Here is a 115343-nt window from a genome sequence, read left to right on the forward strand (position 1 = left end):
GTCATGGCCTGCGCCTGGTCGTAGCCGCCCAGATGCGGGCGCTCGTGCCACAGGGCGATATAGGTGTAGGCGACGATGAAGCCGAAGACGGTGTTGGTGATGACGCCCGCCACGGTGGCGGTCCGGTAGGTGGCGTATCTCCTGAAGCTGCCGACCGCCACAGCCGTGTACAACACCTCCGCGCTCCCCCGCATCCGTTGAGTTCCGGTGGTTCTCGTGGCTCGTGGTTCCGGTCGCCCGTGGCTCTCGTGGCGCGTGGTCCCTCGCGGCTCCCGTGGTCCGGCGGCCGGCGCCCCGGCCGGACGGCGGCGCAGCGGGCCGGACGGCAAAGCACCGGAGTCTAGTGGCGCGGCGGGAGGAGGCACCACGGGTTTGTCACCGGTCCGGGTCAGCCGGCGGAGCCATTCGGCCGATCACGGAGCGGTCACGGGTGCGTGCCACCCATGGACGCCGGGACGCATGATGCGAGAGTGCCGTATCGGGCGAGAGTTCCCATTTCCGGCGTACGGTGCCCGCCGCCGGAACGACACCGATCCGCCGCGGCACAACCATCGGCGGCGGCCTAGGAGTCCATACACACATGAGCCACGATCCGCAGCACGACGGCCCGGAGCACACCGGGTCCCGGAAGTGGGGCCCGCGTCCCGACGCGCCGCCGACGGACGGGCGGAGCGCCAAGGGCCGGAAATCCCGTCCGCGGCGCACCGGCTGGCGCCGGCTCTTCCCCACCTGGCGCGTGCTCTTCGGCGCTCTGCTGCTGTTCCTGCTGGTGGTCGCGGGCGGTCTGATCGCCGGCTATCTCCTCGTCAACATCCCGGCCGCCAACACCGCCGCCAAGGCCCAGAGCAACGTCTACCTCTACTCCGACGGCTCGGAGCTGGCCCGCGACGGCGACGTCAACCGCGAGAACGTCTCGCTCGCCCAGGTACCCAAGACCGTCCAGCAGGCCGTACTGGCCGCCGAGGACCGCGATTTCTACTCCGAGTCCGCGGTCGACCCCGCCGCGATGATCCGCGCCGCCTGGAACACCGTCACCGGCAAGGGCAAGCAGTCCGGTTCGACGATCACCCAGCAGTACGTCAAGAACTACTACCTCGGCCAGGAGCAGACCCTCACCCGCAAGGCCAAGGAGTTCTTCATCGCCATCAAGCTGGACCGCGAGGTGAGCAAGCACGACATCCTGGAGGGCTACCTCAACTCCAGCTACTACGGCCGCAACGCCTACGGCATCCAGGCCGCCGCGCAGGCGTACTACGGCAAGAACTGCGACCAGCTGACCACCGCTCAGGGCGCCTATCTGGCCACCCTCCTCAACGCCCCCAGCGCGTACGACGTCGCCGCCCACCCGGAGAACAAGCAGCGGGCGGTGGCCCGCTGGGACTACGTGCTGGACGGCATGGTCAAGCAGAAGTGGCTCAGCGAGAGCCAGCGGTCCACGATGACGTTCCCCGCGCCCGGTCCGGCGCGGGCGCCGACCGGTCTCTCCGGCCAGCGCGGCTATCTCGTCAAGGCCGTCGACGAGTACCTGACCGACAACAAGATCGTGGACGAGGACACCCTGCGGGCCGGCGGCTACCGCATCACCACCACCATCGACAGAAAACGCCAGGACGCCCTCGTGGCCGCGGTCGACAGCCGGCTGATGGACAAGCTCAGCGACGCACGGACGGTCGACTCCTACGTCCGGGCCGGCGGCGCCTCCATCGACCCCGCCAGCGGCAAGGTCGTCGCCATGTACGGCGGTATCGACTACGCCAAGCAGTACGTCAACGGCGCCACCCGGCGCGACTACCAGGTCGGTTCGATCTTCAAGCCGATCGTCTTCGCCTCCGCCGTGCAGAACGGCTCCACCACCCAGGACGGCGCCCGGATCACCCCGAACACCGTCTACGACGGCACCAACAAACGGATGACGGTCAGCAACGGCTCCCCCACCGGCTTCGATCCGGCCAACGAGGACGACCGCTCCTACGGCCCGGTCACCGTCAGCGCCGGCATGGACAAGTCCATCAACGCCGTCTTCGCCCAGATGGGTATCGACGTGGGCCCCGCCAAGGTCAAGAACACCGCCGTCGACCTGGGCATCCCCAAGGACACCCCCAGCCTCGGCTCCTCCCAGGGCGCCATCTCGCTGGGCACCGCCACCCCCAGCGTCCTGGACATGACCCAGGTCTACGCGACCTTCGCCAACCACGGAAAGCAGCGGCCCTACTCCCTGGTGAACAAGGTCTCCAGGCTCGGCGAGGACGTCCCGCTGCCGGACCGCCCCGAGGGCATCGCCATCGGGCGGGACGCCGCGGACACCACCACCTCGGTGCTGCGCGGCGTCGTCGAGGGCGGCACCGCCACCGCGGCCCAGGCCGCCGGCCGCCCGGCGGCCGGCAAGACCGGCACCGCGGAGAAGGACAAGGCCGCCTGGTTCGCCGGCTACACGCCCGATCTCGCCACCGTGGTCGCCGTGCTCGGCCAGCATCCGCAGACCGCCGCACAGGAGCCGCTGTACGGCGCCGGGGGCCAGGACCGCGTCAACGGCGGCGGCTACCCCGCCGAGATCTGGGCCGACTACACCGCGGCGGCCCTGCGCGGGCAGCCGGCCCGCGACTTCGACCTCCAGCCGGCGAGCGGCGCCGAGCAGCAGCCGTCCGAGCCGGCCGGCAGCGGTACGCCGTCGGCCACCGCGTCGGAGTCGCCCAGCGGCACCCCGAGCACTCCGCCCGGCGCCACCGCCACCCCGCCGACCGAGGGCCCCACCCTGCCGACGGCCGAGCCGCCCACACCGCCCTTCCCCACCGAGCAGCCGCCGACCGCCGAACCCACGGAGGGGTTCCCGACGGCGGAGCCCGGCGGCGACACCGTGCCGCAGATGTACAGAATGTCCCCGTGGGGTGTCCGGGGTGCCGCATGGGACGAGTGAGCGGGACGGACCCACCGGCCGCGGACCCGACGGCCCGCGGGGCGCCGTACGGGCCCGCCGCCACGGACCGGGAAGGACGCCCCCGGCCACCGGGAACCCGCCGTCAGTGGCCCGACGTCGCCTTGAGGCCGACCACCGCCACCAGCAGCAGACAGATGAAGAAGATCCGGGCGGCGGTGGCCGGCTCGCCCAGCACCACCATCCCCACCACCGCCGCACCGGCCGCGCCGATGCCCACCCAGACGCCGTAGGCGGTGCCGATCGGCAGCGTCCGGGCCGCGTACGAGAGCAGCACCATGCTGGCGACGATGCCCGCGCCGGTGAACACGCTGGGCCACAGCCGGGTGAACCCGTCGGTGAACTTCATCCCGATCGACCAGCCGACTTCGAGCAGTCCGGCGATCAGGAGCAGAATCCATGCCATGACGGCACCTCCGTGAAAGAGCTTCAACAGGGGTGCGTCGTCTTGTCGTGACCCGGTACGGCGCGTCTCGTCGGGTGCCTCGACCCTAGCAAAGGGCAGACAAAACGGGCGGTGACCTCGGTCACCGCCCGCCACCCGCCAACTCCGCTACAGATACAGCCCCGTCGAGTCCTGCGAGCCTTCCAGCCGCTCCGCGGCCACCGCGTGCAGATCGCGCTCCCGCATCAGCACATACGCCACACCGCGCACCTCGACCTCGGCCCGGTCCTCCGGGTCGTACAACACCCGGTCGCCCACCTCGACGGTCCGTACGTTCTGCCCGACCGCGACCACCTCGGCCCAGGCCAGGCGGCGGCCGACCGCGGCGGTAGCCGGAATGACGATGCCCCCGGTCGAGCGACGCTCGCCCTCGGGGATGTCCGTCCGGACCAGCACACGGTCGTGCAGCATCCGGATCGGCAGCTTGTCGTGGGTGTCCTTGGTGTTATTGGGGCTCACGGCACGACCGTACCTGCCCGGCACCGCCCGCCACGCCCCGGCCCGGCGACACCGCACGGCGCGCCACCGCCCGCCGGCCGCCACCGGACACCGGCCACACCGGACGACAGCCACCGAAAACCGGCCACCGCAGCGCGCCGAAGCCGCGGCCCGCAACCGCCGCTACCGGCGCCGCTTCCCCCGCAGCACCAGCAGCCCCACCACGGCCACACCGATCATGGCCACCGGAACGATCCGCTCCAGCCGCGGCGCCCCGTCCTCCGACACCAGCTGCCCGCGCACCTCCGACACCGCACGGTTGATGGCCACGTACGCCCGTCCCGCCGTACGGTCCACCGCCTCCGCGGTCTTCGCCTTCGCATCGTCGATGATCGTCTTCGGGTGCAGCCGCACACCGATCTCGTCGAGCGTCACGGCGAGATCCTGCCGCCTGCGGGCGATATCCGCCTCGATCTGCGCAGGGGTCCTGGCTTCCGACACCGCGCTGCCTCCGTCGTCTCCGGCCGATACGTACGGGGACCAGGCACGAGACCCCGTACGGAACCGGCCACCGGGTCCGGGCCGATTCGTGTGGACAGTCTGTCAGCTCACGGCCGGGCCCGCCCCACAGCACCCCCCTTCCGGGCAGGCGCGGCGTCACCGGCCGCACCGCGGCGCACCACCCCACCACTCGGCTGCGTACCCTCGGGGACGTACGGACCCAGCCCAAAGGAGAGCCATGAGCGAGCGACTTCAGCCCGGCGACACCGCCCCCGCCTTCACCCTCCCCGACGCGGACGGCCGACAGGTCTCGCTCGCCGACCACAAGGGCCGCAAGGTCATCGTCTACTTCTACCCCGCCGCCCTCACCCCCGGCTGCACCAAGCAGGCGTGCGACTTCACCGACAACCTCGACTTCCTCGCCGGCCACGGCTACGACGTCATCGGCATCTCCCCCGACAAGCCGGAGAAGCTCGCGAAGTTCCGCGAACAGGAAGACCTCAAGGTCACCCTGCTCGGCGACCCCGACAAGCAGGTCCTGGAGGCGTACGGCGCCTACGGCGAGAAGAAGCTCTACGGCAAGACGGTGACCGGCGTGATCCGCTCCACCGTCATCCTCGACGAGGACGGCAAGGTCGAACGCGCCCTCTACAACGTCAAGGCCACCGGCCACGTCGCCAAGATCATCAAGGACCTGGGGCTGTAACCGCCCCCGGCTCCCCGGCCGCCACCGCCGACGCGGACGGCAGCTCCAGCACGGCCTCGGCGCCGCCGTCCACGGCGGCGCCGAAGTCCAGCCGGGCCCCCAGCACCTCCGCCTGCCCCGCCGCGATCGTCAGCCCCAGACCATGCCCGGTACCCCGCTCCGGCGCCGCCGTACGGAACCGCCGCGGCCCCTCCGCGCACAGCTCCGCCGGATACCCCGGCCCGTGATCCCGCACCACGATCCGGGTACCCCGCACCACCACCTCGATCGGCGGCCTGCCGTGCTTCGCCGCGTTCGCCAGCAGGTTCACCAGCACCCGCTCCACCCGGCGCCGGTCCGTCTCCACGATCTGCGGCTCCCCCTCCACGGACACCGAGACCTCCGACACCCCACGCTGCCGCGCCGCCCGCGTCACGATCCCGCGCACCAGCGACGGCAGCTCACAGGCATCCACATCGGCCCGCTCCACCCCCGCGTCCAGCCGCGACACCTCCAGCAGGTCCTCCACCAGCCGCCGCATCGCCTGCGCCCGGTCCTGCACCATCTCCACCGCACGCTGCTGCGGCAGCAGCTCCGCCGCCGCCACCAGCCCGGCCACCGGCGTCCGCAGCTCATGCGCCACATCCGCGGTGAACTCCCGCTCCGCCTCCACCCGCGCCGCCAACGACGTCGCCATGTGATGCACACTGCGCCCCAACTCGGCCACCTCGTCCCGGCCGTGACTGGCCAGCGCATCGGCGTCCGGCGGCTCACCCGCCGCGATCCGCCGCGCCGCCGCCGCACTCAGCCGCAGCCGCCGCGACAACCGCTGCGACACGAACCACGAGACCACCGCCATCAGCGCGACCGTCCCCACCCCCGCGATCAGCAACGCCCGGTCCAGCGCCACCCGCGCCGCATCGTTGTCCGGGAACGCCGCCGACACCGACAGCGAACGCCCCGGATCGGGCCCGCCCCCACCGGCCCCGACCCCCGTCGCCGCCCACACCCGCGGATCGTCGCCCCCGCTGACATACGTCCCCGACCGGCCCTTGAACACGGCCTCCCGCAGCGGCAGCGGCAACGTCGCGTCGTCCAGCTGCGCACCCAGCGCCAGCGTCCCGTCCCGCTCATAGATCTGGAGCGCCGCACTCAGCCGGTCGTCCTGATACGCCCGCGCCGACCGCTGCCGCTCCGCGTCCGCGATGTGGTGCACGGCAAAGCCCAGTACCACCACGGCCAGCGCCGTCATACACGAAATGGCCAGCGCGATCCGGCCTCGGATGCCCATCACGCGAGGTTGTACATCTCCGTCGTATCGCCCAGCGGCGTCGAACGTTCGTACGTCACCTCAAGCCCCGTGAACACCCGCGCACCATCGACCGTCTTCGCACCGAAGAGCCGGAACGTCGCCGGGAACGCGGAGTCCGTCGCCACCCCCGCGGCGGTCCGCTCGACCTGCACCACGCCCTTGCCCTCCGCCTCCTGCGCGCCGTACCGCTCCCAGGCGATCGCCGTCGCCACCATCCCCGCGTCCGCACACGTCAAAGTGATCACCCGCGGCTTGATCTCCGGCTCACCGATCCCGCACGCCCGCACACCCGGCAGCCCCGCCGACGACCGGCCCGCCGACTTCACGTCCTGCGCCGCCGACGTCTTCGGCGCCGCATCCACCGCCGACGCCCGGTCCGACGCCTGACTGAACCACACCCCGCCGGCCGCCAGCGCGGTGACCACGGCGAAGGCCGCCAGCGCAGTACGCCCACGAACCCAGCGCGACCCATCGCGGTCGGTCATCACCCTCTCCTCCCGGGGCCCACACCCCGTACCCCACACCGGCCAACGCCCCCACCGCCGCACCCCTCGAAAGAAGCCCGGCGAACCGAGAACGCGCCACCCGCGGAGAACGCTTCACCCACCTCGACGGAACGCGGTTCCGACACCCGCAACTCTCCCTCCCCCGCCACACAGGCTGATTGCCCGAACACTGCAATGACCACTCGGCTGTGTACCAGTCCTGTAACAGCGACGGTCCGCCCCTGGCGCTCCCCGCACCCCTCCCCCATACGGCCCACGCGCGCGCGACGTATATCTCCTTATCCGGCCACAGTGGTCTGATCCGCACTCCGCTGCGCGGGCGAACCCGTCACATCCGCACCGCGCCCCGCGCGCCGACCGAACAAGAGGGCCGCCTCGTGCCGATCGGCAGCACCGGAGCAGCACACGCCGGTCACCGGGACCCGCCACCGCACACCCGCCACCGGACGCTCCGCCGCGCCGCCGACCGCCGCAGCAACCCCCGGCTGAGACGCACCGACATCACCGTCACCGACGAACGAGTCGTCCGGCGCGCCGTGAAGGCCGCCGCCCTCGGCAACGCCATGGAATGGTTCGACTTCGGGATCTACAGCTACCTCGCCATCACCCTCGGCAAGGTCTTCTTCCCCGGCGGCAACGCCACCACCAGCCTCCTGTCATCCTTCGCGACCTTCGCCGTGGCCTTCCTCGTCCGCCCCGTCGGCGGCGCCTACTTCGGCCCGCTCGGCGACCGCATCGGCCGCAAGAAGGTCCTCGCCCTCACCATGATCATGATGGCGCTCGGCACCCTGTGCATCGGCCTGATCCCGGCCCGCGCCGCCATCGGCTTCTGGGCACCCGTCCTGCTGGTCCTCTGCCGCCTCGTCCAGGGCTTCTCCACCGGCGGCGAGTACGGCGGCGCCTCCACCTTCATCGCCGAATACGCCCCCGACAAAAGGCGCGGCTACTTCGGCAGCTTCCTGGAGATGGGCACCCTCATCGGCTACACCGGCGCGGCCGGCATCGTCCTCGTCCTCGACACCACCCTGGGCCCCGACACCATGCTGCGCTGGGGCTGGCGCATCCCCTTCCTGATCGCGGGCCCGATCGGCCTCATCGGTCTCTACCTACGGCTCAGACTCGACGAAACCCCCGCCTTCCTGCGGCTGGAGGAATCCCGGACCCACCGCACCGCCGGATCCACCACCGACACCGAGGCCGAATTCGCGCACCTCTCCGCGCACGCCCCGAAGAAGAAACTCGGCGAGATCTTCACCCAGCAATGGCCGACACTGATCCTGTGCATCGCCCTGGTCGGCGCGTACAACATCACCGACTACATGCTGCTCTCCTACATGCCGACCTATCTGACCGACACCCTCCGGTACAAGGAGTCGCACGGCCTGCTGATCCTGCTCGGCACGATGATCGCCCTGATGTGCCTTCTCAGCAGCGTCGGCAGACTCAACGACCGCCTCGGCCGCAAACCCCTGCTGATGACCGGCATGCTCGGCTTCCTCCTCACCTCCGTCCCCGCCTTCCTCCTCGTCAAGCAGGGCAGCGTGCCCGCCGTCATCGGCGGTATGGCCCTCCTCGGCCTCTGCCTGGTCTGCCTCCTGGGCACCATGTCCGCCGCCCTCCCCGCCCTCTTCCCCACCAGCGTCCGCTACGGCTGCCTCGCCATCGGCTACAACCTGGCGGTCTCCCTCTTCGGCGGCACCACCCCCCTGGTCATCACCGCCCTCCTGCACGCCTTCCACAACGACGTCATGGTCCCCGCCTACTACACGATGGCCGCCGCCCTCGTCGGCATCGCGGCCGTGAGCCGCATGAAGGAGACCGCCCGACAACCCCTGGACGGCTCCCCGCCCTCCGTCGCCACCAAGGAGGAGGCCATCGCGATGATCAACGCCAGCAGAACCGAGCCACGCTTCTGAACAGCGGCCCCGCCACGGCACCGCGGCCTCCGTATCGCCGCCTCCGTGCCTCCGCCTTCGTGCCCGCCTCCTGTGCCGCCGCCTCCGTGCCGCCGATTCCCCTGTCCGGCGTAACCCGACCCCCCATTCGATCGTTGATGCGTTCGAGAAGACGCACGGGGCGGGCCCGCTGCGCGGAACGGGGGAATCATGCCGGTCAGCCCATACAGCCGAGAGCGCTTGGCCGAGGCGGCCGCCTCCTCACGGACACTTTCGGCGGCACTGCTCAAACTCGGCGTGGACCCGAAGAGTTCATCACGGCGGTATATCCATACGCGCATGAAATCGCTCGGCATCGATACGTCGCACTTCGAGCGTGAGGGGATCCGGTGGACGCGGGAAATCCTTGAGGACGCGGTATCCCGGTCGGCAAATGTGTATGAAGTCCTACGACGGCTCGGGGTCGATCCCGTAGGCGGTCATCACACCCACATCAGTCGTCGTATCCGGGACCTGGGGATCGACACCTCGCATTTCGTTCTGCGGGGTCAGCGGAGGCCCAACGGGCATCGGCGGTGCACCCCCGAAGAGCTCTTGGTGGAATCAGGTAATCGGACGCGCCGAGTGCCCGGTGATCGCCTCAGGCGGGCGATGCTGGCACTCGGCGCGGATGAGCGTTGCGCGCTGTGTGGCCTGGAGCCCGTCTGGTTCGGTTGCCCACTGCCCTTCGAAGTGGATCACATCGACGGCAACTGGCGGAACAACCGCAGGGAGAACCTCCGTCTCCTCTGCCCCAACTGCCATTCGACCACTGATACATATCGCGGCCGCGGCAAACACCTTTCGGGTCGGACCGGGGACACCGCGGAGTGAGCCAGGCCGAGAAGTACACCCGAGAAAAACTCGCTGAAGCAGCGGCGAAGTGCACGACTATCGACGAGGTGATCGTTTTCTTCGGCATCCGCCCCTATGCCAACTTACGCCGGCACCTCTCTCAGCGTTTTGCGCACTTCGGCATCGACATCTCACACTTCCCGCCCCCGCGTACGTGCCAGCGGCACCAGGTCCGGCCGTCACAAACGGAACTCCGACATGCCGTCGCCGAAGAGCTCTCCATGGCAGGCACACTGCGGCTGCTCCACCGGCCCGACAATGCCAGGACACGGGCGCTGCTCCGCAAGTGGATCGCCGACGATGGACTCGACACCTCACATTTCACGGGGCGGGCACACAGGCGCGGCAAGCCGAGCACGACGTGGCGAAAGCCCGAGCACATCCTGGTGAAACGCGAGTCCGCACGCCGCGAGAAGACCGTTCTGCTGCGCCGGGCTCTCCGGCAGACAGGCGTCCCCGAGCGGTGCACACGGTGCGGCGCAGAACCGGTATGGCACGGCAGGCCCATGACACTTGAGGTCGATCACATCAACGGCGACTGGAGCGACAACCGAGTCGAGAATCTGCGACTGCTCTGCCCCAACTGCCATGCCATAACGACTACTTGGTGCCGTGGCGGCAAGCTCACGAGAGAGCATCGTCCAGGCGGCTAGCCCCCACCCGCGCGTCCCCGTCGCCGTCAGCCCGCTACCATGGCTGGCGGCTAGCGGCCGTGGCGGAATTGGCCTACGCGCAGCACTTAGGATGCTGTGGGAGAAATCCCTTGAGGGTTCGAGTCCCTCCGGCCGCACTGGTCATTTTCGAAGGCCCGGTCCACGAAACCCGCGTGGACCGGGCCTTCGTCGTCCGCTCAGCCCAGCAACTCCCGGACCACCGGCGCCAGCGCCCGGAACGCCTGGCCGCGGTGGCTGATCGCGTTCTTCTCCGCCGGGGTGAGTTCGGCGCAGGTGCGGGTTTCGCCCAGGGGCTGGAGGATCGGGTCGTAGCCGAAGCCGCCGGTGCCGCTGGGGGTGTGGCGGAGGGTGCCGGCCAGTTTGCCCTCGACGACGCGCTGGGTGCCGTCGGGGAGGGCGAGCGCCGCGGCGCAGAAGAAGTGGGCGCCGCGGTGCTCTTCCGCGATGTCGGAGAGCTGGGCGAGGAGCAGGTCGAGGTTGGCGCGGTCGTCGCCGTGCCGTCCGGCCCAGCGGGCGGAGAAGATGCCGGGGGCGCCGCCGAGGACATCGACGCAGAGGCCGGAGTCGTCGGCGACGGCCGGGTGGCCGGTGGCCCCGGCGAGGGCGTGGGCCTTCAGGAGGGCGTTCTCGGCGAAGGTGACGCCGGTCTCCTTCACGTCCGGGATGTCGGGGTAGGCGTCGGCTCCGACGAGTTCCACATCGAGGCCGGCGGCCTCCAGGATGGCCCGGAGTTCGATGACCTTGCCGGCGTTGCGGGTGGCGAGGATCAGGCGGCGGGGCGTGTGCCCGCCCGTTTGCTGCTGCATGAAGGGTGATTATCCCGGTGTGCAGATGGTGGTTATTTCACCGGCCGCGTCGGTGAGGGGGGTGAGCTCGGGGACCTTGCCGTTCTCGATGGCGTGCCGGGTGTTCTTGATGCCGTCGTTCATCTTCTTGACGGCCCGGGAGAGGTCGGGGTCGCTCGCCGGGCCGCTGACCTCGTCGAGGCTGGTGTCGATCTTGTCCAGGGCTCGCCGGGCCTCGTCGGGGTCGTCGAGGGCGTGCTCGGCGGCCTGCCGGAGTGTGTCGACGGCGCTGACGACGGCGCCCGCGGTATTGGCGCAATCCGCTGCCTTCTGGACCGCCCCGCAGGCGGACAGCAGGGGGATCGCCAGGGTGCAGGCAGCCAGCGCGGCGAGGGGTGCGGTGGTGGGGCGGTAGAGCCGGGAGCGGGTGCGCAGGGCCATGGGACGGTTCCTCCCCTTGAGATGTGCTCAGGCGAAGAGGAGGAGCGCCGGGGGACGCGTCGCGGTTGCCCGGGTGCCGGGGTCAGGGGCGAGGTTCGGACATGTCCGCCGGGTGGCCCGGACCGGCCGGGGGCTGCCTGGGGCTACCGGGCGCGGCCTCGGCGGTGCGGCTCCGGTCCCGCGGTTCGGCTCCGCCCCGGCGGTTCAGCTCCGCCCCGCCTGATCAGCTCCACCCCGGCAGTTCAGCTCCACCTCAGCGGATCGGCTCCACCCCAGCGGTTCAGCCCCGCCCCGCCGGATCGACTCCACCCCGCCGGTTCAACTCCACCCCGGCGGCTCGGCTCCGCCCCAGCGGCTCGGCCTCGTCCCAGCAGTTCGAATCCGCCCCGGCGGCTCGGCTCCGTCCCAGGGGCTCGGCTTCGTCCCTGTGGTCCGGCTCCGCCCCGGCGGCTCGGCTCCGCCCCAGCGGCTCGGCTCCGCCCCAGCGGCTCGGCCTCGTCCCAGCAGCTCGAATCCGCCCCGGCGGTCCGGCCCCGTCCCAGCGGTTCGGCCTCGTCCCTGCGGTCCGGACGGAACCGGTCCAGGTCGCCGATATCGCCGATATCGCCGGTACGGCCCGGCCTAACCGCCGCACGGCGCCGCCGTCGGCAGGCGGGGCGGCGCCGTGGATGCCGTCGGGGGTGTCAGATGGAGTGTCAGAGGGTGCGCGCCAGGGCCTCGCGCTGGGCGGTGTCGAGGTCGGCGCAGCCGGTGACGGCGAGGTCGAGGAGGGCGTTGAGTTCGTCGCGGGCGAAGGGTTCGGCCTCGGCGGTGCCCTGGACCTCGACGAAGCGGCCGTCGCCGGTGCAGACGACGTTCATGTCGGTGTCGGCGCGGACGTCCTCCTCGTAGCAGAGGTCGAGGAGGGGGGTGCCGTCGACGATGCCGACGCTGACGGCGGCGACGGTGCCGGTGAGCGGTTTGCGGCCGTGGCGGATGAGCTTTTTGCCGTGGGCCCAGGTGATGGCGTCGGCGAGGGCGACGTAGGAGCCGGTGATGGCGGCGGTGCGGGTGCCGCCGTCGGCCTGGAGGACGTCGCAGTCGAGGACGATGGTGTTCTCGCCGAGGGCCTTGAAGTCGATGACGGCGCGGAGCGAGCGGCCGATGAGGCGGCTGATCTCGTGGGTGCGGCCGCCGATTTTGCCGCGGACGGATTCGCGGTCGCCGCGGGTGTTGGTGGAGCGGGGCAGCATCGAGTATTCGGCGGTGACCCAGCCTTCGCCGCTGCCCTTGCGCCAGCGGGGGACGCCTTCGGTGACGGAGGCGGTGCAGAAGACTCTGGTGTCGCCGAAGGAGACGAGTACGGAGCCTTCGGCGTGCTTGCTCCAGCCACGTTCGAGGGTTACGGGGCGGAGCTGTTCGGGGGTGCGGCCGTCGATGCGAGACATGGCGTAGAGCCTATCGGGAACGGCAAGGGCCCCGTTCCGGGCGGGTGTGCGTCCGGAACGGGGCCCTGGCGGGAGTGACGGGGGGTCAGCTCACATCATGTCTTCGATCTCGGCGGCGATGGGGTCGGCGTCGGTGCCGATGACGACCTGGATGGCGGTGCCCATCTTGACGACGCCGTGGGCGCCGGCGGCCTTGAGCGCGGCGTCATCGACCAGGGAGGCGTCGACGACCTCGGTGCGGAGGCGGGTGATGCAGCCCTCGACCTCTTCGATGTTGTCGAGTCCGCCGAGCCCGGCGACGATCTTCTCAGCCTTGCTGGCCATGTCCACTCCTGCTTGTCTCGGCCGCCGGCGGTTCCGCCGAGCGGTTTTCACACCGTAACGCACGTTTAGCCCAATTATGTGGGCGTATATCCGCTACCTGGCGAATGATGGCGGTCACCCGGAGTGCGCACCGGGAGGCCGGGTCCGCACTACAAGTGGTCTACACCATCAGTATGCGGCAAGCGCCGGATCGGTTGTGGACGGGCCGACAGCGGGGAGGACGCGGATGAGTGCACAGGCAGCGGCGGCGGCACCGCGGAAGAAGTGGACGTCGGTGCTCTTCCAGGGTTTGCAGAAGATGGGGCGCAGTCTCCAGCTGCCGATCGCCGTACTGCCCGCGGCAGGCATCCTCAACCGGCTGGGCCAGCCGGATGTGTTCGGCGCGGAGGGGCTGGGCTGGACCGATGTGGCCAAGCTGTTCGTGGGCGCCGGCGGTGCGCTGCTGGATTCGGGGCTGGGGCTGCCGCTGCTGTTCTGTATCGGTGTCGCGATCGGGATGGCGAAGAAGTCGGACGGTTCGACGGCGCTGGCCGCGGTGGTCGGCTTCCTGGTGTATTACGCGGTCCTGCACCAGTTCCCGGTGGCCTGTCCGGCGGGGTCGGTGTATGCGCAGGCGGGGCTGTGGAGCGGGGTGTGCGTGTCCGGGGGCGGGACCGCGGCGCCGGCGACGTTCCAGAATCCGGGGGTTTTCGGCGGCATCGTGATGGGCTTCTTCGCGGCGTGGTGCTGGCAGCGCTTCCACCGGGTGCGGCTGGTGGACTGGCTGGGATTCTTCAACGGCCGCCGGCTGGTCCCGATCATCATGGCCTTCGTCGGTCTGGCGTTCGCCGCGCTCTGCCTGTGGGTCTGGCCGCCGGTCGGTGCCGGGCTGACGAGCTTCAGCAAGTGGCTGTCGGATCTGGGGGCGACGGGTTCCGGCCTTTTCGGGGTGGCCAACCGCGGGCTGCTGGTGATCGGGCTGCACCAGTTCCTGAATACGTTCATGTGGTTCCAGTTCGGCGACTTCGTGAAGCCGGACGGGACGGTGGTGCACGGTGACATCAACCGCTTCCTGGCGGGCGATCCGACGGCCGGCCAGTTCACCACCGGGTTCTTCCCGATCATGATGTTCGCGCTGCCGGCCGCGGCGCTGGCCATCGCGCACTGTGCCCGCCCGCATCGCCGTAAGGAGGTGACGGGGATGATGCTGTCGGTGGGTCTGACGTCGTTGGTGACCGGGGTGACCGAGCCGATCGAGTACTCGTTCCTCTTCATCGCCCCGGTGCTGTATGTGATCCATGCGCTGCTGACGGGTGTGTCGATGGCGGTGAGCTGGGCGCTGGGGGTGCATGACGGTTTCAGTTTCTCGGCCGGGCTGATCGACTACGTCATCAACTGGGGGCTGGCGACGAAACCGTGGCTGCTCATCCCGATCGGGCTGTGTTTCGCGGTGGTCTATTACGTTCTTTTCCGCATCGTGATTACGAAGTTCAATCTGCCGACGCCGGGCCGTGAGCCGACGGAACTGGCGGAGGAGCTGGAGCGGGAGAACGTCAAGTAGGGGAACGCCGGATGAACGAGCGCGCCGGGTCCGGCGCGGAACCCGGCAGTACCTCGGCGGGACTTGTGTCCCCCCGCGGCCGGTCCACAGGTCCCGGGATCCGCGGGCCGGTCGTCATGCGGGGCGAAATGTGGTTCAGGCCACTGTCGAGAATGAATTCCTTTATGTCGGGGCTACGTGCTAAGAATGGTCTAAACCACTGAGTGGTGTAGACCAACAAGCGGGCCGTCCCCCTTCCGAGTGCCCGCCTCACCAGGAGGAATCCGATGAGTTCGGCCACTGCCGCCGCCAAGGCGGCCCCCGCAAAGAAGCGGGGCTCCGGCCTTTTCCAGGGCCTACAGAAGATCGGCCGCAGCCTCCAGCTGCCGATCGCCGTGCTGCCCGCCGCGGGCATCCTCAACCGGCTGGGCCAGCCGGATGTGTTCGGCAAGGACGGTCTGGGCTGGATCGACGTCAGCAAGGTCTTCGCCGCGGCCGGTGGCGCGGTCTTCGACAATCTGCCGCTGCTGTTCTGCATAGGCGTGGCCATCGGCTTCGCGAAGAAGGCCGACGGCTCCACGGCGCTCGCCGCCCTGGTCGGCTTCCTGGTCTACAGCAACGTCCTCAAGGCGTTCCCGGTCACCGAGGGCCACATCGAGAAGGACAAGTGGGTCGACCCGGTCCTCAACAACCCCGGCGTCCTCGGCGGCATCATCATGGGCCTGCTCGCCGCGGTCCTGTGGCAGCGCTACCACCGCAAGAAGCTGGTGGACTGGCTCGGCTTCTTCAACGGCCGCCGGCTCGTCCCGATCATCATGGCCTTCGTGGGCACCGCGGTCGGCGTGCTCTTCGTGCTGGTCTGGGAGCCCATCGGCACCGGTATCTCCCACTTCGGTGAGTGGATGACCGGCCTGGGCGCCGGCGGTGCCGGTCTCTTCGGTCTGATCAACCGCGCGCTGCTGCCGATCGGCATGCACCAGTTCGTCAACACCGTTTCGTGGTTCCAGCTCGGTGACTTCACCGACGCGGCGGGCAAGGTCGTGCACGGTGACATCGGCCGCTTCTTCGCCGGTGACCCGTCCGCCGGACAGTTCATGTCGGGCTTCTTCCCGATCATGATGTTCGGTCTGCCGGCCGCCGCGCTCGCCATCGCGCACTGCGCCCGCCCCGAGCGCCGCAAGGCCGTCCTGGGCATGATGATCTCGCTCGCGCTGACCTCCTTCGTCTGCGGTATCACCGAGCCGATCGAGTTCTCGTTCATGTTCATCGCCCCGGTCCTGTACGCGGTCCACGCGGTGCTCACCGCCATCTCGATGGCCGTCACCTGGGCCCTGGGCGTGCACGACGGCTTCACCTTCTCGGCGGGCCTCATCGACTACGCGATCAACTGGTCGCTGGCCACCAAGCCATGGATGATCATTCCGATCGGCCTGGTCTTCGCGGCCATCTACTACGTGGTCTTCCGCTTCGCGATCACCAAGTTCAACCTCGCCACCCCGGGCCGCGAGCCCGAGGAAGAGGTCGAGGACCTCACCAAGGTGTAGGCGCGAACTCCCCGCACACCCGCGAAGGGGCCCGGAACCAGCTCGGTTCCGGGCCCCTTTGTCGTGGTGCCGCGTTGTCACACTGCCGTGTTGCCACGTTGCTGTGTCGTCGCGTTGCTGTGCCGTCGTGCTCCGCGTACCGCCGCCCGCGCCGCGCCCGCTCAGATCTCGTACGTCGCGCCCGCCTTGGCGACCTCGACCGGCCCGTCGTAGACCTTCTGCGCGTCCCGGAGACTGATGTCCGGGTCGGTCCACGGCGGGATGTGGGTCAGGACCAGGCGGCCCGCGCCGGCCCGCCGGGCGTGCTCACCGGCCTCCCGGCCGTTGAGATGCAGATCCGGGATGTCCTCCTTGCCCTGCGTGAAGGACGCCTCGCACAGGAAGAAGTCGGCGCCCCGGGCGAGGCGGTCCAGCGCGTCGCAGGTGCCGGTGTCCCCGGAGTACGTCAGCGAGCTGCCGCCGTGCTCGATGCGGAAGCCGAACGCCGTCACCGGGTGGCTGACCCGCTCCGTACGGACCGTGAACGGCCCGATGGTCAGGGTGCCGGGGGTCAGCGTGCGGAAGTCGAAGACCTCGCTCATCGCGCCGTCGTACGGCAGGTCCGCGTGCGCCGAGCTGAGCCGCGCTTCGGTGCCGGCCGGCCCGTAGACCGGCATCGGCTCGCAGTGGCCGCCGTCCGGGCGGTAGTAGCGGACGACGAAATAGCCGCACATGTCGATGCAGTGGTCGGCGTGCAGATGGGAGAGGAGGACGGCGTCCAGGTCGTAGAGACCGCAGTGGCGCTGGAGCTCGCCCAGGGCGCCGTTGCCCATGTCGAGCAGCAGCCTGAAGCCGTCGGCCTCCAGGAGGTAGCTCGAACAGGCCGATTCCGCGGAAGGGAACGACCCCGAGCATCCGACGACGGTGAGCTTCATGCGGGCGTGAACCTCCGTGGGCGGGGGCGGCGGTCGGCAGGTCCATGCGGGATTTCTCGGCGGTCCTTGCCGGGCCTGCGCCGGGTCCTTGGTGGTCTTTGCGGTGCCCCCGAGCGTAAGGCGCCGAGGGGCCGGTGGCTCCTCCGGCGGGGCGAGCTGTGGGCGGAATCACCAGTCCGGGTGGGCCGGTACCGGCCGCCGTCCCGCTGTGCCGGACCCGCGGCCGGCCGGTACGGTCGCGGGAGCGGGATCGTGGAGGGAGCCGGGTGTGGACACCTCGGTGTGGCTGGGCGTGGTGGCCGTCGTCGCGTTGGCGCTGGTCGCGACGGTGGTCGACGGCCGCGGCCGGAGCCGGCGGGCGGGCGGCCGCCGCGGCGTGGCGGACCCCGGGGCCGTGACCGGCCGCACCGGGCCGCGGCCGGGCGAGATCTGGTGGGTGCGGGTGCCGTACGAGGACGCGCCGGGTGCGCCGGCGGAGCGCGGCGCACCCGGGGAGGGGCGCTGTCTGGTGCTGTCGGTGCGCGGGGAGTGCGTGCTCGTCGCCGGGATCACCGACCGGTCCGGCGAGGCGCGGCCGGGGCTGATCCCGCTGCCCGCGGGGGCGGTGGGCGACGACCGGGGCGAGCCGGGTTTTCTGGTGACGGACGAGCTGCGGCGGGTCGCGGTGTCCGGCTTCCGCCGCCGGGCGGGGGCCGCCGACCCGGCCCTGTGGGACCAGGTCCGGCATCTGGCGGACTGATGCGGCGGGGCGGTCGGCGGTACCGCCGACCGTGGCCGGCCGGCCGCCCGCCGCGTCGGCCGCCCGCCGCGTCGTGGGGCGCCGTCAGGCCCAGAGCTGGCCGCGCAGGGTGGCGATGGCGGCCTCGGTGGATTCGGCGGTGTAGACGCCGGTGGAGAGGTACTTCCAGCCGCCGTCGGCGACGACGAAGACGATGTCGGCGCGCTGCCCGGCGCGTACCGCCTTCCTGCCCACGCCGATCGCCGCGTGCAGGGCGGCGCCGGTGGAGATGCCCGCGAAGATGCCTTCCTCGGCGAGGAGTTCGCGGGTGCGGCGGACCGCGTCCTCGGAGCCGACCGAGAAGCGGGTGGTGAGCACGGACTCGTCGTACAGCTCGGGGATGAAGCCCTCGTCGAGGTTGCGCAGGCCGTAGACGACGTCGTCGTAGCGGGGTTCGGCGGCGACGATCTGGACGCCGGGGACCTGTTCGCGCAGGTAGCGGCCGACGCCCATGAGGGTGCCCGTGGTGCCGAGGCCGGCCACGAAGTGGGTGATGGAGGGCAGGTCGGAGAGGATCTCGGGGCCGGTGGTGGCGTAGTGCGCGCCGGCGTTGTCGGGGTTGCCGTACTGGTAGAGCATGACCCAGTCGGGGTGCTCGGCGGCGAGCTCCTTGGCGACCCGGACGGCGGTGTTGGAGCCGCCGGCCGCGGGCGAGGAGATGATCTCCGCGCCCCACATGGTGAGCAGTTCCCGCCGCTCCGACGAGGTGTTCTCGGGCATCACGCACACGATGCGGTAGCCCTTGAGCCGGGCCGCCATGGCGAGCGAGATGCCGGTGTTGCCGCTGGTCGGTTCGAGGATGGTGCAGCCGGGGGTGAGCCGGCCGTCCTTCTCCGCCTGCTCGATCATGTGCAGCGCGGGGCGGTCCTTGACCGAGCCCGTGGGGTTGCGGTCCTCCAGCTTGGCCCAGATGCGGACCTCCTCGGAGGGCGACAGCCGCGGCAGCCGGACCAGGGGCGTGTTGCCGACCGCCGCGAGCGGAGAGTCGTACCGCATCTCAGGCCATTCCCCCGGCCCGCCGCCCGGCGCCGCCGGCGACGGCCGGCAGGATGGTGATGCTGTCGCCGTCGGCGAGCTTGGTGGAGATGCCGTCCAGGAAGCGCACGTCCTCGTCGTTGAGGTAGACGTTCACGAAGCGGCGCAGCTGGTCGCCGTCGACGAGGCGTTCGCGGATGCCGGTATGCCGGCTCTCCAGGTCGGTGAAGAGCTCGGCGAGAGTCTCCCCGCTGCCCTCGACGGCCTTCCGGCCGTCGGTGTAGGTACGCAGGATGGTCGGAATTCGGACCTCGATGGCCATGGGGAAGCTCCTGTGGGAGTGCGGGTGGCGGGTGCCGTACGTGCCGGGTGCCCGGCGGCCGGGCGGTGCGGGTGCGTCGGTGGTGCGGCTGCTGCGGAGGGGTGCGGAAGGTGTGCGGCCGACGGGTACCGGCTGACGGGGCGGTCAGGCGGCGGCGCGGCGCGGACAGATGGCGCTGGAGAGGCGGCACAGGTCGATGTGCAGCCGGGCACTTCCGCAGCCGAACGCGCCCAGCAGGGCGGATGCGGATCGACGCGTGGCGAGCGGGGCGTGCGGCAGCGTGCCCGGCCTCTTCTCGCTCACGTCGTGGTCAACCATGCCGTCATCGTATCGATTCCCGGTTCGGGTACGGGAAGCTCATCCCATGATGTGGACGGCCGGTGTACACCAGGTGGGACGGGGTCCGGGCGGCCGGCCGCCCGGTGCCGGGGGCGTACGGGAATGCCCAGGCCACGCGGCGGGGGCCGGTCCGGCGGACCGGCCCCCGCCGCGGCACGTCAGGCGTACGCCGCCACGACCTCGACCTCTTCCTCGGTGACCTCGCCCGCCACGATGCGGAACGAGCGGAACTGGAAGGGGCCGGCGTCGTCGGTGTCGGCGGTGGAGACCAGGACGTAGTGCGCGCCGGGTTCGTTCGCGTACGAGATGTCGGTGCGGGAGGGGTATGCCTCGGTGGCGGTGTGCGAGTGGTAGACGATCACCGGCTCCTCGTCCCGGTCGTCCATGTCCCGGTAGAGCTTGAGCAGGTCGGCGGAGTCGAACTCGTAGAACGTGGGCGAGCGGGCGGCGTTCAGCATCGGGATGAAGCGCTCGGGGCGGTCGCGTCCGGCCGGGCCCGCGACCACGCCGCACGCCTCGTCGGGGTGGTCCTGGCGGGCGTGCTCGACGATCTGGTCGTACAGAACCTTGGTAAGCGTCAGCATGCGGCCCAGAATAGCCAGCGGGCCCGTACATACCAGGGGCTGGTATGCACGGGCCCGAATGCTGGACAGCTGGGTGGAATCAGCGCTGTGCGCCGTCGCCCTTCCCGGTCTTGCCGGGGGTCTCGCCGGTCCCGGCGGAGGCACGCTTCGCGGCCGGGGCCGACAGGGCGGCCTCGTTCCGCCGCTTGATGCTCAGGTAGCCGACGGCCAGGATGATCGCCCACACCGGAGCCGCGTAGAGCGAGATCCGGGCGGTGGGGTCGACGCCCATCATCACGATCACCATGGCGATGAAGGCCAGCGCGAAGATCGAGGTGTAGGGGCTGCCGGGGGCGCGGAACTCGGACCGGGGCAGCAGACCGCGGTTGGCCTTGGCCCGGTAGCGCAGCTGCGAGAGGAGGATGACGATCCAGGCCCACATACCGGAGATGGTCGCGAAGGAGACGACGTAGTTGAACGCCTCGCCGGGCCACTGGTAGTTGATCCAGACGCCGGCCAGCATCATCGCGACCGAGACGCCGGTGCCCCAGGTGGGGAGGCCGTTCTTGCTGAGCCGGGTGAAGAACTTCGGGCCCTGTCCGTTGAGCGCGAGGTCGCGCAGCATACGGCCGGTGGAGTACATCCCGGAGTTGGCCGAGGAGAGCGCGGCGGTCAGCACGACGAAGTTGACGATGCCCGCGCCGGCCGGCAGCCCGATCTTCTGGAAGGCGGCGACGAACGGGCTGACGCCTTCGTGGAAGTTGGTCCAGCTGACGACGGAGAGAATGATGATGAGCGCGCCGATGTAGAAGAGGCCGATGCGCCACGGGACGGTGTTGATGGCCTTGGGCAGGACCTTCTTCGGATTGGTCGCCTCGCCCGCGGTGACGCCGACGAGTTCGACGGCGAGGAAGGCGAACATCACGATCTGGAGCGTCATCAGCGTGCCGCCGATACCGCGGGGGAAGAATCCGCCGTCGGACCAGAGCAGGGAGAAGGAGGCGGTGTCACCGGCGTCGGAGAAGCCGAGGGTGATCACGCCGAGGCCGATGAGGATCATGCCGATGATCGCGGTGACCTTGACCATCGAGAACCAGAATTCCAGCTCACCGAAGATCTTGACGGAGATCAGGTTGATGCCGAAGAGCGCGACGGTGAAGACGAGTGCCGCGGCCCATTGGGGTATGTGGTTGTTCCAGTACTGCACATAGGTGGCCGCCGCGGTCACTTCGGTGATACCGGTGACGACCCAGAAGAGCCAGTACGTCCAGCCGGTCACGAAGCCGATGAAAGGGCCGAGGAATTCACGGCCGTACTCCGCGAACGAGCCGGAAACGGGCCGGTACAGGAGGAGTTCGCCCAGGGCCCGCATGATGAAGAAGATGACCAGACCGACGATGGCATAGGCCACGATAATGCTCGGCCCGGCCTTCTCGATCGCCTTGCCCGCCCCGAGGAAAAGACCCGTGCCGATGGCGCCGCCAATGGCGATCATCTGGATCTGGCGGTTTCCCAGACCCCGCTGGTAGCCCTCTTCGGGGGCCTGGCCAGCGGCCTCGTTGCCGTCGTGCTCCTTGTCGACCTGCACTGAGGTCATGAATGGTGCGCCTTTCTCCATAGCGACCCGGTCTGTCCGGATCGGGTTCCGATCCCCCCGGATGGAGTTCCTGCACGCCGACGGTCGGTCGGCTCAGCGCTCCCGCGGCAACAGGGGTGGCGTCACTCGCGGCAGGTCGTGAACTTTTATCACGGCCCCTCCGAGATCGACTAGGGAAATCGTGAGGCAGGCCACATAAAAAACGGGACAATCACCACACTCGTCCGCAAGGCGCACGGGTGCGGTGATGGGATCGTTATCCGGATTTGAGCCTCCGCTGAGCGAACGACTCTGGATGATATGCCCCGATTTCGGGACACCGGCCTATCAGCGTACCGGTGTCCCGAAGATGCGTTGAATCAGCTGACGCGTGATTCTCACCGCATCAGCGATTCGACGAGGGTTTCCTGAAGGCCGCCGAGCCAGAGATAGGCCATGACCATCGGCTTGCGCGGGTCGCTGTCGGGCAGCCGCAGCAGTTCGCCGCCGTCGTCCTCGTCGGTGACCTCCAGCCGGGTACCGATGGCCAGCCGCAGGTCGTTGAGGGCGCCGAGCCACTGCCGGCACTCGTCGGGCGTCAGGCGCAGCACCGCGCCGCCGTCGCCGCCGGGCGTCAGCGCGTCCAGCGCCCGGACCAGCGCGAGGGCGTCGTCGCGTTTGCGGGAGCGCAGATCGTTCTCGGTGTAGCGGCGGAACTCGGCGGCGGCGGCGCGTACGTCGTCGTCGGGGACGAGGTCGGGGCCGCCGTAGGCGTCGGGGAAGAGGCGGGCCAGGACCGGGTCGGCGGGCGGCTCGCTGGGGCCGTCGTTGAAGATCGAGGCGAGCAGGTCGTCGGTCCCGGCCGGCTCCTCTCCCGGGCCGATCAGTTCCAGGAGCTGCACGGCGAGGCTGCGCAGGATGGAGATCTCGACGTCGTCGAGGGGGGCGGCGGCACCGCCGCCGGGCAGCGGTTCGAAGTGGCCGGCCATCAGCGGTCCTGCTGAAGGGTCGCCCACAGGCCGTAGCCGTGCATGGCCTGCACGTCGCGCTCCATTTCCTCGCGGCTGCCGCTGGAGACGACCGCGCGGCCCTTGTGATGGACGTCGAGCATGAGCTGGTGTGCCTTGTCCTTGGAGTAGCCGAAGTACGACTGGAAGACGTACGAGACGTAGCTCATGAGGTTAACGGGGTCGTTGTGGACGATCGTGACCCACGGGACGTCGGGCTCGGGGACGGCGAAGGGTGCCTCGCTCGACTGGGGACGCTCGATCTCCACCGGGACGCTGAGCGCGCAGCGCGCCGTCCGGACGGCGTCGGCGGCGGACGCACGGACGCCGAGGGTGCAGCGGTGCGGCCGGAGAGTGATCGTGGGTGACGGGTGGGCGCTCACAGGCCCCATGCTGCCACCCAGGGGCGGGCGACGCACAAACGGCCCGCGCCCGGTCGCGTCGGCCCGGCCGCGCGGGCCCCGCTCCGCGCGCTCCGGGGCCGCTCGAACAGGAAATCGTCAGAGTGACGAGTATTGGGGGTAGCATCACTTCCTGTCGCACCTCCCGGGATGTCCCCGGACCCAGCCGGTGCCCGGTGCGGCATGCGTGGAGCGAATTGCGAGGTATGCCGAAGTGAACGTTGCAGACTTGGGGCTGCCGGTGGCCGTGCCGTCGACTGCGCTCTTCACCGATCAGTACGAACTGACCATGCTTCAGGCCGCGTTGCGGTCCGGGACCGCCGAGCGGCGGTCGGTCTTCGAGGTCTTCACCCGCCGGCTGCCCGAGGGCCGCCGCTACGGTGTGGTCGCCGGTACCGGACGGGTGCTGGACGCGGTGGAGAACTTCCGCTTCGACGCGACGATCCTCGGCTTCCTGCGCGAGCGCGGCATCCTGGACGAGCCGACGCTCGAATGGCTGGGCGACTACCGCTTCACCGGTGACATCTGGGGCTATCCGGAGGGCGAGGTCTACTTCCCCGGTTCGCCGGTCATGCGCATCGAGGGCACCTTCGCCGAGGCCGTGGTGCTGGAGACGGTGATCCTCTCGATCCTCAACCACGACTCCGCGGTGGCCGCGGCCGCCTCCCGGATGGCGGTGGCGGCCGGCGACCGGCCGCTGATGGAGATGGGCGCCCGCCGTACCCACGAGCTGGCGGCGGTCGCCGCGGCCCGCTCCGCGTACGTCGGCGGTTTCCACACCACGTCCGACCTGGCGGCCGGCTTCCGCTACAACATCCCCACCGTCGGCACCAGCGCGCACGCCTTCACCCTGCTGCACGACAGTGAACGGGACGCCTTCACCGCCCAGGTCGACACCCTCGGCAGCGGCACGACGCTGCTGGTGGACACCTTCGACGTGGCCGAGGCGGTCCGTACCGCGGTGGAGGTGGCGGGCCCCCGCCTCGGCGCGGTCCGGATCGACTCCGGGGACCTGCTGCTGATCGCCCACCGGGTGCGCCAGCAGCTGGACGAGCTGGGCGCCGGGCAGACCAAGATCGTGGTCACCAGCGATCTGGACGAGTACGCCATCGCCTCGCTCGCCGCCGCGCCGGTGGACGCGTACGGCGTCGGCACCCAGCTGGTCACCGGCAGCGGACACCCGACCTGCTCGATGGTCTACAAGCTGGTCGCCCGCGCCGACGGCGACGAGCCGGGCGCCCCGCTGCGGCCGGTCGCGAAGAAGTCGATGGGCGCCAAGTCCTCGGTCGGCGGCCGCAAGTGGGCCGCCCGGCGGCTGGACGCGGACGGCGTCGCGGAGGCCGAGGTCGTCGGGACCGGACCGGTGCCGGCCGAGCTGGCCGCCCGGCAGCTGCTGGTGCCGCTGGTGCGCGCGGGCGAGGTGGTGGGCCGCGAGCCGCTGGACGCCGCCCGTGACCGGCACATCGCCGCCCGCGCCGGGCTGCCGCTGTCGGCGACCCAGCTCTCCCGCGGCGAGGCCGTACTGCCGACCGAGTACCTGTGATCCGGACCGTCTGATCCGGACCACCCGGGTGTGCGGTGGCCCGTGGCCGGGAAGAGCACGGCCACCGCTCGCGCGGCAGCCGGACAGCAACTACCTTCGGCCACATCACCGCGCATCTCTCCCGCTGCTCCCCGCTGTTCCTCGCCGCATCCCCTCCGCTCCCCCGGTCCCCAGCCCGATTCCCGGCCGAAAGGCACAGACCATGCACCGGACACTGATCGTCGTCGATGTGCAGAACGACTTCTGCGAGGGCGGCAGCCTCGCGGTGGCCGGCGGGGCCGATATCGCCGCGGCCATCACCGATCTGGTGGGCCAGGCGGCCGGCGGCGGCTACCGCCATGTGGTGGCCACCCGCGACTACCACATCGATCCGGGCGACCACTTCTCCGACCGTCCCGACTACGAGAACTCCTGGCCGGTGCACTGCGTGGTGGGCACCGAGGGCAGCGGCTTCCACCCGAACTTCGCCCCGGCCATCGCCTCCGGCGCGGTCGACGCGGTCTTCGACAAGGGCGCCCACGCCGCCGCGTACAGCGGCTTCGAGGGGGCGGACGAGAACGGCACCCCGCTGGTGGACTGGCTGCGCCAGCACGGGGTCACCGAGGTCGACGTGGTCGGTATCGCCACCGACCACTGCGTACGCGCCACGGCGCTGGACGCGCTGCACGCCGGTCTGGACACCCGCGTCCTGCTGGACCTGACCGCGGGGGTCGCCGCGCACACCACCGAGCGGGCGCTGGCCGAGCTGCGGGCGGCGGGTGCCGAGCTGACCGGCGAGCCGGTGGTCGCCGGTCGCTGACGGGGCGGGCCGGGCCGGCGCTCAGGCGGGCGTCGGGGGCCGCAGCAGGGTCCGTATCGGGTGCCAGGACTCGGTGTCGTCCTCGGGGGTCTCGCGCCAGACCAGGCCGTCGGGGTGGTGCAGGACGGCCGTGATCTCGTCCGGGGTCGGCGGCTCGGTGTTGCCGCGCAGGTAGACGGCCCGCAGCCCGAGGTTGCGCAGCCTGGTCAGGGCGCGCTGGCGGTTCACGGCGTGGACCAGGACCCGGACCCGACAGCGGCTGTCGTGGGGTGTGGGCAGCGGTCCGGCGCCGGGCCTGGGCAGCGAGAGGGCGACCACCACACTTCCGCCAGGAAGCCTGATGAAGCCGCCACCGGTCATCGTCATTTCTCCCCCGTGAGACTCAGCGTCAACAAGGAACTCGTAAGACGCATCTAAACGCGATCGGCCGCCGCCCGCTAGGGGGCGACGGCCGATACGGCTCTGAACTGGGGATTTACCGGTTACTTCCCGGCCGGGCCGACCTGGAGGACCACCGTGGAGCCGTCCCGGGCCTCCTTGGCGATCTTGATCCGGGTGTTGGTGTCAGGAACGATCACACTGCCGGTCGGGTTCGCCTTGTCGTAGTAGACGCCGTGCCGGTCGTCGAAGACCGTGACGCCCTTCTTCGACTTGATCTTCACGGCCTTGCCGTCCTTGTGCAGCGTCAGGGCGTCCGTCGGGTAATGCGTGAACGTCGAGTCATAGGTCTGGAACCGGTTGCGCATCAGCTTGCCGTCGGCCCACCGCTCGGCCTGCGGGTGGGCGTCGACCGGCAGGATCCGCCCGGAGCCCGGGTGGCGGCCGACGTTGTTGTCCACCTGCGAGGTGTCCCACAGCCAGATCAGCACGCCGTTCTGGAAGGGGAAGTGCTCGACCCAGTGCGGCTTGGCGGTCGTCCAGCCGAAGTTGTACGGGCCGGTCTTGAGGGTCTTGTCGTACGACACGTACTGGCGGTTCTCGGCGATGTAGTACTGCGGGTAGTCCTTGGTGTAGGACGCGCCGATCCGCGAGAAGCCCTTGCTGGTCCAGCCGTTGTCGTCACCCTCGGCGTTGTCGCTGAAGAGCGTCCTGCCGTCGGCGACGACGGCGAGAGTGTCGGCCGCGAAGCCCTTCAGGGCGGTGCCGGCGTCGGTCTGGTAGCGGAAGCGGAGGTCGATCTTCTTGCCCGCGTAGGCGTCCAGCGGGAAGACGAGGTCCTGGTAGCCGGCGGCCGTACCGGTCAGCGCGGGCTTGCCGCCGCCGTCGCGCGGGATGGCCTTGCCGCCCGCGGTGCCGTCGACCGGCGTCCAGTTGGCGCCGCCATCGGTGGAGACCTCGGTGTAGAGGTAGTCGTAGTTCTGCTCGATGTCCCACCAGCCCTTGAGGGTCAGCGCCGCCTTGGACGTGCCGGTCAGGTCCACCGGCCGGGAGAGCGTGTTCTTCAGGTTGTCGCCCATACCGCTCCACCACTGCTTGGAGCCTTCGGCGGGCGGGACGATATCGGTCTTGACGGACTTCGACGGCAGTTCGACGACCACCGCCTGCTTGTCCTTGGTGTTGTACTCCGCGACGCCCAGCTTGTGGGTGGACTTCGTCGCGGCCTTCGCCTTGTCGTAGTTGAGCCAGCCCAGTTGCAGCTTGTCCCAGGCGCTCATATCGCCGGGCAGATCGCCGATGGCGTTCTTGCCGCGGCCCAGCCAGGAGCCGGCCGACATCAACGACCAGAAGTCCACCGAGGACTCGCCGGTGCCCGAGGTGTCGTACTCGTCCGGCAGGCCCAGGTCGTGGCCGTACTCGTGGGCGTAGACGCCGAGTCCGCCGTTCTCCGGCTGCATGGTGTAGTCGCCGACCCAGATACCGGTGTCGCCGATCTGCGTGCCGCCCGCCTTGTTGCCCGCGGGACCGGTCTTCCCGGCATCGGTCCCGTACGCGTACCAGCGGTGCGCCCAGACGGCGTTGGTGCCCTGCTTGCCGCCGCCCGCGGACTCGTCCTCACCGGCGTGCACGATCTGGAAGTGGTCGATGTAGCCGTCGGGCTCGTTGAAGTTGCCGTCGTTGTTGTAGTCGTTGCGGTCCCACTGGTCGTACTGGGACAGGTCCGCCTTGATCTGGGCGGCGGTGCGGCCCTTGGCCTTCTGGTCCGTGACCCACTGGTTGACGCCGTCGCGGACCAGGTCCCAGACGTTGTTGCAGTTGGTGTCGCCGCAGTAGTTGGAGCCGTAGCGGGCCTCGTTCCAGGGGACCCGCACCCAGTCGCTGACCTGTCCGTCGACGGAGTAGCGGCCCGAGGACTGCTTCTCGTAGTACTTGGCCAGCGATTCCTTGTTCTTGTCGTGCGAGAAGTAGAGGTCCTGGAAGTGCTGCCGGCTGAAGTCCTTCTGCCAGGCGGTGCTGTTGTCCGACGCGGGGTCGGGCTTGGCTATCTGGTTGTGCCCGGGACCGGGGTCACCGCCGTACATCTTGACGGGCGGCAGCGGGCCGTCACCGTCCGGGTCGTACATCGTGGTGTTGTCGACCTTGTCGCCGAAGTCCACCAGGATCGTGAAGATCTTGTCGGTCTTCTCCCGCGCCAGCTCGACGTACTTGCCCTTGTACTTGCCCTTGTTCAGCTTGACGACCTTGGAGCCGTTCCGCTCCGTCGCCTTGGCCTCACCGGACAGAACCTGTTCGAGCGCTTCCTTGCGCTGCGCCGCCTGCTGGTCGCTGAACGGGCCCTTGAGATCGTGGTCGACCGTCCGCTCGGGGGCCGGGTCATGGCGCCGCTCGGACGGCGCCGGAGCGGCGGCGGTGGCCGGGACCGCCCCGGACGACAGTGCGGCCGCCCCGATCGCGGCGATCGCCGTGACCAGAGCGGCCGGTCTGAACACCCTTCTTTGATGTCTCACTTGATGCTTTCCTCCCCATCGAACGGTCCGTGTTCGAGAAATTCGACCGGAACCATGGGAGAAAAGACAGATCTTGACTTGGGCACGTCAGCGAAGTACGTTGTCCGGCCCACGCGTCACGACGGCCGGGCACGACCGCGCGGAGCGCGACGGCCGCCCGGCAACTCCGGGGGGATATGCCCGCCGGTCATGCGCCCCCGTCCCCAGCAGGCGTTCCACCGGTCCGCGCAGAACCTTTCGCGGAAAACCGGCGGCTCCGTGCGCCCCCTGTGCGCCGGAACCGTGGATAAGGCCACGCTTACTCGCCGTTCCGCCCGGGAAGTAACGTCCGTAGGCTCACCGCACGTGCGTTCCTGTCGACCTCCCCCCTGCCGACGTTCCGAGGACGGATTACGCCATGCCTCGTCCGACCCCCGCCCAGCTCGTCTACGGTTCGGCCACCGTCTTCCTCTCCACCCTCGCGATGCTGCTGCTCTCCCGGACGGAGACCGGTATCGGGGTCGCGGTCATCGCGCTCGCCGGGCTCGGCATCGGGGTGCTCGTCGCCCTGACGGCGCCGCTGCCGCTGAGGTCACGGGCCCGCCGTCGCGCCGCCCGCGCCGACTCCCCCGCCGCACCGGCCGCGTTGACGCCCCGTCCGTCGCCCGCCGGCCGCATCCCGCCCGCCCGCGTCGCACAGCCGGCCGGCGCCACCGAGGCCCGCGTCGGCCCGCACGCGCGCTAGTCGGTAGGCCGGCCCGTACCGCGAGTCAGACCGCGGAGACCACCACGGTCTTGGCCGCCTTGTCGTGCAGGCACTGCTGATAAGGCTTGTCCCAGGTGCACCACAGGACGTTGATGAGCCAGAAGACGAAGCCGCAGCACGGCACGATCTCCGGCACCGAATAGACGGCGGCCCGGATCCAGCCCGGCGGACCGGCCGGCACCGCCCCGTTCGCCAGCATCGCGACCCGGATCTTCATCGCCATCTTGCCGACGGTCTGGCCGCGCGTGGTCAGCATCAGGCCCTCGTAGAGGAAGTACACGAGCAGGGTGACGCCCGACACCGTCGCCTGCTTGCCGTTCTGGTCGCTGCTGGTGCTGGTGTAATCCACCCAGCCCACCAGGACGTTCATGATCACGCCGACCGGTACGGCGACGATGATGAAGTCGATGATCCGCGCCACCAGCCGTCGGCCGCGGTTCGCCAGCGGCGGCATCCCGGCGAGCGGATCGGCCGCGCCGTACTGCCCGCCGTACGGGGTACCGCCGTACGGGCCTCCCCCGTAGTGCGGCGGAGCACCACCGGGGGGCGGCGGAGGCGGCGGGGGTGGCGGGGGCGGAGGACCGCCGGGAGGCGGGCTGCCGCCAGGGGGCGGGGCGCCGCCGCCTTCGGCGCCCGTGCCGCCGCCGTACGGAGAGCCGTCGGCGGGAGGGCCGCCCGGCGGCGGCTCCTGCGGCCTCTTCAGGAACGGGTCGTCCGCCGGCGGTTCACCGGAGCCGGCACCGGGCTGGTCGGTACTCATGGCCCGAGTCGACCCCGTACGGCGGTCCGCCGCATCCGGCGAAGGCCGTTCGGGGGACGCGGGCCCCGGACGGACCCGCGGCGGAAGGCGCCGCGGGGATGCCCGGCGGGCTCCCGGGGAGGCCCGGCCCCGGGCGGTGCGACCGGGTCAGCCGGCGGCGACGAACGTCCGCGCGGCCTTGTCGTGCCAGCACTGCCGCCACGGGCGGTCGAACAGGCACCAGACGGCGTTCACGATCCCGATGACCAGGATGCCGAGCACCCCGTACACCAGCCAGCGTTTGACCGCCGCGGCGAGGGGCGGGGTGTCGTGGCTCTCGATGTCCAGCACCCGGACCCGGCACAGCTTCTTGCCGAGGGTGCGGCCCCACTTGGCGGTCGGCAGCGCCTCGTAGAGCCCGCCGCCGATCAGCAGGACGGCCAGCACCGCGGCGAGGACCGGTGCGGTGGTGCCGTCGAGCAGGTAGACCGTCACCTGGCGGCCGGACTGCTTGGCCGCCTGGACCTTGGCGTCGATATGGTCCGCGGCGGTGCCCCACATCGGGACGGCGACCGCGGCGGCGGCCGCGGCCAGCACCACCGAGTCGATCAGCCGGGCCGCGAACCTCCGGCCGAGCCCGGCCGGGTGGCCCTGCGCGGCCTGTGCCGCCGCGAAGAAGACATCGGCGCTCGGGGGCTTCCAGGGGATGACGCCGTCGGCGCCCGCGTCCTGTCCGGCGGGCGCCGCGGGCCCGCCGTGCGGAACCTGGGCCGGTACCTGGGCGGAGACCTGCCGGCCCGGGTGCGGCCGGGCCGGCGGGAGCGGTGCGGCCGGCTGCTGGGCGGGCGACTGCGGTGCCGGGATCTGTGCCGGGACCTGCTGCGGCGGGGCCTGCTGAGCCGGGTGCCCGGGGGCCGGCTGCTGCTGGGGCGGGGCCGGCTGGGGCGGGCGGCCCTGTGGCGGGGTCCCGACGGAGGGCAGCGGCTGCGGGGTGCCGCCGGGCGGGCCGGACGGCTGCCCCGGCTGCTGCCGGCCGGACTGCGGGCCCGGCTGCGGACCGGGCCGGTCCGGGCCGCCGGGCGGCGCCGGGCGGAACGCCATCGTCTCGCCGCCCTTGGCGGGCCCGGCGGCCTCCTGGTGCGGGGTACGGAACGCGGTGGTGCCCTGGTCGCCGGGGGCGGGACGCCCGGTGTCGCGGTGCGCGGCCGGGTTGACGGCACGGATGGTGACGGTCCCGTCGCGCGGGACATCGGGGTCCTGCGGGGCGGGGGTGGCGGGCGGCGCGGCGGCGGGCGGTTCGCCGCCTGCGGACCCGGCGGGCGCCGGGGCGCCGCCACCGGACTCCTCGCGCTGCGGCGGCACCCCGCCCCGCGCGGCCGCGCCGGCCGGCGCCTCGGGCGATCCCCACAAGATCCGGCGGTCCGGCTCGGCGCCGAAGCCGGTCTGCCGGGACGCGTCGGCCTGCCAGGAGGCGGCCGCCTGCGGACCGGTGCCGTGCGGGCGGCCCGGCTCGTCCCAGGCCGCGGCCGCGGGGCGGGTCTCCGCCTCACCGCTCTGGCGTACGACGGGCACCGCGGCGTCGCCGGGCGTCGCCTCGTCGAGGAAGACCGGGCCGGTCTCCTCGACAGCGGGCGTGACCGGGGCGGGCGCCGGGGACACGGAGGTGACGCCGGGCGGCGGCGCGGGCATCGCCTCCCCCTCGGCCGGAGCGGGCCGGCTGGTGCCCGGCACCCATGCGGCACCGTTCCAGTACCGGATATAGCCGGGGATGGACGGGTCCGGATAGAAGCCTGGCGTGGGGCTGCCGGCGGATCCTGAGGTAGGGGCGCTCATGTCCGAAGTCCCGTATCTGTACTCGGCCTGGTGGGTGTGGGGTGCAGTCTGCCGCAACGCAGCGTCCACATCTATCAGACGCCGCGTCGCGTCCGCCCCGGCGCCCGGCCGCGACCACCTGGAAGAGACCGGTGAAAAAAGTTGTGCGAAGTCGCGTAATGATCCGGCGTCTGCCGCCTCTCTCTGTATGTGGGCCCATTGACGGGCACGCGTTCAGGGAGCGGAGAGAGGCGGATTTCATGTACACCGTGGTGGAACGAGAGTTGGAACTGGGCCTGGTCCTGTCCCCGGAGCGCACCATCGCGGTGCCGGCCCGGCTGACCTACCGGGCGGACGACCCGTACGCCGTCCATGTCACCTTCCACATCGGCTCGGACGCCCCCGTCCACTGGACGTTCGCCCGCGAACTGCTCGTCGAGGGCGTGTTCCGGCCGTGCGGCCACGGGGACGTGCGGGTCTGGCCGACGAAGCTGGACGGCCGCAGCCTGGTCTGTGTGGCGCTGTCGTCGCCGGACGGTGACGCGCTGTTGGAGGCGCCGGCCGCGGCGGTCTCGGCATGGCTGGAGCGCACCCTGCGGGTGGTGCCGCCCGGGTCCGAGCAGCAGCACCTGGGGATCGACAAAGAGCTGAGCGAGCTGCTCGCCCTGACGAACCGCGACGACCTGTGGCCGACCGACCTCTGGCCCGGGGACGAGTGGCCCGAGCCCGGGGCCTGAGACATGGCGGCCGCCACCGCCGGTGGGCCACCCCGTCGCACACTTGTGAAATATTCAACCAAATTGCCGTGTTGTCCCCGTCATGACCGAGACGTCCCGCGCACGCCTGGACCCGACCGCCACCGCCGACGACCACGGGTACGGACCCGCCTCCGCCTCCGCCCCCACTCCCCCTCCCACCCCCCTTCCCGCCCCCGGCTACCACGAGCACGGCACGGCCGCCGAGCGCTGGGCGCGCGCCCAGTTGTTCTTCGAGGCCAAGGACTTCACCGCCGCGGCCCGGATCCTCCGGGGTCTGGTCGACGCGGACCCCCGGCCGGTCGCCCCCCGGCTGCTGCTCGCCCGCGCCTACTACCACTCGGCCCAACTGCGGCGCGCCGAGACCGAGTTGCGCGCTGTCCTGGAGCGCGACCCGGTCGAGGAGTACGCCCGGCTGATGCTGGGCCGCACGCTGGAGCGCCAGGGCCGTCCCGCCGAGGCCGCCCCGCACCTGCGGATCGCCGCGGCGCTGGGCGTCGACGCCGACGGCCGCGGCTGAGGCCGTACGGGCGGCCCGGGTCGGCCGTGCGGGCGGGGTGACCGGCCGGCGGGCGGGGCGGGCCCGCGCCCGCCCGCCGCGTCCCGGGCGCGCTCAGCCCCGGTACGCCTCCAGCAGCCGCAGCCACACCTCGCTGATGGTCGGGTAGGCGGGCACCGCGTGCCAGAGGCGTTCGAGGGGGACCTCGCCGGCCACCGCGACCGTCGCGGAGTGCAGGAGTTCGCCGACGCCGGGGCCGACGAAGGTGGCGCCGAGCAGTACCTCGCGGTCCAGGTCGACGATCATCCGGGCCCGGCCGCGGTAGCCGTCGGCGTACAGCAGGGAGCCGGCCACCGCGCCCAGATCGTGGTCGACCACCCGGATGCGGTGGCCGGCGCGTTCCGCCTCGGCGGCGGTACGGCCGACCGAGGCGGCCTCGGGGTCGCTGAAGACGACCTGCGGTACGGCCTCGGTGTCCGCGGTCGCGGCGTGCGCGCCCCACCGGTCGGACTCCAGGACCGGCACCTGCCGCGCGCGGGCGGTGATGGCGGCGCCGGCGATCCTGGCCTGGTACTTGCCCTGGTGCGTCAGGAGCGCGCGGTGGTTGACGTCGCCGACGCCGTAGAGCCAGTCGCCCGCCACCGCCCGCACCCGGCAGCTGTCGTCCACGTCCAGCCAGGAGCCCGGTTCCAGACCGACCGTCTCCAGGCCGAGGTCGTCGGTGCGCGGGGCGCGGCCGGTGGCGATCAGGATCTCGTCGGCGACGATCTCCTCCCCGGAGTCCAGGATGACGGTCACCGGGCCGCCCGGTGCCTCCCGGCGCACCTCGCGCACCTCGGTGCCGGTACGGAGGAACACCCCGGCCTCGGCGAGCGATTCGGCGACCAGGAGGCCGGCGAACGGTTCCATCCGGGGCAGCAGCCCCTCGCCGCGTACCAGCAGCGTGACGGAGGCGCCCAGGGCCCGCCAGGCGGTGGCCATCTCGACGCCCACCACGCCGCCGCCGACCACCACCAGGCGGCCCGGTACGGCCTGCGCGCTGGTGGCCTCGCGGCTGGTCCAGGGCTTGGCCTCGGCGAGTCCCGGGATGTCGGGGAGCAGAGCGCGGCTGCCGGTGCACACCGCGACCGCGTGCCGTGCGGTGAGCACCCGCCCGCCGTCGACCACCACCCGGCGCGGGCCGTCCAGCCGGCCCTTGCCGCGCACCAGGTCGACGCCGACCGACTCCAGCCACCGCACCTGACTGTCGTCCTTCCAGTGGGAGGCGATGTCGTCGCGGTGGGCGAGGACGGCGGGGGCGTCCAGGGGGCCGGTCACCGCGTCCTTGAGGCCGTCGACGCGGCGCGCCTCGGAGCGGGCGGTGACCGGGCGCAGCAGGGCCTTGCTGGGCATACAGGCCCAGTAGGAGCATTCGCCGCCGACGAGTTCGCTCTCCACGATCACCGCGCTGAGCCCGCCGGCGTGGACGCGGTCGGCGACGTTCTCGCCGGGCGGGCCGGCCCCCAGGACCACGACGTCGTACACGTCCTCGGCGGCTTCGGTCGTTTCGCTCGCTGCCATCGGCTCATCGCTCCCTGCGTGGGCGTGGGCGGCCCGGTGGGGCCCGGCGGGTCCTTGTCCATACTCTGCCCCGGGGACCGTCGCCGCATCCGGCGGTCCGCCGCCTCCCGGGCCGCGCGGCGGCCGGGCGTGGCGCGTACCGAGGTCCGGTCCGCGAGCCCGGTCCGCGGCCCGCGCCCCCGGCGCCTCCGCCGCACCGGTGGTGCTCCGCCCCGGCCCCGTACGAGGCCGGACGGTCCGTCGCGGGCCCGGGGTCACGGAACGTGAGGGTGCCGGGCAGCCCGGTCGGTGCCGGGCGGAGGCCAGGAACCGGCGGCCGAAGAGGGGAGAGTTCTCGGACCGTCCCGGTGTCGCGTCCGACAGGGCGGCCTGGGCGGCGGTCCGGCCGGCAGGGCGGCCGGTCGGGGCGGCAGGGACGGTGCGCCGTTCGGCGGACGGCCACCGGTCGCGGGGCCCCGCACCGCCGTCGCCCGAGCCCCGTCCCCCGGGGCCCCGGCACCCGCCGTGCCCGTACCCAACGCCCCCGCCCGCGCCCGCACCGCGCCCGTAAGAGCCCGCCCCCGTCGCCGTTCACACCGGCTCGTCCAGGTTCAGAAGAGCTTGCCCGGGTTCAGGATGCCCAGCGGGTCGAAGACGTCCTTGATGCCACGCTGCAACTCCAGGCCCACCGGCCCCAGTTCGCGGGCCAGCCATTCCTTCTTCAGGACGCCGACGCCGTGTTCGCCGGTGATCGTGCCGCCCAAGCGCAGGCCGAGGGCCATGATCTCGTCGAAGGATTCGCGGGCGCGGCGGGATTCACCGGGGTCGTCGGCGTCGAAGCAGACGGTGGGGTGGGTGTTGCCGTCGCCGGCGTGGGCGCAGACGCCGATGGTGAGGTCGAATTTCGCGGCGATGGCGGCGGTGCCGTCGAGCATCTCGGCGAGCCGGCTGCGCGGGACGCACACATCGTCGATCATCGTGGCCGATTTGAGCCCTTCCAGGGCGGTCAGGGTCAGCCGGCGGGCCTGGAGCAGCAGGTCGGACTCGGCGGGGGTGTCGGCGGGGACGACCTCGGTGGCGCCGGCGGCGGTGCACAGCGCGCCGACGGCGGCGAGGTCGGCGGCCGGATCGGGGGTGTCGAAGGCGGCGAGCAGCAGGGCCTCGGTGCTGTCCGGGAGGCCCATATGGGCCAGCGCGTTGACCGCGCGGATGCTCGTCCGGTCCATGAGTTCGAGCAGCGAGGGGGCGTGGCCGCGGGCCATGATCTCGCAGACCGCCTCGCAGGCGGCCGCGGTGGAGGGGAACTCGGCGGCCAGTGCGAGCTGTTGCGGCGGTTCCGGCTTGAGGGCGAGGACGGCGCGGACGACGATGCCCAGGCTGCCCTCGGAGCCGACGAAGAGCCGGGTGAGGTCGTAGCCGGCGACGCCCTTGGCGGTGCGCCGGCCGGTCGTCAGGAGGCGGCCGTCGGCGAGCACGATGTCGAGGCCGAGGACGTACTCGGCGGTGACGCCGTACTTGACGCAGCACAGCCCGCCGGAGGCGGTGCCGATGTTGCCGCCGATCGAGCACTGTTCCCAGCTGGAGGGGTCCGGCGGGTAGTAGAGGCCGTGTTCGGCCACGGCGCGGGAGAGGACGGCGTTGACGACGCCGGGTTCGACGACGGCGATCCGGTCGACGGGGCTGATCTCCAGGATGCGGTCCATCTTGACCAGCGAGAGCACGATGCAGCCGTCGGAGGCGTTGGCGGCGCCCGACAGGCCGGTACGCGCGCCCTGGGGGACGACCGGGACGCGCAGGGCGGTGGCGGTGCGCATGACGTGCTGGACCTGCTCGACGGTGCGCGGCAGGACGACGGCGGCGGGGGTGCCGGCCGCGCAGAAGCTCGCCATGTCGTGGGCGTAGGAGCCGGTGACGTCGGGGTCGGTGAGGATCGCTTCCGCGGGGAGTCCGGCGCGCAGGTGTGCGATGAGGTCCATACGGCCAGCCTCGCATCCGTGGGCGCCCCGGGGAAGATCACCGGGGAAGGTCACCGGGCGGGCCGGGTGCCGGCCCGCCCCGTGGGCGGTCAGAGGTTGCCGCGGCGCTCCTGCTCACGCTCGATGGCCTCGAAGAGGGCCTTGAAGTTGCCCTTGCCGAAGCCCAGCGAGCCGTGCCGCTCGATCATCTCGAAGAACACCGTCGGCCGGTCCTGGACCGGCTTGGTGAAGATCTGGAGCAGATAGCCGTCCTCGTCGCGGTCGACCAGGATCTTCAGCTCGCGCAGCGTCTCGACGGGGACCCGGGTCTCGCCGGCCCAGTCGCCGAGGGTGTCGTAGTAGGAGTCGGGGGTGTCGAGGAACTCCACACCGGCCTCGCGCATGGCGCGGACGCTGGCGACGATGTCGTTGGTGGCCAGCGCGATGTGCTGGACGCCGGGGCCGCCGTAGAACTCCAGGTACTCGTCGATCTGCGACTTCTTCTTGGCCACCGCGGGCTCGTTGAGCGGGAACTTGACCTTGCGGGTGCCGTCCGCGACGACCTTCGACATCAGGGCGGAGTACTCGGTGGCGATGTCGTCGCCGACGAACTCCTTCATGTTGGTGAAGCCCATGACGTCGTTGTAGAAGCTCACCCACTCGTCCATCTTGCCGAGTTCGACGTTGCCGACGCAGTGGTCGATGGCCTGGAAGCGGCGGGCGCCGGGCGCCACGAGCGGGGCGGCGGCGACGAAGCCGGGCAGGTACGGGCCGTGGTAGGCGGTGCGCTCGACGAGGGTGTGCCGGGTCTTGCCGTAGGTGGCGATGGCGGCGCGGACGACGGTGCCGTGCTCGTCCGTGGTCTCGTAGGGCTCGTCGATGCCGGTGGCGCCGTGCGCGACGGCGTAGGCGTAGGCGGCGCGGGCGTCCGGTACCTCGATGGCGAGGTCGATGACGCCGTCGCCGTGCGCCGCGACGTGGTCGGCGAGGAAGTGGCCCCAGTCGGTGGTGGGCCGGATGACGGAGGTGAAGACGAACCGGGCGCCGCCGGATTCGAGAACGTAACTCGCGGTCTCGCGGCTGCCGTTCTCCGGTCCGGAGTAGGCGACGCGCCGCATGCCGAAGGCGGTGGCGTAGTAGTGCGCGGCCTGCTTGGCGTTGCCGACGGCGAAGACGACCGCGTCCATCCCCTTGACCGGGAAGGGGTCCGCCTGCCGAGCCGTGCCGGGGGTGGAGGGCTTGGTGTGCATCGTGGTGTCTGCCATGGCCGCAGAGTCCCGCCGATCCACAAGGTGCGCAATAGTTTGTGCATTTGCTGGGCATATTGTATAGCAGCCGGGGAGTCCTGCCGGGCTATCTGTACATGATGACCATCGGAATCGGAGGAACCGGCGATGGCGATCGATCATTTGGACGGGGCGCTGATCGAGCTGCTGGCGCGCGAGCCGCGGATCGGCGTGCTGGAGGCGTCCCGGCGGCTCGGAGTGGCGCGCGGGACGGTGCAGGCCAGACTCGACCGGCTTCAGTCGAATGGAGTGATCCGGGGGTTCGGGCCGGAGGTGGACCCGGCGGCGCTCGGCTACCCCGTGACCGCATTCGCGACACTTGAGATCAAACAAGGGCAAGGAGGTGACGTACGCGCCCATTTGGCGACCGTTCCGGAGGTGCTTGAGCTGCATACAACGACCGGACATGGGGACATGCTGTGCAGGCTCGTCGCCAGGTCCAACGCCGATCTGCAACGGGTGATCGATCGGGTCGTGGGTTTTGATGGCATCGTGCGGGCTTCGACCGCGATTGTCATGGAAAACCCGGTTCCACTGCGCATCATCCCGCTGGTGAAACAGGCATCGGGGGACTGACCGAGGAGAGCGCCGAGTGAGCTTCTGGGAATACGTCGGTAACCGGCACACCCAGCTGCTGACGGATGCGTACCAGCACGCCAGCGCGGTCTTCCAGTGCATGGTGGTCGCCACCGTGCTGGGCGTCGCGCTCGGCGTGCTCACGTACCGCAGCGAATGGGCGGGCAACCTCGCCACCACCACGACCGCCACGATCCTGACGATCCCCTCGCTGGCCATGATCGGTCTGCTGATCCCGGTCGTCGGCCTCGGCGTCGCCCCCACGGTCATCGCCCTGACCCTGTACGGGCTGCTGCCGATCGTCCGCAACGCCATCGTCGGACTGCGCGGCGTCGACCCCACGCTGGTGGACGCGGCGAAGGGCATCGGGATGTCGCGCACCGCCCGGCTGCTGAAGGTCGAACTGCCGCTGGCCTGGCCGCCGATCCTCACCGGCATCCGGGTCGCCACCCAGATGCTGATGGGCATCGCGGCGATCGCCGCCTACGCCTCGGGCCCCGGCCTCGGCAACGAGATCTTCCGCGGTATCGCCTCGCTCGGCAGCGCCAACGCCCTCAACCAGGTGCTCTCCGGCACCCTCGGGATCGTCGTCCTCGCCCTGCTCTTCGACGCCGCCTACGTCCTGATCGGACGCCTGACCATCTCCAGGGGGATCCGTGCCTGAACCGTCCGGGACGACCGCAGCTGCCGGCGCCGGCATCCGGCTGGAGAATCTGACGAAGCGCTACGCGGGCAGCCCCGGCCCCGCGGTGGAGAACGTCAGCATGGAGATCAAGGCCGGTGAGCTGGTGGTCTTCGTGGGGCCCTCCGGCTGCGGGAAATCCACCACCCTCAAGATGATCAACCGGCTGATCGAGCCCACCGCCGGCCGTATACGCATCGGCGACGAGGACGTCACCGGCATCGACCCGGTCCGGCTGCGCCGCAAGGTCGGCTACGCCATCCAGTCCTCCGGCCTCTTCCCGCACATGACCGTCGCCCAGAACATCGCGCTGGTACCGAAGATGGCCGGCTGGTCCCGGCCGAGGGTCCGCGACCGGGTCGCGGAGATGCTCGACCTGGTCGGCCTGGAACCGGGCGAGTTCCACGGCCGCTATCCACGCCAGCTCTCCGGCGGCCAGCAGCAGCGCGTCGGCGTCGCCCGCGCCCTGGCCGCCGACCCGCCCGTCCTGCTGATGGACGAGCCGTTCGGCGCCGTCGACCCGATCACCCGCGACCACCTCCAGGACGAGCTGATCCGGCTCCAGCACGAGCTGCACAAGACCATCGTCTTCGTCACCCACGACTTCGACGAGGCCATCAAGCTCGGCGACCGCATCGCGGTGCTCCGCGAGCGCTCGCACATCGCCCAGTTCGACACCCCCGAAGCCATCCTCACCAACCCCGCGGACGACTTCGTCTCCGGCTTCGTGGGCGCCGGCGCCGCGCTCAAGCGGCTCAACCTCACCCGGGTCCGGGACGTCGGCGTCGTCGACTTCCCCACCGCCGGGGTCGACGACCCGCTCCAGTCCATCTTCGACCTGCTGCGCTCCGGCACCACCAACGAGGTGCTGCTGCTCGACCGGCACCGCCGCCCGTACAAATGGCTGCGCCGCGGCGATCTCTCGCGGGCCAAGGGATCGCTGGCGCGGGCCGGCACGCTGGTGCACGACACGGTCACCCGGGACGCGACGCTGCGCGACGCCCTGGAGGCGGTGCTCACCGACAACGCGGGCCGGGTCGCGGTCACCGGACGGCGCGGCGAGTACACCGGCGTGGTCGACATGGAGACGCTGATGAACAACGTCCACGAACTGCTGGAGGCGGACCGGCTGGAGGCCGTCGAGCACCAGCACCAGCTCCAGGAACAGCGCGCCCTGCTGACCCGGCAGGAGCAGGAGGGCGGATACGCGGCGGGCCCGGACGGTACGGACGGCCCCGCGGGGGTCACCGCATGAGTCCGCGCGATACGAGCAGGCCCCGTAAGGACGAGCGGCCGCCGGGCGAGCACGAGGTGCACGGCGTGGCCTTCCGCGACGAGGTCACGGCCGAGGCCCCGGCGCCGGCGGGCGCCACGGCCGGACCCGCGGCACCGCCCGCCGCGGCGGCGCGCCGGATCAGCGGGCGGCAGGCGGCCCTGCGGCCGGCCTTCCTCGCCGCCGCGCTGCTCGCCACCTGGCTGTGGTTCCGCGGCGCCCGCCTGGACTCCATCGCCCACCAGGCGGTGGACCACGGCAAGGTGTGGCTGGCGCTGCGCCAGCACGTCGAACTCACCGTGGTCTCCACCTTCTTCGTGCTGATCATCGCGATCCCGCTGGGCATCGCGCTGACCCGGCCCGCGCTGCGCGCGGCGGCGCCGGTCGCGACGGCCCTCGCCAACCTCGGCCAGGCGGTCCCCGCCCTGGGCCTGCTGGTCCTGCTGGTCATCTGGCTCGGCATCGGCGCCAGGGCCGCCGTCATCGGCATGGTCGCCTACGCCGTGCTGCCCGTCCTGGCCAACACCATCGCCGGGCTGCGCGGTATCGACCCGACACTGACCGAGGCCGCCCGCGGTATCGGCATGTCCCCGCTGGGCGTACTGCGCAAGGTGGAACTGCCACTGGCCGTACCGCTCATCCTGGCCGGGGTGCGCACCGCGCTCGTGCTGAACGTCGGCACCGCGACGCTGGCCACCTTCGGCGGTGGCGGCGGCCTGGGCGACCTGATCTCGGCGGGCATCATCACCCAGCGGATGCCGGTACTGATCCTGGGGTCCGTACTGACCGTGGTGCTCGCCCTGCTGGTGGACTGGCTGGCCTCGCTCGCCGAGCTGCTGCTGCGGCCGCGCGGCCTGGAGGGGACGGTCTGATGGCGCACCGCGCACCCCGCCGGCGCACCCGTCGCCGGGCGGCCGCCGCGGCACTGGCCGGCGCCCTGCTCGCCGCCGGGCCCGCCGGCTGCGGTCTGGTCAGCGGCAGCCCGATGAGCGACGCCGTCAAGCCCGGTACGGTCGGCCGCGGGCTGCCCCTCAAGGGCGCCGAACTCACCGTCACGTCCAAGGAGTTCACCGAGAACATCATCCTCGGCCAGATCATGGGCCTGGTGTTCAAGGCGGCCGGCGCCACCGTCATCGACAAGACCAACATCCAGGGCACGATCGGCGCCCGCGAGGCCGTCAAGTCCGGTACCGCGGACGGGATGTACGAGTACACCGGCACCGCCTGGATCACCTTCCTCGGCCACGAGCGGCCGATCGCCGACCCGTACCGGCAGTGGGCGGCGGTCCGCGACGCCGACCGGGCCAACGGCCTCGACTGGCTGCCGCCCGCCGCCCTGAACAACACCTACGCGCTGGCGCTGAACGCCGCCAACGAGAAGAAGTACGGCGTCCGGAACCTCTCGGACGTCGCCGCGCTCCTCAAGCGCGACCCGGGCGCGGTCACCCTGTGCGTGGAGAACGAGTTCGCCACCCGCAACGACGGCCTGCCGGGCATGGCGAAGGCGTACGGCATGGACATCCCGCCCGCCGCCATCCGCAAGATGACCGGCGGTGTCGTCTACACCGAGGCGTCCCAGGGCACGGCGTGCACCTTCGGTGAGGTCTTCACCACCGACGGCCGCATCAAGGCGATGGGCCTGACCGTGCTCGCCGACGACCGGCACTTCTTCCCGAACTACAACGCCGCGCCCGAGATGCACGCCGCGACGATGCGGAAGTATCCGCGGATCGCCGGCGTCCTCGCCCCCGTCACCGCGGCCCTCGACAACGAGGTCGCGCAGAAGCTCAACCGCGAGGTGGACGTGGCGGGCCGGGACCCGCACGAGGTCGCCAGGGACTGGCTGATCGGGAAGGGGTTCATCACGGCGGGGTAGCGGCCCGCCGCCCGGCCCCGGGCCCCGGGCGCGGTGGCGTACGGATCAGCAGCTGGGGACGTCGCCGCCGGCGCGGAGCGCCTTGAGGGCGTCCACCGCGCCGCCGAGGGTGGTGACGGGGATCAGCCGCATCCCGTCGGGCAGCTCGGCGCGGGCCTCCGCGCACTCCTTGACCGGGACCAGGAAGACCGTGGCGCCGTCGCGGTGCGCGGCCTGGGTCTTGAGGGGGACGCCGCCGACCGCGCCGACCTTGCCGTCGGCGGTGATGGTGCCGGTGCCGGCGACGTTCTTGCCGCCGGTCAGATCGTGCCCCGCACCGTCGCCGTCCAGTTTGTCGACGATGCCGAGGGCGAACATCAGGCCGGCGCTGGGGCCGCCCACATCCGCCAGGCTCAGCTTGACCTTGACGTCCTTGGCGGACTTGTCGAGGTGGCCGAGTGCGGCGCTGGTGGCGGTGGACTGGGACTTCTTCATCTGGTCCGCGTTGTGCTCGGCGATCTGCTCGGTGCTCTCGCCCACGGGATAGACCGCGTCGCGCGGCATCACGGCCTCGTCCGTACGGAACCAGCCCGTGACGACGTCCGGCAGGTGGACGGATGCCTGGGGGCCGGTGGCGACGATCGAGGTCATCCGCAGCTGGCCGCTGGTCTCACGGGTGTCGGCGCCGGTGATGGTGATCACCGGCTTGCCCTTGTCGTCACCGAGGACGTTCGCCGTCATCCCCGGATACGCGACCGAGAACGGCAGCGGTGCGAACGCCGCCGTGACGAGCAGGGCGACGACGGGGGCGGCGCAGACCGCCAGGATGCGGGCACGTGAAGACACCCCGCCACCCTAAAGGACCCCCGCCCCGGCGGCCTCACCGCAGCGCTTCGGCCACTTCCCGGGCGGCATCGACCACCCGCGGGCCGACCCGGTCGGAGACGCTGTCCGAGAGCATCACCACACCGACGCTGCCCTCTATGCCGCTCACCCCGAGCAGCGGCGCCGCCGCCCCGCTGGCACCGGCCTCCAACTCCCCGTGGGTCAGGGCGAGTCCGGCGTCCTGGGTCCTGCCCTGCCGGGCCTTGAGGATCGCCCGCCCGGCGGCCCCCCGGTCCAGCGGATGCCGGAATCCGGCCCGGTAGGCGACGTGGTAGTCCGTCCAGGTCGGCTCCACCACGGCGACGGCGAGCGCTTCGGCGCCGTCGACGAGGGTGAGATGCGCGGTGGCCCCGATGTCCTCGGCGAGCGAGCGCAGCGCGGGCAGCGCGGCCTCTCTCACCAGCGGATGCACCTGGCGGCCCAGGCGCAGCACGCCGAGGCCGACCCGGGCCCGGCCGCCGATGTCCCGGCGCACCAGAGCGTGCTGCTCCAGGGTCGCGAGCAGGCGGTAGACCACGGTGCGGTTGACGCCGAGCTTGTGGGACAGCTCGGTGACGGTCAGCCCGTGGTCGGTGTCGGCGAGCAGTTTGAGGACGCGCAGTCCCCGGTCGAGCGTCTGGGAGGTCTCCGCGGTCACGACGCCCCCTCCTCGTGTGAGTGGCGGCGCTCGGACGCGGCGCGCTGCCCGTCCCGGAGCAGCGCGCAAGAGCCGCCGGCCGCATGGCACCGGCTGCGCTCCGCGGCGGCGCTGCCACGGGGCGTGTTCGTGACGGGACAGTAGCGAGCCAGTCCGGTCAGCGGAAGGGCACGTCCAGAATCCGGTCTCTCCCGTCCGGTATATCCACTCTGGCGCACCCTCCCGGCGGCCGGCGGCCTTTCGGCGAGAGCCATACCGTAATCGAGTCGTGACCTGACGGGGTCGCCGTGGGGCGGGCCCGGGAAGAGCCGCGGGAGGGGAGAGCCGGGAAAAAGAGCGGGGCGGCACCCCGTCCAGGAGTGCCGCCCCGCGCCGGCGTCGTCCGTCATCCGCCGTCCCCGGCCCCGCCGTTCGCCGTTCGCCGGGCGCGGGCGCGGTACGGCGCTCAGGCCGCCGCGCTCACCGCATCCGCGTGGCCCACTCCTGCACCTTCTTGATCCGCTCGCGCAGCTGTCCGGCGGTGGCCTCCGCGCTCGGCGGCCCGCCGCACACCCGCCGCAGCTCGGTGTGGAGCACGCCGTGCGGTTTGCCGGACTGGTGGACGTACGCGCCGACCAGGGTGTTCAGCTGCTTGCGCAGTTCCAGCATCTCCTTGTGCGTGACCACCGGACGGCGTTCGGCCGGCAGCTCCAGCAGGTCGGCCTCCGAGTCCGGCTTCTTCCGGCTGTGCGCGATCTGCCGGGCCTGCCGCTTCTGGAGCAGCATCTGCACCTGGTCGGGCTCCAGCAGCCCGGGGATGCCGAGGTAGTCCTGCTCCTCCTCGCTGCCCGCGTGCGCCTGCATGCCGAACTCGGCGCCGTCGTAGAGCACCCGGTCGAAGACCGCCTCCGACTCCAGCGCCTCGAAGGAGAACTGCTCCTGCTCGCCGGTGTCCTCGTCCTGCTGCTTCTCGGCCTCCGCGAGCTCCTTCTCGGACTCCGCGAACGGGTCCTCCTCACCGTCCTTCTTCGGCTTGTCCAGGACGTGGTCGCGCTCGACCTCCATCTCGTTGGCGAACGTCAGGAGCATCGGCACGGTCGGCACGAAGACGGAGGCCGTCTCACCGCGTTTGCGGGACCGTACGAAACGGCCCACCGCCTGCGCGAAGAACAGCGGCGTGGAGATCGTCGTGGCGTACACGCCGACCGCCAGCCGCGGCACGTCGACGCCCTCGGACACCATCCGGACCGCGACCATCCAGCGGTCGTCGGAGGCCGCGAAATCGTCGATCCGCTGCGAGGCCCCGGTGTCGTCGGACAGGACGAGGGTGGCGCCCCGCCCGGTGATCTCCCGGATCAGCTTCGCGTAGGCGCGGGCCTGCTCCTGGTCGGAGGCGATCACCAGCGCCCCGGCGTCCGGGATGCCCTTGCGGACCTCCGTCAGCCGCTGGTCGGCGGCGCGCAGCACATTGGGCATCCAGTCGCCGCGCGGGTCCAGCGCGGTGCGCCACGCCTGCGAGACGGCGTCCTTGGTCATCGGCTCGCCCAGCCGCGCCGCGATCTCGTCACCGGCCTTCGTCCGCCAGCGCATGTTGCCGCTGTAGGAGAGGAAGATGACCGGGCGGACGACGCCGTCGGCGAGCGCGTTCCCGTAGCCGTAGGTGTAGTCGGCGGAGGAGCGCCGGATCCCGTCGTTGCCCTCCTCGTACGCCACGAAGGGGATGGGGTTGGTGTCGGACCGGAACGGGGTGCCGGTCAGCGCGAGCCGGCGGGTGGCCGGTTCGAACGCCTCCAGGCACGCCTCGCCCCAGGACTTGGAGTCACCGGCGTGGTGGATCTCGTCGAGGATGACCAGCGTCTTGCGCTGCTCGATCCGGTTGCGGTGCAGCATCGGCCGTACGCCGACGCCCGCGTAGGTGATCGCGACGCCCTGGTACTCGCGGCCGAGGGGGCCCGCGCTGTACTCCGGGTCGAGTTTGATCCCCACCCGGGCGGCGGCCTCCGCCCACTGCTTCTTCAGATGCTCGGTGGGCGCGACGACCGTCACCTGCTGCACGACGTGATGGTGCAGCAGCCATGAGGCGAGGGTGAGCGCGAAAGTGGTTTTGCCGGCGCCTGGTGTCGCGACGGCGAGGAAGTCCTTTGGCTGGGTCTGGATGTACCGGTCCATGGCCGCCTGCTGCCAGGCACGCAGCTTGTTCGCGGTGCCCCAAGGGGCCCGGCCCGGAAAGGCCGGGGACAGGTGGTGGTTGTTGGTGGCGCTGGTGGTGGTAGTCACGGTCTCCGTCGGGCTGGCTCGGCGATCGGCAACCGCGTCAGCCTACCGGTGCGGCTCGCCCGCTTCCGGGCGAGTGCGCGCAGTCGCCCGGAAGTGCGTCACGCATCACGTCGCGGCGTCCGCGGCGGCGTCGTCAGCGCCCGCTCGCCCGTCGTGGCCGCGCGCGACGGCCACCGCGGGACCGGGCGACCGCGTCCGCCTCACGTCCCCTTCTGCTTCAGGCGCAGGCTGATGCACGCCCCCGCCACCGCCACCGCGGCCATCGTGGCGAAGACGGCCACGAAGGCCGCGGCCTGGCCCGGCCCCGCGGTGGCCGACGGCTGGGCGCCGGCCGCGATCGAGCCGCCGCCGAAGGCCACGAACAGCACCCCGCTGACCCCGACGAAGGTGACATTGCCCAGCGCGTCGGACATCTGCAACGACGCGGAGTTGCTGCCCGCCTCGGACGGCCGGGACAGCTTCAGCAGCAGCACACTGCCGCTGGAGATGTTGAGCCCCATCCCGAAGCCGCCGACCGTCCAGGCCACCGCGACGATCCACACCGGCACCCCGTCGAGCAGCGCCAGCGGCACCATCGCGATGGCCACCGCCAGGAGCGCCAGGCCCAGGCCCATCAGCCGCTCCCGGTGCGGATCCAGGCGCGGCCGGCTCTGTACGAACGAACCGAGCGCCCAGGTCAGCCCGCCGCCGGTGAGGGAGAGGCCGGCGAGCGTGGCGGTCAGCCCGCGCTGGGTGACCAGCAGCAGCGGGATGAAGCTCTCGGCCGCGACCAGCGCCCCGGCGGCCAGGCCCCGCATCAGCACCACGGCCGGCAGTCCGCGGGCCGCCCGGAACGTCCCCCGGGGCAGCAGCCGCAGCACGGCCGGCACCAGCAGCGCCAGCCCGGCGGCGGCCGGCAGCAGCGCGGCCCAGGACAGGTGCTGGCCCGCGTACTGCACCAGGCCCGCGCCCGCCGCGGCGGCCAGCGCGAGCCGGGTGCGCCGGCTGCCCAGGATGTGCCGCGCCCCGCCGCGCGGGCCCGGCTCGGCGCGCGGCAGCTTGCGCAGCGCGGGCAGCATCACGCCGAGCGGCAGCAGTATCAGTACCGGGATGGACAGGAAGACCCAGCGCCAGCCGGCGTGCTCGGTGACCGTCCCGGCGACCAGCGGGCCGACGATCACCGGCACCACCCAGGCCGCCGAGAACGACGCCATGACCGCCGGCCGCAGCCGCTCCGGGTAGGCGCGGCCGACGACGACGTACAGCGAGACGATCACCAGGCCGCCGCCGAGCCCCTGCACCCCGCGGCCCGCGACGAACATCCCCATGCTCTGCGCGCCGCCCGCGATCAGCAGCCCCGTGCCGAACGCGGCGACACCGGTGAACAACGGCGCGAGCGGGCCGCGCCGGTCGCTCCACTCCCCCGAGAGCGCCATCGCGAACAGGCTCGCCGTGAAGAACGCGGAGAACGCGAAGGCGTACAGCCCGATACCGTCCAGGGCGCGGGCGGCGACCGGCATCGCGGTGTTCACCGCACTCGCCTCGAAGGCGACGAGCGAGACGACGGAGATGATGCCGAACGTCAGCGCGCGGTAGGCGGGGCCGAGCACCCCGCCGCCGTCACCCGTCGCGGGCACCCCGCCGGATTCGGGCACCGGCGGCCCGGGTATCGGGGGGCGGTCGGTGCCGGTGGCGGCGGCGACATCACTGTCGCACGGCTGATCTGCGCTCATCGCGCCAGCGTAGAAGCCATGGCGGTGCCGCGCCCGTGCCGGGAGACCGGGATCATCTCGGTCGTCGGTCCTACGCCTGCCGCACCGGCACCCGGCCCGCGAACGGAAGCGGTCATACCGGTCGTGCCGGTCGGCGGTCGTTGCCGTTCATGAACGGCGCATTGCGGTCCCGTGGCGGCCGGTACCGCCCTCTTGCCCTACCCCCCGCCCCGCGCCCTACAGTCGGCACAGCACCTCATCCCGGCCGTGTGCCCGAGTGGTTCAGGGACTCGCCTGCAAAGCGAGTTACGCGGGTTCGATTCCCGCCACGGCCTCGACACGCACCACCGCGCGTACGGACAAGGAGGGCGGCCCCCATGGGTGTGGGGGCCGCCCTTCTTCACGTCCGCATACGCGGGTGCCCGCGGACCGCGGCGACTCCCCCGCCGCGGTCCGGCTACCGCTGTACGACCTGTGCGACCGCCGCCTGCGGGCGGATCGGGAGGCGGCCGACGGGGCGGCCGGTGGCGGCGCGGACGGCGGCGGCCACGGCGGCCGGCGAGGTGACGACGGGGACCGCGCTGACGGGCTTGGCGCCGAACGGGGCGACCACATCGCGTTCCTCGACGAGCTTGACGATCCGGATGTCCGGGGCGTCCAGCGCGGTGGGCAGCGCGTAACCGGTGAGGTCGGGGTGACGGACCTGGCCCCGGGTGGTGCGCAGGTTCTCCATCAGGGCGGCGCCCAGCCCCTGGGTGACACCGGCCTCGATACGGGCCCGCAGCTGGCGTGGGTTGAGCACCCGGCCCACGTCCTGGGCGACGGCCATCTCCACGACCCGGACGGCGCCCAGTTCGATGTCGACATCGGCGACGCAGCGGATGGCACAGAAGGCCAGGCCCACGAACGCGTCGCCCTGTCCGTTCTCGTCCAGCGGTTCGGTGGGATGCGGCCGGGACTGGGCGGTGGCCCACAGCTCCTTGCCGTCCAGCGCCTCCGCGACGGTCGTGCTGAGTACCCCGTCATAGGAGGTGATCTTGCCGTCGGTGATCTGCAACAGCTCGGTGGACATCCCGAACTTGTGGGCCAGCGGCTGCAACAGCTGCGTACGGACCATCTTGGCCGCGCGCTCCACGGCGCCGCCGGAGACCCAGGTGTGCCGGCTGTGGCAGGCCCGGCCGGCCGGCGGCTGGTCGGTGTCCACGCCCGCGAGGTGCACCTCGTCGATACCTAGCGTCTCCTGCACGATCTGCCGGGCCAGCGTGGCGAATCCGGCCCCGGTCTCGACGGCGGCGCACAGGACGGTGGCGACCGAACCGCTGACCTTGACGGTGGCGGTGGACACCTCGTCGGCGCCCTCCGCGCCGAGCATGTGCACCATGCCCAGGGCGTAGCCGACGCCCCGGCGCACCGCGCCCGGCTCGCCCGCGCCCTCGGGGCCGCCCGGCAGCAGCCACTCCGCCTCCGGGGTGTCCTTGGGCAGCTCGGGCAGCGGCGCCTCCTTGACGGCGCGCAGGAGTTCGGCGACCGGCGCCGGGCAGGTGACGGTCTGCCCGGTGGGCAGCAGATCGCCGGTGGCCATCACGTTGCGCAGCCGGATCTCGTCCGGCTCCAGGCCCAACTGGGCGGCCAGCCGGTCCATTTGCCCCTCGTAGGCGGCACAGACCTGGAGCGCGCCCTCACCGCGCACATGGCCGGACGGCGGGTTGTTGGTGCGCACCGCCCAGCCCTCGACGACGGCGTGCGGCACGACGTACGGGCCGCAGGCGAACGAGACGGCGGCGGCCAGCGTCTCGGCGGAGGTGTCCGCGTAGGCGCCGGCGTCCATCAGGATCTGCGCCTCGACCTTGACGAGCTTGCCCTCGCCGTCGGCGTGGTGGCGGTAGCGCAGCAGCGTGGGATGGCGGTGCGCGTGCGCGAGGAAGGACTCCTCGCGGGTGGCGGCCAGTTTGACCGGGCAGCCCGTACGCATCGCCAGCAGGCCGAGGGCCAGCTGCATACCGGGGTCCTCGCGGTCGCCGGTGGCGCCGGGGACGCCGGTCACCACGATCTTGACGCGGTCCGGTTCCAGTCCGAAGGAGGCGGCGGCCAGATCGCGGTCGGCGTGCGGGTCGGTGGAGGCGGTGTAGATCTCCACCCCGCCATCGGGGCGCGGCACCGCGAGCCCGGCCTCGGCGCCGATGGGGGCCGGGTCCTGGCGGCCGATCCGGTAGAGCCCCTCGACCATGACCTCACCGACCGCCTCGGCGTCGCCGAAGCGCAGCGGGATGTGCCGGATGAGGTTGCCGTCCGGATGCAACGGCTCGGCCTCGAAGGCCAGTTGGGGGTCGGTGACGGCGTCGAGCAGCTCGTACTCGACGGCGATGGCGGCGGCGGCGAGCCGGGCGGTGTCGGGGTGCTCGGCGGCCACCGCGGCGATCGGCTCGCCGTGGTGGCGGACCTCGTCCTTGGCGAAGACCGGGCGGTCGGGGGTGCCGCGGCCGTGGGCGGCGTCGCCGGGGACGTCCTCGTGCGTGAGGACGGCGCGGACGCCCGGCATCTCGGCCGCGTGCCGGGTGTCGATGGACCGGATCCGCGCGCGCGGGTGCGGCGAGCGCAGCACCGCCGCCCACAGCAGCCCCTCGGCCCACAGGTCGGCGGCGTACGGGAAGGTGCCCTCGGTCTTGGCCGGTGCGTCGGCGGGCGGCAGCGAGACGCCCAGTCCGTGCGGCGGCGGTTCGTCGGGCATCCGGACGCCCGCCGCGGGGGTCGCGGTGACGGCGTCGGCGCCGTCGGTCGTACCGCTCATGCGGGGCCTCCCGTCTGCGGATCGGCGCCCGGCCCCGGGTGGTGCGGCCCGTGCGAACGCGGGTCGGGGGGCCGGTGGCCGGGGAAATCCTGGCCGGGCGCGGCCAGGTCGTGCGGGGCGTGGCCGACGGCGTCGACAGGGCCCGCCTGGTGCGGGATACGGGCGCCTTCGGCCGGTGCCTCCGCCGGGGCGGCCGCGGCCTCGGCGGCCTGTGCGCGGGCTCTGACGACCTCGTCGACGGCGTCCAGCACACCCCGGTAGCCGGAACAGCGGCAGAGGTTGCCGCAGAGCGCCTTGCGGGTCTCCAGTTCGCTGGGGGCGTGGTTGCCCTCCAGCAGGTCGTGGACGGTCATCGCCATGCCCGGTACGCAGAAGCCGCACTGCACGGCACCGGACTCGGCGAGCGCGCGCTGTACGTCGGAGGGCGCGCCGTGCTGCGCGAGCCCCTCGACCGTACGGACCTCACTGCCCGCCGTGGTGACCGCGGGCACCAGGCAGGACGCGACGAGCCGCCCGTCCACCTGGACGGAGCAGGCCCCGCACTCGCCCTGTGAACAGCCGTCCTTGGCCCCGGCGAGGCCGAGCCGCTCGCGCAGGACGTAGAGGAGCGACTCCCCGATCCAGGCGTCGGTGACCGGCCGGTCGGTGCCGTTCACGCGCAGGACGTAGGAGGCGTGGGGGTGTTCGTCGTAGGCGTCGGCGCCGGGGTCGGTGCCGGGCGCGGGGACCGGTGTGGCCTCGGGCCCGGGGTCCGGGTCGGCGGGGGCGTCGGCCCGGCTCCCGGCGGGTTCCGCGGACTCGTCGACGGCCTCGGAGGCGGCGGCGGGCCCGGGGACGCGGGGGTCGGTGGGGGCTCCGGCGTCGGCGGTGTCGTGGGTGTTGACGGCGCGCGCCGGACCGGTGGTGCCGGCGGTGTCGTGGGTGTTGTGGGTGTTGACGCCGTGCGCCGGGTCGGTGGTGGGAGCCGCGTCGGCGGTGTCGGAGGTGCCGGAGCTCTCCGCGGGGCGGTGGGCGGTCTCCGCGGGGCCGGTGGGCCGTGCGGGCTCGCCGGGTTCCGCGGACGGGGCGGTGTCCGGGGCGTCGCCGGGGGACGCGGCGGGCGCGCCGTCCGGTCCGGCCGCGGTGCCGGGCCGGTGTCCGGCAGCGGGTTCGGCGCCGGGCTCGGCGGCGGTGCCCGCGACCGGTCCGGCCCCGGCAGCCGCGTCGTGGGAGACCGCGTCGTGGGAGACCGCGTCGTGGGAGACCGCGCCGTGGGAGACCGCGCCGTCGACAGCCGCGCCCTCGGTGGCCGCACCGCCGGCGCCCGGCCCCGCGTCGGCGGCCGTGCCCGCGTCGGCCGCCCGGGAGGCCGCGTACGGGTCGTACGCCGGGTACCCCGCGCCGCCCGCCGTGCCGGTCGCGGAGTCGGCGCCGGGGAGGGCACCGAGCGCGAACTCCCCTGATGTGTCGGGCTGTTCAGTACCGGCGACCGGGACCGACCAGTGGGCCGCACCGGCGACCGGACCCGCGCCGCTCGCGGAGTCCGCGCCGCCGTCCGTACCGGCACCGGCCGCCGGACCGGCAGCGGTGCCGGAATCCGTGACGGCACCCGGACCGGCCGCGGCACCGGCGTCCAGGGCGACCACCCGAAGCGGCTGCGTCACCTCGACCATGCGCAGGGGCTGCGTCTCCTCGTGCCGCGGCGTCGGGGCCGCGGGCGGCCACTGGGCCTTGGCGTCGGCCGGCAGCGACCACTGCACGGTCACCCCGCCGCCGGTCCCACCGGTCCCGTAGGAGCCACCGCCCGACGGGCCGCCGCCGCCCGGCAGTTCACCACCCGGCCCGGTGCCGTGGCCCGGCAGCCCGGCACCGCGCGCGTACGGATCGTCCGCCGGAACGCCCTGGGCGTCGTGCGCCTCGTGCGCGGGACGGTGCTCGTGCGCGGTGTGCGGGTCGTGGGGAGCCTGCGGGGCATGGGGAGCGTGCGGTGCCTGGTGGACCTCGTGCGACGGCTGCCGCGCGTGGTGCGCCGCCGGACCGGACACGCCGTCGCCCGTACCGCTGTCGCCCGCGCTGCTCGGGTCCGCCGTGACGGCCGGCCCGGCGGCGAAGTTCCAGTGCCCGGTCCCGCCCGTGACGCCCGCGCCGGGGACGCCCCCGGCACCGCCGTACGTGCCGGAGTACCCGTCGCCCGGGTAACCGGCGGCGGTACCCGGCGCGGTGGGACCCGGGTGGCCCGGGTGTCCCTGCTGCCCGCCCTGCTGGTGTGGCTGGTGGCCGTGCCCGCCCGGCAGACCCGGGTGGCCCGGATGACCCGTCAGCCGGTCGTCGCCGACCAGGTACTCACCGGACTCCTCCTGGACGTCGTCCGCCGCCGCCGGGACCGACCACGACCCCGTACCGCCGGCCGCCGCCTGCGCACCGCCCGCGACCGGCCACTGCACCGGGTCGCCGCCCCACGGCTGCGCCGCACCGGGCGTGCCGGGGTGGCCGGCCGACGCCTGGCCCGCGGCGGGGTCCTGAGCGGGTGCGGCCGGGGGCGCGTAGCCGGCCGACGGGTCCGCGAACGGCATCGTCCACTGGCCGGTCGCCGCCGGGTCGGTGGCGCCGCCGGCGACCGGCGGTGCGGTGGGGTGCGGGGCGAAGGAGGCGGGCGGGGTGTAGCCGTGGCCGGGCGCGGCGAGCGGTTCGGCGCCGGGCGCGCCGTAGCCGCCGGGCGTACCGGGCGCCCCGTAGAGGCTGTTGGCGAAGCCCTCCGGGAGCTGGACGAAGGCCGTCGCGTCCGATTCGTACTCGCCGCCCTGCGGCAGCGGTTGCCAGCCCTGTTCGGGGTGCGGCTGCTGCGGATCCCGGTGGTCCGGGCCGTGGTGGTCCCCGGCTCGGTTGTCCGCGGTGCGGTTGTCTGCGTCACTCACGAAAGCGCCCTCCCAAGTGCGCGGCGGGCCAGGACTGCCACCGTACGGCGCAGGTGCAGTGCGGTGGGCGGCAGTGCCGCCGGCTCCGCACCGTCCAGCGGCGGCGCCGGGTCGGGGATACAGGCGGCGGCGACGTAGTCACCGAAGGCCGTCAGCGCCTCGGGGACCAGGCCGCGTTCGCCGTCCCAGTCGATGAGCGAGGCCACCCACTGCTCGGCCTCCAGCGGGCGCAGCGGCATCGCGGCGACCGCGCCCACCGCGCAGCGCACCCCGCGCCGCGCCGGGTCCAGGACCAGTGCGACGGAGGCGGTGGCGCGGCCGGGGCCGGTACGGCCGGTGGCCTTGAGGAAGGTCTGCGGGGCGTGCAGCAGCGGCACCCGTACGAAGCCGACGAGTTCGCCGGGCCGCAGCATCTCCCGGCCGGCCAGGAGGTGGCTGACCGGGATCTCGCGGCGGGTGCCCGCGGGCCCGGCGATGATCACCGTCGCTTCGAGGGCGGCGAGCACGGGGAGGGTGTCGCCGGTGGGGGCGCAGGTCACGATGTTGCCGCCGAGCGTCCCGGCGTTGCGGATCTGCGGCGGGCCGGCCGCGCGGGCGGCGGCGGCCAGGCCGGGGATCAGCGCGGCGAAGTCGGGGCGTCCCATGCGGGCGAGGGTGAGCCCGGCGCCGAGCAGGGCGTGGCCGTCCTGGTACTGCCAGCCGCGGATCTCGCTGATCCGGCCGAGGCCCACCAGGGCCGCTGGTCTGAGGAGTCCGGCGTTCACCGCCGCCATGAGATCGGTGCCGCCCGCGACGGGTACGGCGGCGGGCATCGCGGTGAGCGCCGCCACCGCCTCGTCGAGCGAGGCCGGCAACGTCACCGTGTGCGACGCGTGCGGTGCGTGCGTGGTCAAGCCAGCTGCCCCTTCCCCGGTGTCCCGGCTGTTCCGCTCCGCCGTACGGTACGTGCTCACGGCCCGGACGTGGCAACTCTGGCACATCTTCCCGGTTCCCCGGCGAGAGGGTCCGGGATGCGGCGGTCCGCCCCGCGGCCGGGTACCGGTCCGTTTCGTCCGGCTCCGGTGGGTGCCACCGGAGCGCCGGGGAGCGGCCGGGCGGGACGCCGGGGCGGCACGGGACAGCCGTGCGGCCGGTCCGGGGGACCACCGTCCCGGGGACCGGCCGCACGAGCGCCATCCGCGCACACGGGCTCACACGTTTGGGGGCGCCCCGTCAATCGGGCGTCCGAGCACGCCGGGCCGCCGCTGCCAGGGGTGCGGGCCGGCCGGCGGGCGGTAGCCGACGCCGAGGGCGTCGAGCCGGGCGTAGTGGGCGGTCATCCGGCGGGTGAAGTCCTGGTAGTCGCGGGCGTCCGACGGCGGCAGTTGCGACCAGGCGACCTCGGCGAACGCCGTCAGGCGCGGGAAGACCTGGTAGTCGACGCGCTGCTGACTGTCCATGACCTCGGACCACGCGTTGGCCTGGGTGCCCATGACGCGCGCGGCCTCTTCGCCGGACAGCTCCGGTGGCACCGGTTCGAAGCGGTAGACGTCCTCCAGGGTCCGTACGAAGCCGATCGGCACCGGCTCGTCCGGGGAGCCGTGCTGACGGTGGTCCAGGTACACCTGCTGCTCCGGGCACATGACGACGTCGTGGCCGGCGCGGGCGGCGGCTATCCCGCCGCCGTAGCCACGCCAGGAGGACACCGCGGCACCCTCGGCCAGACCGCCCTCGATGATCTCGTCCCAGCCGATCAGGCGGCGTCCGCGGGCGGTCAGCCAGCGGTCGAAGTGCCGGATGAACCAGCTCTGGAGCTCGTCCTCGTCGGCCAGTCCCAGCTCGGCCAGCCGGGCCTGGGCGGTGGGCGACGCGCGCCACTGGTCCTTGGGGCACTCGTCGCCGCCGATGTGGACGAACGGGGAGGGGAAGAGGGCGAGCACCTCCTCCAGGACGTTCTCGTAGAAGCGCAGGGTGTTCTCGGTGGGTGCGAGGACGTTCGGGTTGACGCCCCAGGTGTCCCAGACCTTCAGGGCGGCGGTGTCGACGACGTCGGAGTTGCCGAGTTCCGGATAGGCCGCGATGGCGGCCTGTGAGTGGCCGGGGAGGTCGATCTCGGGGACGACGGTGATGTGCCGCTCGGCGGCGTAGGCGACGATCTCGCGGATGTCGTCCTGGGTGTAGAAGCCGCCGTGCGGGCGCTCGTCCCACAGCGGGGAGGCGCGATGGCCGAGCTTGGTGCGCTCGCGCCAGCCGCCGACCTCGGTCAGTTTCGGGTAGCGGGTGATCTCGATGCGCCAGCCCTGGTCGTCGGTGAGATGCAGATGCAGGACGTTGAGTTTGTGCGCGGCGAGCAGGTCGAGGTAGCGCAGTACGCCGTCCTTGGGCAGGAAGTGCCGGGCGACGTCCAGCATCATGCCGCGCCAGCGGAAGCGGGGGGCGTCCTCGATGCGCAGCGCCGGGAGGGGCCACGTCCGCTTGTCCGGGACGGTCGGCGCCCGCCGGAAGGCGTCCGGTCCGAGCAGCTGACGGAGGGTCTGGGCGCCCCAGAACAGCCCCGCCTCGCCGCCGCCCTCGATGACGACGAGCGGGCCGTCGGTGACGACCCGGTAGCCCTCGGGCCCGAGCCGGCGTTCGGTCTCCGGGTCCAGCCGCAGCACGATGCGGCTGCCGGCGTCCCGGAACGGCGCCAGCGGCAGGCCGGTGGCGGCGCCGACGGTCTGCCGCAGCCACCGCGCGACGCGTTCGGTGCCGGGCCGCGCCTCGATCTCGGTGCGCTCGTCCAGGGTGGTGCCCTCGCTGCCGGCGGGTGGGCCGTGCTGTGCCCGGCGCGGCAGGGGGATCAGGTCGGTGTCCGGATGCGTCATGACGTCAGTCCTTCACCGCGCCGCCGAGGCCCGAGACCAGGCGGCGCTGTACGAGTACGAAGAAGACCAGCACAGGGATGGTCATCACGGTCGATGCTGCCATGATCCCGCTCCAGTCGTTCTCGTCCGGTTTGAAGAAGACGAGCAACGCCATGGGGAGGGTGGAGTTCTCGGTGGCGCTGATGATGAAGGACTTGGCGAACAGGAAGTCGTTCCAGGTCGAGATGAAGGAGAAGACGCTGGTCGCGACAAGTCCGGGGAAGACGAGCGGGAAGAGGATCTGCCACAGGAAGCGGGCGCGGCTCGCGCCGTCGATGGCGGCGGCCTCCTCCACCGCCGCCGGGACGGCCCTGACGAAACCGCGCAGCATCCAGATGGCGAACGGCAGCGAGAAGGCGAGGTGCGGCAGGATCAGTGAGCCCAGGGTGTTCAGGCCGATGCCGGGCACGGCCGTGCCGACGTCCCGCAGCAGGAAGAACAGCGGGATGGTGAGCGCCTCGACCGGCACCATCTGCGCGACCAGGAACATCACCAGCAGGGTCGTGCGGAAGCGGAACCGGAAGCGGGTCACGGCGGTGGCCGCGAGGAACGCGATCAGCGCGGAGGCGACGACCACGACCCCGGCCACGAACAGGCTGTTGAGGAAGTAGCGGCCGAAGTCCTGCTGCTGGAAGACCCGCCGGAAGGCGTCCAGCGAGGGGTCGAGGGTCCAGGGGCGCGGCCGGGTGGACTGCACCTCGCCGGCCGGTTTGACGGCGGACAGCACCATCCAGTAGAGCGGGAAGGCGACGGCGGCGGCGATCAGCAGCGCACCGGCCTCCGCGGCGAGCCGCCAGGGCCGCCGCGGCCGGTAGCGCCCCGGGGCGCGCCGGGCGCCCGTCGCCGCGCGGACACGGCTCACAGTTCCTCCCCCTGGCGGCGCAGCAGCCGCAGATAGCCGAGCGTCACGGCGAGCAGGATCAGCAGCATCACGACGCCGATCGCCGAGCCGAGGCTGTACTGCGAGGACGCGAACGCCTTCTGGTACGCGTAGACGTTCAGGACGAGGTTCTGGCCGGCGATACCGCCGCCGCCCGTCATCACATAGATCTGCGTGAAGACCTTGAAGTCCCAGATCACCGACTGGATGGTGACGACGACGAGAATCGGCCGCAGCATCGGGGCGAGCACGCTGCGCCAGACCCGCCACTGCGAGGCGCCGTCCAGTTCGGCGGCCTCCAGCACCTCGCCCGGGACGGCCCGGATGCCGGCGTAGACGGTCACCATCACGAACGGGAAGGAGCACCAGACCACTTCGAGCAGGACGAGGGCGAACGCGCTGTAGCGCCCGTAGGTCCAGGAGTAGTCCTGGAAGCCGGTCAGACCGAGCCGTACCAGCACCTTGTTCACCGGCCCCAGGTCCGGGTCGAAGAGGAACATCCAGACCGTGGAGCCGGTGACGGCGGGGGTGGCCCAGGCGCCGAGCCCGGCGAGCATCAGCGCGAGCCGGGGCAGTGCGCGGATCCGGGTGAGGAGCAGGGCCAGCGCGCAGCCCACGGCGAGGGTGCCCAGCACACAGGCCGCGGCGAACAGCACGGTCGCCAGCAGCACCTGCCAGAACTGGCCGTCGCCGAAGAGCGCGGCGTAGTTGGCGAGCCCCTGGAAGCTGGTCGGCTCGCCGCCGCTGACCTGGGCCTGGGTGTATTCGAGGAACGAGATCAGGCCGAGTTGGTAGAGGGGGTAGACCAGCAGGCCGCCGAGGACGATCAGCGCGGGGGCGAGATACAGCCAGGGTGTCCAGCCGCCCGCGCGCCGGCTGCCGGTGCGCGCGGTACTCACTTCCGGAATGCCTCGTCCATCTTCCGCGCGGCGGCGCCGGCGGCCGCGCCGACGTCCTTACGGCCGCTGACGATCTCCTGGAACATGGTCGGCAGCACCAGCGAGGCGTCGACGGTGCCCCAGCCGGGGGTGGCCGGGACGAACTTGGCACCGGCCTCCAGCGTCCTGACGAACGGGGCGGCGTACGGCTTCCGCGCGGCGGCCTCCGCACGGACATCGCCGTACGTCGGCAGGAAGCCCATCGCGTCGAACAGCCCCCGCTGGGTCTTCTTGCCCGCCAGCTCCTTCATCAGGTCGATCGCCAGGGTGCGGTGGGTGCTGCTCTTGAGGACGCCGATGTTGTTGCCGCCCGCGAAGGCCGGCGCGATCTCGCCCTTGCGGAGGCCGGGCAGCGGCACCACCGCGTACTTGCCCCGCACCGCGCCGGCCTCGACGGCCTGGTGGTTGAAGTCGCCGCCGATGGCCATCGCGGCCTTGCCGGAGGCGAAGGCGGTGACGGTGTCGTTCCCGCCCATGCGCGCGCATTTGGCGGCGGGGCAGTTGTCGTCGCCGAACAGACCGGTGTACGCGGCGATGCCCTGCCGGGCGCGGGCGCCGTCGATGGCGGCGGTGTAGGTGCCGTCCTTCTTCGTGGCGAGCTCGCCGCCGGCCGCCCAGATGAACGGCAGCGCGCCGTAGGTGTACGCGCCGCCGACCGCGAGACCGTACAGCTCGGGGCGGGCCGCGCGGATCCGCTTCGCGGCGGCGACGAGCTCGGCCTGGGTGGTGGGGACCGCGATGCCCAGATCCTGGAAGACGTCGGTGCGGTAGTAGAGGGCACGGACGCCGACGAAGAGCGGGGCGCCGTAGATCTTCCCGTCCACGGTCACCGATTCCCTCGCCGCGGGGTCGGTGTCCTTGGCGTCCGGCCAGGCGGTGAACTCCCGGCTCACCTCGGCCAGTCCGCCGTCCTTGACGTATCCGGCGGTGTCGGTGTTGCCGTACTCGATCACATCGGGTGCGCTGCCCGGGTCGTTGAAGGCGGCCTTGATCCGCGGTGCCCGGGTTTCGACGGGGATGTAGTCAACGGTGACCTTGACGCCCTTGTGGGACGCCGTGAAGGCCGACACCGCCTGCTGGACCACCTTCTCCTTCGGCGCGTTGTCGACCTCCTGGAAGAGCCAGACCCGCAGCGTGCCGGTCTTCGCGTCCGCCGTGGCGCCGGTGCCGGAGGTGGCCGGGGCGCAGGCGGTGACCGCGGGGCCGGCCAGCACAAGTGCCGTGGCGGCGGCGGCTATTCGGGCAGAGAGGCGCATGGAAGAACCCTCCGAGTCTTGTTGCAACATACGCAACGAGCGTTTCGCATTGCACAATTCCCAGGAGATTAAGGGGGGTTACGCGCCACGACAAGAGCCCGTCACCGCAAAAGATCTCCGCGACGCCCCGCACGGGCAGTCGCCGGTGCGGCTGCCCGCCCGCGCCCGGTCACCCGGAACCGCCGTGCCGCCCGCCGGCGCGCCCGGCCGCACCCTTCCGCCCGGCCCCCGGCCGCATCCGCCTGCCCGCACCCGCCTGCCCGGCCCCCCTGCCGCCCCGCCGCCCGCGCACGACGACGGGCCCAGGTCCACGAAGGACCCGGGCCCGTGCCGGTACCTCTGCCTGCGGCGGAGCACGCCCGCCGCTACCGCATACGGCGGCAGCCGCTACTTCTTGCCGCCGTCCTTGCCGCCCTTGTCCTTGTCGCCACCGGCGCCCATGGACTCGAAGATCTCCTTGCACATCGGACAGACCGGGTACTTCTTCGGGTCACGCCCCGGAACCCAGACCTTGCCGCACAGCGCGACGACAGGAGTGCCGTCGAGCGCACTCGCCATGATCTTGTCCTTCTGGACATAGTGGGCGAAGCGCTCGTGATCGCCGTCGCCGTGCGACACCTGCGGTGTCGGCTCTACGAGGGTTCCCGTACCTGCCCCGCGCTCGGGCTCAAGAGTGCTCATAACTGCCAAGGGTACCCACGCGCGCGGCGACCCGGGAGCGCCGGCCCGTCGCCAGGTGCAGGGCGAGACCGGCGGCCGCCACCCCCGCCGCCGCCCAGGGCAGCGCGTACGGCGCCGTGCCCACCGCCAGCGCCAGCCCGCCCAGCGCCGAACCGACCGCGCTGCCCAGATAGAGCGCCGAGTTGTTCAGCGCGAGCGCGACCGTGCCGCGGTCCGCGCGCAGCGCCAGCAACCGGTGCTGCTGCGGCACCTGGAGCGCCCAGCCCGCCGCACCCCACGCCACCAGCGCGACCACCGCGCCGGGCAGCGCCGCGGAGGCCAGCGACGGCAGCAGCGCCTGCGCCGCGACGATCACCACCAGCACCCCGCCGACCAGCCGCCCGGCCCGGCCCGTACGGTCCACCAGCGGCCCGGCCAGCACACTGCCCAGCACCCCGCCGACGCCCCAGGCCCACAGATACGGGGCCACCTCGCCGACACCGCCCGCGGCGGCCAGCACCGGCGCAAGGTAGGTGTACAGGCCGAGGCTGGCGACCGCGGCCAGGAACGACACCGCGACGACGGGCGCCACCGCACGGTCCGCGATGGCCGCCAGCCGGGCCCGGACCGGGACCGCGGGCTCGGCGGGCACCGGCGGCAGCAGCGCCGCGAGACCGCCGAGCGCGACCGCGCCGAGCCCCGTGACCAGCCACATCGTGGCGCGCCAGCCGGTGTGCTCGGCCAGCAGCACGCCGATCGGCACGCCCAGTACGGTGCCCGCGCTCATCCCGCCCATCACCAGCGCCAGCGCCCGGCCGCGCCGCGCCTCGGGGACCAGCGCGGCGGCGGCCGCCGTGGACAGCGCCGAGTAGACCCCCGCCCCGGCGCCCGCGACCACCCGGGCGGCGAGCAGCGCGCCCAGCGAGGGCGCGAGCGCCGTCGCACCGTTGCCGAGCGTGAAGACCGCCAGCGCGACCAGGATCAGCACCCGCGGCCGCACCCCGGTCAGCAGCCCGGCGACCAGCGGCGCGGAGATCGCGTACGCCAGCGTGAAGACGGTCACCAGCTGCCCCGCCAGGGACACCCCGGTACCGATGTCGTCCGCCAGGACCGGCAGCAGACCGGCCATCACATAGGCGTCCAGGCCGAGGGTGAAGGCCCCCAGCGTCAGCAGCCGGACCTTGCGCACCGCGCTCAACTCCCCTGATCTTCCGGGGCACCGACGCCCCGGGATGAACCGACACGGGAAACGTAGGAAGTCTCCGGATGCCCCGGGAAATGCCCGTACGGCGGCACTTATGCTGGGGCGGCATGAATGACGAATGGGCCCCCGGCCGCGCGGCGGACGGGAGCCGTGCGGCGGATACGAGCCACGCGGCGAGCAGCAGCCGCGCGGCGGGCGCGAGCGACGCGGCGGGCGCCGACCAGGCCGCGGACACGACAAGCGCGGCCGACACGACAGCCGAGGCCAGCGGCGGCCCTGCCAACGCGGACGATCCCGACGGCGCGGCGGACGGAAGCCGCACGGCGAACGGGAGCCACGCGGCGGATACGAGCCACGCGGCGAGCAGCAGCCGCGCGGCGGGCACGAGCGACGCGACGGGCACCGGCCAGGCGGCCGACACGACAAGAGCGGCCGACGGCGGCCCTGCCAACGCGGACGGCCCCGACGGCGCGGCGAACGGAAGCCGCACAGCGAACGGGAGCCACGCGGCGGATACGAGCCACGCGGCGAGCAGCAGCCGCGCGGCGGGCACGAGCGACGCGGCGGGCGCCGACCAGGCCGCAGACACGACAAGCGCGGCCGACACGACAGCCGAGGCCAGCGGCGGCCCTGCCGACGCAGACGGCCCCGGCGGCGCGGCGAACGGAAGCCGCACAGCGGATACGAGCCACGCGGCGAGCAGCAGCCGCGCGGCGAACGCAAGCGACGCGGCAGGCGCCGACCAGGCGGCCGACACGACAAGAGCGGCCGACACGACAGCCGAGGCCGGCGGCGGCCCTGCCAACGCGGACGATCCCGACGGCCCGGACAGCCCGGACAGCCCGGACGGCCCCGGCGGCCCCGACGGCTTCGCCGCCTTCGACGGCGTCGAACTGCGGCATCTGCGCGGCTTCCTCGCCGTCGCGGACGAGCGCAGCTTCACCCACGCCGCCGACCGGCTGCGGACCGGCCAGCCCGCCCTGACCCGGACCGTCCGCGCGCTGGAGACCGCCCTCGGCACCCGGCTGCTGGACCGTACGACCCGCCGCGTCGGGCTCACCGACGCCGGCCGCCGGCTCTACGACAACCTCGCCCCGCTGCTGCCCCGGCTGGCCGCCGCGCTGCGCTCCCCCGCCGGGCCCGCGGTCCTGCGCCTCGGCTTCACGTCGCTGCTGCCCGCCGCCTGCGCCCCGCTCACCGCGGACTTCGAGGCGGCGACCGGCGCCGGCGTCCGGCTGGTACGCCGGGACTCCCCGCTCGCCGGGCTGGAAACCGGGGAGTCGGACATCGTGGTGCTGCGCGGCGACATCCCGCCGGGCGCCGGGCTGCGCACCACCGTCCTGCTCCACGAACCGCGGATCGCCGCCCTGTCCCGTACCCCACTACGCGCCGCGGGCCAACCGCACGACCATCCGTACGGCCCTCCGCGAGACCCCGCCGGCGAGTACGCCGGGGATCGCGCGGCGGGGCGCGCCGAAGCCCGGTCCGGCACCGCGGCCGCGGCCGTCCGCGCGGTGGCCCGCCGCCGGGTGCTGGACTGGGCCGAGCTGGCGGATCTGCCGCTGGTGGTCAACACCGTCACCGGCAGCACCACGCCCGATCTGTGGCCCGCCGGCCGGCGCCCCCGACTCGCCTGCACCGCGGGGAACTTCGACGAGTGGCTGGAAGCGGTCGCGGCCGGCCACGGCGTCGGCGTGGCACCGGAGCCGGTGGCCCGGCGGCACACCCACCCCGGTATCCGGTACGTACGTCTCAAGAACGCGCCGCCGGTCCCCGTCCACCTCGCGTTGCCCGCCCGCGACGCCCACCCGCTGGCGGAGCGCCTCTTCGCACTGGCGGCACGGACGGCACACCCGGCACCTGCCGCATCTGCCGCGCCTGCCGCACACCCGGCGCACCCCGCACGGACGGCACCCGCCGGGCGCTGACCCCGCGCCCCCGCGGCGGCCGTCCTGCCCGTCCTACGACGCCACCCGCAGCCCGCCCCGGTCGCCCGCGGTCAGGCCCAGCTCGGTGGCCAACGCCAGGGCCGCGGCCGGCCGCACGTCGTACCAGGAGTCCCGGTCGCAGACCGCGTCCAGCAGCTCCGCTATCTCCGCCGCGCCGACCGTGCGGGCCTCGGCGGCGGCGAGGAAGCCGCGGACCGCCGCCGTGGGATCGGCGTCCGTCTCCCTGCGCGCCACAAGGTCCTGGACGATCTCCGCCACCGCGGTGTCACCGGCCGCGGCCCAGCTCACGGCCGTCGCCAGACCGTCGTCCGGCAACTGCCCGGGATACGGCGCACGGCTCCAGACCCCGTCCTGCCACCAGTACACGAAGCCGAGAAGAGCGCCCTCGGCGTCCTCCCGCAACCGCTCCCGGGGCAGCCAGTCGGGCCCGCCCGACAGGAAGTCGAGCCGCCTGCCGCCCCAGTGCGTGTGACTGCCGTCCGCGTCCTGCCCGCAGAGCAGCGCGCGGCCGTCCCCGGACAGTTCCAGCCGCCACCAGTAGCTGCCACCGCCGTTCCAGCACGCCAGCCCCTGGCCGGTCCAGGAGAATTCGTCCGCGTCCGGCACGGCGGCCGCCGCCACGGCCAGCGTCGCGGCGCGGGCCCACAGCCGCTCCGGATGATCAAGGTCCTCGGGCACACTCGGCCTGTGCATGGCCGTCCCCCGTTCGTCTTGCGCGGTCCCGCCTTCGCGTCCGTCCGCGCACCGTCCCCTGCCATCTCGAACCTTAGCGACGGGGTCTGACAATCCCCCATGACGAGCCCGTAACAACGTCCCGCGGACCCGGCCGCCCGCCCGGCACCACGCGGCCCGTCGGCACCGCCCGGCCCGGACCGGCCCCGGCCCGGCACAGTTCAGCTCGGCCCGCAGTTCAGCCCAGCTCAACTCAGCTCAGCTCGGTTCGGTACGTCTCAGTTCAGCGACGGATCGTCCGGATACGTGGCGACCATCGCCAGCTCGCTGCGCTGGCGCCGCAGCACCGCGCGCCACAGCCGCTCCGGATCGGGTGAGGAGATGTCACCGGGTTCGCAGTCGACGACGTACCAGGCGCCGTCGACCAGTTCGTCCTCCAGCTGGCCGGGCCCCCACCCGGCGTACCCGGCGAAGATCCGCAGGCTGCCGAGGACCGCCGCGAGCAGTTCCGGCGGGGCCTCCAGATCGACCAGGCCGATCGCGCCGTGCACCCGGCGCCAGCCCAGCGGCTCATCCCCGGACCGCCCGCCCTCCGCCGCGTCCGCGGCCGGCTCGCCGGCCACCTCCGCGTCGGCCGCGCCGGGCCGGGCGCCGCTGCCCACCGGCGGGCCGCCGCCCTCCCGGTACAGGCCGCCGGGCACCACCGCCACCCCGAGCGCCGAGTCGAGCGACACCGGACCGCCCTGGAAGACCACGCCCGGCTCGTCGGCCAGCGGGGCCCACGGCGCGAGGATGTCCCCGACGCCGACCGGCGTGGGGCGATTGAGGACCACGCCGAGGGAGCCCTCCTCGTCGTGATCGAGGAGCAGCACCACCGCGCGGTCGAAGTTCGGATCGGCGAGCGCGGGTGTCGCGACGAGCAGTCGGCCTGTGAGCGAGGACACCTCGGGCATGGCCACATGATCCCGCACTTCGGCCCGGTGCGGGGAGTCAACGACCGGACCCGTGCGAGAGCAGGGCAGGGCGTACGGCGGCAGCCCCGGCGCACGGGACCGGCACCGGACCGGCACCACGGCCGCCACAAATTGCCTCTTCGCGATACAAAGGTGGATTTACGGCCAAAAGGCGATTACAGATCAAAGGCGGACCGTAGCCGAGCGTGTTGTGACAAAGCCATTACACGCCAGGACCGCACACAGCCCGCAGGACACCCCCTCCGCCGCCCTTACCATTTCTCATTGGCCCTAGACCGTCTCCAGGAACGCGAGATCCATGACCGTCTCTACTGACGACGACGTACTGCTTGTCCACGGTGGCACCCCGCTGGAGGGCGAGATCCGGGTTCGCGGTGCGAAGAACCTCGTACCGAAGGCGATGGTCGCCGCCCTCCTGGGCAGCGGGCCGAGCCGGCTGCGCAACGTGCCCGACATCCGCGACGTCCGCGTCGTGCGCGGGCTGCTGCAACTGCACGGTGTGACGGTCCGCCCGGGTGACGAGCCGGGTGAGCTGATCCTCGACCCGTCGCACGTGGAGAGCGCCAACGTCGCGGACATCGACGCGCACGCGGGCTCCTCGCGCATCCCGATCCTGTTCTGCGGCCCGCTGCTGCACCGCCTCGGCCACGCCTTCATCCCCGGCCTGGGCGGCTGCGACATCGGCGGCCGGCCGGTCGACTTCCACTTCGACGTGCTGCGCCAGTTCGGCGCGACGATCGAGAAGCGCGACGACGGGCAGTACCTGGAGGCCCCCCAGCGGCTGCGCGGCACCAAGATCCGGCTGCCGTACCCGTCGGTCGGCTCGACCGAGCAGGTGCTGCTGACCGCCGTCCTGGCGGAGGGCGTCACCGAGCTGTCGAACGCCGCCGTGGAGCCCGAGATCGAGGACCTCATCTGCGTCTTGCAGAAGATGGGCGCGATGATCTCCATGGACACCGACCGGACGATCCGGATCACCGGTGTCGACAAGCTCGACGGCTACACCCACCGCGCCCTGCCGGACCGCCTGGAGGCCGCGTCCTGGGCGTCCGCGGCGCTGGCCACCGAAGGCAACATCTACGTCCGCGGCGCGCAGCAGCGGTCGATGATGACCTTCCTGAACACCTTCCGCAAGGTCGGCGGCGCCTTCGAGATCGACGACGAGGGCATCCGCTTCTGGCACCCGGGCGGCTCGCTGAACGCCATCGCGCTGGAGACCGACGTCCACCCCGGTTTCCAGACCGACTGGCAGCAGCCGCTGGTCGTCGCGCTGACCCAGGCATCGGGCCTGTCGATCGTGCACGAGACGGTGTACGAGTCCCGGCTCGGCTTCACCTCGGCGCTCAACCAGATGGGCGCCCACATCCAGCTCTACCGCGAGTGCCTGGGCGGCTCCGCCTGCCGCTTCGGGCAGCGCAACTTCCTGCACTCCGCGGTCGTCTCCGGACCCACCAAGCTCCAGGGCGCCGATCTGGTCATCCCCGACCTGCGCGGCGGCTTCTCGTATCTGATCGCGGCGCTGGCGGCGCAGGGCACCTCCCAGGTGCACGGCATCGACCTGATCAACCGCGGTTACGAGAACTTCATGGAGAAGCTCATCAGCCTCGGCGCCCATGTCGAGCTGCCGAACGGCGCACTGCGCGACTGAGCGCCCGGCGTCCGCGCCGCGCCTCCGCGCACACGAGGGCGGCCACCCGGTCCGGGTGGCCGCCCTCGTCGCGCCGGCCCCGGCGAGCGGCCGGGAACGGCGGCGGAAAGCGGGCCGTACGGCCCGCACACCGGCGCACGGCATGCGAGAAGGGCGGCCATCCCTGGGAGGGATGGCCGCCCTTCTCAGCCGTACTGAGGGGTCTTACTTCCCCTTGGCGGCTTCCTTGAGCTTGGAGCCCGCGGAGACCTTCACGCTGTAGCCGGCCGGGATCTGGATCGGGTCGCCGGTCTGCGGGTTGCGCGCGGTACGAGCGGCACGGTGGGTGCGCTCGAAGGTCAGGAAGCCAGGGATGGTGACCTTCTCGTCGCCCTTGGCGACGATCTCGCCCGTCACCTCGGCGAGAGCGGCCAGAACGGCGTCGGCGTCCTTGCGAGTCACCTCGGCGCGATCGGCCAGAGCGGCCACCAGCTCACTGCGGTTCATTTTTGTACTCCCGTGTTCTTCTTGCCAATGAGGCGTGACATCGAAGCCGATGCTGCCAGGGTCCTCGGACAGTCCCCGGACCCGGGTCTGTCCATCAGTTCCCTCGTGCCCCGGGGGTCCCCCCTGGACAAAGTCCTCGGGGGAGCATCCTGCCCCCACCTGCGGCGGTAAAGCCAATCCGGCACCCTGGAGGGTCACACGAAAAGCGCCACTGCCTCGTAGTGGTGACGTTCCGTACCGCGCCGCTCCAGGTCCGGCCCGGAGGGCGGCGGTCGTCCGCTGCCAGCCACCCTATGGGGGCCTCGCGGACGGCGTGTCACACGACGCGCCGTGTCAGAGCCCCGTGGCAGCCGTCACAGTCGGATCTCCGGCCTTCGCCGCGTTCCGTACCGCATCGGCCACCGCGCCCGCGACCTTGTCGTTGAAGACGCTGGGGATGATGTAGTTCGGGTTGACCTCGTCCTCCAGGACGACATCCGCCAGGGCGCCGGCCGCGGCCAGCATCATCTCGGTGTTCACCGTACGGGACTGCGCGTCGAGGAGACCGCGGAAGACGCCGGGGAACACCAGGACGTTGTTGATCTGGTTGGGGAAGTCGGAGCGGCCGGTGGCCACGACGGCGGCGGTCTGCCGGGCGATGGCCGGGTCGACCTCCGGGTCGGGGTTGGCCAGCGCGAAGACGATCGCGCCGTCGGCCATCTTCGCGACGTCGTCGCCGTCCAGGACGTCGGGTGCCGAGACGCCGATGAAGACGTCCGCGCCGACCACGGCCTCCTTGAGGGTGCCGGTGACGCCCTCGGGGTTGGTGTTGTCGGCGATCCAGCGCAGCGGCGAATCGGGATCGGCGGAGACCAGGTCCGCACGGCCGGCGTGCACCACACCGTGGATGTCGGCGACGACGGCGTGCTGGATGCCGGCCGCGATCAGCAGCTTGAGGATGGCCGTACCGGCCGCGCCCGCACCGGACATGACGACCCGTACGTCCGCCGCCTTCTTGCCGACGACGCGCAGCGCGTTGGTGAGCGCGGCGAGCACCACGATGGCGGTGCCGTGCTGGTCGTCGTGGAAGACCGGGATGTCCAGGGCCTCGCGCAGCCGCGCCTCGATCTCGAAGCAGCGGGGCGCCGAGATGTCCTCGAGGTTGATGCCCGCGAAGCCGGGGGCGATGGCCTTGACGATCTCCACGATCGCGTCGCTGTCCTGGGTGTCCAGGCAGATCGGCCAGGCGTCGATACCGGCGAAGCGCTTGAAGAGGGCCGCCTTGCCCTCCATGACGGGCAGTGCGGCCATCGGGCCGATGTTGCCCAGGCCGAGCACCGCGGAGCCGTCCGTGACGACCGCGACGCTGTTGCGCTTGATCGTCAGCCGGCGGGCGTCCTCGGGGTTGTCGGCGATGGCCTGGCAGACCCGCGCGACACCCGGGGTGTAGAGCATCGACAGGTCGTCGCGGTTGCGGATGGGGTGCTTGGACGCCATCTCGATCTTGCCGCCGAGGTGCATCAGGAAGGTCCGGTCGGAGACCTTGCCGAGCGAGACGCCCTCGATCTCGCGCAGCTTGCCGACGATTTCGTCGGCGTGCGCGGTGGATGTCGCGGCGATGGTGACGTCGATCCGGAGCTTTTCGTGGCCGGAGGCGGTCACGTCGAGGCCGGTGACCGACCCGCCGGAGGACTCCACGGCCGTGGTGAGCTGGCTGACGGCGGTGCCGCTCGCGGGAACTTCCAGTCGCACCGTCATCGAATACGAGACGCTAGGCGCCGTTGCCATGGCCGACTTCCTCTGCTTTCCCTTGTTTCACTCTGCGCGCCGCTCCGTGATCCGGCCGCGCCGGTCCGGAGCGCATCGTCCGATCGTCCCACCTACCAGCCGGTATACGGTAACCAGCCAGTGAATTCGGAAAGACATTTCCACCATAAGAGAGTTCGCCTCCCGTGCGGAACCCCCTCCGGCGGGCCCGGCGGACCGCTTCCGGGAACGGCGACGGGCGCCTCTCCCGAAGGAGAGACGCCCGTGCCTCGTGCTGAGCGGCACCGACCCGCCATGCTCGCCTCGCGGCAAGTGGTCGCTCGTAGCGACGATGGTTGGGCCCGGGGGCTTGGATCGGGCCGGTGCCGTCTCCAAGGCTAACAAACCATCTCCAGAAGCGAATCCCGTCCCGCGGGACCGGTTCGAGGCCCCCCGTACGGCGGCACGCGGCGCCCGCCGCGAACCGTCCGCCCGGTCAGTCCCGCAGCAGGTCGGGCACCCCCTGGGCGTCCGGCTCGTCGCGTCCGGCGGACAGCACGGTCAGCTGCTGGGTGGCCCGGGTCAGCGCCACGTAGAGCACCCGCAGCCCGGCCGGGGACTCGTCGGCGATCTCGGCCGGTGAGACCACCAGCGTCGCGTCGTACTCCAGCCCCTTGGCCTCCAGGGAGCCCAGCGCGACCACCCGGTCGCCGAGCCCGGCCAGCCAGTCGCGGGCCTGCTCCCGGCGGTTCATGGCGACGACGACACCGACCGTGCCGTCCACCTCGCCCAGCAGCCGGCCGGCCTCCTCGACGGTGGCCCGCGCCAGTTCCTCCTCCGCGGCGGCCCGCCCGCCGGCGTCGGCGACGACCGCGAACCGCGGCTCCAGACCCGTGGCGCGGACCGCCCGCGGCGACTCCATACCGGGCATGGCCAGTGCCAGCACCCTGGCCGCCAGCTCCGCGATCTCCGCCGGGTTGCGGTAGTTCACGGTGAGCGTGAAGCGGCGGCGCGGGCGGGTGCCGAGCGCCTCGTCGCGCGCGAGCGCGGCCTCGTCCGGGTCGGACCACGAGGACTGCGCCGGGTCGCCGACGACGGTCCAGGTGGCGTGCCGGCCGCGCCGGCCGACCATCCGCCACTGCATCGGCGTCAGGTCCTGCGCCTCGTCGACGATGACGTGGGCGTAGTCGGTGCGCTCCTCCGCCGCCCGCTCGCGCCGGCCGCGTCCCGCCGTGCGGTCGGCGAACGTCGACAGCTCCTCCAGACCGGTCAGATGGTCCAGCGGGTCCGCCTCGCGCTGCCGGGCCGGCCGCATCGGGGCACCGAGGATCAGCTCCAGCTCGTCCAGCAGCGCGACATCGTGCACCGACAGCGGACCCTGGCCCGCCTCGTCCAGCCGCCGCAGCGAGCGGGCGAGTTGACGCACCTCACGCGGGTTGAGCACCCGGCGCGCCCAGCGGCCGAGCCGGCGCTCGTCGGCCATCGCGGCCAGCACCCCGCGCGGGGTCAGCTCCGGCCACCAGGCGTCCAGGAACTCCAGGAAGTCCGGCTCGGTGCTGACGTCCTCGTCGAAGCCCTGGCGGACCTCGGCGGCCAGCTCGGGATCCGTGTAGCGCCGGGCGGCCCCCGACTTGGTCCACAGGGCGTCCAGGATCAGCCGGCGGGCGCGCGGGCGCAGCAGGTTGACCGGCGCGGTCCCGCCGAGCGCGACGTGCCGGATGCCGCGCAGTTCCTCGGCTGCCAGCTCGATCCGGCCGCCGAACGCGACGACCCGCAGCCGGGCGGGCGCCGCGGCGGGCTCCTGGTCCGCGCGCGGGGAGCGGACCCGGCGGCGGCCCCGGCCGTCCTCCGTACCGGCGCCGGGGGCCGGCGGCGCATCGTCCCCGGCCGCCGCGAAGAGGTCCTCCAGGGACAGCTGGGCGGCCGCCGGCGCCGGGGCCCCGGCGCCGGCCTGATGCCCGTCCTCCGGCGACCGCGCACCCGCGCCCGGCGCCGCCGTCTCCAGCGCTCCCCGGGCCGCCTTGCGCAGCAGCTTCTGCATCCGGCTCGATCCCTTGATCCGGGAGACCGCCGGGGGGTCGTACGCGGTCGCCTCCGCACCGTCGACGAGCGAACCGAGCGCCCGGATGGCGACCTGGCCCTCCTCGCCGAGCGACGGCAGCACCCCTTCGGTGTACGCGACCAGCAGCGGCGTCGGCGAGACGATCAGGATGCCGCCCGCGTACCGGCGGCGGTCCTGGTAGAGCAGGTAGGCGGCGCGGTGCAGGGCGACGGCGGTCTTGCCCGTACCGGGCCCGCCCTCGACCTCCGCCACGGAGGCGGCGGGAGCGCGGATGACCAGGTCCTGTTCGGCCTGGATGGAGGCGACGATGTCCCGCATGGTGTGGCTGCGGGCCCGGCCCAGCGCGGCCATCAGCGCGCCGTCACCGATCGCGGGCAGCTGCTCGCCGTCCAGCGTCGCGGTGACCTCCGGGCGCATCAGGTCGTCCTCGACGCCGAGGACCTTACGGCCCTTGGAGCGGATGACCCGGCGCCGTACGACCCGGCCGGGGGAGACCGGCGTCGCGCGGTAGAAGGGCGCGGCGGCCGGTGCCCGCCAGTCGATGACCAGCGGCGAGTAGTCCGCGTCGAGGACGCCGAGCCGCCCGATGTGCAGCGTCTCGGCGATCTCCGCGCGGCCGTCCTCGATCGCGCCGTCGGCGGGCTCGACGGAGGTGTACGCGCCGTCCGGGCCCTTCTTCCCGTCCTTGCCGAGGAGCAGGTCGATCCGGCCGAAGAGAAAGTCCTCGTACTCGGAATTCAGCCGGTGGAGATGGACGCCGGCCTGGAAGACCTGGGCGTCGCGCTCGGCGAGCGCGCCGGGCGTGCCGACCTGGCCGCGCTTGGCGGCGTCGTCCATCAGGAACTCTGCCTCGTGGATCTTCTCCTCAAGGCGCCGGTAGACGCGGTCGAGATGCGTCTGCTCGGACTCGATCTCACGGTCGCGAACGGAATCCGAAGCGTGATCCGGTGCGTGCGTGGCGTTCTGCGCGGCCACCCAGGCCCCCTTCTGCTGTGCGTAGGGCAGCCGTCAACCGTACGCGAACCGGGAACCTCGCGCATCCGCCTTAACGGACAAATATGGGCGCAGTTGGTCGGATGTTGAACCAGAGATGGCCCGCCGCCCGGCCGCACCCGGGTCCGGATCTTGGAACGATCAAGAATGGGCGCGGGCCGATGGGGGCGGGACCGGCAGGCACGGGCCGCCGGACAGGAGACCCACGACTCCCCCTCGTCACCTCACCCCTCACACTCCTCACCCCTCATCCCTCACCCCACATCCCTCGTCGTCCCGCCCCGCCGCCTCCCGTCCCGTCGTCCGCCGCCGGTGCCGCGCCACCCGCTCCCGGTTGCCGCACACCTCGCTGGAGCACCAGCGCCGGCGCCGCCCGCGGGAGGTGTCCAGATAGACCAGCGTGCAGTTCGCGCCCGCGCACTGCCGCAGCTGGCCGCGCGCCACCGTGTCGGTCAGCAGTCCGACCGCGTCCCGCGCCACCGCGGCCAGCAGCCCGGCGCAGTCGGGCGGCCCGGGGAACGCACGGGCCAGCGAGCCGTCCTCGGTGCGGACCGCCCGGACGGCGGGCGGATGGGCGGCCGCGGCCGCGGTGTTGAGCAGCACCAGGTCCGTATCGGCCGCCCGGCCCCGGAGCTCGTCGTGCACGACGCGGCGCAGCAGTTCCCGCAGCGACCGGAAACGGGCGACCCAGTGGCCGTCGACGCCCTCCAGTGGCGCGCCGTGCGGCACCACCCCCGCTCCGACCAGCCAGGCCGTCAGAGGCTCGGGACCGGTGAGCCGTTCGGCCGGGGGACCGCTGGTCGTGGCCACCAGGTCCAGGCAGATCCGCCCGCAGTCGAACCGCAGGCCGTGTGGCGCCGCCATGTGCCTGTCACTCCTTAGAGAACAACGCGTATGAGGTCAGAGTGCCCGGGACGGCCCGCGGAAGGAACCCTCCGATGACCTGCCCTCTGTGCACACATCCCACCTAAACACCTCATGTACACCTCTCGTGTAGACACTCCGCGTATACCTCTGTTGTATAGTCCGCTGGGTGACGGTCGGCCCGTGCGCGGGACCGCCGTGCCGCACCGCCGCGTCTCCGCCCCTCCCGCTCCCCAGGACGTAGGTCTCCATGTCGCGCACATCCATGCTCAAGAACCGCGCCAGCCTGACGCACAAGCTCAGTTACGCGGTGCGCAATCCGGCCCGCATCACCCCGTACGTCAAGCGCACCGCGCGGGACACCTGGCTGCGCCTCAAGCACCCCAACCACGTGGACTACTACCGCGCGGTGATGGCCTCCGACACCGGCCGCAACCCGGAGGCGGCGGTCGGCAGTCAGACCCATGAACGGTGGCTGGCGCTGGGCGAGATGCAGTTCAACTACCTCGCGGAGCACGGCCTCAAGCCGAGCCACCGGATGCTCGACATCGGCTGCGGCAACCTGCGGGCGGGCTGGCGCTTCATCGCCCACCTCGACGCCGGCAACTACTACGGCATCGACATCTCGCCGGACATCCTGATATCGGCGAAGCAGACCCTGACGACGTACGAACTCCAGCCCAAACTGCCGCACTTGACGATCACCCAGAATCTGAAGCTGGACTTCCTCCCGGAGGCCCACTTCGACGTCGTCCACGCGCACAGCGTCTTCTCGCACTCGCCGATCACCGTCATCGACGAATGCTTCGCCAACGTCGGCCGCATCCTGGCACCCGGCGGCTTCTTCGACTTCACCTTCGACCGCACCGAGGGTGCCGAACACCAGGTCCTGCGCGAGGACTTCTACTACCGGACCGAGACCCTGGTGAAGCTGGCCCGCAAGCACGGTCTGGAGGCCCGCTTCATGGAGGACTGGGAGACCCGCAAGCACGGCCAGTCCAAGATCCGCGTCAGCAACCCGTCCTGACGGAAGCGGCGTACGGGGCCGGACCGTACGCGGCCCCTGCACGGACGGGCACGGCGGACGGGTGCGGCGGATGGGTGCGGAGTACGGGTGCGGAGGACGCGCCCGGGAGCCCTGCGCGGAGCCCGCGCGCGGCGCCGCACACCTCACCTCGCCGTACACCTCACCTCGCCGTACACCTCACCTCGCCGTACACCTCATCTCGCCGTACGGCGAAGCCGTCACCGCAGGCCGTACGCCACCCGGCCGCCCGCCGCCGCACGGGGCCCCGTCACACCCCGCCGTCCCCGTCCGTCTCCGCGGACGGCTCCGGCGCCAGCCGGTACCCCCGCTTGACGACGGTCCGGATCAGCTCGGGCGCGCCCAGCGCCGCCCGCAGCCGGGCCACCGCCGTCTCCACCGCGTGCGCGTCCCGGCCCGCGCCCGGCAGGGCCCGCAGCAGCTCAGCGCGGGAGACCACCCGTCCGGGGCGGCGGGCCAGCGCGCCGAGCAGCGCCATCGGGGCCGGCGGCACCGGGCGCGGCTCCCCCGCCACCACGACGGTGTGCCCGCGGATCTCCACCCGCCGCCCGGCGACCGTCAACACCTGCGCCCGGTCCGGCAGTTCGCGGCAGAGAAGCTGCACCAACGGCGCGAGCCGGAAGCGCTCCGGCTGCACGACGGGGACGCCGTGCGCCTGCAACGGCCGCGCGGTGACCGGCCCCACGCAGGCCACCAGCACCTCCCGCCGCAGCGCCGCCAGCACCTCTTCCCGGCTGCCCCGCTCCTCGGCGCGCCGCAGCAGCGACACGGCGGCCGGGGCGCTGGTGAACGTCACCGCGTCCACACCGCCGCCGGTCACCGCGTCCAGCAGCCGGTCCACCGGGCCGATGTCCACCGGCGGCAGCCAGCGGTAGACGGGTACGGCGACGACCTGCGCGCCGCCGGCCCGTAGCGCCCCGATGAACTCCGGCAGCGGCTCCCCGTGCAGCTGTACGGCCACCCGGCGCCCGGCGACCCCCTCCGCCAGCAGCCGGTCGAGGACCTCCGCCATCGACTCGGAGGCCGGTGACCACCGCTCGGTCAGCCCCGCGGCCCGGATCGCCCCGCGCACCTTCGGACCGCGCGCCAGCAGTTCCGCCCCGGCCAGCCGGCCGAGCAGCGCCTCGCCCAGACCCCAGCCCTCGGCGGCCTCGACCCAGCCGCGGAACCCGACGGCGGTGGTGGCCACGACCACGTCCGGCGCGTCCCCGATCAGCTCCCCGGTCACCGCCCGCAGCCCGGCGTCGTCCGGCAGCGGGACGGTACGCAGCGCGGGCGCGTACCGCACCCGGGCCCCGCGCCGCTCCAGCAACGTCCCCAGCTCGGCCGCCCGCCGGGCCGCCGTCACCCCTACGGTGAACCCGTCCAGCGGACGCGCCTCCGGTACGGCCCGCGCATCGGCCCGCACGCCGCCCCGCTCATCGGCCTGTTCCTCGGTCTGTTCCTCGGCCCTCATACCGGCCTGTTCCTCGGTCTGTTTCTCGGTCTGTTTCTCAGCCCACGCATCGGCCTGCCGCTCGCTCATGCTCTCTCCGCCCGGCTCCGCCCGGAGTGGTGTGGTGGCTCGGGCACCCGCCCACCGCCCCGGCTCGGGCCGCACCGAGGGGTCCAGCCGCCGGACCGGCCGACATCATCCGACCGGCCCGGACCCCCAGTATTTCCCCACGGCTCCCGCACCGGCCGCCGCATACTTCCGGCCGCTTCCGGCCGGAGAATCGGCCGATATCCACGCACCGGCGGCGACCTGCGCCACGCCCCCTTTCCCTCGCCGACCCATCTCTCCTCGTCAGCCCGCCTTTGCTCATCAGCCCACCTCTCCTCATCAGCCCCCTCATCCACGGCAACACCGCATCCGCCCACCCCCGTCCGCGACGCCAAGGCCCCGACGGGGCCCCCGCACCCCGGCATCTCCCGCACGCCTGGACACCCTCCACCCCGTCCACCACCGTCCGCCCGTCCGCCCGTCCGCCCGTCCGCCCGTCCGCCCGTCCGCCCGGTAACGATGACGCCCCTCACCCCGGCATGACCGCCCCCATCATCCGGGCGTCCTCCGGCGGCAGCCACGCCCCCGCCGGTGCGGTCAACCACCCACCCGTCTCGGCGAGTTCACGAGCGGCCGCCCGCAACGCGTCGAGCCCCGGGTGCCGCAGTCCCCGCCGCCACACCATCGAGACGGGCGACAGCGGCACCGGGTCCACCACCGGCCGCAGCACCATCCCCGGCACCTCGATGAACTCCACGCTCGCCAGCACCGACCAGCCCCGTTTCCGCACCACCCGCACGAACTCCTCCGCCCCGTCGATCTCCGGAAACGGCGCGGCCATCGCGATCCCGTGCCCAGCGAAGAGCCGCGCCGCCAGGTCGGTCCACTCGGCGGTCCGCGGGTTCCCGGCGCCCGCGTACAGCGTCTCGCCGGCCAGCCCGGCCAGCGGCACGGCGGACCCCGCGGCCAGCGGATGGTCCTCCCGCAGCAGCACCGCCATCGGCTCCAGCCGCACCGGCTGGTGCTCCAGCCCGGCCCGTACGTCCGGCGGCAGCGCCGCGAACCGCCCGAACGACACATCGAGCCGCCCGGCCGCCATCTCCCCCGCCGCCCCCGTCAGCCCACCATGGAACCGGGCGACCAGCTCACAGCTCTCCGGCACCCGCCCCCGGGCCGCGGCCAGCACCCGGTACGCGGTCCCGACCGGTGCCCCGGCGTCCACCAGCAACGGCCGCTCGGGCACGGGCCGGAACGCGGCGGCCAGTTCGTCCTGTGCGGCCAGCACCCGCCGCGCGTACGGCAGGAGCCGCTCCCCCTCCACCGTCAGCGCGACCTGCCGCGTGGTGCGCGCGAACAGGCTCACCCCCAGCCCGCGCTCCAGCCGCCGGATATCCCGGCTCAGGGCCTGCTGCGCCACGTAGAGCCGGGCCGCGGCCCGGGTGAAGTGCAGTTCCTCGGCGGTGGCGACGAACGCCCGGAGCAAGCGCGGTTCCACGTCATACGACACCCCGCCACGCTGCCAGCCGCCCCACACCATTCACAACCCATCCGCGTGAACGGCCGCTGATCAGGTGTTGGACGCGGCGCCGGGCCCGGCACGACCGTGGACCCGTGATCCTCTTCCTCGCCGCCCGCCCCGTCACACCCCCGCCCGTACGCCCCACCCCGCCCCGTCGCCACCGCGGCCACCGTGCCCCCACCCAGCCCCACTCCGTCACTCCCACCCAGCCCAGCCCTGCCCCTCCCACCCAGCCCCACCCTGGCTCCCCCTACGCGCGCCTCTTCGCCGTCCCCGGAACCCGCGCCTTCACCGCCGCCGGCCTGCTGGCCCGCCTCCCCATGGGCATGCTCGGCGTCAGCGCGGTCCTGATGATCGCCGGTTCGCGCGGCTCGTACGCGCTGGCCGGCGCCGTCACCGCCACCGGGCTCGCGGCGACGGCGCTGGCCGGCCCCTGGACGGCCCGTCTGATCGACCGCCACGGCCAGTCCCGGATCGCCGCCCCCGCGACCGCACTCGCCGCCCTCGGCTCCCTCGCCCTGCTCCTCTGCATCCACTACGACGCCCCCGCCTGGACCCTCTTCGTCTCCTACGCCGCCACCGCCACCACGCCCAACACCGGCGGCATGGCACGCGCCCGCTGGGCCCACCTCCTCCGCGACGACCCGGCCGCCCGGCACACCGCCAACTCCTTCGAACAGGCCGCGGACGAACTCTGCTTCATGCTCGGACCGGTGCTCGCCACCCTCCTGTGCACCGCCCTCTTCCCCGAGGCCGGCACCGCCGTGGCCGCCGCCCTCCTCCTGACCGGCGTCCTCCTCTTCACCGCCCAACGCCGCACCGAGCCCCCCGCGGCACCCCGGGAGGCGGCCTCCCGTTCCCCGCTCCGCCTCCCCGGCCTGCCGCCCCTCCTGCTCACCTTCCTCACCACCGGCGGAATCTTCGGCTCCCTGGAGGTCGTGACGATCGCCTACGCGGACCACCACGGCGCACGCTCCGCCGCCGGCGGCATCCTCGCCCTCCAGGCCGCCGGCTCCTGCGCGGCGGGTCTGGTGCACGGCCTGATACGTCCGGCCGGCACCCTCGTCGGCCGGTTCCGCGGCCGCGTCGGCGCGATGGCCGCCCTGATGCCGCTCCCCCTCCTCGCCGCCACGACGGACAGCCTGGCGGTCCTGGCCGCCGCCCTCCTCCTGGCCGGCCTGGCCACCGCCCCGACCATGATCACCGGCATGGGCCTGATCCAGTCCCGCATCCCACCGGGCCAGCTGAACGAAGGGATGACCCTCGCCGTCACCGCCCTCCTGAGCGGTATCGCGGCGGGCTCCGCAACCGGCGGCTGGGCCGTCGACCACCTCCCCACCGCCACCGCCTACGCCGTCCCCGCCACAGCCGCCGCCCTCGCCCTCCTCATCACCCTGCTCACCACACACCACCGCCGCACCCACCCCGCCCCTTGACGACGCGGTGCGGAAACCGGGACCGAAAAGTTCCGAGGCCGAGAAGTCCATCGTTACGGCGGCGAGCCCGGTGCTCCGAAAAAGGCGAGGGCCAAGGGCACGCCTCGAAGAAAGGCCACCCGAGAAAGAGTGGGAAAGCCTCCCGGTGACGGACCGGACGAAAGCCCGAGCAGGAACAGCCCTGACCTCGGCCGCCGACGCCACAAGAATGAGCATGAGCAGAAACAGGAACAGGAACTTCACAGCGAATATTCGGGCCCCACGAACGACTCAGGCCCCGCTGTCCTCTCGGACACGCGGGGCCTGGGCCTTACATGGGAATTGTGGAGATGGCGGGAATCGAACCCGCGTCCAACGGTGCAAAAACAGGGCTTCTCCGAGTGCAGTTCGCTGCGATTTTCTCGGCCCCGGAAATCTCGCGAACAAGTCTCCGACGGGCCCAGCCACTGTTTGATTTCCTTCTAAACCCCGTGACCGGGTCTAGAAGTTTAGTTCCCTAGCTGATGCCAGGATCCGGGTCGGGAACAGCCCCGGGCTGACACTTCGCAAGTCGCTACTTAGGCAGCGAGGGCGAAGGAATCGCGCTTGGTATTGGCGATTATTGTTTGCGACATATGGTTAACGAGATCATTGCCGCTTCCTCGACTCGCTTCCCCTGCTTCAACATCCGCTGTCGAAACCGATCATCCCCATGTTGATTTTTCAAAAGTGACACCGGACGCCACAGACGTTGCCGGACCTTGTGTGGTCCTACGCCGCGACGGCCGCGCGCCGGGTGGTGCACACCTCTTGTCGAGGTGCAGTGCCATCGTACGTGACCAACGTACGGCGGTGCCAGCGAATTCCCGGTGCGCCACGAACGGTGCACCACTGCACGAACGGTGCGCCGCAACCGGTGCCCGCCGCGGCCGGACCGGCGCCGGGCCCCGTGGTCAGGCCCGCTGGCGCCGCCGGGCCGCGGAGATCGCGCGGTCGGTCTCCCGGCGGTCCTGCTGTTCGCGGAGCGTCTGCCGCTTGTCGAACTCCTTCTTGCCCTTGGCCAGCGCGATCTCGACCTTGACCCGGCCTTCCTTGAAGTAGAGGGCCAGCGGCACGATCGTGTGGCCGGACTCCTGCGACTTGGCGTCCAGCTTGTCGATCTCCATGCGGTGCAGCAGCAGCTTCCGCTTGCGGCGGGCACTGTGGTTCGTCCAGGTGCCCTGGGCGTATTCGGGGATGTGGACGTTGTGCAGCCACGCCTCCTTGCCGTCGATCTGGACGAAGCCGTCCACCAGCGACGCCCGGCCCTGCCGCAGCGACTTCACCTCGGTACCGGTGAGCACCAGCCCGCACTCGTAGGTGTCGAGGATGTGGTAGTCGTGCCGCGCCTTCTTGTGCTGCGCGATGAGCTTGCGCCCGGCGGTCTTGTCCTTGCCTTTTTCCTTAGCCATAGTGCGGCCATTTTCGCACTATGCCCCGCCCCCGAGGCCACTCAATACTGTGCGGGCCCGTTTCTCCGCGCCGTCCTCGACGGTCAGGTCGGGGATGATGCCGAGGCCGTCGACGACGCGGCCGGACGGAGTGCGGTAGTGGCCGACGGTCAGCTCGGCGACCGAACCGTCCGCCAGCTCGCTGGGCATCTGCACCGAGCCCTTGCCGAAGGTGGGCGTGCCGACGACGATCGCCCGGCCGCGGTCCTGGAGGGCGCCGGCCAGCAGTTCACCGGCGCTCATCGTGCCGCCGTCCACGAGGACGACCAGCGGAATCCGGGTGTTTCCGCCGCGCTCGGCGTACAGCGCGCGCTCCCTGCCGCGGACGTCGTACGTCGCGACCAGACCGCCGTCCAGGAAGGCGGCGGCGCTGGCGACGGCCTCGGTGACCAGGCCGCCCGTGTTGCCGCGCAGATCGAGCAGCAGACCGGTGCGGGGGGCTGCCGCGCGCACCGCCCGGCGGACCTCGGCGCCGGTGTCCTTGCCGAACGCCGCGATCTTGATCCGGGTCGGCCCGCCGGTGCCGGCCGGCCGGTCGGTGGTGACGTTGCGGGCCGTGAGCCGGGCGCGGTGCAGGATCGCGTGCCGCTGCCGGGTGCCGCGCCGGAGATCCAGCTCGACGCGGGTACCGGTCCGGGCCGCGCGACCGGGGCGGCCGCCCTTGTCGTCGCCGCGCAGCCGGCCGACGACCTCGGTGACCGGCCGCCCACGGGAGGCCCGGCCGTCGACGGCGCACAGCCGGTCGCCGGCGGCGATCCCGGCCAGCGCCGCGGGGCCGCCGGGCTGGACCCGGGACACCTCGATCCAGCCGCCGGCCGCCTGCCGTACCCACAGGCCGACGCCGACGTACGCTCCGTCCAACTGCTGCTGATAGTCCTCGAACTCGCCGGCCGTGTAGATCGCCGACCAGCGGTCGCCGCTGCGGCTGACGACCTCGGCGGCGGCCTGTGACCCGGACGTGCCGGACTCGACCGCCTGGGCGGCGGCCGCCTCGACGGCGGCGCGGTCCGCGGCGCGCCCCGGCGGTCCGTGCCCGGCCGCGGCACGGTGGCCCGCGGTCCGCGACTCGACGGCACCCTCCGCCCGGCCGCCCCAAGTCCCGGTGGCCGCACCGGTGGCGAGCAGACTCGCGAAGATCAATGTCAGGGCCGCCCCGCGGCGCATGCGGCGGGGCCGGTCGTACGCGCTCGGGCCCGGCATGGCGGTGATTCTAGGCGACAAAGCGGCGCCGTACGGTGAGTTGACCGTACGGCGCCTGCTGGTGAAGGTCACACCTTGAGGTACTTGCGCAGCGCGAAGAACGCGGCGATCGCGGGCATCAGCAGCCCGATCAGCAGGACCAGCGGCAGCACCGAGGCCACCGAGTCCCAGCCGATGAAGTTGACCACCTGGATCTTCTTCGCCAGCCAGTTGTTGATCAGCGCGTACTTCCCGCCGACGATCAGCACACACGCGAAGACGGCGCCGATCAGGCCCGCGATGGCCGCTTCCATGATGAACGGCATCTGGATGTAGAAGCTGGACGCTCCCACCAGCCGCATGATCCCCGTCTCGCGACGTCTGCTGAACGCCGACACCCGTACGGTGTTGACGATCAGCAGCAGCGCGACGACGAGCATCAGCACCATCACGCACAGCGCCGCGATCCGCATCCCGTCCAGGAGGTTGAACAGCGGCTCGACGGTGCCCCGTTGGTCCTGCACCTCCTGCACACCGGGCCGTTCGGAGAACGCGGACTTGATCACCGCGAACTTCGTCGGGTCCTTGAGCTTGACGCGGAAGGACTCCGGAAGCTGGTCGGGCGTCACCAGACCGGCGACGGGCGTGTCCCCGAACTGCTCCTTGTAGTGCTTGTACGCCGCGTCGCTGGACTCGTACTGCACGCTCTGGACGAGCGGCAGCCGGTTCAGCTCGGCCTTGATGTCGTTCTTCTGCTGTTCGGTGGCCGCGCCCTTGGCGCAGTGGGTACCGGAGCCGGCATCGTTCTTGTTGCAGAAGAAGATCGAGACGTTGACCTTGTCGTACCAATAGCCCTTCATCTTGTCGACCTGGTCGCTCATCAGCAGCGAGGCGCCGAACAGGCCGAGGGAGAGGGCTACGGAGACGATGACGGCGAAGGTCATCGTGAGGTTACGGCGGAGACCGACGCCGATCTCCGACAGGACGAACTGGGCGCGCATCGCGTCCTTTCAGTGCTGGTAGCCGTACACGCCGCGCGACTGGTCGCGTACGAGCCGGCCCTTCTCTAGTTCCATGACCCGCTTGCGCATCTGGTCGACGATCTGCTGGTCGTGGGTGGCCATGACCACCGTCGTACCGGTCCTGTTGATCCGGTCCAGCAGCTTCATGATGCCGACGGAGGTCTGCGGGTCGAGGTTGCCGGTGGGTTCGTCCGCGATGAGCAGCATCGGGCGGTTGACGAAGGCCCGCGCGATGGCGACGCGCTGCTGCTCACCGCCGGAGAGCTCACCCGGCATACGGTCCTCTTTGCCGCCGAGGCCGACGAGTTCGAGCACCTCGGGAACCGTCTTGCGGATCTGTCCGCGCGGTTTGCCGATGACTTCGAGCGCGAAGGCGACGTTCTGGCCCACCGTCTTGTTGGGGAGCAGCCGGAAGTCCTGGAAGATCGTGCCCACCTGGCGCCGCATCTGCGGGAGCTTCCAGTTGGACAGTTTCGCGAGGTCCTTCCCCAGTACGTGCACCGCGCCGTGGCTGGCGCGCTCCTCACGCAGGAGCAGGCGCAGGAAGGTGGACTTACCGGAGCCCGAGGAACCCACCAGGAAGATGAACTCGCCGCGCTCGATTTCGAGGGAGACGTCCCGGAGCGCGGGGCGGTTCTGCTTCGGGTATGTCTTGGAGACGTTGTCGAATCGGATCACTGATGCACCACGGTCGACCTGGATAGAGGGCACGGGTTGCCGGGTTGCGGCTCCCGTCGGTGTGCGTGACCATACGCGAACCTCACATGACGGCGCAGTCACCGTCCGGGGTTGGTGCGTTTATTCACGGCACCTACGGGACAAAAGGAGCAGATCCCGGCGGGACGCGCCGTTCTGCCGGGGAGCTGGCACAGTGGTAGAGGGAACCAACGTGCCTTCCGGTGCGTTGACCCTGTGAAAAGGAGGTCGCATGACGTACGACCGATTGGTGTGCGCCAACTGCGCGGCCCCCGTGAGTGAGGGCCGCTGCCCCGTGTGCCGGGCGAGCAGAGAACGGCTTCAGCAGCATGCGGGCAACATCTTCGCGCAGCTCAACCCGGTGACGCTGATGGCGCTGCTGGTCGCCCTGATAGCGGTCGGCCTGCTGCTTCACCAAGTCGTCTGAGTCGTTGCCGTCCGAGCCGCCGCCCGAGACCGTGCGCAGCCGCCGTCGGCGGTGACGGCCACGGTGTGGGACGTCGGCTCCGGCTCCGTCACCCAGGGTGACGCCTGCTGGGCGTCCCGGTGACGGAATGCGGATGTGCCCCGACGGGGTACGGAGCTCCGCCCGCCGAGCGGTCGGAACGGACCGAGGGGCCCGGAGGGCTGCTCGCGCCCCGGACCCCTCGATGTGTACCGCGCAGACGTCAGGCCGCTGCCGCGCCACCACCGTTCTTGCTGATGAAGCGGGGCAGCACCCGGAAGCCGATACCGCCCGCGATCATCGTCGCCGCGCCGACCAGCAGGAAGGTCGTGCCGGAGGCGCCGGTCTCGGCCAGCTCCCCGCCCTTGGCCTGCTGCTTCGCCTGGCCGGGCGTGTCCGCGATCTGCTCCGAGCCCTGGCCCGGCTGCTCGATCGGCTTGCTGCCGGCGTTGTCCGTGCCGGTGCCGGTGCCGTCGCCACCACCGGTGCTGCTGCCGCCGCCGTTGCCGCCACCGCTGTGACCGCCGCCGGTCTGGCCACCGTTGCTGCCGCCACCGGAGTGGCTGCCACCGGTGCTGCTGCCACCCGTGTGGCTGCCACCGGTGCTGCTGCCGCCCGTGTGGCTGCCGCCGGAGCCGCTGCCACCCGTGCCGCTGCCACCGTTGCCGCCACCGGTCTCGTGGCCACCGGTACCACTGCCGCCGGTCTCACTGCCACCGGCACCGTTGCCGCCACCGGTCTCACTGCCACCCGCGCCGTTACCGCCACCGGTCTCGTGACCACCGGTACCGCTGCCGCCGGTCTCACTGCCACCGGCACCGTTGCCGCCACCGGTCTCACTGCCACCCGCGCCGTTACCGCCACCGGTCTCGTGACCACCGGAGCCGCTGCCGCCGGTCTCACTGCCACCGGCACCGTTGCCGCCGCCGGTCTGGTCACCACCGGTGTCGCCGCCGCTGATGCCGCCGATCTCCTGACCGCCGGCGTCGCCGCCGCCGATCTCCGCGCCACCGGAGCCGAAGAGGCCGCCGATGAGGCTGCCACCGGTCTCGTTGCCGCCCGCCGGGCCCGTGAGGCCACTCGCCGAGGCGGCGCCGGCGGCGGTGAGCGACGCACCGGCCGCGATCACCGCACCGGCCGCAATGCGCGCTACGCGCAGCCGCGTCTTCTTTGTCATGTGCCTGCTACCCCCAGTAGCTGAACGTGTCAGTGGTGCACCGTTGTGCGGGGCGGCGGCCGACGGGGGTACGCGAGCCACGGCCCCGCACCGCGTGCGAGCCACTCGTCTCCCCGTTCACGCGCACGCCCCGGACATACGCATGCCGCGTCCACCCTTCCCAGTTCTCCCAACATCGTCAAGGCCGAATAAAGACTCGATGCCCGAATTGCCGCTGGTTGGGTGGTATATAGACGTACGACTGTGACCTAACCGCCACATCGAAAAACAACTGCCCCTTGAAAAGGGACAGTTGTTTCATGGCGGTAAAGGCCGGGAGAGTGCCGCCCCGGCTACTTCTCCCGCTGCTTGCGCCAGCGGATCCCGGCCTCCAGGAAGCCGTCGATGTCGCCGTCCAGAACGGCGGTGGGGTTGCCGACCTCGAACTCGGTCCGCAGGTCCTTGACCATCTGGTAGGGGTGCAGGACGTACGAACGCATCTGGTTGCCCCAGGAGTTGCCGCCGTCGCCCTTGAGCGCGTCCATCTTGGCCTGCTCCTCCTGGCGGCGGCGCTCCAGGAGCTTGGCCTGGAGGACGTTCATCGCGGATGCCTTGTTCTGGATCTGCGAGCGCTCGTTCTGGCAGGAGACGACGATGCCGGTCGGGATGTGCGTCAGACGGACGGCGGAGTCCGTGGTGTTGACGCCCTGGCCGCCGGGGCCGGAGGAGCGGTAGACGTCCACCCGCAGCTCCGACTCGTCGATCTCGATGTGGTCGGTCTTCTCGACGACGGGCAGCACCTCGACGCCCGCGAAGGAGGTCTGCCGGCGGCCCTGGTTGTCGAACGGCGAGATGCGCACCAGGCGGTGCGTGCCCTGCTCGACCGAGAGCGTGCCGTAGGCGTACGGCACCTGGACGGCGAAGGTGGTCGACTTGATGCCGGCCTCTTCGGCGTACGAGGTCTCGTAGAGCTCGGTCTTGTAGCCGTGCCGCTCGGCCCAGCGCAGATACATCCGCTGGAGCTTCTCGGCGAAGTCGGCGGCGTCCACCCCGCCGGCCTCGGCGCGGATGTTGACCAGCGCCTCGCGGGCGTCGTACTCACCGGAGAGCAGGGTGCGGACCTCCAGCTCGTCCACCGCCTTGCGGACGGCCGTCAGCTCCGCCTCGGCCTCGCCGCGGGTGTCCTCGTCGTCCTCGGCCTCGGCCAGTTCGAAGAGCACCTCAAGGTCGTCGACGCGGCCGCGCAGCTCCTCGGCGCGGCGCAGCTGGCCCTGGAGGTAGGACAGCCGGCTGGTGATCTGCTGGGCGCTGTCCGGGTCGTCCCACAGGGACGGCGCCGCGGCCTGGTCCTCAAGCACGGCAATATCGGCCCTCATCTTGTCGAGGTCCAGGACGGCCTCGATCGACCCCATGGTCGAGGAGAGGGACTTCAGCTCTTCGGAAACATCGACGACTGCCACGCACCCAGCCTAACGGCTGCCGCCGTCGGAGTGTCCCGGCCCCGGCGGCCGGGCTCTCCCGGGCCCGCCCGCCGCCGGGGCGTCGCGCGGGCCCGGGAGAGCGGTCAGCGGGGGCTGACGGCGGGCTGGTGGACGCCCGGCCTGGTGTCGCCCGGCTCGTCGCCGCCCCAGGCCAGCCAGCCGCCGAGACCGGCCGCCACGACGACCGCGGCGGCGGCCGCGCCGAGCTTGATCCGGCGCCGTCGCACCGCCTCCGGTGACGAACGGTGCCGGGCCGAGCCCGCCCGGCGCTCACCGGCCGCCCGGGGGGCCCGCGCGGTGCCGTGCGCGCCGCCCGCGAGCTCGTCCGGGCCGGGCACCCGCATGCTCGTGTGCGTCTCGCGGTTGGAGTCGGGCGCGGCACCCTGGACGAGCGGGACCGCACCGCGCGGCGGGGTCTCCCCGGCCGGCGCCACCGGTGGGTAGAGCGCGTCGTCGCGCGCCGCCGGGGACGCCGGGCCCGTACGGTTCTCCCGCTCCGCCTCCTGCTCGGCGCCGTCCGGCTCGTCGATGTCCAGCGGCGGGATCCCGGCCAGCCCGGGGAGCAGCTCACGCAGCCGGGCCGCCAGTTCGGGGGCGCGCAGCCGGGAGGCGGGGGCCTTGGCCAGGCACTGGAGCAGCAGCTGCCACAGCTCGTCGGGGATGCCCGGCAGCGGTGCGACGCTCTCGGTGACATGGCGGCGCAGGACGGCCCCGGGGTGCCCGCCGCCGAACGGTGTGAAGCCCGCGAGGAGCTCGTACAGGACGGTCGCCAGCGCGTAGACGTCGACGGACGCGCGTGGCGGCAGGCCCTCGATGATCTCGGGCGCCAGGTAGTCGGGGGTGCCGATGACCTTGGTGGCGCGGGTCCGGCGCGGCGAGTCGACCAGCCGGGCGATGCCGAAGTCGGTGAGCAGCGCGGGGTGCGCGCCACCGGGGCCGAGCGCGCCCTGCATGTCCAGCAGGACGTTCTCGGGCTTGACGTCGCGGTGCACGATGCGGGCGGCGTGCGCGGCGGCGAGGCCGTCCGCGACATCGGCGGCGATGGCGACGGCGGCCTCCGGGGCCAGCCGGCGCTCGCGCTCCAGCCGGGTGCGCAGGTCCGTCCCCCGGACGAGGTCCATGACCAGCGCCAGGTCGTTGCCGTCGACCACCAGGTCGCGGACGCCGACGACATGCGCGTGGTCCAGGCTCAGCAGCGCCGTCCGCTCCTGTACGAAGCGGCCGACGAGCTCCTGGTCGGAGGCGAGATCCTCGCGCAGCAGCTTGATGGCCACGGCCCCCTCGGGGCCCTCGCCCAGCCATACCGTGCCGGCACTGCCGCGCCCCAGGATCTGGTGGGCGGTGTACCGGCTGCCGATCTTCCGTGCCAAGTCTGCTCCGACGTGTCGGGCCCCCGGGCGTCCCGCGGGGGCTGAGGTTGGCGTCAAAGCTACGCGGGTACCGGGCGATTCCGTGCCCCGGACGGCGCCGACCCGCCCTTCCGCGGGAGAAATCCGCGCCGGAAGTCGACAAATCCATGAAGCCGCGTGCGCGGAGCCCCGCCGCTACCCCGTGAACTGGGTGACAAAGTCCCGCACGCTGTTGAAGACATCTCCGACCTGCGCGAAGAAGCCCTTGGTCGAGCCGATCCACTCCTGGAGCGGGGTCAGCTCCCAGATCAGCCAGCTCGCCACGAACAGGATGATCAGGGTGAACAGGCAGCCCTTGAGACAGCCCAGGCCCGGGATCCGCATCGGGTTGGCGCTGCGCTGACGGGGCTCGCGGCGGGGCGGGGGCTCCTGGGCGGGCGGGCGCTGCGGTTCGTACCGCTGCGGGGGCGGCTCCTGGCGGCGCTGCGGGGCCTGCGGCTGCTGCTGGGCGTAGGGCACCGGGGCCTGCTGGCGGTACTGCGGCTGCTGGTACTGCTGCGGCTGAGGAGGCTGCTGGTACTGCTGCTGGGGTTGCTGGTACTGCGGGGGCGGCGGGGCGGGCGCCCGGCGCTGGGGGCGGCGACGCAGCGGGTCGTCGTTCGGGTCGAGGTACTGCATCTGGGTCTGGTCGTTGCGGTCGCGGGCGGCCCGCAGCTGGGACTCCCAGGGGTGCGGCCCCTCGGGCGCCTGCGGTCCGCCGCCGGGCGCGCCCATGGGCATCGGCGGCATGGCCCGGGTCGGGTCGGCGCCACCCTGGCCGGGGCCCTGGGCGCCGTTCCCCGCGGGCAGGACCTGGGTCCGGCCGGCGTCCGGTCCGCCGGGGGCGCCCGGCGCTCCGGTGGACGGCAGCATGCTGGTCGGCGCGGCCGGGTCGTAGGAGGCGGCGTGGGAGGGGAGGACCTGGGTGGGGTCGGCCTCGCCGGTGCCCTGGCCCGCTTCGAGGCCCGTCCCGGGGACGGTGGCGGGCGCCGGATCGGGGGCGAGCAGGGCGGCCACCCCGAGCGCGGCCTCGGCCTGGGCCGGGGAAGCGTGCACCCCCACACCGGCCGCGACGGTGCGCAGCGCGCGGGCGAGGTTCTCGGCGCTGGGGCGCTCCTCCGGCTGCTTGCGCAGGCAGCGCTCGATGACCGTCCACAGCGGCTCGGGCACCGCACCGGGGCGGCGCGGCTCCTCGCTGAGGTGGCGGTGCAGCACCTCCAGGGCGGTCGCGCCGGCGAACGGCGGCCGGCCGGTGACGAGCTCGTAGAGCAGGATGCCGGCGCCGTAGATGTCCACCGCGGAGGTCTGCGGGCGGCCCTCGGCGGACTCCGGCGCGACGTAGGCGGGGGTACCGACGAATTCGTGGGTGCGGGTCAGGCCCGGGGAGTCGGCGAGCCGCGCGATGCCGAAGTCGGTCAGCATCGGGTGCATCTCGGCGTCGCCGTCCGACCCGGCGAGCAGGACGTTGGCGGGCTTGAGGTCGCGGTGCACGACGCCGTCGGCGTGGCTGGCCGCCAGCGCGTCGGCGATCTGCGCGGTGAGCAGGGCGGCGGCCACCGGGCTGAAGGGGCCGTTGTCGCGCAGGTAGCGGTGCAGGTCGGGGCCGTCGATCAGGTCCATGACGAGGGCGAGCAGATCGCCCTCGACGACGAGGTCGCGGGTCCGCACGATGTTGGGGTGGGTGAGCCGCAGCAGGACGGAACGCTCGCGCAGGAAGCGCATCACCACGTCCGCGTCGTGCGCCAGCTCCTCCTTGAGGACCTTGATCGCGACCGTCTCACCGGGCTCTCCCGCCACGGCGGCCTCGGCACCGGCCGCCTCCCGCTGGCGGGCGCGCCAGACGGTGCCCGTGGCGCCGCGTCCCAGCGGCTCCTCGAGCAGGTACTTGCTGCCTACCGGCCGCACGTCATGCGCTCCCTGGTCGTGGTGGTTCTTTTCCCTGGTCCGCTGGGTCAGCCGGCGGCCCGTCCGTCCCACTGTAGGGCGTCGCACGGGCCCTGTGCCGCGCTCGGCCGGGCGGGCTTCGGAGGAAAGACGCACGTTCCGGACAGATGGTTGCCAAGGGGCGGCGGACGGGTGCGCCGGCGGCCCGCCCACCTGGCCGGGACCGCTCGCGTACCCGGCCACGGTGATCGAAATCCGGCCTTTCGTCGCCCGCAAGCAGGCACTTTTCCGCCCCCGGAAGACCAATCAAGATCATTGAGCGACGGCCGACGGGCGTGTTGTCGGTGTCAGGTGCGAGGATGCACCCACGCACGCGTGCAGTGGGGGCCCGCGGTCTTTGGCGCGACGTGCACTTGGGACTTGTACGTGCCGACGCGCTCGGATGCGGTGGGGGAGACAGCAGAGCCCCTGCCGAATTCCCCGGGCAGAAGGGACCGTTGACGGCGATGCAGATCCGGCTGACCGTCCTCGGGCCGCGCAGCGGCCACACCACGCGAGCCTGCGACGTGCTCGTGACGGCCCCGGCCGGGACCGCGCTGGCGTCGGTGGCCGGCTCATTCGCCGCGTCGGTGGCCGGCTCCGGTGCGGATGTCGGCGGCTCCGGCGGCGGCCCCGTCGTGCTGTACGCGGGCACCGAGCGGCTCGATCCGCAGCGCGCGGCGCTCGGCGAACCGCCGCTGATCGACGGCGCGGTGCTCTCCCTCCAGGGCCCCGGCCCCGCCCCGGCGCACGGCCTGCCGCACGGCCCGGCGCGGCTGCGCGTCGTCTCGGGCCCGGATGCCGGCGGGGTCCATCTGCTGCATGGCGGCCAGATCCGTATCGGCCGCTCCGCCGACGCGGACGTCCCCCTCGACGATCCGGACGTCTCCCGGCTGCACTGCGCGGTGACGGTCGAGCCGGACGGTTCGGTCCTCGTCGCCGACCTGCGCTCCACGAACGGCACCGTGGTCGACGGCACCGAGCTCGGCGAGGAGCCCGCGCCGCTCCGGCCGGGTGCCCTGCTGCGCATCGGCGAATCCACGCTCCGCCTCCAGTCCTCGCCCGGCACGCCCGCCACCCTTGCCACCCCGGAGGCGGTGCTGCCGGCCGCCCCCGACGGCGAGGGACAGCTGCGGGTCGGCCGGGGCGCGGCCGGCGGCCCCGGTGCCGCGCGCGGCCCGCAAGGCACGTACCCCCCGGACAGCGCAGCTGACGCGGACGGCGCGCGGTACCCCGGGGGCGCCGCCTCCGGTTCCGCCGCGCCGTACGACTCGGGCCCCCCTGGCGGTTCGGGCGCCTGGGACGGCAGGTACGACGCGTACGGCCTGGAGGTGGCGGAGAGCGGCGACGGCCGGGCCGCCGGGGACACCGCCCGGACCGCCCGCGCCCCCCGGCCCGGCACACGGCAGGACACCCCGCTGCGCGGCACCGCGGCGCCCGGTGCCGGTTCGTGGCAGGGGCAGGGGCAGGCCGCGGCCGCCGTCGGCCGTCCCGGGGCCGGCACCGGGTACGAAGCCCCCGCCCACGGCACCGGCGAAAGAGCCGGCAGCGGCGGCCAGGACGCCGGCCCCCACGACGACAGCGGCCCCGGCGCGTCCGCCCGCCGCGCCACCCCCCTGCGCGGTACGGCGGCGGACGGGCTCGCGGGCGCGCAGGAGCCGACGCACGGCGGGCAGCAGCGGCTGGCGCCGGCCGACGGGGCGGCCCGTAAGGCCGGGCGGCGCGGCGGGATCGGCGCGTGGGCGCGGCGGCTGGCCGGCGGGCGGCCCGCCGTGGCGGAGCAGGACCACGCCCCGGTGGCGGAGCCGGCCGACGACCCGGTCTCCGGGCCGGGCACGGCCGGGACTGCGGGGACGGCCGCCCCCGAGGACGCGGAGCCGGCCGCTGAGAAGCCGTCCGGGCCCGCCGCGGACGACCGGTGGCCGGATGCCGCCGCCGTCCTGCTGACGGCGCTCGGCCCGGGGCCCCGGCTCTGGGAGCGCGGTCCGGGCCATCCGGACGCGCTGACCGTCCGGCTCGGCACGGCCGCCCGGGACGGCGGGCGCGCCACCGTGCCGGTCACCGTCGAGCTGCGCCGGGCGGGCGCCCTCGGCCTCGCCGGACCGCGGGCGCGGCTGGCCGGGCTGGCCCGGTCCGCGGTCGCCCAGCTCGCCGCCCTGCACTCCCCCGGCACCCTCGAAATCGTGCTGCTCAGCGCGGACCGGGGGCGCAGCACCGAGGAGCGGCTGGCGGACTGGGCGTGGCTGGGCTGGCTGCCGCAGGTCCGGCCGGCCCATGGCCAGGACTGCCGGCTGCTGCTCGCCTACGACCGGGAGCAGGTCGCGGCCCGTACGGCCGAACTGGTGCGCCGGCTGGACGACGGTCCGCTGGGCCCCGGCTGGGCCAGTGCCGACCGCGCCGAGGTCGCCGCCGCCGCGGCCCGTCACCACGGGCCGTACACCGTCGTGATCGTGGACGGCGATCTCGGCACGTCGGCGCTGCGCGAGAACGCGGCCCGGCTCGCCGCGGGCGGCCCGGCGGCCGGTATCCACCTGATCTGCCTGGCGGAGACCCCCGCCGCCTCCCCCGCCTTCCCGCTGGCCGCGACGTACGAGGCGGCCCGGCAGGCGTCGCCCGCCTTCGGCGAGTGCGGGGCGGTGGCGGTGCTCAGCGGCGATGTCGCCACGGCGCTGCGCGTCGTCCAGCCGGGCTCCGGGCCGAACGGCGCGGTCGCGGCGGTGGACGCGGTCTCCGTCGCCTGGGCCGAGCGCCTGGCGCGGGCGCTGGCGCCCCTGCGCGAGGCCGATTCGACGGCCGCGGCCGGTGCGGCCGGCGGCCGTCCGGTGCACCGTGCGGCCGTCCCGCTGCCCGAATCCGCCCGGCTGCTGGACGAGCTGGGGCTGGCCCGCGCCACCCCGGCGTCCCTGATGGCCCGCTGGGCCGCCGCCCTGGACTCCGACCGGCCCGGTGCCGCCGCGGTACTGGGCGCCGGTCCGCACGGCCCGCTCTGCGCCGACCTCGCCCAGGACGGTTCGCACCTCCTCCTGGAGGGCGGGCCGGGCACCGGCAAGACGGAGCTGCTGCGCTCGCTGGCCGCCTCGCTCGCCGCCGCGGACCGCCCCGATCTGCTGTCGCTGGTCCTGGTGGACGGCGGCGGCAGCGAGCGCGGTGAGGGCCTGCGGGTCTGTACGGACCTGCCGCATGTCACGACGTATCTCGCCGCCTCGGATCCGGTCCGGATGCGGGAGTTCGCGCAGGCGCTCTCCTCCGAGCTGAAACGGCGCGCGGAAATACTGGCCGGGACGGCGTTCGCCGACTGGCGCGCCAGACATCTGCCGGCGCCGCGGATCATCGGGCCCCGCCGGACGACCGAGGGCACGAGCGGTACCGCGGCCGCCGACACCGATCCGTCGACGACGGGCACGCTGCGGCTGCGGGCGCGCAGCGGCGCGCAGTCCGCGGACGCCGGGCCGGCGGCGGCACCGATGCCCCGGCTGTTCGTGCTCGTCGACGACTTCGACGCGCTGGTCTCCCCCGCCCTGGGCAGCACGGGCCGGCCGGCCGCCGGTTCGGTGGTACGCGCCCTGGAGGCGGTCGCCCGGGACGGCGCGCCGCTCGGCGTGCACCTGATAGCCGCGACCGGCCATCCGGACCGTACGGCCGACACCGCGACCAGCGAACAGGCCGGTCTGCGCGTCCGGCTGGGCGCCGCGGCGGATCCGTCGGAGCCGGTGCCGCCGGGCCGCGGGCGGCTGCACCGCGCGGAGGACGGCTCCTCGACCCCGTTCCAGGCCGGCCGGGTGACCGGGCGGATACCCAGGACGTCCACGCAGCGGCCGACGGTGGTGCCGCTGGAGTGGCAGCGGATGGGCGACCCGCCGGCCCGGCGTCCGCTGCGCGAACTGGGCAACGGCCCGACGGATCTGGCGCTGCTGGCCAGCGCGTTGCAGCGGGCCGCCCAGTCCGCGGGCGCGCCGTCCGCTCCGCCGCTGCTGTGAACCGGAGGAGGCGCCGGGCCCCCCAACGCCTCGGGCGCCCCTGATCGCCCCGGCGCCCCGGACAGCCAGGACTTCCCGCGGGCACCGTAGCCCGGTGCGTCCCGCGTGCACCGCAGCCCCGGTCCGTCCCGCGCGCACCGCAGCCGCGATCCATCCCGCGCGCACCGCAACCCCGGTCCATCCCACGCGCACCGCAGCCGCGATCCGTCCCACGTGCACCGCAGCCCCGGTCCATCCCACGCGCACCGCAACCCCGGTCCATCCCACGCGACCTGTACGCCCCACGCGACCGGCCCGCCCCGTACGCCTCGCGCACCCGGGCCGTTCTGTACAACCTGCGCGCCCGGCCCGTCCGCTGCACCCGGCCTGTCCCGTGCACCTCGCACGCCCGGCCGACCCTGTACGGCCCGTGCGCCCGGCCCACCCCGTGTACCTCGTACGCCCGGCTCGCCCTGCGCACCCCACACACCCAGGCCCTCCCACACAGCCCGCGCGACCGACCCACCCCGCGTACCTCGCACGCCCGACCCATCCCGCGCACCTCACGCATCCGCCCCTCCCTGCGCGCCTCACACGCCCGGCCCACCCCATGCGGCCCGCCGCGCCCGCCGCGTCGTATGCCGCATCTTCTGGCCGCCGTGTCCGCCGCGTCGTATGCCGTACCTCCCGGCGCGGCGCGCCCGTCGCCCGCCCCGGTCTCCCGTAACGGGCCGATCACGAAAGGCCAGTTGACGTGCGTCGCGGTATTGCGGCCCCGGTGATCAGGGCGTAGGACTGTCCACCACCGAACGGCGCACCGGGCAACGGGTCGGTGCGGACGGTGGGACGCGTATGGCACGGCAGACACGCCGCGGCGCGGTACGGCCGGGCACGGCGCCTGCCGTACCGGCGCGGCAGGCGCAGCGATAAGGGGCTACGGGGATGCGCACAGGACTCGACCGCACGACCGCACGCGCCACGGACGGAACGGCCGCACGCACCAGGCCCGGTGCGAGGGCGCGCGCCGCCACCGTTCTCGCGGCGACCGCCGCCCTCGCGCTCGCGCTGGCCGGCTGCGGCAGCGGCGGCGGCGCCAAGAAGGACGAGGGCAGCGGCGGCACCGGCGCCGGCGCCGCCCCCACCGTCCAGCTCCCCTCCCTCAAGGGCGAGAAGCTCCAGGTCACCGCGGTCTGGACGGGCGCCGAGCGGGAGAACTTCGGCAAGGTGCTGGCCGAGTTCGAGAAGCGCACCGGCGCGAAGGTGGACTTCGTACCGAGCGGTGACGACATGGCCGGTTTCATCGGTTCCAAGATCGCCGGTGGCGGGCCGCCGGACATCGCGCTGCTCCAACAGGTCGGTGTGCTCAACGAGTTCGCGCAGAAGGGCTGGCTCAAGCCGCTCGGCGCGACGGCCAAGGCGCAGCTCGCCAAGAACTTCTCCAAGGGCTGGCAGGACCTCGGCGCCCACCGGGGCACGCCGTACGGCGTCTACTTCAAGGCCAGCAACAAATCGCTGGTCTGGTACAACACCAAGGCGTTCGAGAACGCGGGCGTGCAGGAGCCGAAGACCTGGCCGGACTTCCTCAAGGCCGCGCGGACGATCTCCGATTCGGGCGTCGAACCGGTCTCCATCGGCGGTTCGGACGGCTGGACGCTGACCGACTGGTTCGAGAACGTCTACCTCTCCCAGGCGGGCCCGGAGAAGTACGACCTGCTGGCGAAGCACGACCTCAAGTGGACCGACCCGTCCGTCAAGGCGGCGCTGACCACCCTGGGCCAGCTCTTCGGGCACAAGGAGCTGCTCGCGGGCGGCAACTCCGGCGCCCTCCAGACGGATTTCCCGACGTCGGTGACCCAGACGTTCACCGGCGGTGACACCCCGAAGGCCGCGATGGTCTCCTCGGCCGATTTCGCCGCCGCCAGCATCGCGCAGACCAAGGCGAAGGTCGGCTCCGACGCGAAGGTCTTCGCTTTCCCCGCGGTGGGCGCCAAGTCCCCCGTGGTGACCGGCGGCGATGCGGCCGTGGCGCTCAAGGACAGCAAGGCGTCGCAGGCACTGCTGACGTTCCTGGCCTCGACGGACGCCGCCCGGATCTGGGCGCAGGCCGGCGGCTTCATCTCGCCGAACAGGGAGCTGGACCGGGCGGTGTACCCCAGTGACGTGATGCGCAAGATCGCCGATGCGCTGATCGCGGCGGGCGACGGCTTCCGCTTCGACATGTCCGACCAGGCGCCGGCGAGCTTCGGCGGCAAGCCGGGCCAGGGCGAGTGGAAGGACCTCCAGGACTTCCTCAAGAACCCGGGGGATGTCGCGGGCACCCAGGCCCAGTTGGAGAAGGACGCCGCCAAGTCGTTCGGGCACTGACCCCGACCATGCCGACCGGGACCGGGGGACCGTCACGATGAGCGACGTACAGAGCGGCACCGGCGCACGGAACGGCGCCGACGCACCGGCCGGCGCGGTCGGCCGCCGCGCCGGGAAGCGCCGGAACCCGCTGGGCAGCCGTCCCTGGGTCGCGGCGGCCTTCCTGCTGCCCGCCCTGGTGCTGCTCGGTGCGCTGGTCGGCTATCCCATCGTCTTCTCCGTCTACCGCAGCCTGTTCGACGCGTCCGGCCACGGCTTCGTGGGGCTGGGCAACTACGGCGAGCTGTTCTCGGACGACGGCATCCGCACGGCCCTGAAGAACAACATCGTCTGGGTCGTGGTCGCGCCCACCGTCTCGACGGCGCTCGGCCTGATCTTCGCGGTGCTGACCGAGCGGGTCCGCTGGGGCACCGCCTTCAAGCTGGTCGTCTTCATGCCGATGGCGATCTCCATGCTGGCGGCCGGGATCATCTTCCGGCTGGTCTACGACCAGGCCCCGGAGCGCGGTGTCGCCAACGCGGTGGCGGTCGCCGTGCACGACACGTTCGCCGATCCGGCGCCGTTCCCCGGCGCCAAACCGCGGCCGAACGCGGACCTCAAGCCGTCCGGCGGCGGCGCGTTCACCACCCGCTCGGCCGTCTCGGCGGCGTCCCCGGCGAATCTGCCGCTGGTCGCCGTCCAGCCGGACGACCTGCGCGGGGCGCGGCAGGCGGTGGCCGCCAGGCCGCGGCCCGGCATGATCACCGGTACGGCCTGGCTGGACTTCACCCGCGGTGGCGGCGGCCGGGCCGGTGTCATCGACCCGGGCGAGAAGGCGCTGGCCGGGCTGACGGTCGAGGCGGTCAAGGACGGCCGGGTCGTCGCGTCGGCGACGACGGCGGCCGACGGGACGTACGCGCTGCCCGCCGACCGGGCCGCGGGCGCCCGTATCCGGCTGCCCGCCGGGAACTTCGCCGCGGCCTACCACGGCGTCGACTGGCTCGGCCCGGCGCTGGTCACCCCGGCCATCATCGGCTCGTACGTCTGGATGTGGGCCGGTTTCGCGATGGTGCTGATCGCCGCGGGGCTGGCGGGGATGCCGCGTGAACTGCTGGAGGCGGCGCGGGTGGACGGTGCGAACGAGTGGCAGATCTTCCGCCGGGTGACCGTGCCGCTGCTGGCGCCGGTCCTGGTGGTCGTCCTGGTCACGCTCATGATCAATGTGCTGAAGATCTTCGATCTGGTCTACATCATCGCGCCGGGCTCCAGCATCAGGTCCGCCAATGTGCTCGCGCTCCAGCTCTTCCAGTCGTCCTTCGGTACGGATGTCGACGAGGGCCTGGGCAGTGCGATCGCCGTATTCCTGCTGCTGCTCGTGATGCCGGTGATGTACGTCAATCTCCGGCGTATTCAGAAGGAGCGTCGCCGATGACGACCCTGGACGGCGCCGTACGGGGCAAGCAGTCGGCGGCCGCGCGGCTCGCGGCCCGGACCGGGGGCGGTGCGCTGCGGATCTTCCTGATCCTCGTCGCCCTCTTCTGGCTGATGCCCACCATCGGCCTGCTGCTGTCCTCGCTGCGCAGCCCGCAGCAGATCGCCGAGTCCGGCTGGTGGCAGGTCTTCTCCCAGCCGGCCCAGCTCACCTGGGACAACTACAGCCGGCTGCTGGGCAACGAGAAGGTGATGGGCTCCCTGCTGACCACGGCGGCGATCACCGTGCCGGCGACGGTGCTGGTGGTCGTCATCGGGTCGCTGGCAGGTTACGCCTTCGCCTGGATGGACTTCCGCGGCCGCGACGGCTGGTTCCTGGTCGTCGTCGGGCTGCTGGTCGTCCCCGTACAGGTCGCGCTGATCCCGGTGGCGAAGCTCTTCGGGGCGGTGGGGCTCTTCGAGACGACGGCCGGGGTGGTCCTCTTCCATACGGCCTTCGGGCTGCCGTTCGCGGTGTTCCTGCTGCGGAACTTCTTCGCGGAGATCCCGCGCGAGCTGCTGGAGGCGGCCCGGCTGGACGGGGCGGGCGAACTGCGGCTGTTCACCCGGGTGGTGATGCCGCTGGGCGGGCCGGCCATCGCGTCGCTGGGCATCTTCCAGTTCCTGTGGGTGTGGAACGACATGCTGATCGCGCTGATCTTCGCGGACAGCGGCCATCCGCCGATCACGGTCGCCCTCCAGCAGGAGGTGCGGCAGTTCGGCAACAACATCGATGTGCTGGCGCCCGGCGCGTTCCTGTCGATGGTGGTGCCGCTGGTCGTCTTCTTCGCCTTCCAGCGGCAGTTCGTCTCGGGCGTGATGGCGGGCGCGGTGAAGTAAAGCCGGTGGGCCCGGACCTGCCGGATGCGCGCCATCTTCCGTTCACGTTCCTCTCCCTACGATGGCGGGCACCGTGAAACGCCGTCATCGATTCCCGATCGTCTGGAGACGGACCGCACATGACTGCCCCCACCACGGACGGGAGCGCCGGGCCCCTCCCGCGCCCCACCCGGTTCTCCGATGTCAAAGGCTGGCTCTTCACCGCCGACCAGCTGCTCTTCGACTGGTTCCTCGCGCACCAGCGGGACCGGTCCGTGCCGGGTGATCTGCTCGAACTGGGCGCTTATCTGGGCAAGAGCGCCATCTTCATCGGGGCGCGGCGGCGCGCCGGGGAGCGGTTCACGGTCTGCGACCTCTTCGACTCCCCCGCCGGGGACGCCCCCAACTCCCGGGAGATGCAGAAGTCCTACGCGACCTTGACCCGCCGCGCCTTCGAGGCCAACTACCTCGCGTTCCACGATGAGTTGCCCGCCATCGTGCAGGGACCGAGCTCCGCCGTCCGGGAGCATGTCGCGGACGGCACGGTGCGGTTCGCCCATATCGACGCCTCGCATCTGTACGAGCATGTGCACGGCGACATCCTGGCGGTGCGTGAACTGCTCACCGGCAGCGGCGTCGTCGTCCTGGACGACTACCGCGCCGAGCACTGCCCGGGGGTGGCCGCCGCCACCTGGCAGGCGGTCGCCACCGAGGGGCTGCGCCCCATCTGCATCACCGGTACCAAGTTCTACGGGACCTGGGGCGACCCCGAGCCCTACCGGACCGCGCTGCTCGGCTGGCTCACCGGCCGCGCCGGGATCTGGCACGAGGTGCAGTCCGTGCACGGCGCCCCGCTGATCCGGCTGAGCGCCAAGGGCGCCGCGGAGCCCGCCCACCCGGTCTCCCGCCACCCTGCGGCCGCCACCCCCGAGCCCCCGGCCGCCGTACCGCGGCCGCGGGCCCCGCAGCCGGCCGCGGCCCGCCCGGCGCCCCGGCCGCGCCGCGGTCCGCTGCGCCGCGCCGCGCTCAACGTCCTGCCGCCCGTCGTGACGAAGGCGATCGTGGCCGCGCGGCAGCGGTCCCGGTCCGCACCCCGCTGACCGCCCGGGGCCGGTCGCCGCTCCCTCACCGCTCCCGCGGCACCTGCCCGACCAGGACGAACGCGTTGGCGCCGAGGAACCGCCCGGCCGGTCGCGGGAGCGGTGCCGAATAGGTACGCCGGACGGCCAGGCCCACGGACTCGGCGAAGCAGCGCAGCAGTGTGAAGTCGGTGAAGCGGACCGGGGCCGTCTCGGCGCGGTGGCCGGCCTCCTGCGGGGTGATCAGCAGGACGCCGCCGCCCGGCCGCACATACGGCAGATAGGCCCGCAGCAGGCCCTCGACCTGCTCGTCGTCCAGATGCTCCAGTACCTGTGCGCAGAGCAGCGCGTCGAAGCCGCCGGGCCGGGCGTGCGGGCCCGCGAGGAACGCGTCGGGGGTGTACGCGGTGAGCCCGCGGGCCCGGCAGCGTGCCACCGAGCGCGGGTCGTGGTCCACTCCGGCGCTGCCCGGCGCGCACCGGACGAGCGTGTCGCCCGCCCCGCAGCCGATGTCCAGCACCCGCCCGCGGCCGATCCGCCGCAACTGCCCGCGGTAGGGCGGTCCGGTGGCCAGCAGCCGGGTGAGGCCGGGGCCCTCCCGGGCCGGCAGCCGCGCGGTGGAGGCGTGCGGCGCGGTGCCCGGGGCGGCCGGGCTCCGCGCGGCGCCGGTGACGGACGCGGCGGCTTCGGGGCGGTCGGTGGCGGCGGGGCTGTCGGTTCGGCCGGGCATCGGCTCGCGATCACCTTTCGTGGGGCACGGCTTTCCTGGGGCACGGTGCGGGACACACCGTGGCGCTGCGTCGGATCTGCCGGGGCTGCCGGATCCGCCGGGTCCGCCGACGCTGTCCGCGACGGGCCCGCGGCATCCGGAACGGGTCTACGGCATCCGGCCGGGCCCGTCCGTTCGCCGCGCCGACCGCCGCCCGGCGCTCCCCGGCCCGGCGGTGCCCCGGCCATCGCGTCCTCACACCCCCGCGCCGAGCAGCCGGCCGGCGTCCTCTGCCGCGGCCGGGGCAGGTGCCACGGTCCGCTCCGCCGCCGGCAGCGGCGGCAGCAGATCGTCCTCGCCGAGGAGGACCCGGCGCACCACGCGTTCGGCCGCCTGCCCGTCGTCGTAGGGGCAGAACCGGTCGCGGAAGGCGGCCCGCAGCCGGGTGGCCCGCGGTCCGGCCCAGCGGCCGGAGTGGAAGGCGTCGGCGAGGGAGTTCTCGTCGTCGGCGACGACCCCGGGGGTGTCGCCCGGCTCGCCGGAGAGCAGATCGACATAGACGCCGCGGGCGAGCCGGTAGGTCTCCCAGTCGCCGGAGTGCACCACGATCGGCCGGTCCAGGCAGGCGTAGTCGAAGAGCAGCGAGGAGAAGTCGCAGAGCAGCGCGTCGGAGGCCAGACACAGTTCCTCGACCGACGGGTACCGGGAGACGTCGAGGATGGTACCGGCGTCCTGGAGGGCGGCGAGCCGGGTGTCCGGACCGTAGTACGGATGGGCGCGGACCAGGAGCTGGTGGCCGGGGCCGAGGTTGCGGCTGAGCCGTTCCAGGTCGAGCGGCGGGGTGAAGCCGCGGGTGTAGTCGCGGCGGGTGGGGGCGTAGAGCACGGCCGTGGTGCCGGGGAGGATGCCCAGCCGGGCCCGGAGCGCGCGGACGTCGGCGGCGGTGGCGGTGAAGAAGGCGTCGTTGCGCGGGTATCCGGTGGGCAGCGTCTCGTATCCGCTGGGGTAGACCCGCTCCCAGATCTCGCCGGAGTGCTGGTTGGCGCTGAGGCTGTAGTCCCACTGGTCGGCGTGGTCCAGCAGCCGGGTGAAGCTGACGCCGGCCGCCGCCGCGGGGTAGCGGCGCAGGTCCATGCCCATGGTCTTGAGCGGTGTGCCGTGGTGGGTCTGGAGGTAGATCTGCTCCCGCCGCTTGTGGAAGGGGCCGCCGAAGTCCGCGTTGTTGACGAGGTACTTGGCGCGGGCCAGCACCTCCCAGTAGCGCCGCGAACCCACCACGACGTGGTCCACCCCGGCCGGTACGCCCGCCCGGTCGCGCTCGCGCACCGCCCATACGCCGTGCAGCTGCGGCGCGATCTCCCGGGCCTTGCGGTGGACGGCGGCCGGGTTGCAGTACACCCCGCGGCTGCCGTACGCGCCGTACAGAACGAGGTCGTCGTCCACCGGGCGGCGCAGCTGGAGCCGGTAGTAGCGCTCGTACGCGGTGCGGGTGGCGGCCTCGCGGCGGGTGCGCAGCCGCTCGGCGGCGGTGCGGCGCAGCACGTCGGCGCCGCGCAGGGAGCGGAAGCCGCCGTACGAGCCGAGCCCGGCGGGGAGCGGGGCGCCCGGCGGGCGGTGCCGGCGCAGCGTGCGGGCGGCGGCACGGTGGAAGTCGGCGCGGTCGGCGGGGGTGATCCGGGCGGCGTCGGTGAGGATGGCGAGGAGGTGGCGGGCGGCCTCGCCGTGGAGCACGGGGGCCAGGATGGCGGCGTGCGGGTGCCGGGCGACGCGGGCGAGGAGTTCGTCGTAGCGGTCGACGGCGACGAGGTGGTGGCGTCCGGGGGTGGTCGAGGCGCTGCCGCGGCGGCGTCGGCGCCAGGTGACGCAGACCCGGTCGAGGGCGGCGATCCGGTCGGCGGTCAGCAGCGTCTCGAAGGCGACCGGGAGGTCTTCGTACGGGCCGTCGGCGAACGCGAACGCCCGCTCGCACCAGACGTCGCGGCGCACGGCGCGGTTCCAGGCGGCGGGCAGCACACCGAGCACGGCGGGGCGCTCGGCGGCGGTGAAGACCCCGGCGGCGGCGCCCGCCGCGGCCGGTGCGGGGCCGCGCGCCGCGGCGGCCAGGAACTCGCCGTCGCCGCCGGGCCGCACCCGCTCCCACACGTCCGTCCGCTCGTGGTCCCACAGCAGCACGTCCGGGTCGCCGGTGGCCCGCAGCCGCCGGTCGATGGCGGCCAGCGCGTCGGGGGCGAGGGTGTCGTCGCCGTCGAGGAAGAGCAGATAGTCGCCGCGGGCGCGGGCCGCCCCGGCGTTACGGGCCGGGCCCGCGCCACCCGCCCGCGCCAGGTGCACCGGCAGCACGCGCGGGTCGCGTCCCGCGTACTCGTCGATGATCGCGCCGCCCGCGTCCGCCGAGCAGTCGTCGACGGCGATCAGCTCCAGGTCCGTGAACGGCTGGCCGAGGACGGACCGGAGACAGCCGCGGAGGAATCCCTGCACGCTGCGGGCGGGGACGATGACGCTGAATCGGGGCATGGCCATCCCGTGGATCGAGGCACGCAAACGACGGACGAACGCCGAGCGTAGCCACGCGGACACAGCGTGTCGATCATCCTCCTCACCCTTTCAGCGCAGATCCGGTGACCGTGCCGCCGATGGCCGAGTTGAAGGCCCCGTCCCGTGATTCGCCTGTCCGGAAAGGCTCGGTCCGCGTATGAAGCCTCGGCTCACCGTCGTCGTCCCGGTCCCTCGCGCCGAGGGATCCGAGCGGAACCTGGAGGAGTGTCTGGAGTCGGTGGCGGCACAGACACTGGCCGAACTGGACGTGGTGCTGGTGGACGCCGGGCCCGCGCCGGACGCGCCCGCGGACGCCGGGCACGCCCTCGCCCGCCGGTTCGCCGAGCGTGACCCGCGGTTCCGGATCGTCCGGCAGCCCGGCGGCACCCCGGGTCCCGGCGCCGCCCGCAACACCGGTGCCCGGCACGCCTATCCGGACACCGGCTATCTCGCCTTCCTCGACGCCGACGACGTGCTGCTGCCGCGCGCGTACGACAACCTCGTCGGCCTGCTGGAGAGGTCCGGCGCGGACTTCGCGACCGGCAACGTCTACCGGCTCGGCGCGGCCGGCCGCAGCCAGTCCGCGCGCCACCCGGCCGGCCGCGAGACCGCGCTGCGCACCCATGTCACCGAGGACCTCACCCTGCTCCGCGACCACTTCGCCCGGAACAAGGTCTTCCGCCGCGCCTTCTGGGACCGGCACCACCTCGCCTTCCCCGAGGGCGAGTGGTGCGAGGACGCGGCGCTGACGCTGCCCGCGCACTTCCTCGCCGACGCGGTGGACGTCCTGCACGAGCACGTCTGCTACCACCGCCTCCCGGAGGGCCCCGGCGGCCACCGGCGGCTCGACGCGGCGGGCGTGCGGGACCGGTTCGCGGCGGTGGCCGCCGTCCGCGGCTTCCTCGCCGACCCGGCCCGTACCCGCTGGACCGCCCATCTGCGCGACTACGACCGGTCGCAGCTCACCGACGAGCTGCCCGGCCTGATCGAGGCGCTGCCGGCGGCCGGTCCCGAGGGCCGGGTCACGTTCCTGGAGTGCGCCCGCGACTTCGCCCGCCGCGTGGAGCCGCGGCTGTTCCGCGCGCTCCCGGTGGAGCTGCGGATGCGCTGGTACCTGATCCGCGCCGGGCGGCTCGCGGAGCTGCTGGCGCTGCTGGCGCACGAGGCGCGCGATCCGGCCGGCTTCACCGTCGCCGGGCCGCCGCTGCACAAGCGGGCGGTGCCGTCGGTGACGCCCGCGCTCGATCTGCCGCCGGGGGTGACCCGGCTGGAGCGCGCCGACTTCCCCGTCCGGGCGCGGGTGACGGAGGCGGTGTGGCGGGACGGCGCGCTGCTGCTGCGCGGCTACGCCGCCATCCGCAATCTGCCCGCGCCGTCCCGGCACAGCTATCTGCGGACGATGGTGCTGGCCCACGGGCGCCGCCGGATCCTGCTGCCGCTGCGGCCGGTGGAGATGGCGCGGGCGACCGCCGACTCCGGCCAGGAGCGGCACTGTTACGACTGGTCCGGCTTCGAGGTCCGGATCGATCCGGGCCGGCTGCGCAGCGGCGGGCGCTGGGCGGCGGGGAACTGGACGGTGGGGGTACTCCTCGCGTCGGCCGGTGTGGTGCGGGCCGGGGCGCTGAGCGCGGCGGACACCGGGTCGGGCGCCGCGCCGGACACGTACGAGGCGGGCGGGGGCGTACGGATCACCCCTCGGTACGCGGACGGGAAGCTGCTGCTGACCGTCGGGCGCCCCGCCCGACGGCTGGCCGGGCACCACGCGGCGGCGGCCGGTGCCCTGGACCTGACCGTCACCGCGCCCGGCCCGCCCCCGGCCGCGCTGCGGCTGACCCATCAGGGCACCGGCACGGTGGTGTCCTTCCCGGTGGAGCCGGGAGGCGCCGCGGGGGCGGCGGACGGCGGGACGGCGGCCCCGCCCGGCCCGGATGCCGCACCCGGCCTCCCCCGCCGCCTGACCGTCCGGATCCGCCTCGACGCCCTCGCCGCCGCCCGGCCCACCCGGGACGGCGCGCCGCGGGCGATCCCGCCGGCACACACCGAGACCTGGTCCCCCGAGCTGGTCCTGGCCGACGGCGCCACCGACCACATCGCCTGTACGCCGGGGCTCGCGCCCGTCGCGTATCCGCTCTCGCACGGCCGCGAACTGGTCGTCGCGGCCACCGCCGCCGGGCATCTCGTCCTGCACGACCGCACCCCGCAGCCGTTCCTGGACCGGGCCGTCTGGCGGGCGGACGGCACTCTGCTGGTGGCCGGTGCGCTGCCGGACGCCGCACCGCATGCCACGGAGCTGGTCCTCAAGCACGGTGCGCACGCCGCCGAGGCGGCCTTCCCCACCACCCACGACGGCGGCCGGTTCCACTGCGCGCTGCCGCTCGGCGCGCTCCCCTCGCTCGCCGGGGCGCTGCCGCTGCGCGAGGGCCGCTGGACGCTGCATCTGCGCGAGCGCGGCGCGGCCGGCTCGCTCCTGGACGCCCCGGTCCGCTGCACGCCCACCCTCTTCGACGGGCTGCCTGCCGCCCGTACGGTCCGCGGCAAGCCGCTGGCCCTCGACCGGCACCGGCACGACGAGGCGTTCGTCACGGCCGGCCCGGCGCTGCCCGCCACCGACCGTGGCCCCTACCGCCGCCGGGTGCTGCGCGAACAGCACTATCCGCTGCACCGCACCCGCCCGCTGCGCGACACCGTCCTCTACAGCAGCTTCGGCGGCCGCGCCTACGGCGACTCGCCGCGCGCCGTACACGAGGAACTGGTGCGCAGAAGGGCGGACGTGGACCATCTGTGGGCGGTGCGCGACGCCCAGAGCACGGTGCCGGGCACCGCCCGCGCGGTGCTGGTCGGCAGCGCCGAGTGGCACGGCGCGCTGGCGCACAGCCGGTGGATCGTCACCAACACCCATCTGCCCGCCTGGTTCACCCGCCGCGGCGGCCAGACCGTCGTACAGACCTGGCACGGCACCCCGCTCAAGCGCATCGGCGCCGATCTGGCGGGCACGCTCTGCGCGGGGCTGGCGCATCTGGCGCCGCGGCCGCGGCTCGGCCGGCAGTGGAGCGTGCTGCTGTCGCCCAACGCGCACAGCACACCGGTGCTGCGCTCCGCGCTCGGCTTCCCGGGCGAGCTGCTGGAGACCGGGCTGCCGCGGACCGACGCCTTCTTCGCCGCCGACCGCGACGAGGCCGCGGCCGCCGTCCGCGCGCGGCTCGGCATCCCGCCCGGCAAGAAGGTGGTGCTGTACGCGCCGACGCCGCGCGACGACCTGGCCTACGACGCCTCCCACCACCGGCTCCATCTGCCGCTCGACCTCGGCACCGCCCGGCGGGCCCTGGCCGACGGCCATGTCCTGCTGGTACGCGGCCATCCGCTGGTCGCCGACCGGCTGCCGGCCCACCACGCGCCGTTCGCCGTCGACGTCTCCGCCCATCCGGACGCCACCGAGCTGCTGCTCGCCGCGGACGTCCTGGTCACCGACTACTCGTCACTCGCCGCCGACTTCGCCAACACCGGCCGCCCGATGCTCTTCCTGACCCCCGATCTGCCGCACTACCGCGACACCCTGCGGGGGTTCACCCTCGACTTCGAGGCCCGTGCCCCGGGCCCGCTGCTCGCTTCGACGGAGGAGCTCATCGACGCGCTGGGCGATCTGGACGCGGTCACCCGGGCCTCCGCGGACGCGTACGCGGACTTCCGCGGCGCCTTCTGCCACCGGGACGACGGCGGCGCGGCCGGCCGGGTCGCGGAGCTGCTCACGGACTGACCGCGCCGGGGCCGGCCGCGGGGCCGCCGCGCACGGAACCCCGCGCGCCCCGGCGCGGTCTTTCCGTTCGGTACCGGCGGCCCGGTGGCGGAAAACCGTGCCGCCGGGCGCAACCGGGCGGCGGGATTCCCCCTCTGACCCTGAGGGGGACAGGGAGACCGGAGCCCGCTCGCACCGGAAGACGCCGTCGACACGGAATGTAGATTGAGTGACTGTGAAAGAAGCCCCTGAGCCACGTTCCGGGCCCACCCTCACGCCCACCGCGCAGGTCAGCATCATCGTCATCGCCTTCAACGATGCCGCCCACGTCGGTGCCGCCGTACGGTCCGCGCTGGCCCAGGGAGACGCGGTCGGCGAGGTGATCGCCGTGAACGACGCCTCGACCGACGGCACCGGCGCCGCCCTGGACGACCTCGCCCGCACCGCACCCCGGCTGCGGGTGATCCACCGCACCGACAACAGCGGCGGCTGCGGCACCCCGCGCAACGACGGTCTGCGCGCCGCCACCGGGCGTTTCGTGATGTTCCTGGACAGCGATGACGTACTGCCCGAGGGCGCGGTGCGGGCGCTGCTGGACGCGGCGCTGCGGCAGGACGCCCCGGTGGTGGCCGGTGCCTGCGTACGCCGTGAGCTGCCCGCCGGCCGCGACGTCCCCTGGCAGCCCGCGCTCTACCGCGAGGCGGCCGTGCACGGCTCCCCCGAGGCCGCCCCCGAACTGGTCCGGGACACGCTCTGCGTCAACCGGCTCTACGACCGGGCGTTCCTCGACGCGCACGCGATCCGCTTCCCCGAGGGCCGTTTCACGTACGAGGACTTCGTCTTCACCGCGCGGGTGCTGGCCGCGGCCCCGCGGATCGCGACGATCCCCGACCGCGTCTACATCTGGCACGTCCGCCGGTCGGCCGCCAAGCAGTCGATCTCGCTGGACCGCAAGGACGTGGCGAACTGGCAGGCGCGGATCGAGGCGCACCGCACCAGCGTGCGGATCTTCCGCGACGCCGGGCGCAAGGAGCTGGCGCATGCCGCGGACACCAAGTTCCTCGATCACGACCTGCGGATGTACGTCCGCGAGCTGCACACCCGCGGTGCGGACTACCGCGCCGAGTGGTGGCGGCTGACCCGCGACTACCTGTCCGGCTTCGACGAGGCGGACGTGGCCGCGGCCCGCGCCCCGGCCCGCTGGATCGCCCGGGTCGTGCTGGCCTCGCCGGCGCCGCGGGACCTGGTGCGGCTCACCCAGCTCGCGGCCCGGCCGGGCCGGCTGCTGCCGCCGTACGCGTCCGAGGGCGGGCGTCCGGTGTGGTCGCGGGAGCTGCCCGGCGTCGAACTGGACGCGCTCACCGCCGGGCCGGCGCACCGGCTGCCGGTGACCATCGACGCGGCACCGGTCATCGCGGCCCACAGCCTGCTGCGGCTGCGCGTCCACGAGCTGTACGGGCAGCTGGCCGCGGCCGGACCGGTCAGCATCGACATCGAGCTGCGCCGCCGCCGGGACGAGCGGCGCGGCCCCGTGCACACCGCCGCGCTCACCCCGGCCGGCACCGACGCGGGCTGGACGGCCGAGGTGCGGCTGGACCTCGCGGCCCTGGCCGGACAGGACGGCGGGCGGGCGGCCGGCCCCGAGCCGTGGGACCTGACGGCGCGGGTGAGCTGCGCCGACGGCACCACCGTCCGGGCCTCGCTGCGGGCGGTGGGCCCGGGGCTGCGCCGCCGGGTGCTGCCCAGCCGCCGGCACGGTCTGCTGCTGGTGCAGCCGTACGCGACCACCGGCGGCGCGCTGGCGCTGCGCCTCGCGTCCGGACCGCGCAGCGTATGGCGCATCGCCGCCCGGCGGCTGCGCCGCTGACCCGTCCGGCCCGCACCGTCTTCGTCCACCGACCTAGGATTGGCGTCATGTCTTACTTGATCACGGGTGGTGCCGGCTATATCGGCTCCCATGTCGTACGGGCCCTGACCGGGGCCGGCGAGCAGGTCGTAGTGCTGGACGATCTGTCCACGGGGGTGGCCGGCCGGCTCCCCGAGGACGTGCCGCTGGTCGTCGGCTCCACCCTCGACCGCGAGGTGCTGGACCGCACCATCGCCGGGCACGGCATCACCGATGTCGTGCACCTGGCCGCGAAGAAGCAGGTCGGCGAGTCCGTCGAGATCCCGCTGCACTACTACCGCGAGAACGTGCACGGCCTCCAGACGCTGCTGGAGGCGATGGCCGCGGGCGGTGTCGGCCGCTTCGTGTTCTCCTCGTCGGCCGCCGTCTACGGCATGCCGGACGTGGAGCTGGTCACCGAGGACACCCCCTGCGCGCCGATGAACCCGTACGGCGAGACCAAGCTCGTCGGCGAGTGGATGGCCCGCGCGGCCGGCAAGGCGCACGGCATCAGCACCGCGTGCCTGCGCTACTTCAACGTGGCCGGCGCCGCCACCCCCGAGCTGGCCGACACCGGGGTCTACAACATCGTCCCGATGGTCTTCGAGAAGCTCACCGCGGGCGCCGCACCGCGCATCTTCGGCGATGACTACGACACCCCCGACGGCACCTGCATCCGCGACTACATCCACATCGCCGACCTCGCCGACGCGCATGTGGCGGCCGCCCGCAAGCTCGCCGAGCCGGGCCCGGTGCGCGATCTGACGCTGAACATCGGCCGCGGCGAGGGCGTGTCGGTGCGCGAGTTGGTCGATCTGATCACCGAGATCACCGGGTACGCGGGCGTCACTCCCGAGGTCACCCCGCGCCGCCCCGGCGACCCGGCCCGGGTGGTCGCCGCCGCCGACCGGATCACCGCCGAGCTGGGCTGGCGGGCGCGCCACGATGTGCGCGACATGATCACCTCGGCCTGGGCGGGCTGGCAGCACCACCACCCGCAGGCCCGTCGCGGCTGACCGGCACCGGCGTACGCAACGGCCCGCGCCCTGTCCCCCTCGACCGGGGACGGGGCGCGGGCCGTTGTCACCGTCCCAGCCGCCGCCGCAGCAGGCGCAGCGGTGCGGCCGGCGAGGGCCGCTTCGGCACGGTGAGGGTCAGGTGTGTCCCGGCCTCGGCCGCGCCGCCCGTCCGGACCGGCAGTTCGCGGAGCAGTTCGCCGGTGGTCACCCGCAGTGCCACCCGCCAGGTGCCGGGCGGCGCGCCGCGCAGCACGGACCGTACGGCGAGCCGGTCCCCGGCGCTCCGCTCGACCGTGGTGGGCAGGGTGATGGTCTGCCCGCCGCCGAACAGGATCAGTTCGAGGCCGGCGTCGGCCGGGCAGCCCGGCAGCGTGAGCCGGGCGACGACGAGGGCCCGCCCGAAGCGGGTGCAGGCGGCCGCGCCGCGCAGATCGCCGCCGAGCGGCCGGCGCCGGCCTTCGTGGTCCAGGTCGAGGTGGAGATGGCCGTGCGGTTCGGAGAGGAAGAGCGCGGCGACGGCCGGACCCGCGGCGCCGCGGCCGACGATCCGCGGCTCCGGGCCGGAGCCGTCGTCGTCCTGGGGGCAGAGCCAGGCGTCCCGGCGCAGGCCGGGTGCCGCCGTCCCGCCCGCGCCGTACGCGGTGACCGCGATCTTCATGCCCCAGACGCCGGCGGCGAGCGGCCCGCCGTCCGCCGCGGTCGCCGGGTCGATGTCGGCGTGCCATACGCCGTCGGCGCAGCGGGCCGTGACGTGGTGTTCCGTGCCGTTGCCGCGCAGCAGGACGTCGACGGCGGTGTGGTCCAGCCCGGGGAGTTCGGCCGTGCCGTGCAGCCGCAGGATGTCGCCCGCCCACTGCCGGCCGGTGAGCCGCTGGCGCAGGACGAGGTGGTCGGTGAGTTCGTAGCAGGCGTCCGGGATGTCGCGCTCCGGATCGCGGAAGTAGGGGTAGGCGGCGTAGCGCCGTCCCTCCTCGTCGAGGTGCGGCGGTCCGGGCCGGGCCTCGGTGTCGGCCTGGATGACGCCGGTCAGCTCGTCGGTGAGACCGGCGCGCAGGCAGTGGGCGCGCAGCCGGAGGCGGGGCGGCAGGGCGGCCAGCACCCGGTCGGTGAGGTAGCTGTCGACGAGCGGGCGGGCGGCGTCGGCCATCGCCCGGCGGCCGGTCTCGTCGCGGGCGAGGTAGGGGGCGCCGAACGCGCCGAGTATCTCGCCGTGGAAGTGCCGGACCATGAGCTTGTCGCGGTCGGGGCCCGGCGGGACCGCCTCGGCGACCTCGGTGAGGACGGTGCCGATGTAGTCGAGGTGCTCGGTCCAGTCGATGTCCTGGCGGCTGGCGTTGCTGTCGTCTTCGCGGCCGTAGAGGTAGTAGCAGTCGTAGTCGGCGAGGATGGAGACGGTCTTGGCGTGCAGCAGGGCCGGTATGCCGAACGGCAGGTCCTCGGCGAGCAGCCGTCCCTCGACGAAGCGCAGTCGGTGCTGTTCGACGAAGGAGCGGCGGAAGAGTTTGTAGGCGGCCAGCGTCCAGTAGACCGGGGAGTCGAAGATGGAGACCTGGCCGTTGCTGGTGCGCAGGTCGATGGGGGCGCCGCGGCCTTCGGCGCCGACGATCCGCCCGTAGACGATGTCCGACTCGTAGGTGTCGGCCATCTGCGTGAGGCGGGCCAGCGCCTCGGTGCCGAGCCGGTCGTCGGAGTCGAGGAAGAAGACGTAGTCGCCGGTGGCGTGGGCCAGTCCGACGTTGCGCGGTTTGCCCGCGCCGCCCGACGCCGGTTGGTGGATCACCGTCAGGTTCGGGTGCCGGCGGGCCTGTTCGTCCAGCCATGCGCCGCTGCCGTCACCGGAGCCGTCGTCCACCGCTATCAGCTCGATGCGGTCCTGGCCCAGCGTCTGGGCGAGGACCGAGCCGATGCTCCGGTCGAGGTAGGGCAGGGTGTTGTGGACCGGCACGATCACCGAGACGGCCGGTGCCGCGGCACCGGGCACCGCGGCGCCGGGTCTCGCCACGCCGGGTATCTCGGCGGGAGTGACGGGGATCTCGGCCGGGGTTTCGTCAGACACGGGCACTGCGGCCCTCCGTTCTTGCCGTCCGACCCGGATCTGTCCCGCACACCGGCAGAACAATGGGGATCATTCGGACATATACCGTAGAGTGACTGACCGCCGATCCACGCGCGACATCGGCGGGTCCAACGCCCCCGTATTCCTTCAAGATGCAATCCGGGCCCGCGAGGTTGCCCCGCCGCTCCGCGCAACGATCAAGCCCGCACGAGGCGGCGCGACCGAGAGTCCTCTCCGGGCCTTGGATTCACGTGAAACATCGCACCCCGAACTGCCGGCTACTCGTTCCTCGTCCGGATGAGCAGGGAGAACGCGGCGACAGTGAGACCGACCATCAGGCGCCTGGCCGCACCCGGGCTCGCCGCGCTGCTGTCCATGGGGGCGTACTGCCTGGCGCTCACGGTCCACGGCAGCTACCCCTTCGGCCCGCGCTCGCGCGCCGTCAACGATCTGGGCAATCAGTTCGTCCCGTTCCATGCCCGGCTCTGGGATCTGCTGCACGGCAACACCAGCGGTGACCTGTTCTTCAACTGGAACAGCGGCTACGGCGTCCCCTTCCTCGCCGACTTCCTCACCTACCTGATGAACCCGTTCTCCTGGCTCGTCGGGCTCTTCCCCCGCGACCGGGTGGACTTCCCGGTCTTCCTGGTGACGCTGCTGAGCATCGGCCTCGGCAGCGCCCTGATGACCGTCTTCCTCGGCCGGCTGCACCCCGGCTCCGGTCTGCTGCGGGCGCTGCTCTCGGTGGGCTACGGACTCTGCGCCTGGGTGCTGAACGACGGCTACGCCGACCCGATGTGGATGTGGGGCCTGGCCGCACTGCCGATGACCGGGATCGCCGCCGACTGGTGTCTGCACCGTCGGCGCTGGGTGGCCGGCACCCTGCTGGTCGCCCTCGCCTGGGCGGGCAATTTCTACACGGCGGCGATGGCCACCCTCGCCATGGCGCTGGTGCTGGGTCTGCGGCTGCTGCTGGCCACCGGGACGCCGGTGCGCGACCGGCTGCGGTCCCTGGCGCGGGCCGTCTCGATGGCGGCGGCCGGCATTCTGCTCGCGGCGCCCGCGCTGACCGTCACCTTCCTGGCCAGCAAGGCGTCCCAGCCCCCGCTCGAAGCGGTCTACCGCGGCCCGCCGGCGCCGCTCTACCAGCTGGCCCAGCTGCTGCCCGGCGGCCGCGGCGGCGAGTCCGTCCCGCACATCTTCATCGGCGTGCCCGGCCTGCTGCTGGTGGCCGCCTTCCCGTTCGTGCGCGCCGTGCCACGCCGGGCGCGGATCGGCTGGTACGCCCTGATGGCGGGGATCGCCGGCTCCCTCGTCTGGGAGCCGGCGATCCTGCTGTGGCACGGCTTCGCGCTGCCCAACGGCAGCCCGTACCGTGCCTCCTTCGTCCTCAGCGCGATCCTGGTGATGATCGCCTGGCTCGCCCTGGCACACCGGCCGCGCCCCCGCGAACTGGCCGCCGGAGCGGCGCTGGTCGCACTGCTCACGGTGGTCTGCCACAACCAGAGCTCGGTCGCCACCGCCACCTGGATCCTGGTGCCCGGCGGCGGCGCGCTGGTGTTCGCGGCGCTGGTCGCACTCCACCGCCACCGCGCCCCCAGCGGCCTGCGGACCGCCGCCACCACCGCCCTGACCTGCACGGTCGTGCTCAGCTCGGCCTATGCGGCACTCTCCGTGACGGCCGTCCGGGACAAGATCCCGTGGTTCCGGCCGAAGACCACGCTGAGCGAGCGGGCGCTGGCCGCCCAGGACGGGCTGACCGCGCGCGCCGACTGGCCCCGCTCGCGCACCGACCCCGGTCCGCACGAGTTCGCCGACAACGATCCGCTGCTGATCGGCGGCGAGGGCGGCTCGTACTACAGCAGCTATGTGCCCGCCGAAACCGCCCGCACCCTGCGCGGTCTGGGCGCGGGGTGGTACATGCGGGGCCGCCACACGCTCAGCTTCGAGGACCCGGTGGGCCGCGCGATCATGGGCGTCAGCAGCTATCTGACCCCGGTGCCGCACGGCCGCGGCCGGTACGTCACCCACCGCTCACCGGCGGCCCCGCTGCTGACCGTGCGCGGCGCGCTGCCGCGGGGGGACGGCGGCGAGAGCGTCTTCGCCCGCCAGGAGCGGGTGCTGGGCGCCGGTGTCTACGAGGTGCCGGCCCTGACCCCGACGGCGGGGCCGGTCCCCCGCCACGGCCGCGACGGCTGGACGCTGCCCGCCGCGCCCAAACCCGCGGCGCGCAGCGTCCGGCCGGCCGCCGGTCCGGACGGCGCCGGCACCACCTTCACGGCGCGGTGCACCCCCGGCAGTACCGCCGTCTGGTCCGCGCCCTGGTTCTACGGACGGGTCAGCGGCCTGGGCGGCGGCAGTACGGGCATCGGCCACCGCGATGTCACCGCCAACCCGGTCCGGACGCTGGGCACGGTGCCCGCGGACGGCACGGTGTCGGTGCGCTTCAGCGGCCCCGGCCCCCAGCGGATCCCCGAGCACGCCGTCGGCTGCGTCTCCCCGGCCAAGCTGACCGCGGCGGTGGCGGCGCTGCGCGCCGGCGCCCCGGCGAAGCTCACCACCAGCGGCCACGGGCTGACCGCCCAGCTGGCCCCGGGCGACGGCGGGAACGCGGTGCTCGCGGTCCCGGCCGTCCCGGGCTGGAGCTGCTCGGTGGACGGCGGACCGGCCCGCGACCCGGACTCGTTCGCCGGTCTGCTGGCCGTCCCGCTGGGCGCCGGGGCCGCCCACCTGGCGTGTGCGTACACCCCGCCGGGCCTGGCGGCGGGGCTGGTGGCGAGCGGCGCGGCCGGGCTGGCGGTGGCCGCGGTGGGCACCGTCACGGCCGTCCGCAGGCGCCGGACCGTCGCCACACCGCCTCTCCCGAATCGTGACATTCCGGAAGATCAGTAAAATTGCCTCTCAGGGGACGGCGTGCGAAACCGTCCCCCGCCCCCGGCGAAAAGGCCCGCCCATGAAGCTCTCCATCGTCGTCCCCTGCTACAACGAAGAGGCCGTCATAAGCCGCTTCGACGACACGATCCGCACGGTCCTGGCCCCACTCGCCGTCGAGTACGAACTGTGTTACGTGGACGACGGCAGCGCCGACGGCACCCTGCACCGGTTGCGCACCCTCGCCCAGCAGCACCCCAGCACCACCCGCTATGTCTCCTTCAGCCGCAACTTCGGCAAGGAGCCCGCGATGCTGGCCGGTCTCCGGGAAGCCACCGGCGACGCGGTGATCATCATGGACGCCGATCTCCAGCACCCGCCGGAGCTGATCGAGAAGATGCTCGACCTCTACCAGCTCGGCCACGACCAGGTCGTCGCCAAGCGCAGCCGGGAGGGCGACAAACGGCTGCGGTCCGCGCTCAGCAGGCTCTACTACCGCGCCGTCAACACCTGGGTCGATGTCGAACTCACCGACGGCGTGGGCGACTTCCGGCTGCTGTCCCGTACGGCCGTGGACGCCCTGATCTCGCTGCCGGAGTACAACCGCTTCTCCAAGGGCCTGTTCTCCTGGATCGGTTTCGACACCGTCACCTTCGACTACCGCAACGCCGCCCGGGAGGCCGGCGAGACGAAGTGGCGCTTCGGCTCGCTGATCAACTACGGGATCGACGGCCTGATCTCGTTCAACTGCCGCCCGCTGCGGCTGGCCATCTACGCCGGGCTCAGCCTGGCCTCGCTCGCCGCGGTCTACACCCTGTGGATCATCGGTGCCGCCCTCGCCGGCGGTGTCACCGCGCCCGGCTATGTGACGCTGGTGGCCATCACGGTCGGCCTGGGCGGGGTGCAGATGGTGATGCTCGGGCTGATCGGCGAGTACATCGGCCGGATCTACTACGAGTCCAAGCGGCGGCCGCACTTCCTCGTCAAGGAGACCGACGGCACGGCCCGCACCCGCCCCCCGGCAGGGGCCGCGGCGGTCGCCGCCGTCGCCGGGTCCGCGAACACCGCGTGCTCCCCCGGCTCCGCCCGGCGCACCCCGCAGGCCGGCTGATGGGGCGGCCGACCCGCCGGCTGCCGTCGGCCGACCAGTGGGGCAGGCTCGCGCGCTTCGCCGTCGTCGGCGGGGTCAACACCGGGACGTTCTACCTCTGTTATCTGCCGCTGCACCGGGTGCTGCCGTATTTCGCGGCGTACACCGCCGGTTTCCTGGTGAGCCTGACCGGTTCGTTCTTCCTGAACACGTACTTCACCTACCGCACCCGGCCGTCCTGGCGGAAGTTCCTGCTCTTCCCCCTGACCCAGGTCACCAACTACGCGGTACAGAGCGCGGGTCTGGTGGCGCTGGTGGGCTGGTGCGGGCTCAGCAGTACGGTGGCGCCGCTGCTGGCGGCGCTGCTCGCGATCCCGTTCACCTATCTGGTCTCCCGGCGGATACTGCTGCCGGGCCGCCGGAAGGCCGCCGCGGACCCGCGGGCGGCCGGCCCCGGCGGCTCCCCGGCTCAGACCGCGCCGTCGCCGCCGGTCCGCTCCAACGAACCGGCCTGAGCCCGCCAGCCCTCGAACGGCGCGGTCAGGCCGGCCGCCGTCTGATGGGCCGCGTACAGCCTGCCGTCGTTGCCGAGCGCCACCACGACGGCCCGGCCGGCGCCGTCCTGGGCAACCCCGGCCGCCGCGGAGTGCGCCACCCTCCCCCGCTGCCAGGGCTCCGGTTCGTCCTCGGCCATCGCGACCCGCACCTCGCCCGCGCCGTCCCGCGCCGCGATCACCATCTGGTCATCGAGACCGACCGGCGCCAGGGCCACCCGGCCGTAGCCGCCGACCGGATCGCACTGCGCCGTCACCTGCCAGCCGCCCATCAGCCGCTGCCGCTCGGCGATCAGCACCTGCGCGGTGTCCGGCCGGCGGTAGGCGATCCGGACCGCGCCGTCGCTCATCGGGACGATGCTGACCGGCCCGGCCGCCTCCGGCAGACCGGTGGCCGCGGCCGGCCGCGGGATCTGCCCGGCCTCCTTGGACACCCAGTGCTGCACGGTCCTGGCGCTCTGCGCGACGAGGTGGACCAGCCCGTCGGAGTCCACACAC

General features: G+C 73.0%; 92 protein-coding genes, 2 tRNA genes, 1 other RNA gene and 1 riboswitch (2 of these 96 cut by a window edge). Of the genes, 36 read left to right on the forward strand and 59 right to left on the reverse strand.

Features of this window, described 5'->3' with window-relative positions:
* Positions 1-176 carry the start of an ABC transporter permease gene (locus tag ACLJWH_RS31575; RefSeq protein WP_411145185.1) on the reverse strand. It extends 622 nt beyond the left edge of the window, so the window shows 176 of its 798 coding nt (coding positions 1-176); its start codon is at positions 174-176; the stop codon falls past the left edge of the window.
* A gap of 404 nt (positions 177-580) precedes the next feature.
* Here ACLJWH_RS31575 and ACLJWH_RS31580 point away from each other — a divergent pair, with 404 nt between their 5' ends.
* Complete coding sequence (locus ACLJWH_RS31580) at positions 581-2914, forward strand: transglycosylase domain-containing protein (protein ID WP_411145186.1); 2334 nt, start codon at positions 581-583, stop codon at positions 2912-2914.
* A 103-nt stretch (positions 2915-3017) separates the two neighbouring features.
* On the opposite strand, the gene ACLJWH_RS31585 is transcribed toward ACLJWH_RS31580, so the two are convergent.
* The 3 genes from ACLJWH_RS31585 to ACLJWH_RS31595 all read right to left on the reverse strand — a co-directional run bounded on the left by ACLJWH_RS31585 (position 3018) and on the right by ACLJWH_RS31595 (position 4316).
* Positions 3018-3338 (reverse strand): DMT family transporter, encoded by a 321-nt coding sequence (locus ACLJWH_RS31585; protein ID WP_411145187.1) that lies wholly within the window; start codon positions 3336-3338, stop codon positions 3018-3020.
* Positions 3339-3369: 31 nt separating this feature from the next.
* Positions 3370-3440: riboswitch (guanidine-III (ykkC-III) riboswitch) on the reverse strand.
* Between the two features lie 45 nt (positions 3441-3485).
* Positions 3486-3788, reverse strand: a complete 303-nt coding sequence (locus ACLJWH_RS31590) for a GroES family chaperonin (RefSeq protein ID WP_052858025.1) — start codon at positions 3786-3788, stop codon at positions 3486-3488.
* A 210-nt stretch (positions 3789-3998) separates the two neighbouring features.
* Positions 3999-4316: a DUF3618 domain-containing protein gene (locus ACLJWH_RS31595; protein ID WP_411145188.1), complete on the reverse strand. Its 318-nt coding sequence runs from the start codon at positions 4314-4316 to the stop codon at positions 3999-4001.
* A gap of 238 nt (positions 4317-4554) precedes the next feature.
* On the opposite strand from ACLJWH_RS31595, the gene bcp reads away from it, so the two are divergent.
* Positions 4555-5022: a thioredoxin-dependent thiol peroxidase gene (bcp, locus tag ACLJWH_RS31600; protein WP_411145189.1), complete on the forward strand. Its 468-nt coding sequence runs from the start codon at positions 4555-4557 to the stop codon at positions 5020-5022.
* Here the strand turns inward: bcp and ACLJWH_RS31605 are convergent.
* Together ACLJWH_RS31605 and ACLJWH_RS31610 are read right to left on the reverse strand one after the other, a co-directional pair.
* Positions 5003-6292: a sensor histidine kinase gene (locus tag ACLJWH_RS31605; protein WP_411145190.1), complete on the reverse strand. Its 1290-nt coding sequence runs from the start codon at positions 6290-6292 to the stop codon at positions 5003-5005. The two genes, bcp and ACLJWH_RS31605, sit on opposite strands and share 20 nt — an antisense overlap.
* Complete coding sequence (locus tag ACLJWH_RS31610; protein ID WP_411145191.1) at positions 6292-6798, reverse strand: hypothetical protein; 507 nt, start codon at positions 6796-6798, stop codon at positions 6292-6294. Before ACLJWH_RS31610 ends, ACLJWH_RS31605 begins: the two co-directional genes overlap by 1 nt.
* Positions 6799-7196: 398 nt before the next feature.
* Here ACLJWH_RS31610 and ACLJWH_RS31615 point away from each other — a divergent pair, with 398 nt between their 5' ends.
* The 4 genes from ACLJWH_RS31615 to ACLJWH_RS31630 all read left to right on the forward strand — a co-directional run bounded on the left by ACLJWH_RS31615 (position 7197) and on the right by ACLJWH_RS31630 (position 10398).
* A complete protein-coding gene (locus ACLJWH_RS31615; protein WP_411145192.1) occupies positions 7197-8735 on the forward strand; it encodes an MFS transporter in 1539 nt (512 codons plus the stop codon).
* 189 nt (positions 8736-8924) lie between these two features.
* Positions 8925-9587, forward strand: coding sequence for an HNH endonuclease signature motif containing protein (locus ACLJWH_RS31620; RefSeq protein ID WP_411145193.1), 663 nt, complete (start codon positions 8925-8927; stop codon positions 9585-9587).
* Entirely contained in the window at positions 9584-10261 is a 678-nt protein-coding gene (locus tag ACLJWH_RS31625) for an HNH endonuclease (RefSeq protein ID WP_411145194.1), read from the forward strand. The genes ACLJWH_RS31620 and ACLJWH_RS31625 overlap by 4 nt, the downstream gene beginning before the upstream one ends.
* Before the next feature lie 53 nt (positions 10262-10314).
* A tRNA-Leu gene (locus ACLJWH_RS31630) sits at positions 10315-10398 on the forward strand.
* A 60-nt stretch (positions 10399-10458) separates the two neighbouring features.
* On the opposite strand, the gene rdgB is transcribed toward ACLJWH_RS31630, so the two are convergent.
* The 4 genes from rdgB to ACLJWH_RS31650 form a co-directional block, all read right to left on the reverse strand.
* Positions 10459-11088 (reverse strand): RdgB/HAM1 family non-canonical purine NTP pyrophosphatase, encoded by a 630-nt coding sequence (gene rdgB / locus ACLJWH_RS31635; protein ID WP_411145195.1) that lies wholly within the window; start codon positions 11086-11088, stop codon positions 10459-10461.
* 9 nt (positions 11089-11097) lie between these two features.
* Positions 11098-11508 carry a hypothetical protein gene (locus ACLJWH_RS31640; RefSeq protein WP_411145196.1) on the reverse strand — a complete coding sequence of 137 codons (411 nt, stop codon included), beginning with the start codon at positions 11506-11508 and terminating at the stop codon, positions 11098-11100.
* A gap of 695 nt (positions 11509-12203) precedes the next feature.
* Complete coding sequence (rph, locus tag ACLJWH_RS31645) at positions 12204-12935, reverse strand: ribonuclease PH (protein ID WP_411145197.1); 732 nt, start codon at positions 12933-12935, stop codon at positions 12204-12206.
* A 90-nt stretch (positions 12936-13025) separates the two neighbouring features.
* The gene (locus ACLJWH_RS31650; RefSeq protein ID WP_367431512.1) at positions 13026-13265 is read right to left on the reverse strand and encodes a PTS glucose/sucrose transporter subunit IIB; all 240 of its coding nucleotides are present in this window, start codon (positions 13263-13265) and stop codon (positions 13026-13028) included.
* Between the two features lie 220 nt (positions 13266-13485).
* On the opposite strand from ACLJWH_RS31650, the gene ACLJWH_RS31655 reads away from it, so the two are divergent.
* On the forward strand, positions 13486-14799 hold the full coding sequence (locus ACLJWH_RS31655; protein ID WP_411145286.1) for a PTS transporter subunit EIIC: 1314 nt from the start codon (positions 13486-13488) through the stop codon (positions 14797-14799).
* A 266-nt stretch (positions 14800-15065) separates the two neighbouring features.
* The gene (locus ACLJWH_RS31660; protein WP_411145198.1) at positions 15066-16322 is read left to right on the forward strand and encodes a PTS transporter subunit EIIC; all 1257 of its coding nucleotides are present in this window, start codon (positions 15066-15068) and stop codon (positions 16320-16322) included.
* A gap of 161 nt (positions 16323-16483) precedes the next feature.
* On the opposite strand, the gene ACLJWH_RS31665 is transcribed toward ACLJWH_RS31660, so the two are convergent.
* Complete coding sequence (locus ACLJWH_RS31665) at positions 16484-17236, reverse strand: MBL fold metallo-hydrolase (RefSeq protein ID WP_411145199.1); 753 nt, start codon at positions 17234-17236, stop codon at positions 16484-16486.
* A 268-nt stretch (positions 17237-17504) separates the two neighbouring features.
* On the opposite strand from ACLJWH_RS31665, the gene ACLJWH_RS31670 reads away from it, so the two are divergent.
* Entirely contained in the window at positions 17505-17975 is a 471-nt protein-coding gene (locus ACLJWH_RS31670; protein ID WP_411145200.1) for a type II toxin-antitoxin system PemK/MazF family toxin, read from the forward strand.
* An 84-nt stretch (positions 17976-18059) separates the two neighbouring features.
* Here ACLJWH_RS31670 and ACLJWH_RS31675 read toward each other — a convergent pair whose 3' ends face one another.
* From ACLJWH_RS31675 to clpS, 7 genes are all read right to left on the reverse strand, one after another.
* Entirely contained in the window at positions 18060-19010 is a 951-nt protein-coding gene (locus ACLJWH_RS31675; protein ID WP_052857919.1) for a PLP-dependent cysteine synthase family protein, read from the reverse strand.
* A 1-nt stretch (position 19011) separates the two neighbouring features.
* Positions 19012-19311 (reverse strand): MoaD/ThiS family protein, encoded by a 300-nt coding sequence (locus ACLJWH_RS31680; protein ID WP_131122994.1) that lies wholly within the window; start codon positions 19309-19311, stop codon positions 19012-19014.
* 144 nt (positions 19312-19455) lie between these two features.
* Positions 19456-19629, reverse strand: coding sequence for a putative leader peptide (locus ACLJWH_RS31685; protein WP_411145201.1), 174 nt, complete (start codon positions 19627-19629; stop codon positions 19456-19458).
* Positions 19630-19808: 179 nt separating this feature from the next.
* Positions 19809-20234: a Mov34/MPN/PAD-1 family protein gene (locus tag ACLJWH_RS31690; RefSeq protein ID WP_411145202.1), complete on the reverse strand. Its 426-nt coding sequence runs from the start codon at positions 20232-20234 to the stop codon at positions 19809-19811.
* A gap of 79 nt (positions 20235-20313) precedes the next feature.
* Positions 20314-21810, reverse strand: a complete 1497-nt coding sequence (locus ACLJWH_RS31695; RefSeq protein WP_411145203.1) for an amino acid permease — start codon at positions 21808-21810, stop codon at positions 20314-20316.
* Between the two features lie 377 nt (positions 21811-22187).
* Positions 22188-22778, reverse strand: coding sequence for a DUF2017 domain-containing protein (locus tag ACLJWH_RS31700; RefSeq protein ID WP_411145204.1), 591 nt, complete (start codon positions 22776-22778; stop codon positions 22188-22190).
* Positions 22778-23065, reverse strand: coding sequence for an ATP-dependent Clp protease adapter ClpS (gene clpS, locus ACLJWH_RS31705; RefSeq protein ID WP_411145287.1), 288 nt, complete (start codon positions 23063-23065; stop codon positions 22778-22780). Before clpS ends, ACLJWH_RS31700 begins: the two co-directional genes overlap by 1 nt.
* 346 nt (positions 23066-23411) lie before the next feature.
* Here clpS and ACLJWH_RS31710 point away from each other — a divergent pair, with 346 nt between their 5' ends.
* Together ACLJWH_RS31710 and ACLJWH_RS31715 are read left to right on the forward strand one after the other, a co-directional pair.
* Positions 23412-24740 carry a nicotinate phosphoribosyltransferase gene (locus tag ACLJWH_RS31710; RefSeq protein ID WP_411145205.1) on the forward strand — a complete coding sequence of 443 codons (1329 nt, stop codon included), beginning with the start codon at positions 23412-23414 and terminating at the stop codon, positions 24738-24740.
* Between the two features lie 202 nt (positions 24741-24942).
* Complete coding sequence (locus ACLJWH_RS31715) at positions 24943-25539, forward strand: isochorismatase family protein (RefSeq protein WP_411145206.1); 597 nt, start codon at positions 24943-24945, stop codon at positions 25537-25539.
* 21 nt (positions 25540-25560) lie between these two features.
* Here the strand turns inward: ACLJWH_RS31715 and ACLJWH_RS31720 are convergent, their stop codons facing one another.
* Together ACLJWH_RS31720 and ACLJWH_RS31725 are read right to left on the reverse strand one after the other, a co-directional pair.
* Entirely contained in the window at positions 25561-25905 is a 345-nt protein-coding gene (locus ACLJWH_RS31720; RefSeq protein ID WP_411145207.1) for a hypothetical protein, read from the reverse strand.
* 116 nt (positions 25906-26021) lie between these two features.
* Positions 26022-28424, reverse strand: coding sequence for an immune inhibitor A domain-containing protein (locus ACLJWH_RS31725; protein WP_411145208.1), 2403 nt, complete (start codon positions 28422-28424; stop codon positions 26022-26024).
* Positions 28425-28821: 397 nt separating this feature from the next.
* Here ACLJWH_RS31725 and ACLJWH_RS31730 point away from each other — a divergent pair, with 397 nt between their 5' ends.
* Positions 28822-29148 (forward strand): hypothetical protein, encoded by a 327-nt coding sequence (locus ACLJWH_RS31730; RefSeq protein ID WP_411145209.1) that lies wholly within the window; start codon positions 28822-28824, stop codon positions 29146-29148.
* A gap of 25 nt (positions 29149-29173) precedes the next feature.
* Here ACLJWH_RS31730 and ACLJWH_RS31735 read toward each other — a convergent pair whose 3' ends face one another.
* Positions 29174-29929, reverse strand: a complete 756-nt coding sequence (locus ACLJWH_RS31735) for an RDD family protein (RefSeq protein WP_411145210.1) — start codon at positions 29927-29929, stop codon at positions 29174-29176.
* Between the two features lie 147 nt (positions 29930-30076).
* Positions 30077-31741: an RDD family protein gene (locus ACLJWH_RS31740; RefSeq protein ID WP_411145211.1), complete on the reverse strand. Its 1665-nt coding sequence runs from the start codon at positions 31739-31741 to the stop codon at positions 30077-30079.
* 239 nt (positions 31742-31980) lie between these two features.
* Here ACLJWH_RS31740 and ACLJWH_RS31745 point away from each other — a divergent pair, with 239 nt between their 5' ends.
* Complete coding sequence (locus ACLJWH_RS31745) at positions 31981-32457, forward strand: SsgA family sporulation/cell division regulator (RefSeq protein ID WP_411145212.1); 477 nt, start codon at positions 31981-31983, stop codon at positions 32455-32457.
* Between the two features lie 244 nt (positions 32458-32701).
* On the forward strand, positions 32702-32995 hold the full coding sequence (locus tag ACLJWH_RS31750; protein WP_411145288.1) for a tetratricopeptide repeat protein: 294 nt from the start codon (positions 32702-32704) through the stop codon (positions 32993-32995).
* Positions 32996-33088: 93 nt separating this feature from the next.
* Here the strand turns inward: ACLJWH_RS31750 and ACLJWH_RS31755 are convergent, their stop codons facing one another.
* The 3 genes from ACLJWH_RS31755 to hppD form a co-directional block, all read right to left on the reverse strand.
* A complete protein-coding gene (locus tag ACLJWH_RS31755) occupies positions 33089-34534 on the reverse strand; it encodes a dihydrolipoyl dehydrogenase family protein (protein ID WP_411145213.1) in 1446 nt (481 codons plus the stop codon).
* 590 nt (positions 34535-35124) lie between these two features.
* Positions 35125-36489: an FAD-binding oxidoreductase gene (locus ACLJWH_RS31760; RefSeq protein ID WP_411145214.1), complete on the reverse strand. Its 1365-nt coding sequence runs from the start codon at positions 36487-36489 to the stop codon at positions 35125-35127.
* An 89-nt stretch (positions 36490-36578) separates the two neighbouring features.
* The gene (gene hppD, locus ACLJWH_RS31765) at positions 36579-37733 is read right to left on the reverse strand and encodes a 4-hydroxyphenylpyruvate dioxygenase (protein ID WP_411145215.1); all 1155 of its coding nucleotides are present in this window, start codon (positions 37731-37733) and stop codon (positions 36579-36581) included.
* A 129-nt stretch (positions 37734-37862) separates the two neighbouring features.
* Between hppD and ACLJWH_RS31770 the strand changes: the two genes are divergently transcribed.
* From ACLJWH_RS31770 to ACLJWH_RS31790, 5 genes are read left to right on the forward strand one after another with little or no spacing between them, the layout of a single operon-like run.
* Entirely contained in the window at positions 37863-38330 is a 468-nt protein-coding gene (locus ACLJWH_RS31770) for an Lrp/AsnC family transcriptional regulator (RefSeq protein WP_052857863.1), read from the forward strand.
* Positions 38331-38346: 16 nt separating this feature from the next.
* Complete coding sequence (locus ACLJWH_RS31775) at positions 38347-38994, forward strand: ABC transporter permease (protein WP_411145216.1); 648 nt, start codon at positions 38347-38349, stop codon at positions 38992-38994.
* Positions 38987-40267, forward strand: coding sequence for a betaine/proline/choline family ABC transporter ATP-binding protein (locus ACLJWH_RS31780; RefSeq protein WP_411145217.1), 1281 nt, complete (start codon positions 38987-38989; stop codon positions 40265-40267). Before ACLJWH_RS31775 ends, ACLJWH_RS31780 begins: the two co-directional genes overlap by 8 nt.
* Positions 40264-41157, forward strand: a complete 894-nt coding sequence (locus tag ACLJWH_RS31785; protein WP_411145218.1) for an ABC transporter permease — start codon at positions 40264-40266, stop codon at positions 41155-41157. The genes ACLJWH_RS31780 and ACLJWH_RS31785 overlap by 4 nt, the downstream gene beginning before the upstream one ends.
* On the forward strand, positions 41157-42161 hold the full coding sequence (locus tag ACLJWH_RS31790) for a glycine betaine ABC transporter substrate-binding protein (RefSeq protein ID WP_411145219.1): 1005 nt from the start codon (positions 41157-41159) through the stop codon (positions 42159-42161). Before ACLJWH_RS31785 ends, ACLJWH_RS31790 begins: the two co-directional genes overlap by 1 nt.
* Before the next feature lie 45 nt (positions 42162-42206).
* On the opposite strand, the gene ACLJWH_RS31795 is transcribed toward ACLJWH_RS31790, so the two are convergent.
* From ACLJWH_RS31795 to ACLJWH_RS31810, 4 genes are all read right to left on the reverse strand, one after another.
* Entirely contained in the window at positions 42207-42986 is a 780-nt protein-coding gene (locus tag ACLJWH_RS31795; protein ID WP_411145220.1) for a PDZ domain-containing protein, read from the reverse strand.
* A 34-nt stretch (positions 42987-43020) separates the two neighbouring features.
* The gene (locus tag ACLJWH_RS31800) at positions 43021-43662 is read right to left on the reverse strand and encodes an IclR family transcriptional regulator (protein ID WP_052857845.1); all 642 of its coding nucleotides are present in this window, start codon (positions 43660-43662) and stop codon (positions 43021-43023) included.
* A 459-nt stretch (positions 43663-44121) separates the two neighbouring features.
* On the reverse strand, positions 44122-45918 hold the full coding sequence (locus ACLJWH_RS31805) for a DEAD/DEAH box helicase (protein ID WP_411145221.1): 1797 nt from the start codon (positions 45916-45918) through the stop codon (positions 44122-44124).
* Between the two features lie 200 nt (positions 45919-46118).
* A complete protein-coding gene (locus ACLJWH_RS31810) occupies positions 46119-47630 on the reverse strand; it encodes an MFS transporter (RefSeq protein WP_411145222.1) in 1512 nt (503 codons plus the stop codon).
* Between the two features lie 242 nt (positions 47631-47872).
* Between ACLJWH_RS31810 and ACLJWH_RS31815 the strand changes: the two genes are divergently transcribed.
* A tRNA-Cys gene (locus ACLJWH_RS31815) sits at positions 47873-47944 on the forward strand.
* 122 nt (positions 47945-48066) lie between these two features.
* Here the strand turns inward: ACLJWH_RS31815 and ACLJWH_RS31820 are convergent.
* From ACLJWH_RS31820 to ACLJWH_RS31860, 9 genes are all read right to left on the reverse strand, one after another.
* The gene (locus ACLJWH_RS31820) at positions 48067-50397 is read right to left on the reverse strand and encodes a xanthine dehydrogenase family protein molybdopterin-binding subunit (RefSeq protein WP_411145223.1); all 2331 of its coding nucleotides are present in this window, start codon (positions 50395-50397) and stop codon (positions 48067-48069) included.
* The gene (locus tag ACLJWH_RS31825; protein WP_411145224.1) at positions 50394-53291 is read right to left on the reverse strand and encodes a 2Fe-2S iron-sulfur cluster-binding protein; all 2898 of its coding nucleotides are present in this window, start codon (positions 53289-53291) and stop codon (positions 50394-50396) included. The genes ACLJWH_RS31820 and ACLJWH_RS31825 overlap by 4 nt, the downstream gene beginning before the upstream one ends.
* Positions 53288-54184 carry an FAD binding domain-containing protein gene (locus ACLJWH_RS31830; protein WP_411145225.1) on the reverse strand — a complete coding sequence of 299 codons (897 nt, stop codon included), beginning with the start codon at positions 54182-54184 and terminating at the stop codon, positions 53288-53290. The genes ACLJWH_RS31825 and ACLJWH_RS31830 overlap by 4 nt, the downstream gene beginning before the upstream one ends.
* Positions 54185-54481: 297 nt before the next feature.
* Positions 54482-56134, reverse strand: a complete 1653-nt coding sequence (locus ACLJWH_RS31835; protein WP_411145226.1) for a beta-N-acetylhexosaminidase — start codon at positions 56132-56134, stop codon at positions 54482-54484.
* 4 nt (positions 56135-56138) lie between these two features.
* A complete protein-coding gene (locus tag ACLJWH_RS31840) occupies positions 56139-57035 on the reverse strand; it encodes a carbohydrate ABC transporter permease (protein WP_411145227.1) in 897 nt (298 codons plus the stop codon).
* Positions 57032-57961 (reverse strand): carbohydrate ABC transporter permease, encoded by a 930-nt coding sequence (locus ACLJWH_RS31845; protein WP_052857798.1) that lies wholly within the window; start codon positions 57959-57961, stop codon positions 57032-57034. Before ACLJWH_RS31845 ends, ACLJWH_RS31840 begins: the two co-directional genes overlap by 4 nt.
* Positions 57949-59247, reverse strand: a complete 1299-nt coding sequence (locus ACLJWH_RS31850; protein ID WP_411145228.1) for an extracellular solute-binding protein — start codon at positions 59245-59247, stop codon at positions 57949-57951. The genes ACLJWH_RS31845 and ACLJWH_RS31850 overlap by 13 nt, the downstream gene beginning before the upstream one ends.
* Positions 59248-59634: 387 nt before the next feature.
* Positions 59635-59928 (reverse strand): DUF3039 domain-containing protein, encoded by a 294-nt coding sequence (locus tag ACLJWH_RS31855; RefSeq protein ID WP_026169910.1) that lies wholly within the window; start codon positions 59926-59928, stop codon positions 59635-59637.
* A complete protein-coding gene (locus ACLJWH_RS31860) occupies positions 59915-61096 on the reverse strand; it encodes an MFS transporter (protein ID WP_411145289.1) in 1182 nt (393 codons plus the stop codon). The genes ACLJWH_RS31855 and ACLJWH_RS31860 overlap by 14 nt, the downstream gene beginning before the upstream one ends.
* 122 nt (positions 61097-61218) lie before the next feature.
* On the opposite strand from ACLJWH_RS31860, the gene ACLJWH_RS31865 reads away from it, so the two are divergent.
* Positions 61219-63039 carry a LysR family transcriptional regulator gene (locus ACLJWH_RS31865; RefSeq protein WP_411145229.1) on the forward strand — a complete coding sequence of 607 codons (1821 nt, stop codon included), beginning with the start codon at positions 61219-61221 and terminating at the stop codon, positions 63037-63039.
* 33 nt (positions 63040-63072) lie between these two features.
* Here the strand turns inward: ACLJWH_RS31865 and ACLJWH_RS31870 are convergent, their stop codons facing one another.
* Both ACLJWH_RS31870 and ACLJWH_RS31875 read right to left on the reverse strand, forming a co-directional pair.
* Positions 63073-63753, reverse strand: coding sequence for a hypothetical protein (locus ACLJWH_RS31870; protein WP_411145230.1), 681 nt, complete (start codon positions 63751-63753; stop codon positions 63073-63075).
* Positions 63754-64010: 257 nt separating this feature from the next.
* On the reverse strand, positions 64011-64685 hold the full coding sequence (locus ACLJWH_RS31875; protein WP_411145231.1) for a YqgE/AlgH family protein: 675 nt from the start codon (positions 64683-64685) through the stop codon (positions 64011-64013).
* 319 nt (positions 64686-65004) lie between these two features.
* Between ACLJWH_RS31875 and murA the strand changes: the two genes are divergently transcribed.
* On the forward strand, positions 65005-66354 hold the full coding sequence (murA, locus tag ACLJWH_RS31880) for a UDP-N-acetylglucosamine 1-carboxyvinyltransferase (protein ID WP_411145232.1): 1350 nt from the start codon (positions 65005-65007) through the stop codon (positions 66352-66354).
* Between the two features lie 204 nt (positions 66355-66558).
* Here murA and ACLJWH_RS31885 read toward each other — a convergent pair whose 3' ends face one another.
* From ACLJWH_RS31885 to ACLJWH_RS31900, 4 genes are all read right to left on the reverse strand, one after another.
* Complete coding sequence (locus ACLJWH_RS31885) at positions 66559-66840, reverse strand: HU family DNA-binding protein (RefSeq protein WP_030069353.1); 282 nt, start codon at positions 66838-66840, stop codon at positions 66559-66561.
* A gap of 333 nt (positions 66841-67173) precedes the next feature.
* Positions 67174-68607, reverse strand: coding sequence for an NAD-dependent malic enzyme (locus tag ACLJWH_RS31890; RefSeq protein WP_411145233.1), 1434 nt, complete (start codon positions 68605-68607; stop codon positions 67174-67176).
* A 454-nt stretch (positions 68608-69061) separates the two neighbouring features.
* A complete protein-coding gene (locus tag ACLJWH_RS31895) occupies positions 69062-71602 on the reverse strand; it encodes a HelD family protein (protein WP_411145234.1) in 2541 nt (846 codons plus the stop codon).
* Between the two features lie 258 nt (positions 71603-71860).
* A complete protein-coding gene (locus ACLJWH_RS31900) occupies positions 71861-72484 on the reverse strand; it encodes a CGNR zinc finger domain-containing protein (RefSeq protein ID WP_411145235.1) in 624 nt (207 codons plus the stop codon).
* Between the two features lie 250 nt (positions 72485-72734).
* On the opposite strand from ACLJWH_RS31900, the gene ACLJWH_RS31905 reads away from it, so the two are divergent.
* Positions 72735-73511 carry a class I SAM-dependent methyltransferase gene (locus tag ACLJWH_RS31905; RefSeq protein WP_411145236.1) on the forward strand — a complete coding sequence of 259 codons (777 nt, stop codon included), beginning with the start codon at positions 72735-72737 and terminating at the stop codon, positions 73509-73511.
* Positions 73512-73779: 268 nt separating this feature from the next.
* Here the strand turns inward: ACLJWH_RS31905 and ACLJWH_RS31910 are convergent, their stop codons facing one another.
* Together ACLJWH_RS31910 and ACLJWH_RS31915 are read right to left on the reverse strand one after the other, a co-directional pair.
* Entirely contained in the window at positions 73780-74985 is a 1206-nt protein-coding gene (locus ACLJWH_RS31910; protein ID WP_411145290.1) for a uroporphyrinogen-III synthase, read from the reverse strand.
* 556 nt (positions 74986-75541) lie between these two features.
* Entirely contained in the window at positions 75542-76519 is a 978-nt protein-coding gene (locus tag ACLJWH_RS31915) for a LysR family transcriptional regulator (RefSeq protein WP_411145237.1), read from the reverse strand.
* A 104-nt stretch (positions 76520-76623) separates the two neighbouring features.
* Here ACLJWH_RS31915 and ACLJWH_RS31920 point away from each other — a divergent pair, with 104 nt between their 5' ends.
* Positions 76624-77967, forward strand: a complete 1344-nt coding sequence (locus ACLJWH_RS31920; RefSeq protein ID WP_411145238.1) for an MFS transporter — start codon at positions 76624-76626, stop codon at positions 77965-77967.
* 321 nt (positions 77968-78288) lie between these two features.
* On the opposite strand, the gene ssrA is transcribed toward ACLJWH_RS31920, so the two are convergent.
* From ssrA to ftsE, 5 genes are all read right to left on the reverse strand, one after another.
* Positions 78289-78658, reverse strand: a transfer-messenger RNA (tmRNA) gene (gene ssrA, locus ACLJWH_RS31925).
* A gap of 241 nt (positions 78659-78899) precedes the next feature.
* Positions 78900-79397, reverse strand: a complete 498-nt coding sequence (gene smpB / locus ACLJWH_RS31930) for an SsrA-binding protein SmpB (protein ID WP_411145239.1) — start codon at positions 79395-79397, stop codon at positions 78900-78902.
* 18 nt (positions 79398-79415) lie between these two features.
* Positions 79416-80636, reverse strand: a complete 1221-nt coding sequence (locus ACLJWH_RS31935; protein WP_411145240.1) for a S41 family peptidase — start codon at positions 80634-80636, stop codon at positions 79416-79418.
* Positions 80637-80704: 68 nt separating this feature from the next.
* The gene (gene ftsX, locus ACLJWH_RS31940; protein WP_411145241.1) at positions 80705-81616 is read right to left on the reverse strand and encodes a permease-like cell division protein FtsX; all 912 of its coding nucleotides are present in this window, start codon (positions 81614-81616) and stop codon (positions 80705-80707) included.
* A 9-nt stretch (positions 81617-81625) separates the two neighbouring features.
* Positions 81626-82315, reverse strand: coding sequence for a cell division ATP-binding protein FtsE (gene ftsE, locus ACLJWH_RS31945; RefSeq protein ID WP_052860571.1), 690 nt, complete (start codon positions 82313-82315; stop codon positions 81626-81628).
* A 250-nt stretch (positions 82316-82565) separates the two neighbouring features.
* Between ftsE and ACLJWH_RS31950 the strand changes: the two genes are divergently transcribed.
* Positions 82566-82760, forward strand: coding sequence for a hypothetical protein (locus tag ACLJWH_RS31950; protein WP_052860572.1), 195 nt, complete (start codon positions 82566-82568; stop codon positions 82758-82760).
* Between the two features lie 241 nt (positions 82761-83001).
* On the opposite strand, the gene ACLJWH_RS31955 is transcribed toward ACLJWH_RS31950, so the two are convergent.
* From ACLJWH_RS31955 to ACLJWH_RS31970, 4 genes are all read right to left on the reverse strand, one after another.
* Positions 83002-83955, reverse strand: a complete 954-nt coding sequence (locus ACLJWH_RS31955) for a hypothetical protein (RefSeq protein ID WP_411145242.1) — start codon at positions 83953-83955, stop codon at positions 83002-83004.
* A gap of 332 nt (positions 83956-84287) precedes the next feature.
* A complete protein-coding gene (prfB, locus tag ACLJWH_RS31960) occupies positions 84288-85394 on the reverse strand; it encodes a peptide chain release factor 2 (protein WP_411145243.1) in 1107 nt (368 codons plus the stop codon).
* Between the two features lie 104 nt (positions 85395-85498).
* Positions 85499-86785, reverse strand: a complete 1287-nt coding sequence (locus ACLJWH_RS31965; protein ID WP_411145244.1) for a protein kinase domain-containing protein — start codon at positions 86783-86785, stop codon at positions 85499-85501.
* Between the two features lie 174 nt (positions 86786-86959).
* Positions 86960-88708, reverse strand: coding sequence for a protein kinase domain-containing protein (locus ACLJWH_RS31970; protein WP_411145245.1), 1749 nt, complete (start codon positions 88706-88708; stop codon positions 86960-86962).
* 485 nt (positions 88709-89193) lie between these two features.
* On the opposite strand from ACLJWH_RS31970, the gene ACLJWH_RS31975 reads away from it, so the two are divergent.
* The 5 genes from ACLJWH_RS31975 to ACLJWH_RS31995 all read left to right on the forward strand — a co-directional run bounded on the left by ACLJWH_RS31975 (position 89194) and on the right by ACLJWH_RS31995 (position 98414).
* On the forward strand, positions 89194-92703 hold the full coding sequence (locus ACLJWH_RS31975) for an FtsK/SpoIIIE domain-containing protein (RefSeq protein ID WP_411145291.1): 3510 nt from the start codon (positions 89194-89196) through the stop codon (positions 92701-92703).
* 921 nt (positions 92704-93624) lie between these two features.
* Entirely contained in the window at positions 93625-95046 is a 1422-nt protein-coding gene (locus ACLJWH_RS31980) for an ABC transporter substrate-binding protein (protein ID WP_411145246.1), read from the forward strand.
* A 37-nt stretch (positions 95047-95083) separates the two neighbouring features.
* Positions 95084-96457 (forward strand): carbohydrate ABC transporter permease, encoded by a 1374-nt coding sequence (locus ACLJWH_RS31985; RefSeq protein ID WP_411145247.1) that lies wholly within the window; start codon positions 95084-95086, stop codon positions 96455-96457.
* The gene (locus tag ACLJWH_RS31990) at positions 96454-97335 is read left to right on the forward strand and encodes a carbohydrate ABC transporter permease (protein WP_411145248.1); all 882 of its coding nucleotides are present in this window, start codon (positions 96454-96456) and stop codon (positions 97333-97335) included. Before ACLJWH_RS31985 ends, ACLJWH_RS31990 begins: the two co-directional genes overlap by 4 nt.
* Positions 97336-97454: 119 nt before the next feature.
* Positions 97455-98414 carry a class I SAM-dependent methyltransferase gene (locus ACLJWH_RS31995; protein ID WP_411145249.1) on the forward strand — a complete coding sequence of 320 codons (960 nt, stop codon included), beginning with the start codon at positions 97455-97457 and terminating at the stop codon, positions 98412-98414.
* A gap of 25 nt (positions 98415-98439) precedes the next feature.
* Here ACLJWH_RS31995 and ACLJWH_RS32000 read toward each other — a convergent pair whose 3' ends face one another.
* Together ACLJWH_RS32000 and ACLJWH_RS32005 are read right to left on the reverse strand one after the other, a co-directional pair.
* Positions 98440-99123: a class I SAM-dependent methyltransferase gene (locus ACLJWH_RS32000; RefSeq protein WP_411145250.1), complete on the reverse strand. Its 684-nt coding sequence runs from the start codon at positions 99121-99123 to the stop codon at positions 98440-98442.
* A gap of 234 nt (positions 99124-99357) precedes the next feature.
* Positions 99358-101616: a CDP-glycerol glycerophosphotransferase family protein gene (locus ACLJWH_RS32005; protein ID WP_411145251.1), complete on the reverse strand. Its 2259-nt coding sequence runs from the start codon at positions 101614-101616 to the stop codon at positions 99358-99360.
* A 178-nt stretch (positions 101617-101794) separates the two neighbouring features.
* Here ACLJWH_RS32005 and ACLJWH_RS32010 point away from each other — a divergent pair, with 178 nt between their 5' ends.
* From ACLJWH_RS32010 to galE, 3 genes are all read left to right on the forward strand, one after another.
* The gene (locus tag ACLJWH_RS32010) at positions 101795-105391 is read left to right on the forward strand and encodes a CDP-glycerol glycerophosphotransferase family protein (RefSeq protein ID WP_411145252.1); all 3597 of its coding nucleotides are present in this window, start codon (positions 101795-101797) and stop codon (positions 105389-105391) included.
* A gap of 208 nt (positions 105392-105599) precedes the next feature.
* A complete protein-coding gene (locus ACLJWH_RS32015; RefSeq protein ID WP_411145253.1) occupies positions 105600-107237 on the forward strand; it encodes a glycosyltransferase family 2 protein in 1638 nt (545 codons plus the stop codon).
* Positions 107238-107284: 47 nt separating this feature from the next.
* Positions 107285-108271 (forward strand): UDP-glucose 4-epimerase GalE, encoded by a 987-nt coding sequence (galE, locus tag ACLJWH_RS32020; protein ID WP_411145254.1) that lies wholly within the window; start codon positions 107285-107287, stop codon positions 108269-108271.
* A gap of 67 nt (positions 108272-108338) precedes the next feature.
* Here galE and ACLJWH_RS32025 read toward each other — a convergent pair whose 3' ends face one another.
* Positions 108339-110330, reverse strand: a complete 1992-nt coding sequence (locus tag ACLJWH_RS32025; RefSeq protein WP_411145255.1) for a glycosyltransferase family 2 protein — start codon at positions 110328-110330, stop codon at positions 108339-108341.
* 321 nt (positions 110331-110651) lie between these two features.
* Here ACLJWH_RS32025 and ACLJWH_RS32030 point away from each other — a divergent pair, with 321 nt between their 5' ends.
* The 3 genes from ACLJWH_RS32030 (at position 110652) to ACLJWH_RS32040 (ending at position 114806) form a co-directional block, all read left to right on the forward strand.
* Positions 110652-113222 carry a YfhO family protein gene (locus ACLJWH_RS32030; protein ID WP_411145256.1) on the forward strand — a complete coding sequence of 857 codons (2571 nt, stop codon included), beginning with the start codon at positions 110652-110654 and terminating at the stop codon, positions 113220-113222.
* A gap of 61 nt (positions 113223-113283) precedes the next feature.
* Entirely contained in the window at positions 113284-114312 is a 1029-nt protein-coding gene (locus ACLJWH_RS32035; RefSeq protein ID WP_411145257.1) for a glycosyltransferase family 2 protein, read from the forward strand.
* Complete coding sequence (locus tag ACLJWH_RS32040; RefSeq protein ID WP_411145258.1) at positions 114312-114806, forward strand: GtrA family protein; 495 nt, start codon at positions 114312-114314, stop codon at positions 114804-114806. Before ACLJWH_RS32035 ends, ACLJWH_RS32040 begins: the two co-directional genes overlap by 1 nt.
* On the opposite strand, the gene ACLJWH_RS32045 is transcribed toward ACLJWH_RS32040, so the two are convergent.
* Positions 114761-115343, reverse strand: partial view of a PIG-L family deacetylase gene (locus ACLJWH_RS32045; RefSeq protein WP_411145259.1) — the 3' portion only. 1619 nt of this gene lie beyond the right edge of the window; only the last 583 of its 2202 coding nucleotides appear in the window; its start codon lies beyond the right edge, outside the window — the gene reads right to left on this strand; it ends in the stop codon at positions 114761-114763. The genes ACLJWH_RS32040 and ACLJWH_RS32045 overlap by 46 nt on opposite strands.

It is taken from the genome of Streptomyces sp. x-80 (assembly GCF_046549095.1).
Lineage (GTDB): Bacteria > Actinomycetota > Actinomycetes > Streptomycetales > Streptomycetaceae > Streptomyces > Streptomyces celluloflavus.

Bases quoted from the DNA above. Each gene is read 5' to 3' on its own strand.
- ACLJWH_RS31580 (WP_411145186.1), top strand. From the start codon at position 581: ATGAGCCACGATCCGCAGCACGACGGCCCGGAGCACACCGGGTCCCGG.
- ACLJWH_RS31585 (WP_411145187.1), bottom strand. From the start codon at position 3,338: ATGGCATGGATTCTGCTCCTGATCGCCGGACTGCTCGAAGTCGGCTGG.
- ACLJWH_RS31590 (WP_052858025.1), bottom strand. From the start codon at position 3,788: ATGCTGCACGACCGTGTGCTGGTCCGGACGGACATCCCCGAGGGCGAG.
- bcp (WP_411145189.1), top strand. From the start codon at position 4,555: ATGAGCGAGCGACTTCAGCCCGGCGACACCGCCCCCGCCTTCACCCTC.
- ACLJWH_RS31605 (WP_411145190.1), bottom strand. From the start codon at position 6,292: ATGGGCATCCGAGGCCGGATCGCGCTGGCCATTTCGTGTATGACGGCG.
- ACLJWH_RS31610 (WP_411145191.1), bottom strand. From the start codon at position 6,798: ATGACCGACCGCGATGGGTCGCGCTGGGTTCGTGGGCGTACTGCGCTG.
- ACLJWH_RS31620 (WP_411145193.1), top strand. From the start codon at position 8,925: ATGCCGGTCAGCCCATACAGCCGAGAGCGCTTGGCCGAGGCGGCCGCC.
- rdgB (WP_411145195.1), bottom strand. From the start codon at position 11,088: ATGCAGCAGCAAACGGGCGGGCACACGCCCCGCCGCCTGATCCTCGCC.
- ACLJWH_RS31640 (WP_411145196.1), bottom strand. From the start codon at position 11,508: ATGGCCCTGCGCACCCGCTCCCGGCTCTACCGCCCCACCACCGCACCC.
- rph (WP_411145197.1), bottom strand. From the start codon at position 12,935: ATGTCTCGCATCGACGGCCGCACCCCCGAACAGCTCCGCCCCGTAACC.
- ACLJWH_RS31655 (WP_411145286.1), top strand. From the start codon at position 13,486: ATGAGTGCACAGGCAGCGGCGGCGGCACCGCGGAAGAAGTGGACGTCG.
- ACLJWH_RS31660 (WP_411145198.1), top strand. From the start codon at position 15,066: ATGAGTTCGGCCACTGCCGCCGCCAAGGCGGCCCCCGCAAAGAAGCGG.
- ACLJWH_RS31665 (WP_411145199.1), bottom strand. From the start codon at position 17,236: ATGAAGCTCACCGTCGTCGGATGCTCGGGGTCGTTCCCTTCCGCGGAA.
- ACLJWH_RS31675 (WP_052857919.1), bottom strand. From the start codon at position 19,010: ATGCGGTACGACTCTCCGCTCGCGGCGGTCGGCAACACGCCCCTGGTC.
- ACLJWH_RS31680 (WP_131122994.1), bottom strand. From the start codon at position 19,311: ATGGCCATCGAGGTCCGAATTCCGACCATCCTGCGTACCTACACCGAC.
- ACLJWH_RS31685 (WP_411145201.1), bottom strand. From the start codon at position 19,629: ATGGTTGACCACGACGTGAGCGAGAAGAGGCCGGGCACGCTGCCGCAC.
- ACLJWH_RS31690 (WP_411145202.1), bottom strand. From the start codon at position 20,234: ATGCTGACGCTTACCAAGGTTCTGTACGACCAGATCGTCGAGCACGCC.
- ACLJWH_RS31695 (WP_411145203.1), bottom strand. From the start codon at position 21,810: ATGACCTCAGTGCAGGTCGACAAGGAGCACGACGGCAACGAGGCCGCT.
- ACLJWH_RS31700 (WP_411145204.1), bottom strand. From the start codon at position 22,778: ATGGCCGGCCACTTCGAACCGCTGCCCGGCGGCGGTGCCGCCGCCCCC.
- ACLJWH_RS31715 (WP_411145206.1), top strand. From the start codon at position 24,943: ATGCACCGGACACTGATCGTCGTCGATGTGCAGAACGACTTCTGCGAG.
- ACLJWH_RS31720 (WP_411145207.1), bottom strand. From the start codon at position 25,905: ATGACGATGACCGGTGGCGGCTTCATCAGGCTTCCTGGCGGAAGTGTG.
- ACLJWH_RS31730 (WP_411145209.1), top strand. From the start codon at position 28,822: ATGCCTCGTCCGACCCCCGCCCAGCTCGTCTACGGTTCGGCCACCGTC.
- ACLJWH_RS31735 (WP_411145210.1), bottom strand. From the start codon at position 29,929: ATGAGTACCGACCAGCCCGGTGCCGGCTCCGGTGAACCGCCGGCGGAC.
- ACLJWH_RS31740 (WP_411145211.1), bottom strand. From the start codon at position 31,741: ATGAGCGCCCCTACCTCAGGATCCGCCGGCAGCCCCACGCCAGGCTTC.
- ACLJWH_RS31745 (WP_411145212.1), top strand. From the start codon at position 31,981: ATGTACACCGTGGTGGAACGAGAGTTGGAACTGGGCCTGGTCCTGTCC.
- ACLJWH_RS31755 (WP_411145213.1), bottom strand. From the start codon at position 34,534: ATGGCAGCGAGCGAAACGACCGAAGCCGCCGAGGACGTGTACGACGTC.
- ACLJWH_RS31760 (WP_411145214.1), bottom strand. From the start codon at position 36,489: ATGGACCTCATCGCACACCTGCGCGCCGGACTCCCCGCGGAAGCGATC.
- hppD (WP_411145215.1), bottom strand. From the start codon at position 37,733: ATGGCAGACACCACGATGCACACCAAGCCCTCCACCCCCGGCACGGCT.
- ACLJWH_RS31770 (WP_052857863.1), top strand. From the start codon at position 37,863: ATGGCGATCGATCATTTGGACGGGGCGCTGATCGAGCTGCTGGCGCGC.
- ACLJWH_RS31785 (WP_411145218.1), top strand. From the start codon at position 40,264: ATGAGTCCGCGCGATACGAGCAGGCCCCGTAAGGACGAGCGGCCGCCG.
- ACLJWH_RS31790 (WP_411145219.1), top strand. From the start codon at position 41,157: ATGGCGCACCGCGCACCCCGCCGGCGCACCCGTCGCCGGGCGGCCGCC.
- ACLJWH_RS31810 (WP_411145222.1), bottom strand. From the start codon at position 47,630: ATGAGCGCAGATCAGCCGTGCGACAGTGATGTCGCCGCCGCCACCGGC.
- ACLJWH_RS31820 (WP_411145223.1), bottom strand. From the start codon at position 50,397: ATGAGCGGTACGACCGACGGCGCCGACGCCGTCACCGCGACCCCCGCG.
- ACLJWH_RS31835 (WP_411145226.1), bottom strand. From the start codon at position 56,134: ATGACGCATCCGGACACCGACCTGATCCCCCTGCCGCGCCGGGCACAG.
- ACLJWH_RS31850 (WP_411145228.1), bottom strand. From the start codon at position 59,247: ATGCGCCTCTCTGCCCGAATAGCCGCCGCCGCCACGGCACTTGTGCTG.
- ACLJWH_RS31855 (WP_026169910.1), bottom strand. From the start codon at position 59,928: ATGAGCACTCTTGAGCCCGAGCGCGGGGCAGGTACGGGAACCCTCGTA.
- ACLJWH_RS31865 (WP_411145229.1), top strand. From the start codon at position 61,219: ATGAATGACGAATGGGCCCCCGGCCGCGCGGCGGACGGGAGCCGTGCG.
- ACLJWH_RS31870 (WP_411145230.1), bottom strand. From the start codon at position 63,753: ATGCACAGGCCGAGTGTGCCCGAGGACCTTGATCATCCGGAGCGGCTG.
- ACLJWH_RS31875 (WP_411145231.1), bottom strand. From the start codon at position 64,685: ATGCCCGAGGTGTCCTCGCTCACAGGCCGACTGCTCGTCGCGACACCC.
- murA (WP_411145232.1), top strand. From the start codon at position 65,005: ATGACCGTCTCTACTGACGACGACGTACTGCTTGTCCACGGTGGCACC.
- ACLJWH_RS31885 (WP_030069353.1), bottom strand. From the start codon at position 66,840: ATGAACCGCAGTGAGCTGGTGGCCGCTCTGGCCGATCGCGCCGAGGTG.
- ACLJWH_RS31890 (WP_411145233.1), bottom strand. From the start codon at position 68,607: ATGGCAACGGCGCCTAGCGTCTCGTATTCGATGACGGTGCGACTGGAA.
- ACLJWH_RS31900 (WP_411145235.1), bottom strand. From the start codon at position 72,484: ATGGCGGCGCCACACGGCCTGCGGTTCGACTGCGGGCGGATCTGCCTG.
- ACLJWH_RS31905 (WP_411145236.1), top strand. From the start codon at position 72,735: ATGTCGCGCACATCCATGCTCAAGAACCGCGCCAGCCTGACGCACAAG.
- ACLJWH_RS31910 (WP_411145290.1), bottom strand. From the start codon at position 74,985: ATGAGGGCCGAGGAACAGACCGAGGAACAGGCCGATGAGCGGGGCGGC.
- smpB (WP_411145239.1), bottom strand. From the start codon at position 79,397: ATGGCTAAGGAAAAAGGCAAGGACAAGACCGCCGGGCGCAAGCTCATC.
- ACLJWH_RS31935 (WP_411145240.1), bottom strand. From the start codon at position 80,636: ATGCCGGGCCCGAGCGCGTACGACCGGCCCCGCCGCATGCGCCGCGGG.
- ftsX (WP_411145241.1), bottom strand. From the start codon at position 81,616: ATGCGCGCCCAGTTCGTCCTGTCGGAGATCGGCGTCGGTCTCCGCCGT.
- ACLJWH_RS31950 (WP_052860572.1), top strand. From the start codon at position 82,566: ATGACGTACGACCGATTGGTGTGCGCCAACTGCGCGGCCCCCGTGAGT.
- ACLJWH_RS31955 (WP_411145242.1), bottom strand. From the start codon at position 83,955: ATGACAAAGAAGACGCGGCTGCGCGTAGCGCGCATTGCGGCCGGTGCG.
- ACLJWH_RS31975 (WP_411145291.1), top strand. From the start codon at position 89,194: ATGCAGATCCGGCTGACCGTCCTCGGGCCGCGCAGCGGCCACACCACG.
- ACLJWH_RS31980 (WP_411145246.1), top strand. From the start codon at position 93,625: ATGCGCACAGGACTCGACCGCACGACCGCACGCGCCACGGACGGAACG.
- ACLJWH_RS31985 (WP_411145247.1), top strand. From the start codon at position 95,084: ATGAGCGACGTACAGAGCGGCACCGGCGCACGGAACGGCGCCGACGCA.
- ACLJWH_RS31990 (WP_411145248.1), top strand. From the start codon at position 96,454: ATGACGACCCTGGACGGCGCCGTACGGGGCAAGCAGTCGGCGGCCGCG.
- ACLJWH_RS31995 (WP_411145249.1), top strand. From the start codon at position 97,455: ATGACTGCCCCCACCACGGACGGGAGCGCCGGGCCCCTCCCGCGCCCC.
- ACLJWH_RS32000 (WP_411145250.1), bottom strand. From the start codon at position 99,123: ATGCCCGGCCGAACCGACAGCCCCGCCGCCACCGACCGCCCCGAAGCC.
- ACLJWH_RS32005 (WP_411145251.1), bottom strand. From the start codon at position 101,616: ATGCCCCGATTCAGCGTCATCGTCCCCGCCCGCAGCGTGCAGGGATTC.
- ACLJWH_RS32010 (WP_411145252.1), top strand. From the start codon at position 101,795: ATGAAGCCTCGGCTCACCGTCGTCGTCCCGGTCCCTCGCGCCGAGGGA.
- galE (WP_411145254.1), top strand. From the start codon at position 107,285: ATGTCTTACTTGATCACGGGTGGTGCCGGCTATATCGGCTCCCATGTC.
- ACLJWH_RS32035 (WP_411145257.1), top strand. From the start codon at position 113,284: ATGAAGCTCTCCATCGTCGTCCCCTGCTACAACGAAGAGGCCGTCATA.
- ACLJWH_RS32040 (WP_411145258.1), top strand. From the start codon at position 114,312: ATGGGGCGGCCGACCCGCCGGCTGCCGTCGGCCGACCAGTGGGGCAGG.